At 71.6% G+C, this 115025-nt stretch carries 98 protein-coding genes, 3 pseudogenes and 1 riboswitch (2 of these 102 only partly in view); of the genes and pseudogenes, 62 read left to right on the plus strand and 39 right to left on the minus strand.

Annotated elements, in window-relative coordinates; genetic code table 11:
* Nucleotides 1-173, plus strand: the 3' end of a protein-coding gene (truA, locus tag ACFYPM_RS07890) for a tRNA pseudouridine(38-40) synthase TruA (RefSeq protein ID WP_387192326.1). It extends 658 nt beyond the left edge of the window; 173 of the gene's 831 nt are visible here — the last part of the coding sequence; its start codon lies off the left edge, out of view; the stop codon is at nucleotides 171-173.
* Between the two features lie 18 nt (nucleotides 174-191).
* Here the strand turns inward: truA and ACFYPM_RS07895 are convergent, their stop codons facing one another.
* Nucleotides 192-1235, minus strand: a complete 1044-nt coding sequence (locus tag ACFYPM_RS07895) for a hypothetical protein (RefSeq protein ID WP_387192330.1) — start codon at nucleotides 1233-1235, stop codon at nucleotides 192-194.
* Nucleotides 1236-1338: 103 nt separating this feature from the next.
* Between ACFYPM_RS07895 and ACFYPM_RS07900 the strand changes: the two genes are divergently transcribed.
* The 3 genes from ACFYPM_RS07900 to ACFYPM_RS07910 are packed head-to-tail and all read left to right on the plus strand — an operon-like array spanning nucleotide 1339 to nucleotide 4663.
* Nucleotides 1339-1944: a class I SAM-dependent methyltransferase gene (locus tag ACFYPM_RS07900; RefSeq protein WP_387192333.1), complete on the plus strand. Its 606-nt coding sequence runs from the start codon at nucleotides 1339-1341 to the stop codon at nucleotides 1942-1944.
* Nucleotides 1945-1984: 40 nt separating this feature from the next.
* Nucleotides 1985-3664 carry an ABC-F family ATP-binding cassette domain-containing protein gene (locus tag ACFYPM_RS07905; protein ID WP_387192336.1) on the plus strand — a complete coding sequence of 560 codons (1680 nt, stop codon included), beginning with the start codon at nucleotides 1985-1987 and terminating at the stop codon, nucleotides 3662-3664.
* Between the two features lie 36 nt (nucleotides 3665-3700).
* Complete coding sequence (locus tag ACFYPM_RS07910) at nucleotides 3701-4663, plus strand: aldo/keto reductase (RefSeq protein ID WP_387192340.1); 963 nt, start codon at nucleotides 3701-3703, stop codon at nucleotides 4661-4663.
* A gap of 290 nt (nucleotides 4664-4953) precedes the next feature.
* On the opposite strand, the gene ACFYPM_RS07915 is transcribed toward ACFYPM_RS07910, so the two are convergent.
* Complete coding sequence (locus tag ACFYPM_RS07915) at nucleotides 4954-5490, minus strand: hypothetical protein (protein WP_387192343.1); 537 nt, start codon at nucleotides 5488-5490, stop codon at nucleotides 4954-4956.
* Between the two features lie 72 nt (nucleotides 5491-5562).
* Nucleotides 5563-11406, minus strand: coding sequence for a ThuA domain-containing protein (locus tag ACFYPM_RS07920; RefSeq protein ID WP_387192346.1), 5844 nt, complete (start codon nucleotides 11404-11406; stop codon nucleotides 5563-5565).
* A gap of 309 nt (nucleotides 11407-11715) precedes the next feature.
* Nucleotides 11716-11825: riboswitch (TPP riboswitch) on the plus strand.
* On the opposite strand from ACFYPM_RS07920, the gene thiE reads away from it, so the two are divergent.
* The 7 genes from thiE (at nucleotide 11820) to thiC (ending at nucleotide 17840) form a co-directional block, all read left to right on the plus strand.
* Nucleotides 11820-12446 carry a thiamine phosphate synthase gene (thiE, locus tag ACFYPM_RS07925; protein ID WP_387192349.1) on the plus strand — a complete coding sequence of 209 codons (627 nt, stop codon included), beginning with the start codon at nucleotides 11820-11822 and terminating at the stop codon, nucleotides 12444-12446. It overlaps the preceding riboswitch by 6 nt.
* Entirely contained in the window at nucleotides 12440-13600 is a 1161-nt protein-coding gene (gene thiO / locus ACFYPM_RS07930) for a glycine oxidase ThiO (protein WP_387192352.1), read from the plus strand. Before thiE ends, thiO begins: the two co-directional genes overlap by 7 nt.
* Nucleotides 13591-13791 (plus strand): sulfur carrier protein ThiS, encoded by a 201-nt coding sequence (gene thiS / locus ACFYPM_RS07935; RefSeq protein WP_357253544.1) that lies wholly within the window; start codon nucleotides 13591-13593, stop codon nucleotides 13789-13791. Before thiO ends, thiS begins: the two co-directional genes overlap by 10 nt.
* Nucleotides 13788-14567 (plus strand): thiazole synthase, encoded by a 780-nt coding sequence (locus ACFYPM_RS07940; protein ID WP_387192355.1) that lies wholly within the window; start codon nucleotides 13788-13790, stop codon nucleotides 14565-14567. Before thiS ends, ACFYPM_RS07940 begins: the two co-directional genes overlap by 4 nt.
* 140 nt (nucleotides 14568-14707) lie before the next feature.
* Nucleotides 14708-15448, plus strand: coding sequence for a thiamine phosphate synthase (locus ACFYPM_RS07945; RefSeq protein WP_387192357.1), 741 nt, complete (start codon nucleotides 14708-14710; stop codon nucleotides 15446-15448).
* Nucleotides 15445-16230, plus strand: coding sequence for a bifunctional hydroxymethylpyrimidine kinase/phosphomethylpyrimidine kinase (thiD, locus tag ACFYPM_RS07950; protein WP_387192360.1), 786 nt, complete (start codon nucleotides 15445-15447; stop codon nucleotides 16228-16230). The genes ACFYPM_RS07945 and thiD overlap by 4 nt, the downstream gene beginning before the upstream one ends.
* A 17-nt stretch (nucleotides 16231-16247) precedes the next feature.
* Entirely contained in the window at nucleotides 16248-17840 is a 1593-nt protein-coding gene (gene thiC, locus ACFYPM_RS07955; RefSeq protein WP_387192363.1) for a phosphomethylpyrimidine synthase ThiC, read from the plus strand.
* 207 nt (nucleotides 17841-18047) lie between these two features.
* On the opposite strand, the gene ACFYPM_RS07960 is transcribed toward thiC, so the two are convergent.
* The 4 genes from ACFYPM_RS07960 to ACFYPM_RS07975 form a co-directional block, all read right to left on the minus strand.
* Nucleotides 18048-21083 carry a hypothetical protein gene (locus ACFYPM_RS07960; protein ID WP_387192366.1) on the minus strand — a complete coding sequence of 1012 codons (3036 nt, stop codon included), beginning with the start codon at nucleotides 21081-21083 and terminating at the stop codon, nucleotides 18048-18050.
* A 78-nt stretch (nucleotides 21084-21161) separates the two neighbouring features.
* Complete coding sequence (locus tag ACFYPM_RS07965) at nucleotides 21162-21470, minus strand: cupin (protein ID WP_007465195.1); 309 nt, start codon at nucleotides 21468-21470, stop codon at nucleotides 21162-21164.
* A complete protein-coding gene (locus ACFYPM_RS07970) occupies nucleotides 21467-22417 on the minus strand; it encodes an LLM class F420-dependent oxidoreductase (RefSeq protein ID WP_387193395.1) in 951 nt (316 codons plus the stop codon). The genes ACFYPM_RS07965 and ACFYPM_RS07970 overlap by 4 nt, the downstream gene beginning before the upstream one ends.
* 2 nt (nucleotides 22418-22419) lie before the next feature.
* Nucleotides 22420-23205 carry an ABC transporter ATP-binding protein gene (locus ACFYPM_RS07975; protein ID WP_387192369.1) on the minus strand — a complete coding sequence of 262 codons (786 nt, stop codon included), beginning with the start codon at nucleotides 23203-23205 and terminating at the stop codon, nucleotides 22420-22422.
* A 271-nt stretch (nucleotides 23206-23476) separates the two neighbouring features.
* On the opposite strand from ACFYPM_RS07975, the gene ACFYPM_RS07980 reads away from it, so the two are divergent.
* Complete coding sequence (locus ACFYPM_RS07980) at nucleotides 23477-24505, plus strand: ABC transporter substrate-binding protein (RefSeq protein WP_387192373.1); 1029 nt, start codon at nucleotides 23477-23479, stop codon at nucleotides 24503-24505.
* Between the two features lie 104 nt (nucleotides 24506-24609).
* Nucleotides 24610-25470, plus strand: a complete 861-nt coding sequence (locus ACFYPM_RS07985) for an ABC transporter permease (protein ID WP_387192375.1) — start codon at nucleotides 24610-24612, stop codon at nucleotides 25468-25470.
* A gap of 139 nt (nucleotides 25471-25609) precedes the next feature.
* Here the strand turns inward: ACFYPM_RS07985 and ACFYPM_RS07990 are convergent, their stop codons facing one another.
* Complete coding sequence (locus tag ACFYPM_RS07990; RefSeq protein ID WP_387192377.1) at nucleotides 25610-26788, minus strand: ABC transporter substrate-binding protein; 1179 nt, start codon at nucleotides 26786-26788, stop codon at nucleotides 25610-25612.
* Nucleotides 26789-27232: 444 nt separating this feature from the next.
* On the opposite strand from ACFYPM_RS07990, the gene ACFYPM_RS07995 reads away from it, so the two are divergent.
* From ACFYPM_RS07995 to ACFYPM_RS08010, 4 genes are all read left to right on the plus strand, one after another.
* Nucleotides 27233-30331 (plus strand): nitrate- and nitrite sensing domain-containing protein, encoded by a 3099-nt coding sequence (locus ACFYPM_RS07995; RefSeq protein ID WP_387192380.1) that lies wholly within the window; start codon nucleotides 27233-27235, stop codon nucleotides 30329-30331.
* Complete coding sequence (locus ACFYPM_RS08000) at nucleotides 30328-30735, plus strand: roadblock/LC7 domain-containing protein (RefSeq protein WP_007465177.1); 408 nt, start codon at nucleotides 30328-30330, stop codon at nucleotides 30733-30735. The genes ACFYPM_RS07995 and ACFYPM_RS08000 overlap by 4 nt, the downstream gene beginning before the upstream one ends.
* Before the next feature lie 89 nt (nucleotides 30736-30824).
* The gene (locus ACFYPM_RS08005) at nucleotides 30825-31190 is read left to right on the plus strand and encodes a DUF742 domain-containing protein (RefSeq protein ID WP_124778091.1); all 366 of its coding nucleotides are present in this window, start codon (nucleotides 30825-30827) and stop codon (nucleotides 31188-31190) included.
* Nucleotides 31171-31794 (plus strand): ATP/GTP-binding protein, encoded by a 624-nt coding sequence (locus tag ACFYPM_RS08010; RefSeq protein ID WP_357112465.1) that lies wholly within the window; start codon nucleotides 31171-31173, stop codon nucleotides 31792-31794. Before ACFYPM_RS08005 ends, ACFYPM_RS08010 begins: the two co-directional genes overlap by 20 nt.
* Nucleotides 31795-31841: 47 nt before the next feature.
* On the opposite strand, the gene ACFYPM_RS08015 is transcribed toward ACFYPM_RS08010, so the two are convergent.
* The 5 genes from ACFYPM_RS08015 to ACFYPM_RS08035 are packed head-to-tail and all read right to left on the minus strand — an operon-like array spanning nucleotide 31842 to nucleotide 39469.
* The gene (locus tag ACFYPM_RS08015) at nucleotides 31842-32930 is read right to left on the minus strand and encodes a uroporphyrinogen-III synthase (RefSeq protein ID WP_387192385.1); all 1089 of its coding nucleotides are present in this window, start codon (nucleotides 32928-32930) and stop codon (nucleotides 31842-31844) included.
* Nucleotides 32930-33277: a nitrite reductase small subunit NirD gene (nirD, locus tag ACFYPM_RS08020; RefSeq protein ID WP_387192388.1), complete on the minus strand. Its 348-nt coding sequence runs from the start codon at nucleotides 33275-33277 to the stop codon at nucleotides 32930-32932. Before nirD ends, ACFYPM_RS08015 begins: the two co-directional genes overlap by 1 nt.
* The gene (gene nirB / locus ACFYPM_RS08025) at nucleotides 33274-35811 is read right to left on the minus strand and encodes a nitrite reductase large subunit NirB (protein ID WP_387192391.1); all 2538 of its coding nucleotides are present in this window, start codon (nucleotides 35809-35811) and stop codon (nucleotides 33274-33276) included. Before nirB ends, nirD begins: the two co-directional genes overlap by 4 nt.
* Nucleotides 35808-37247 (minus strand): FAD-dependent oxidoreductase, encoded by a 1440-nt coding sequence (locus ACFYPM_RS08030; RefSeq protein ID WP_387192394.1) that lies wholly within the window; start codon nucleotides 37245-37247, stop codon nucleotides 35808-35810. The genes nirB and ACFYPM_RS08030 overlap by 4 nt, the downstream gene beginning before the upstream one ends.
* Nucleotides 37244-39469, minus strand: coding sequence for a molybdopterin oxidoreductase family protein (locus tag ACFYPM_RS08035; protein ID WP_387192397.1), 2226 nt, complete (start codon nucleotides 39467-39469; stop codon nucleotides 37244-37246). Before ACFYPM_RS08035 ends, ACFYPM_RS08030 begins: the two co-directional genes overlap by 4 nt.
* A gap of 704 nt (nucleotides 39470-40173) precedes the next feature.
* On the opposite strand from ACFYPM_RS08035, the gene ACFYPM_RS08040 reads away from it, so the two are divergent.
* The 6 genes from ACFYPM_RS08040 (at nucleotide 40174) to glmM (ending at nucleotide 44860) form a co-directional block, all read left to right on the plus strand.
* Nucleotides 40174-40431, plus strand: a complete 258-nt coding sequence (locus tag ACFYPM_RS08040) for a DUF6364 family protein (RefSeq protein ID WP_088950199.1) — start codon at nucleotides 40174-40176, stop codon at nucleotides 40429-40431.
* Nucleotides 40421-40714 carry a hypothetical protein gene (locus ACFYPM_RS08045; protein ID WP_387192401.1) on the plus strand — a complete coding sequence of 98 codons (294 nt, stop codon included), beginning with the start codon at nucleotides 40421-40423 and terminating at the stop codon, nucleotides 40712-40714. Before ACFYPM_RS08040 ends, ACFYPM_RS08045 begins: the two co-directional genes overlap by 11 nt.
* 128 nt (nucleotides 40715-40842) lie before the next feature.
* Entirely contained in the window at nucleotides 40843-42228 is a 1386-nt protein-coding gene (locus tag ACFYPM_RS08050) for a nitrate/nitrite transporter (protein ID WP_387192404.1), read from the plus strand.
* A gap of 209 nt (nucleotides 42229-42437) precedes the next feature.
* On the plus strand, nucleotides 42438-42881 hold the full coding sequence (gene rplM, locus ACFYPM_RS08055; protein WP_387192407.1) for a 50S ribosomal protein L13: 444 nt from the start codon (nucleotides 42438-42440) through the stop codon (nucleotides 42879-42881).
* A 20-nt stretch (nucleotides 42882-42901) separates the two neighbouring features.
* Nucleotides 42902-43384, plus strand: a complete 483-nt coding sequence (rpsI, locus tag ACFYPM_RS08060; RefSeq protein ID WP_387192410.1) for a 30S ribosomal protein S9 — start codon at nucleotides 42902-42904, stop codon at nucleotides 43382-43384.
* Between the two features lie 117 nt (nucleotides 43385-43501).
* On the plus strand, nucleotides 43502-44860 hold the full coding sequence (gene glmM / locus ACFYPM_RS08065; protein WP_387192413.1) for a phosphoglucosamine mutase: 1359 nt from the start codon (nucleotides 43502-43504) through the stop codon (nucleotides 44858-44860).
* 75 nt (nucleotides 44861-44935) lie between these two features.
* Here glmM and ACFYPM_RS08070 read toward each other — a convergent pair whose 3' ends face one another.
* Both ACFYPM_RS08070 and ACFYPM_RS08075 read right to left on the minus strand, forming a co-directional pair.
* Nucleotides 44936-46123 carry a pyridoxal phosphate-dependent aminotransferase gene (locus ACFYPM_RS08070; RefSeq protein ID WP_387192416.1) on the minus strand — a complete coding sequence of 396 codons (1188 nt, stop codon included), beginning with the start codon at nucleotides 46121-46123 and terminating at the stop codon, nucleotides 44936-44938.
* A 79-nt stretch (nucleotides 46124-46202) separates the two neighbouring features.
* Complete coding sequence (locus ACFYPM_RS08075) at nucleotides 46203-46352, minus strand: hypothetical protein (RefSeq protein WP_387192419.1); 150 nt, start codon at nucleotides 46350-46352, stop codon at nucleotides 46203-46205.
* 754 nt (nucleotides 46353-47106) lie between these two features.
* On the opposite strand from ACFYPM_RS08075, the gene glmS reads away from it, so the two are divergent.
* Complete coding sequence (gene glmS / locus ACFYPM_RS08080; RefSeq protein ID WP_387192422.1) at nucleotides 47107-49020, plus strand: glutamine--fructose-6-phosphate transaminase (isomerizing); 1914 nt, start codon at nucleotides 47107-47109, stop codon at nucleotides 49018-49020.
* A gap of 5 nt (nucleotides 49021-49025) precedes the next feature.
* On the opposite strand, the gene ACFYPM_RS08085 is transcribed toward glmS, so the two are convergent.
* On the minus strand, nucleotides 49026-50618 hold the full coding sequence (locus ACFYPM_RS08085; RefSeq protein ID WP_387192425.1) for an alpha/beta hydrolase: 1593 nt from the start codon (nucleotides 50616-50618) through the stop codon (nucleotides 49026-49028).
* Nucleotides 50615-50911, minus strand: a complete 297-nt coding sequence (locus ACFYPM_RS08090) for a hypothetical protein (protein WP_387192428.1) — start codon at nucleotides 50909-50911, stop codon at nucleotides 50615-50617. The genes ACFYPM_RS08085 and ACFYPM_RS08090 overlap by 4 nt, the downstream gene beginning before the upstream one ends.
* A 174-nt stretch (nucleotides 50912-51085) precedes the next feature.
* Here ACFYPM_RS08090 and ACFYPM_RS08095 point away from each other — a divergent pair, with 174 nt between their 5' ends.
* The 6 genes from ACFYPM_RS08095 (at nucleotide 51086) to ACFYPM_RS08120 (ending at nucleotide 56534) form a co-directional block, all read left to right on the plus strand.
* Nucleotides 51086-51454, plus strand: coding sequence for a holo-ACP synthase (locus ACFYPM_RS08095; protein ID WP_357253490.1), 369 nt, complete (start codon nucleotides 51086-51088; stop codon nucleotides 51452-51454).
* A 55-nt stretch (nucleotides 51455-51509) separates the two neighbouring features.
* Nucleotides 51510-52979 (plus strand): NAD(P)H-hydrate dehydratase, encoded by a 1470-nt coding sequence (locus ACFYPM_RS08100; protein WP_387192431.1) that lies wholly within the window; start codon nucleotides 51510-51512, stop codon nucleotides 52977-52979.
* 90 nt (nucleotides 52980-53069) lie between these two features.
* Nucleotides 53070-54188 carry an alanine racemase gene (alr, locus tag ACFYPM_RS08105; RefSeq protein ID WP_387192435.1) on the plus strand — a complete coding sequence of 373 codons (1119 nt, stop codon included), beginning with the start codon at nucleotides 53070-53072 and terminating at the stop codon, nucleotides 54186-54188.
* Entirely contained in the window at nucleotides 54185-55288 is a 1104-nt protein-coding gene (locus ACFYPM_RS08110) for an alpha/beta fold hydrolase (protein ID WP_387192438.1), read from the plus strand. The genes alr and ACFYPM_RS08110 overlap by 4 nt, the downstream gene beginning before the upstream one ends.
* Nucleotides 55285-55767, plus strand: coding sequence for a tRNA (adenosine(37)-N6)-threonylcarbamoyltransferase complex ATPase subunit type 1 TsaE (tsaE, locus tag ACFYPM_RS08115; protein ID WP_387192441.1), 483 nt, complete (start codon nucleotides 55285-55287; stop codon nucleotides 55765-55767). The genes ACFYPM_RS08110 and tsaE overlap by 4 nt, the downstream gene beginning before the upstream one ends.
* Before the next feature lie 65 nt (nucleotides 55768-55832).
* Nucleotides 55833-56534 (plus strand): uracil-DNA glycosylase, encoded by a 702-nt coding sequence (locus ACFYPM_RS08120; protein ID WP_387192444.1) that lies wholly within the window; start codon nucleotides 55833-55835, stop codon nucleotides 56532-56534.
* A 46-nt stretch (nucleotides 56535-56580) separates the two neighbouring features.
* On the opposite strand, the gene ACFYPM_RS08125 is transcribed toward ACFYPM_RS08120, so the two are convergent.
* Nucleotides 56581-57285: a helix-turn-helix domain-containing protein gene (locus ACFYPM_RS08125; protein ID WP_387192447.1), complete on the minus strand. Its 705-nt coding sequence runs from the start codon at nucleotides 57283-57285 to the stop codon at nucleotides 56581-56583.
* Nucleotides 57286-57673: 388 nt separating this feature from the next.
* Here ACFYPM_RS08125 and tsaB point away from each other — a divergent pair, with 388 nt between their 5' ends.
* The 4 genes from tsaB to ACFYPM_RS08145 are packed head-to-tail and all read left to right on the plus strand — an operon-like array spanning nucleotide 57674 to nucleotide 60138.
* Nucleotides 57674-58351: a tRNA (adenosine(37)-N6)-threonylcarbamoyltransferase complex dimerization subunit type 1 TsaB gene (gene tsaB / locus ACFYPM_RS08130; RefSeq protein WP_387192451.1), complete on the plus strand. Its 678-nt coding sequence runs from the start codon at nucleotides 57674-57676 to the stop codon at nucleotides 58349-58351.
* Complete coding sequence (gene rimI / locus ACFYPM_RS08135) at nucleotides 58348-58830, plus strand: ribosomal protein S18-alanine N-acetyltransferase (protein WP_387192454.1); 483 nt, start codon at nucleotides 58348-58350, stop codon at nucleotides 58828-58830. Before tsaB ends, rimI begins: the two co-directional genes overlap by 4 nt.
* A complete protein-coding gene (gene tsaD, locus ACFYPM_RS08140; RefSeq protein ID WP_387192457.1) occupies nucleotides 58823-59869 on the plus strand; it encodes a tRNA (adenosine(37)-N6)-threonylcarbamoyltransferase complex transferase subunit TsaD in 1047 nt (348 codons plus the stop codon). Before rimI ends, tsaD begins: the two co-directional genes overlap by 8 nt.
* 14 nt (nucleotides 59870-59883) lie before the next feature.
* Nucleotides 59884-60138 carry a hypothetical protein gene (locus tag ACFYPM_RS08145; RefSeq protein ID WP_357253474.1) on the plus strand — a complete coding sequence of 85 codons (255 nt, stop codon included), beginning with the start codon at nucleotides 59884-59886 and terminating at the stop codon, nucleotides 60136-60138.
* A 23-nt stretch (nucleotides 60139-60161) separates the two neighbouring features.
* On the opposite strand, the gene ACFYPM_RS08150 is transcribed toward ACFYPM_RS08145, so the two are convergent.
* The 8 genes from ACFYPM_RS08150 to ACFYPM_RS08185 form a co-directional block, all read right to left on the minus strand.
* Complete coding sequence (locus tag ACFYPM_RS08150; protein ID WP_387192462.1) at nucleotides 60162-60902, minus strand: DUF4142 domain-containing protein; 741 nt, start codon at nucleotides 60900-60902, stop codon at nucleotides 60162-60164.
* A 140-nt stretch (nucleotides 60903-61042) separates the two neighbouring features.
* Complete coding sequence (locus tag ACFYPM_RS08155; protein ID WP_387192465.1) at nucleotides 61043-61348, minus strand: DUF1707 domain-containing protein; 306 nt, start codon at nucleotides 61346-61348, stop codon at nucleotides 61043-61045.
* A gap of 19 nt (nucleotides 61349-61367) precedes the next feature.
* A complete protein-coding gene (locus ACFYPM_RS08160) occupies nucleotides 61368-62549 on the minus strand; it encodes an ROK family protein (protein WP_357253469.1) in 1182 nt (393 codons plus the stop codon).
* 22 nt (nucleotides 62550-62571) lie between these two features.
* Entirely contained in the window at nucleotides 62572-63834 is a 1263-nt protein-coding gene (locus ACFYPM_RS08165) for a sugar ABC transporter permease (protein WP_387192469.1), read from the minus strand.
* The gene (locus ACFYPM_RS08170; RefSeq protein ID WP_387192472.1) at nucleotides 63831-64649 is read right to left on the minus strand and encodes an ATP-binding cassette domain-containing protein; all 819 of its coding nucleotides are present in this window, start codon (nucleotides 64647-64649) and stop codon (nucleotides 63831-63833) included. The genes ACFYPM_RS08165 and ACFYPM_RS08170 overlap by 4 nt, the downstream gene beginning before the upstream one ends.
* A gap of 113 nt (nucleotides 64650-64762) precedes the next feature.
* Complete coding sequence (locus ACFYPM_RS08175; RefSeq protein WP_387192475.1) at nucleotides 64763-65851, minus strand: sugar ABC transporter substrate-binding protein; 1089 nt, start codon at nucleotides 65849-65851, stop codon at nucleotides 64763-64765.
* Nucleotides 65852-66031: 180 nt separating this feature from the next.
* Nucleotides 66032-66511 (minus strand): Cys-tRNA(Pro) deacylase, encoded by a 480-nt coding sequence (gene ybaK / locus ACFYPM_RS08180; protein WP_387192478.1) that lies wholly within the window; start codon nucleotides 66509-66511, stop codon nucleotides 66032-66034.
* A gap of 29 nt (nucleotides 66512-66540) precedes the next feature.
* Nucleotides 66541-67737, minus strand: coding sequence for a methyltransferase domain-containing protein (locus ACFYPM_RS08185; RefSeq protein WP_387192481.1), 1197 nt, complete (start codon nucleotides 67735-67737; stop codon nucleotides 66541-66543).
* A 389-nt stretch (nucleotides 67738-68126) separates the two neighbouring features.
* Here ACFYPM_RS08185 and groES point away from each other — a divergent pair, with 389 nt between their 5' ends.
* The 5 genes and pseudogenes from groES to ACFYPM_RS08210 all read left to right on the plus strand — a co-directional run bounded on the left by groES (nucleotide 68127) and on the right by ACFYPM_RS08210 (nucleotide 72557).
* Nucleotides 68127-68441, plus strand: coding sequence for a co-chaperone GroES (groES, locus tag ACFYPM_RS08190; protein ID WP_030330046.1), 315 nt, complete (start codon nucleotides 68127-68129; stop codon nucleotides 68439-68441).
* A gap of 70 nt (nucleotides 68442-68511) precedes the next feature.
* On the plus strand, nucleotides 68512-70149 hold the full coding sequence (gene groL, locus ACFYPM_RS08195; protein ID WP_387192484.1) for a chaperonin GroEL: 1638 nt from the start codon (nucleotides 68512-68514) through the stop codon (nucleotides 70147-70149).
* Between the two features lie 125 nt (nucleotides 70150-70274).
* A pseudogene (locus ACFYPM_RS08200) lies at nucleotides 70275-70739 on the plus strand (molybdopterin-binding oxidoreductase); the annotation flags it as partial.
* A 153-nt stretch (nucleotides 70740-70892) separates the two neighbouring features.
* Nucleotides 70893-72032: pseudogene (locus ACFYPM_RS08205) on the plus strand (molybdopterin-dependent oxidoreductase); the annotation flags it as partial.
* A 132-nt stretch (nucleotides 72033-72164) separates the two neighbouring features.
* Nucleotides 72165-72557, plus strand: a complete 393-nt coding sequence (locus ACFYPM_RS08210) for a hypothetical protein (RefSeq protein WP_387192486.1) — start codon at nucleotides 72165-72167, stop codon at nucleotides 72555-72557.
* Nucleotides 72558-72968: 411 nt separating this feature from the next.
* Here ACFYPM_RS08210 and ACFYPM_RS08215 read toward each other — a convergent pair whose 3' ends face one another.
* Nucleotides 72969-73532, minus strand: coding sequence for a hypothetical protein (locus tag ACFYPM_RS08215; RefSeq protein ID WP_387192489.1), 564 nt, complete (start codon nucleotides 73530-73532; stop codon nucleotides 72969-72971).
* 924 nt (nucleotides 73533-74456) lie between these two features.
* Nucleotides 74457-74840 carry a WhiB family transcriptional regulator gene (locus tag ACFYPM_RS08220; RefSeq protein ID WP_387192492.1) on the minus strand — a complete coding sequence of 128 codons (384 nt, stop codon included), beginning with the start codon at nucleotides 74838-74840 and terminating at the stop codon, nucleotides 74457-74459.
* Nucleotides 74841-75093: 253 nt separating this feature from the next.
* On the opposite strand from ACFYPM_RS08220, the gene ACFYPM_RS08225 reads away from it, so the two are divergent.
* Nucleotides 75094-75912, plus strand: a complete 819-nt coding sequence (locus ACFYPM_RS08225) for a response regulator transcription factor (RefSeq protein ID WP_387192495.1) — start codon at nucleotides 75094-75096, stop codon at nucleotides 75910-75912.
* A gap of 12 nt (nucleotides 75913-75924) precedes the next feature.
* Here ACFYPM_RS08225 and ACFYPM_RS08230 read toward each other — a convergent pair whose 3' ends face one another.
* Nucleotides 75925-76344 (minus strand): DUF5319 domain-containing protein, encoded by a 420-nt coding sequence (locus ACFYPM_RS08230; protein WP_387192498.1) that lies wholly within the window; start codon nucleotides 76342-76344, stop codon nucleotides 75925-75927.
* 185 nt (nucleotides 76345-76529) lie between these two features.
* On the opposite strand from ACFYPM_RS08230, the gene guaB reads away from it, so the two are divergent.
* From guaB to ACFYPM_RS08250, 4 genes are all read left to right on the plus strand, one after another.
* A complete protein-coding gene (guaB, locus tag ACFYPM_RS08235) occupies nucleotides 76530-78092 on the plus strand; it encodes an IMP dehydrogenase (protein ID WP_387192501.1) in 1563 nt (520 codons plus the stop codon).
* Between the two features lie 30 nt (nucleotides 78093-78122).
* A complete protein-coding gene (locus ACFYPM_RS08240; RefSeq protein ID WP_387192504.1) occupies nucleotides 78123-79241 on the plus strand; it encodes a GuaB3 family IMP dehydrogenase-related protein in 1119 nt (372 codons plus the stop codon).
* A gap of 156 nt (nucleotides 79242-79397) precedes the next feature.
* Nucleotides 79398-80813 carry a M1 family metallopeptidase gene (locus ACFYPM_RS08245; protein ID WP_387192507.1) on the plus strand — a complete coding sequence of 472 codons (1416 nt, stop codon included), beginning with the start codon at nucleotides 79398-79400 and terminating at the stop codon, nucleotides 80811-80813.
* A gap of 97 nt (nucleotides 80814-80910) precedes the next feature.
* Nucleotides 80911-82365: a M1 family metallopeptidase gene (locus ACFYPM_RS08250; RefSeq protein ID WP_387192510.1), complete on the plus strand. Its 1455-nt coding sequence runs from the start codon at nucleotides 80911-80913 to the stop codon at nucleotides 82363-82365.
* Nucleotides 82366-82371: 6 nt separating this feature from the next.
* On the opposite strand, the gene ACFYPM_RS08255 is transcribed toward ACFYPM_RS08250, so the two are convergent.
* Nucleotides 82372-83490 carry an LCP family protein gene (locus ACFYPM_RS08255; protein ID WP_387192513.1) on the minus strand — a complete coding sequence of 373 codons (1119 nt, stop codon included), beginning with the start codon at nucleotides 83488-83490 and terminating at the stop codon, nucleotides 82372-82374.
* A 145-nt stretch (nucleotides 83491-83635) separates the two neighbouring features.
* Here ACFYPM_RS08255 and ACFYPM_RS08260 point away from each other — a divergent pair, with 145 nt between their 5' ends.
* Nucleotides 83636-85333, plus strand: coding sequence for an FAD-dependent oxidoreductase (locus ACFYPM_RS08260; protein WP_387192516.1), 1698 nt, complete (start codon nucleotides 83636-83638; stop codon nucleotides 85331-85333).
* Here ACFYPM_RS08260 and ACFYPM_RS08265 read toward each other — a convergent pair.
* Nucleotides 85330-85785: a GNAT family N-acetyltransferase gene (locus ACFYPM_RS08265; RefSeq protein ID WP_387192519.1), complete on the minus strand. Its 456-nt coding sequence runs from the start codon at nucleotides 85783-85785 to the stop codon at nucleotides 85330-85332. The two genes, ACFYPM_RS08260 and ACFYPM_RS08265, sit on opposite strands and share 4 nt — an antisense overlap.
* Nucleotides 85786-85931: 146 nt before the next feature.
* On the opposite strand from ACFYPM_RS08265, the gene guaA reads away from it, so the two are divergent.
* Nucleotides 85932-87488, plus strand: coding sequence for a glutamine-hydrolyzing GMP synthase (gene guaA / locus ACFYPM_RS08270; RefSeq protein ID WP_387192522.1), 1557 nt, complete (start codon nucleotides 85932-85934; stop codon nucleotides 87486-87488).
* 7 nt (nucleotides 87489-87495) lie between these two features.
* On the opposite strand, the gene ACFYPM_RS08275 is transcribed toward guaA, so the two are convergent.
* Nucleotides 87496-87903 (minus strand): PspC domain-containing protein, encoded by a 408-nt coding sequence (locus ACFYPM_RS08275; RefSeq protein WP_387192525.1) that lies wholly within the window; start codon nucleotides 87901-87903, stop codon nucleotides 87496-87498.
* A 143-nt stretch (nucleotides 87904-88046) separates the two neighbouring features.
* On the opposite strand from ACFYPM_RS08275, the gene ACFYPM_RS08280 reads away from it, so the two are divergent.
* The 3 genes from ACFYPM_RS08280 to ACFYPM_RS08290 all read left to right on the plus strand — a co-directional run bounded on the left by ACFYPM_RS08280 (nucleotide 88047) and on the right by ACFYPM_RS08290 (nucleotide 91986).
* Complete coding sequence (locus tag ACFYPM_RS08280; RefSeq protein ID WP_357378019.1) at nucleotides 88047-88997, plus strand: NUDIX domain-containing protein; 951 nt, start codon at nucleotides 88047-88049, stop codon at nucleotides 88995-88997.
* Between the two features lie 707 nt (nucleotides 88998-89704).
* Complete coding sequence (locus ACFYPM_RS08285) at nucleotides 89705-90700, plus strand: NUDIX domain-containing protein (RefSeq protein ID WP_387192529.1); 996 nt, start codon at nucleotides 89705-89707, stop codon at nucleotides 90698-90700.
* Nucleotides 90701-91047: 347 nt separating this feature from the next.
* The gene (locus tag ACFYPM_RS08290; RefSeq protein WP_387192532.1) at nucleotides 91048-91986 is read left to right on the plus strand and encodes a CDP-alcohol phosphatidyltransferase family protein; all 939 of its coding nucleotides are present in this window, start codon (nucleotides 91048-91050) and stop codon (nucleotides 91984-91986) included.
* A gap of 60 nt (nucleotides 91987-92046) precedes the next feature.
* On the opposite strand, the gene ACFYPM_RS08295 is transcribed toward ACFYPM_RS08290, so the two are convergent.
* The 3 genes and pseudogenes from ACFYPM_RS08295 to ACFYPM_RS08305 all read right to left on the minus strand — a co-directional run bounded on the left by ACFYPM_RS08295 (nucleotide 92047) and on the right by ACFYPM_RS08305 (nucleotide 95888).
* Nucleotides 92047-93300 (minus strand): phosphatidylserine decarboxylase, encoded by a 1254-nt coding sequence (locus ACFYPM_RS08295; RefSeq protein WP_387192535.1) that lies wholly within the window; start codon nucleotides 93298-93300, stop codon nucleotides 92047-92049.
* Between the two features lie 561 nt (nucleotides 93301-93861).
* Nucleotides 93862-94089: pseudogene (locus tag ACFYPM_RS08300) on the minus strand (hypothetical protein); the annotation flags it as partial.
* Complete coding sequence (locus ACFYPM_RS08305) at nucleotides 94086-95888, minus strand: PspC domain-containing protein (RefSeq protein ID WP_387192538.1); 1803 nt, start codon at nucleotides 95886-95888, stop codon at nucleotides 94086-94088. The pseudogene ACFYPM_RS08300 and the gene ACFYPM_RS08305, both read right to left, overlap by 4 nt.
* Before the next feature lie 182 nt (nucleotides 95889-96070).
* Here ACFYPM_RS08305 and ACFYPM_RS08310 point away from each other — a divergent pair, with 182 nt between their 5' ends.
* The 7 genes from ACFYPM_RS08310 to ACFYPM_RS08340 all read left to right on the plus strand — a co-directional run bounded on the left by ACFYPM_RS08310 (nucleotide 96071) and on the right by ACFYPM_RS08340 (nucleotide 104312).
* A complete protein-coding gene (locus ACFYPM_RS08310) occupies nucleotides 96071-97309 on the plus strand; it encodes a PspC domain-containing protein (protein ID WP_357247080.1) in 1239 nt (412 codons plus the stop codon).
* Between the two features lie 2 nt (nucleotides 97310-97311).
* Entirely contained in the window at nucleotides 97312-97998 is a 687-nt protein-coding gene (locus ACFYPM_RS08315) for a response regulator (RefSeq protein ID WP_387193398.1), read from the plus strand.
* Nucleotides 97999-98578: 580 nt separating this feature from the next.
* The gene (locus ACFYPM_RS08320; protein ID WP_387192542.1) at nucleotides 98579-100216 is read left to right on the plus strand and encodes an ABC transporter substrate-binding protein; all 1638 of its coding nucleotides are present in this window, start codon (nucleotides 98579-98581) and stop codon (nucleotides 100214-100216) included.
* A gap of 148 nt (nucleotides 100217-100364) precedes the next feature.
* Nucleotides 100365-101291 (plus strand): ABC transporter permease, encoded by a 927-nt coding sequence (locus ACFYPM_RS08325; RefSeq protein WP_357247074.1) that lies wholly within the window; start codon nucleotides 100365-100367, stop codon nucleotides 101289-101291.
* Nucleotides 101284-102252: an ABC transporter permease gene (locus ACFYPM_RS08330; protein WP_387192546.1), complete on the plus strand. Its 969-nt coding sequence runs from the start codon at nucleotides 101284-101286 to the stop codon at nucleotides 102250-102252. Before ACFYPM_RS08325 ends, ACFYPM_RS08330 begins: the two co-directional genes overlap by 8 nt.
* 25 nt (nucleotides 102253-102277) lie before the next feature.
* Nucleotides 102278-103306 carry an ABC transporter ATP-binding protein gene (locus ACFYPM_RS08335; protein ID WP_387193401.1) on the plus strand — a complete coding sequence of 343 codons (1029 nt, stop codon included), beginning with the start codon at nucleotides 102278-102280 and terminating at the stop codon, nucleotides 103304-103306.
* Nucleotides 103299-104312, plus strand: coding sequence for an ABC transporter ATP-binding protein (locus tag ACFYPM_RS08340; RefSeq protein WP_387192549.1), 1014 nt, complete (start codon nucleotides 103299-103301; stop codon nucleotides 104310-104312). The genes ACFYPM_RS08335 and ACFYPM_RS08340 overlap by 8 nt, the downstream gene beginning before the upstream one ends.
* 114 nt (nucleotides 104313-104426) lie before the next feature.
* On the opposite strand, the gene ACFYPM_RS08345 is transcribed toward ACFYPM_RS08340, so the two are convergent.
* Nucleotides 104427-104822, minus strand: coding sequence for a chorismate mutase (locus tag ACFYPM_RS08345; protein ID WP_387192552.1), 396 nt, complete (start codon nucleotides 104820-104822; stop codon nucleotides 104427-104429).
* Nucleotides 104823-105099: 277 nt separating this feature from the next.
* Here ACFYPM_RS08345 and pcrA point away from each other — a divergent pair, with 277 nt between their 5' ends.
* Together pcrA and ACFYPM_RS08355 are read left to right on the plus strand one after the other, a co-directional pair.
* Nucleotides 105100-107505, plus strand: coding sequence for a DNA helicase PcrA (gene pcrA, locus ACFYPM_RS08350; protein ID WP_357378002.1), 2406 nt, complete (start codon nucleotides 105100-105102; stop codon nucleotides 107503-107505).
* 177 nt (nucleotides 107506-107682) lie between these two features.
* A complete protein-coding gene (locus tag ACFYPM_RS08355) occupies nucleotides 107683-108612 on the plus strand; it encodes a hypothetical protein (protein WP_387192555.1) in 930 nt (309 codons plus the stop codon).
* Between the two features lie 16 nt (nucleotides 108613-108628).
* Here the strand turns inward: ACFYPM_RS08355 and ACFYPM_RS08360 are convergent, their stop codons facing one another.
* Complete coding sequence (locus ACFYPM_RS08360) at nucleotides 108629-109399, minus strand: M23 family metallopeptidase (RefSeq protein ID WP_387192558.1); 771 nt, start codon at nucleotides 109397-109399, stop codon at nucleotides 108629-108631.
* A 263-nt stretch (nucleotides 109400-109662) separates the two neighbouring features.
* A complete protein-coding gene (locus tag ACFYPM_RS08365; RefSeq protein ID WP_357247047.1) occupies nucleotides 109663-110370 on the minus strand; it encodes a M23 family metallopeptidase in 708 nt (235 codons plus the stop codon).
* A gap of 455 nt (nucleotides 110371-110825) precedes the next feature.
* On the opposite strand from ACFYPM_RS08365, the gene ACFYPM_RS08370 reads away from it, so the two are divergent.
* The 3 genes from ACFYPM_RS08370 (at nucleotide 110826) to sucD (ending at nucleotide 113736) form a co-directional block, all read left to right on the plus strand.
* Entirely contained in the window at nucleotides 110826-111230 is a 405-nt protein-coding gene (locus tag ACFYPM_RS08370) for a cobalamin B12-binding domain-containing protein (protein WP_387192562.1), read from the plus strand.
* Between the two features lie 437 nt (nucleotides 111231-111667).
* Entirely contained in the window at nucleotides 111668-112846 is a 1179-nt protein-coding gene (gene sucC / locus ACFYPM_RS08375; RefSeq protein WP_387192565.1) for an ADP-forming succinate--CoA ligase subunit beta, read from the plus strand.
* 2 nt (nucleotides 112847-112848) lie between these two features.
* Nucleotides 112849-113736: a succinate--CoA ligase subunit alpha gene (gene sucD, locus ACFYPM_RS08380; RefSeq protein ID WP_357247041.1), complete on the plus strand. Its 888-nt coding sequence runs from the start codon at nucleotides 112849-112851 to the stop codon at nucleotides 113734-113736.
* 73 nt (nucleotides 113737-113809) lie between these two features.
* Here the strand turns inward: sucD and ACFYPM_RS08385 are convergent, their stop codons facing one another.
* Nucleotides 113810-114076 carry a DUF4190 domain-containing protein gene (locus tag ACFYPM_RS08385; protein ID WP_179780945.1) on the minus strand — a complete coding sequence of 89 codons (267 nt, stop codon included), beginning with the start codon at nucleotides 114074-114076 and terminating at the stop codon, nucleotides 113810-113812.
* Between the two features lie 198 nt (nucleotides 114077-114274).
* Between ACFYPM_RS08385 and ACFYPM_RS08390 the strand changes: the two genes are divergently transcribed.
* Nucleotides 114275-115025, plus strand: partial view of a DUF6350 family protein gene (locus ACFYPM_RS08390; RefSeq protein WP_387192569.1) — the 5' portion only. Its footprint extends 539 nt past the window's final position; 751 of the gene's 1290 nt are visible here — the first part of the coding sequence; its start codon is at nucleotides 114275-114277; its stop codon lies off the right edge, out of view.

Raw genomic sequence — 115025 nt, forward strand, 5'->3', positions numbered from 1 at the left:
GCCCGGTCGAGTGGCCGGGCAGTCTGCTCACCCGTCAGGACCGCTCCAGCGAGGTGACTGTGGCTCCCGCGCGTGGGCTGACCCTGGTCGCCGTCGGCTACCCCGCCGATCCGTCCGAGTACGCCCGGCGGGCCGACCTTACCCGTCGACTGCGGGTCCCGATCGAGGGCTGACCGCCGAGGGTGCGGGCCTCACTCCCCGGGCAGCTCGCCGTCGGCGCTGCCGGCGGTGGATTCCGGTGTCGGCTGGGCGGCGGTGCCACCGTCGGCCCGCTGTTGCAGGACGCCCCGGCTGAGGTGCAGCTCGATCATGTCGAACAGGATCTCGCGCACCGTGGTGTCGCCCGCCTTGATCGCTGCCCCGTCCGCGCGGACGACGAGCGCGTACGCCAGGTAGTGGCCGCGTACCTGCCAGCCGACCCGGGCGGGGGCGCTGGTCAGCACGTCGGTGCCGTCGCCGTCGCCGGCGGTGAGGCCACGGAACCGGCCCTTCCGCTCGTCGAGGAGTGGGCGGATCCGGTCCCGAGCCCGTTCCGCGCTGACCTTGTCGGTGAGGTTGAACAGCCCGGCGGTGACCAGGTGGTCGCCGTCGGGTGTCCGCAGTGTGGCCCGGACGACCTGGTTGCAGCCGAGGAGGGCCAGCAGGTCGGCGACCTCGCCGGTGGCGGCGACGGCGCAGCTTCCGCTGGACTGCGTCTTGAGCACCTGGTAACTCGGCTGGCCGTCGGTGAGTGTCAGCTCCTTGCCGGGGAAGAGTTCCTTGGCGGTGAGCGGGGCCTGATCGGATTCCCGGGAGTCGAGTGCCGGTCGTTGCGGTCCCGCGGTTGCCGGGACGTAGTTCGGCTGGTTCGTCGGGTTGGCCGCCGGTTCCCCGTCGCGCTCGTCGAGCAGCGCGGCGGCGCCGAGGCCGCAGAGTGCGAGCAGCACCAGGACGGCCGCACCGCCGATCAGCACCTGCCACAGCCGGCCATTCCCGCGCCCGGCTCGGGGCTGCGTGGCGGTGGCGGAGGTGTAGACCTGGCTGCGGGGCGGCTCGGGCGCGAGGTGGGCACGGGTCGGCGCCGGCTGCGTCGACGGCAGTGCGAGCTGGTTCGCCCGGGGCAGCGACGGCGTGGGGAAGCGGGACGGAGAGGGCCCGGCCGGTGGGGGCGGACCGGCGCCGAACACCGACAGGTCGGACCCGGTCTCCGGGTACTCCTCGAAAGCGTCCTCATCGGACTCGTACCGATACACCATGTCGCCCAGAGTAGGAGTGATTGTCCCTTTAGGGGGTAATATCGGGTAAATGTGTGCGTGGGTCGCGTCATGGCCGGCCCGGACCGGTGCGAGAATTGCCGGCGTGACCGGCGACCACTACTTCAGCGCTCAGCCCGCCAGCGACGCTCCGCCGCGCGAGGTCGAGTTCTCCGTCGCCGACCGCGACTACCGGCTCGCCTCGGCCGGCGGCGTCTTCTCCGCCAGCCGCCTCGACCCGGGCACCGCCGTACTCCTGCGCAAGGCCGAGCTGCCCGCCGCCGACACCGCCGGCGACCTGCTCGACCTCGGCTGCGGTTTCGGCCCGATCACGTGCGTGCTGGCCGACCTGGCACCGGCGAGCACGGTCTGGGCTGTCGACGTCAACGCCCGCGCCCGCGAGCTGACCGCCGCCAACGCGGCCCGGATCGGAGCCGCCGACCGGGTCCGGGTCCACGCCCCGGACGACGTGCCGGCGGATCCCCGGTTCGCCCAGATCTGGTCCAACCCACCCATTCGGATCGGCAAGGACGGGCTGCACGAGCTGCTGCTGCGCTGGCTGCCCCGACTCGCGCCGGACGGCGTCGGCTGGCTGGTCGTCGCCCGTCACCTCGGTGGCGACTCGCTGCAACGCTGGCTCACCGAGCAGAGCTGGCAGGTCGAGCGGTACGCCAGCCAGAAGGGCTTCCGGGTGCTGCGGCTCACCCGGTAATTGGATGTCCCTCCCGCCCTCGCTGGGGCAGGATCCCGGCGTGGGATACGTGGATGTGGCAGCGGTCGGGCACGTTCTGCCCGACGGTCGGGAACTCTTCGCCGACGTGTCGTTCCGGGTGGGTGAGGGCAGCAAGGTCGCCCTGGTCGGGCCGAACGGCGCGGGGAAGACGACCCTGTTGCGGATGGTCGCCGGTGATCTGCCGGTGCGCAGCGGCGCCGTCGCGCGGGCCGGTGGCCTGGGCGTGATGCGGCAGTTCATCGGCATGATCGGCGACGAGTCGACGCTCGCGGACCTGGCGTTGTCCCTGGCCCCGCCGTCGCTGCGCGACGCCGGCCGCCGACTCGGCGAGACCGAGGCGGCCATGCGGGCGGCCGAGGCTCACGGCAAGTTCAGCAACCGCGCGGGCAAGGCCCAGTTGGCGTACGCCGGCGCGCTCGGCGCCTGGGGCGAGGCCGGCGGGTACGACGCCGAGGTGCTCTTCGACACCGTCGCGACGATCGTGCTCGGCCAGCCCTGGGACGCCGTCCGGGACCGACCGGTGCGCACCCTCTCCGGGGGCCAGCAGAAGCGGTTCGCGTTGGAGCTGCTGCTGCGCGGCCCGGACGAGGTGCTACTGCTCGACGAGCCGGACAACTTCCTCGACGTACCCGGCAAACGCTGGCTGGAGGCGCGACTGCGCGAGTCGACGAAGTCGGTGCTCTACGTCTCGCACGACCGCGAGCTGCTGGCCCAGAGCGCCGATCGGGTGGTGGCCGTCGAGGGTGGCGGCGCCTGGGTGCACCCGAGCGGCTTCGCGAGCTGGTACGAGGCTCGGGTGGCTCGGCACGCCCGCCTCGACGAGCTGCGTCGACGCTGGGACGAGGAGCACCAGAAGCTGCGTGACCTCGTGCTGATGTACAAGCAGAAGGCCGCGTACAACGACGGGTTGGCTTCGCGCTACCAGGCCGCGCAGACCCGGCTGCGCAAGTTCGAGGAGGCCGGGCCGCCGCCCGTACCCCCGAAGGACCAGGACATTCGGATGCGGCTGAGCGGCGGGCGGACCGGCAAGCGCGCGGTCGTCTGCGAGCAGCTGGAGCTCGACGGCCTGACCTTCCCCTTCGACCTGGAGATCTGGTACGGCGACCGGCTGGCGGTGCTCGGTGCCAACGGCACCGGCAAGTCGCACTTCCTGCGGCTGCTGGCCCGGGGTGGCACCGACCCCGACCCGGCCAACGGGCCGGTCGACGGGGCGGGCGCGCTCGCGCCGGTGGCACACGACGGTACGGCCCGCCTGGGCGCCCGGGTCCGCCCCGGTCACTTCTCCCAGACCCACGACCGACCGGAGCTGATGTCGAAGACGCTCGTCGAGATCCTCTGGCGGGGCGACGAGCACCGCACCGGGATGGATCGGCAGGCGGCGATGGGGGTGCTCAGCCGCTACGAGCTGGCCGCCCAGGGGGACCAGCGCTTCGGCACGCTCTCCGGTGGTCAACAGGCCCGGTTCCTGGTGCTGCTGCTGGAACTGTCCGGAGCGACGTTGCTGCTGCTCGACGAGCCCACCGACAACCTCGACCTGGCCAGCGCGGAGGCCCTCGAAGCAGGCCTGAACGCGTTCGAGGGGACGGTGATCGCGGTCACTCACGACCGCTGGTTCACCCGCTCCTTCGACAGGTTCGTGCTGTTCCGAGGCGACAGCGAGGTGGTGGAGACCCCGGAGCCGGTCTGGGACGTGGGCTGAGCGGTCCGTGGGTCCGCCGCGGCCGACCGGCATAGGGTGGATCACGTGACTGACATGACCTATCGCCGGCTGGGCGACTCCGGGCTCGTGGTGTCCGTGGTCGGCATCGGCTGCAACAACTTCGGCCGCAAGCTCGACCTCGACGGCACCCGCGCGGTGGTGGACGCCGCCCTGGACGCCGGGATCACCCTGTTCGACACCGCCGACATCTACGGCGAGCCGCAGGGCAGTTCCGAGGAGTTGCTCGGGCAGGCGCTCAAGGGCCGCCGGGACGACGTGGTGGTGGCCACCAAGTTCGGCATGGACATGTTCGGCCTGAACGGGCCGGACTTCGGCGCCCGGGGTGCGCGGCGCTACATCGCCCGTGCCGTCGAGGCGTCGCTGCGCCGGCTCGGCACCGACCACATCGACCTCTACCAGATGCACGAGCCCGACCCGGGCACCCCGATCGACGAGACCCTCGCCGCCCTGGACGACCTGGTCCGCGACGGCAAGGTGCGCTACCTGGGCAACTCCAACTTCGCCGGCTGGCAGATCGCCGACGCGGACTGGGTGGCCTCGTCCAACGGCCGGTCCCGCTTCGTCAGCGCGCAGAACCACTACAGCCTGCTGGAGCGCTCGGTCGAGACCGAGATCATCTCGGCCTGTGAGCGGTTCGGCCTCGGCATGCTGCCGTTCTTCCCGCTCGCCAACGGGCTGCTCACCGGCAAGTACAAGCGCTCGGGTCAGCCGCCGGCCGGCAGCCGGCTCTCCGGCGGTGGCCGGTACGCGGAGCGGCTCGCCGCGGCCGACTGGGACACCATCGAGGCGATCGAGGCGTACGCGGCCGAGCGGGGTCTGACGATGCTGCAGGTGGCGATCGGCGGGCTGGCGGCCCAGCCGGCGGTGACCTCGGTGATCGCCGGTGCCACCACGCCGGAGCAGGTACGCGCCAACGCCGCCGCCGGCACCTGGGAGCCCAGCGACGAGGACCTGGCGGCACTGCGCGCCATCCTCTGAACGAGATGCGGCGCACGCGGTGGCCTGATCCGGCCGGCCGTGCGCGCCGCCCGGTGATCCACTCGCGTTCTTTGGAATCGGGCTGACCAGCGGCCCGGGAAGCCCCGATTTCAGGGACACCGAGTCGATCACGGGCCGTTGGGACGGTCATGGGCCGCTCGGGGCGGTTACGGGCCGCTTGGACGGCAACCGGGCCGCTTGGACGGCAACCGGGCCGCTTGGACGGCAACGGGCCGGGCCGCTCGTGGCGGCCCGGCCCGGTTGTCGCGGTGGTGCTGGGTGGCTGTCGGTCAGGCGGTCGGCGTGTCGGTGCGTCGGCGGCCGAACAGCGTGGCCACCCCCATCGCCCCGGCGACGAGGACCAGGCCGGCCGCCGCGAACGGCCACCAGCCGGCACCCGCCCCACCGCCGTCAGTCGGCTCGTTGACCGCCACCGGCTTGGGTGCCGGCGGAGACTGCGCGGCACGGGCCTGCACCGTGGCGGTGGCCTTCGCCGGCAGGGGAGCCGGGGAGTCCACCTGCACTTTCCACGTGCCGGCGGTGAGCACCTTTCCGCTGCTGTAGAAGCCCTGCCCCTCGGGCTGCGGCTCCAACTGCACCGGGCCGACCTTCTGCCCGTCCGGGCCGGTGGCGGTGAGCACCAACCGCACCACCCGGTCCAGCCGCCGGCCATCGGCGTAGGTGGCCTGGATGGTGACTCCCTCGGCCCCGTCGCCGGCCACCGTCAGCTTGAGTGTGTCGGCCCGGGCGGCCGCCGGGGCAGCGGACAACAGGGTCAGGGCCAGCCCGGCGAACACGGCGGCCAACACCTTGCGGATAACCGTCACGGACATCTCCTCGACTACGAATGAGGGAGGCCCCTCCCCGACGCCGAAGCGTCGGGGAGGGGCCTCGTCGGATCAGAGCTGGCGACCGGGTGCCAGCCGGGTGGCATCGCCACCGAGCCGCCCGGTGCCCTTGACCGGTTCGCCGTCGTTCGCCTTGACGCCGGCCTTGCTGGCCGCGCCACCGAGACGAACGATCATCGCGTCGGTGTCCCGCACCAGGACATTCCTGACCTCCGCCTCAGCCACCAGGGTGGCGTCGGCGGCGAGCGTGCGGAACGCGGTCAACTGCTTGATCGCCTTGGTGTCGTTGCCGGCAGCCTCGGCCTGACGGGCCGCGTCGAGCTTCGCCGTCAACTGCTTGTGCGCCTTGGCCGAGAGCCGACCCGTCGCCTTGAACCGGTCCAGCAGGTTCTGCATGTCCCGGAACGAGGTGGTGACGAAGAAACGGACCGCCGAGGTGGTCTCGTTGCCCGCCTTGTCGGTCGCGGTCACGGTCAGCTCGTGCAGGCCGAGCGGCAGCTCGTACATGGCCTGCAGGGTGCCGCTGGTGTACGCCTGACCGTCCAACGTGCCGACCACCGCGGCGATGCCCGAGGTCGGGTCGACAGCCTGCCAGGACACCCGAACGTCCTGGCTGTCTCCGTAGAGCTGGCCGTCGGCGATCCCGGACACCAGCAGCGTCGGCTTGGTGCCGTCGATGCGCACCACCGCCGACTTGAGCGTCTCGACGTTGCCGGCCTTGTCGGTCGAACGGAACAGCAGCTCGTGCTGCCCGTCACCGGTCACCTCGACCGGCGTCGTGTACGGCGTCCACGCGCCACCGTCCAGCGACCACTCCACCGTCTTGACGCCGGAACCGGCGTCGGTCGAGGTCAGCACGACGGGGATCGTCCCGTCGTGCCAGCCGGCGTCGTTCGCCGGAGCGAACGTCGCCGAGGTCACCGGCGCGGTGGCGTCGATCTTGGCGGAGACGGTCTTCGTCTCCTCCACGTTGCCGGCCTTGTCGGTCGAGCGGAACCGCAGTTCGTGCTCGCCGTCGCCGGTGATGGCCACCGGAGCGGTGTACGCCGTCCAGGTGGTGGCCCCGTCCAGCTGGTACTCCGTGGTGGCGAGACCGCTACCGCCGGCCTCGTCGGCACCGGTGAGCGTGACCGTCACCGGCCCGGTGTACCACCCGTCGGTCGGGGTGCCGGAAACCGCCGCCGTCGTGACCGGAGCGGTCTCGTCGGCCACCTTCGTGCTGAGCCGGAAGTAGTCGAACGAGGCGGTCTTCGACGCCGTCTGGTTGGCGCCGAGGGTGAACAGACCGACCTTCGGGGTGGCCCCCACCGCGCTGTTGGTCAGTGCCTCCAACGCGGTCCAGGTCGTCCCGTCCGCCGAGTACGACGCGGTGAACGTGTTGCCCGTGCGGGCCAGCCGCAGGTGCCACACGGCCGAGGTGAGGCTGGTCGCCTCCGGCTGCGGGGTCTGCACCACCCCGGCGATCTCGCTGCGGAACTCGATCCGCCGCGTCACCGCCTGGCCGGCCTGGTTGTCCGCGATGAAGTCGAACTTGACGTAGTTGTCGTCGTCCGCCTGCACGAGCAGACCGGCCTGCTGGTACTGCTCGTTCAGCAGGCTGCCGTCGACCTTCGTCTCCAGGGTCCAGTCGCCGGTTGGCGCGGTCTGGAGGATGAAGTTCTTCGGCCCGGTGTTGTCGGTGCCGTAGATGTCACCGTTGGGCACGTCGATCCGCAGCGCGCCCCCGGAGACCCGGTAACCGGCGGGGTCCTCCCGCGTGACCGCGTCCCACCGGCACTTGTCCAGCGAGCTGCCGGTGAACTCGTCCGACGGCTCGACCGGGCCGGCCGGAGCGTCCGGCGTGACCACGAACGAGTCGAAGGCCGCGTCCACAACGGGCGCCTCGGTGCCACCGTTGAGGGCGAAGACCCCGATCCGCGGGTTGGTGATGCCGGCGAGCGCGGCCGAACGGCCAACCGGGGTGAAGGTCTGCCCGTCGCCCGAGGCGGACGCGGTCAGGTTCGTCCCGTCGCTGGTGATCCGCAGGTACACGGTGTCACCCGCCGGTGCGTTGGTGGCGTCGGCGGCCTCGTTGCGCGGCGTGGCGGCCGTCTCCCGGATGAACTCCACCCGGCGGCTGCCGTTGTACAGCAGGTCCACCTTGGCGTAGTTGTCGTCGTCGCCGTACACCAGCAGGCCGGCCTGCTGGTAGTTGGCCGTGACCGGCAGGGTGACCTTGGTGGTCATCTCCCAGGCGCCGGTCGGAGCCGCCTGGAGCACCAGGTTGGTGGCGTCGTTGCGAGCCCCGTAGAGGTCACCCACCCCGGTGGGCAGCCGCAGCGCGCCCCCACTGAGCGAGTAGAGCTGGTTCTCCCGAACCACGCTGGTCCAGCGGGCCTTGTCGAGGCTGTTGCCGTTGAAGTCGTCCGAACGCGCCCCGAAGCAGGACGTGTCCGGAGCGTCCACCCGCACCGGCACCGTGGCGTACGCCTTGGCGCCCTTGCTGTCGGTCACCGTGAGGGTGGCCGTGAAGGTGCCCGGGTTGGTGTAGGTGTGGCTGGCGTCCAGGGTGGTCGCCGAGCCGCCGTCACCGAAGTCCCAGGCGTACGTCAACGGGGTGTTGCCCTCGGTGTCGGTGGCCGTGCCGTCGAAGGCGACGGTGACCGGCGCGGTGCCGGTGGCCGGGGTGGCCGTGGCACTGACCGCAGGCGGCGCGTTCTCGGTGACACCGCGGCCGACGAAGTCCATCCAGTTGACGTTGAACAGCGAACCCGTTCCGCCGTTCGGATCGCGGGCCACGAAGTACAGCGAACCGCTCGCGGCACCGGTGACCGGCGCGCTCACGTCCGTGTACGTCTGCCACGCCCCGGTCGACGGCACGACGGCCGTGGCGACCACCGGTCCGTCAACCGCACCGGCGCGGACCTCGATCCGACCGCCGGCGGCGGCCGAGGCGGCCCGGAACCGGATCTCGGTGATGTTGGTCAGGTCCGCCGGAGCGACCGACCACCAGTCACCGTCCTCGATGAACGCGATGCTCTGGCCGCCACCCGCGGTGTCGGCCGCGGCCTCCCGCTGCACGCCGGCGTCTCCGCCGCCGGTGCTCACCGGCGTCCGCCCGGTGGCGGTGAAGTACTCGGCCTGCTTCTGCTTGGGCTGCAGGATCTCGATCTGCCGACCGGTGAGCGCACCGGCGCCGCCGGCACCACCCTCGTCGGTGTAGGTGGCCTCGAAGACCGCGAAGACGTTCGCCTCGGCGCCGTGCCCGGAGGCGAGCGACGTCTGGACGGTGCCGGTGCAGCCGGTGTGCTGCTCCAGCGGGTGGGCGTGCTCGTCGTGACCGAGCAGCACCTGGAGGTTCACCTTGGCGCAGTCGATCTGCCCGTCCTCCGGGTCGGTCACCTTGATCGTGTACTTGACCTGGTCACCCCAGTTGAAGAAACCACCGTCCGGCGGGAACTCGATGGTGACCGTCGGTGCGGTGTTGCCCACGGTGACCGGCACGTTGGCCACCGCGGTACGGCCCTTCGGGTTGGTCACGGTGAGCTGGGCGGTGTAGTTGCCCGCCGTCGCGTAGGTGTGCGTCGGGTTCGCCTCCGTGGAGGTCTGCCCGTCGCCGAAGGCCCAGGCGTAGGTGAGCGCGCCACCGTCCGGGTCCCGGGAGCCGGCGCTGGAGAACGTGACGGTCAACGGCGCCGGACCCGAGGTGGGGTTGGCGGACGCTGCCGCGATCGGCGCGCGGTCACCGGCGGTGTAGTCGATCCGGTAGATGCCGGAGTTGTCGTTGTTGCCGCCGAAGCCGCTGCCCCACTCGATCAGGTACAACGCGCCGTCCGGGCCGAACTCGAAGTCCATCGGCCGGATCATGCTCATGCCGGTCAGCAACTGGTTGATGTCCACCAACGACTTGCCGTCGGCGGTCACCTGCATCGTGTACATCTTGTTCTGGTTCCACTCGCCGAGCAGCGCCTTGCCGTCGTAGTAGGCCGGCCACTTGCGGGTGGAGTTGAGGTTGGGGTCGTACCGGTAGGCCGGGCCGCCCATCGGCGCGCCGCCGCCACCGATCTCCGGGTACCGCGCGTCACCGGCGTAGCCGTAGTCGACGGTGGCCGGGACGACCGGGGGGAGGTTGGTCAGGCCGGTGTTGTTCGGCGAGTTGTTCACCGGCGCCGCGCAGTCGAACTTCGCGCCGCTCGGACCGGACGGGAACGTGTAGTCGTTGTAGGCCTCGTTCGTCCCGGTGCAGTACGGCCAGCCGTAGTTGCCGGGGGTCACGATGTTCCACTCGACCAGACCGCGGGGGCCTCGGTCCGGGTTGTTCGCGTTGGCGTCCGGCCCGTAGTCGCCGACGTAGAGCGTGTCGGTCTTCGGGTCGGTGCCGATCCGGAACGGGTTGCGGAAGCCCATCGCGTAGATCTCGGGACGGGTCTTCTCAGTGCCCGGTGCGAAGAGGTTGCCCGTCGGAACGGTGTACGTCCCGCCGTCCTCGGGGTGGATCCGGATCACCTTGCCGCGCAGGTCGTTGGTGTTCGCCGACGTGCGCTGCGAGTCGTAGTCCTGGCGGCCCGGTCGCTCGTCGAGCGGCGAGTACGCGTTCGACTCGAACGGGTTGGTGTTGTCACCGGTGGCCAGGTAGAGGTTGCCGGCGCTGTCGAAGGTCATGCTGCCGCCCGCGTGGCAGCAGGTGTTGCGCTGCGTGTCGACCCGCAGCACCTGCTTCTCGCTCGCCAGGTCGATGGTGTCGCCGGTCACTGTGAACCGGGACAGCAGGTTGCGGGTGACGTTGTCGTTCGGGGCGTAGTAGAGATACACCCACTTGTTGGTGGCGAAGTCCGGGTCGAGCCGGATGCCGATCAGGCCGTCCTCGTTGCCGGTGAAGACGTCCAGGTCGACGGCGGTGACGGTGTTGCCGGTGTCCGGCTTGATGATCTGCACCCGGCCGTCGCGCTCGATGTAGAAGACCCGCCCGTCGGGCGCGATGTCCAGCTCCATCGGGTTGCTGGTGTTGCTGTCCAGGGCGATCTTCTCGAAGTTCGAGGTCTTCGTGGCACCGCAGTCGGCGTCCGCGACACCTGCCGCGGTCCGGATGCCGCCGAGCAGGTGGGACAGGAACTCGGGCTCGGCGTACGACTCCCGGGTGTGCCCGGCACCGGTGTACCAGGAGCGACCGCCGTCGAAGTCCTGACACCAGGAGGTCGGGTGGTCGGCGCCCATCGCGCCCGCGCCCGGGGTGTAGCTCTTCTCGTCCAGGCTGGCCAGCACGTGCACGTCCGGCCGCGGGTTGGTCTGGAAGTTGTACCACTCGTCGAACCGGGACCAGCGGTCCGGCAGTTCGGCCGTGGACGGGTGGGCGTGGTCCTCCACCTTCACCGTGGCCTGCTGGTTCTGCGGGTGGTTGGCGAAGTACGCGCCGACCAGGTCGCCGTACCAGGCCCAGCTGTACTCGGTGTCCGAGGCGGCGTGGATGCCGACGTAGCCGCCGCCGGCCTTCACGTAGCGCTCGAACGCCGCCTGCTGCTCGGCGTTGAGGACGTCACCGGTGGTGGAGAGCCAGATCACGGCCTTGTACTTCGCGAGGTTGGCGTCGCTGAACGCGGCGCCGTCCTCGGAGGCGTCCACGGTGAAGCCGTTGGTGGCGCCGAGCTGTTGGATGGCGGCGACACCGGTGGGGATGGAGTCGTGCCGGAAGCCGGCGGTCTTGGAGAAGACCAGGACCGAGAAGGGATCGTCGGCGGCCTTCTGGGGCGCCTTCGGCGCCACCTGGGTGACCGGGTTTCCGGCTGCTGCCTCCCGTGGGGGGACCTGCGCGGCGGCCGGCGCGGCCTGCGCGGGCGTGCCGAACAGGCTCGTCGAGGCGAGGGCAAGAGAGATGAGGGTTGCGGTGATTGGTACGCGGGCACGACGAGAACGGGACACGCCGCCTCCTGTGTCGTAGTGACGGAGATCGCGGGAGTCGGCACGCCGAAGGCCGTCCCTGATGGAGTGGTGGTCACACCGTGCCAAGGTGCTCCCACCGACATTTTGTCGAATCGCTAAACAAATTAATTCGACTGGCTCGATGTCCGGCAAGATGCCGGCGGGTAACGGTTCTGCAACGGCAGGCGACATTCCGAACAGGACCGCACGAACCGCCACACAGATCTAGCTCGATTTGGTGCGTTCCGCCCGCCGGCCGCCGCCGAACCTCGCCTTGGCAGACCGACGGATCTGTCGTACGGTGACACGCAAGTAACCCACGGGAGCCCGGTGTACCGGGCTGAGAGGGGGGCTGACAGCCCCCGACCGTCGAACCTGATCCGGATAATGCCGGCGCAGGGAGGAGAGTTGCCGTGCCGTCCCTGGGGCGACTGCATCTGATCACCGACACCCGACCCGGCCGGGACCCGCTCACCGTGGTCCGGGCCGCCCTCACGGTGGCCCGCGCCGACCTGGTCGTGCAGGTCCGGGTCGAGGACTCCGCCACCGACCGCGAGGCGTACGAGTTGGCCCGGCGGGTCTTGGCGCTCTGCCTGTCGTACGAGGCGATCTGCCTGGTCAACGACCGGCTGCACGTGGCGCTGGCGGTGGGCGCGGCCGGCGGACACATCGGAGCGGACGACCTCCCGGTGGCCGCCGCCCGGCGGGTGCTCGGCCCCACCGCTGTGCTGGGAGCCACCGCCCGCGCGCCGGAGACGGCAACCGGGGCCGTCGCGGCGGGTGCCACCTACCTGGGTGTCGGCCCGTGCCACCCCACCAGCACCAAGTCCGGCCTGCCGGACCCGATCGGGCCGGCCGGGATCCGCGCTGTGGCCGACGCCGTCGATGTGCCGGTCATCGCGATCGGTGGCGTGACCGCCGCCCGGGTGCCGGAGCTGCGGGCCGCCGGAGCGTACGGGGTGGCCGTGGTCGGTGCGGTGTCCGCCGCCGCCGACCCGGCGCGGGCGACCGCCACGCTGATCGAGGCCCTGACGTGCTGACCGGCCGGTTCCCGTCGGCGCCGTCGATCGATCGGACCCGGCCGGACGTGGCGGTGGTCGGGGCCGGGCCGATCGGGCTGGCGATCGCCTGGCGCTGCGCCGCCCGGGGGCTGCGGGTGGCGGTGCACGATCCGGCACCCGGCTCGGGGGCGTCGGCGGTGGCCGCCGGCATGCTCGCCCCGGTCGCCGAGGCGTACTTCGGTGAGCGGCAACTGACCGAGCTGCTGCTGGCGTCCGCCGCCCGCTGGCCCACCTTCACCGAGGAGTTGGCCGAAGCGACAGGCGCCGACATCGGCTACCGCACCGAGGGCACCCTGCTGGTCGGGTTGACCGGCGACGACCTGGCCGAGGCGCGCCGGCTCTGGGCGTACCAGCAGGGGTTGGGCCTGCCGGTGACCCCACTGCGCCCCAGCGAGCTGCGCGACCGCGAGCCGGCGCTCGCCCCGCGGGTGCGCGGCGGCGCGCTCGCGCCCACCGACCACCAGGTCGACCCCCGGCTGCTGGTGCCGGCGCTGCGCACGGCCGCGCAGCGGGCCGGCGCGGTGCTGGTGCCGCACGGCGTTCGACACCTGTCCGACGTGGAGGCACGCGTCGCGGTTGTCGCCGCCGGCTGCGGGTCCGCGGCACTCACCGGCCTGCCCGTGCGGCAGGTGAAGGGTCAGATCCTCCGGCTCCGCGCGCCCGGCGGCGTCGCGCCGGGCTTCCGGCACGTGATCCGGGGGTACGCCGACGGCGAGCACGTCTATCTGGTGCCCCGCGCCGACGGTGAGGTCGTGCTCGGTGCGACGGTCGAGGAACGGTCGGACACCACGGTCACCGCCGGCGCCGTGCAGCGGCTGCTCCGCGCCGGGGTGGACCTGCTGCCCGAACTGGCCGAGTACGACCTGGTCGAGGCGGTCGCCGGGCTGCGCCCAGGAACCCCGGACAACGCGCCGATCCTCGGGCCCCTGCCCGGCCGGCCGGACGTGCTGGCCGCCACCGGTCACCACCGGCACGGCATCGTGCTCACCCCGATCACCGCCGACCTGATCGCGGACCTGGCGCTCACCGGCGTACCCGATCCGCTGCTCGCGCCCTTCCGGCCGGACCGGTTCGCCGGCGCGGCGGCCGACGGCGGACCCGAACCGACGATGAAGGGGGACCTGTGGAGTTGACGGTGAACGGGGCCGGACGAAGCGTCCCGGCTGAGATGTCCGTGGCCGACCTGGTCGGTGTCGTCGCCCCACAACCCCGGGGGGTGGCCGTCGCGGTGAACGGCGAGGTGGTGCCCCGGGCGGGCTGGGCGACCACGGCGCTGCGCGACGGCGACCGCGTCGAGGTGCTCACCGCGGCGCAGGGCGGGTGACGGGCGTGTCGTTCGAGCTGGGTGGGGAGACGTTCACCTCACGGCTGATCCTCGGCACCGGTGGAGCCGCCAACCTGCACGTGCTGGAGCAGGCCATCCGGGCGTCCGGCACCGAGCTGGTCACCCTGGCCCTGCGCCGGGTGGACACCGCCCCGGGCACCGCTGGCGGGCTGCTGGACCTGCTGGACCGCTGCGGGGTACGGCTGCTGCCCAACACCGCCGGCTGTTACACGGCGACCGAGGCGGTGAAGGTGGCCCGGCTGGCCCGGGACGCGTTCGACACCGACTGGGTGAAGCTGGAGGTGATCGGCGACGAGCGGACGCTGCTGCCCGACGGGGTGGAACTGCTCCGCGCCGCCGAGGAACTGGTCGCCGACGGCTTCACCGTGCTGCCGTACACGAGCGACGACCCGGTGCTCGCCCGCCGTCTCGCCGACGTGGGCTGCGCCGCGGTGATGCCGGCCGGCTCCCCGATCGGTTCGGGGCTCGGCATCGGCAACCCGCACCACATCCGGCTCATCCGGCAGGGTGTCGACGTGCCGGTGATCCTCGACGCCGGCATCGGCACCGCGTCCGACGCGGCCCTGGCCATGGAGTTGGGCTGCGACGGGGTGCTGCTGGCCAGCGCGGTGACCCGGGCCGCGGACCCGGTGGCGATGGCCACCGCGATGCGGTACGCGGTCGAGGCGGGCCGGCTCGCGGCCGGCGCCGGCCGGATCGAGCGCCGCTTCCACGCGCTCGCGTCCACCCCCGACGAGGGAAGACCCGACCTGTGACCGCCCCGCCGCCGCCGGCAGGGCTGCCGCCCGCCTCCCCCCTGCCCGCCTCCCACTCGCCGGCCCCCCACCTGCCCGCGAATCTTGGAAGCAAACTGCCCCTGGAGGGGCCCGATGCTTCCAGGATCTCGTTCGGGCCGGTGCCGTCGGGGGTTGTCGTGCTTACCGATCGCCGGCTGGTCGCCTTCGGTGGGCTTGAGAGGGCTGTCGCGGGTGCGCTGGCCGGGGGAGTGCGTTGGGTGGTGCTGCGGGAGAAGGACCTGCCCCGCGTCGAGCGCGCCGCCCTCGCCGCCGGCCTGCGCGCGATCCTGGCCGACGTCGGCGGGAGCCTCGTCGTGGCCGGCCCCGACCCGCTCGGCGGCGACGCCGTCCACCTGCCCGCCGCCGGCCCGTACCCGCCGCCAACCCACCGCCTGGTCGGCCGCTCCTGCCACGACGAGATCGAGCTGGACCGCCTGACCACCGAGCACTACGCCACCGTCTCCCCGGTCTGGCCCACCCCGACGAAACCGGGTTACGGCCCACCCCTGGGTGCGGACGGCCTACGGAGGCTGGTCGAGTCAAGCTCCGTGCCGCTGCTGGCCCTGGGCGGGGTGGAAACCCCAGAACAGGTAACCGCCTGCGTCGAGGCCGGAGCCGCCGGGGTGGCGGTGCTAGGCGCGATCATGCGAGCACAAGACCCCGCCGAGACAGCCGCCGCCCTGACCAGCGCCTATGTCGAGGCGGTCACCCCCAAGCTCGCAAAACCCGGCGCGGAGTCGGCCAGGTCCCCATGCGCGGGGCTGCGGCCGACCGTGCCCACGCAGGGATCAAGCCTGACCGCCCGGAGTGGGCACGGTCGGCCGCAGCCCCAAACCGCAACCAAAGAAGAGGAAGAATGACGCCGAGCACACTCCTCACCATTGCCGGCTCAGACTCCGGCGGCGGCGCGGGCATTCAGGCCGACCTCAAGGTCTTCGCGGCGCTGGGCGCGTACGGCACGAGCGTCCTCACCGCGGTCACCGCGCAGAACACCAGGGGTGTCGACGCCGTGCTGCCGCTGCCGCCGCGCACGGTCGTCGAGCAACTGGAGAGCGTACTCACGGATTTCACCGTGCGCGCGGTCAAGACGGGGATGCTCGGCACCCCGGCGGTCGCCGACGCGGTGGCCGAGGCTGCCCGGGACGGTCGGCTGCCTCAGCTCGTCGTCGATCCGGTGCTGGTCGCCACCAGTGGACACCGGCTCGGTGTGGTGGGTGCGGTGGAGCGGCTGCTGCCGTACGCCAGGGTGGCGACGCCGAACTGCGCGGAGGCCGCGGCCATCACCGGACGCCCGGTGGACGACGTGGCCGGGATGGTCGTGGCCGCCGAGGCTCTGGTGGCCGGCGGCCCGGAGTACGTCGTGGTCACCGGCGGTGACCTGGACGACGGCGAGGCGGTCGACGTGCTGCACGGCGGCGGCGTGACGACGCTGCTGCGCGCCCCCCGGGTGGACACCCGGCACACCCACGGCACCGGGTGTTCGTTCTCGGCGGCGATCGCGGTGCGGCTCGCGCTGGGCGATCCGGTGCCGGCGGCGGTGGAGGCCGCGAAAAAGTACGTGCTCCGTGCGCTGACCGGCGCACGGGCTTGGGAGCTGGGCGCGGGGCGTGGACCGCTGGACCACTTCGGCTGGTCCGCTTGATCACCAGGGAGGCTGTCATGCAGGCACGAGGCAAGGTGTACGTCGAGGGTTCACGGCCGGATGTCCGGGTGCCGTTCGCGGAGGTGGGGCTGACCGGGGATCTTCCGCCGGTGCGGCTCTACGACACGTCCGGTCCCGGGTCGGACCCGGAGGTGGGGTTGCCCGCGTTGCGCGGCCCGTGGATCGCCGAGCGGGGTGACGTGGCGCCGGTGCGGGGCGCGGGTACGCCGCTCGCCGGAGCGGAGGGTCGCCGTCCCACCCAGCTCGCGTACGCGCGGGCCGGTGTGGTGACGCCGGAGATGGAGTTCGTGGCGATCCGGGAGAACGTCGATCCGGAACTGGTCCGGGCCGAGATCGCCGCCGGCCGGGCGGTGCTGCCCCTCAACGTGAACCACCCGGAGTGCGAGCCGGCGATCATCGGCAAGGCATTCCTGGTCAAGGTCAACGCCAACATCGGCACCTCGGCGGTCAGCTCGTCGGTCGCCGAGGAGGTGGAGAAGCTCACCTGGGCCACGCGGTGGGGCGCGGACACCGTGATGGACCTGTCCACCGGGAAGCGGATCCACGAGACCCGCGAGGCGATCGTGCGCAACTCGCCGGTGCCGATCGGGACGGTGCCGATCTACCAGGCGTTGGAGAAGGTCGGCGGCGACCCGGTGAAGTTGAGCTGGGAGGTGTTCCGGGAAACCGTGATCGAGCAGGCCGAGCAGGGCGTGGACTACATGACTGTGCACGCCGGGGTGCTGCTGCCGTACGTGCCGCTGGCCGTGGAGCGGGTCACCGGGATCGTCTCCCGGGGCGGCTCGATCATGGCGGCGTGGTGCCTGGCGCACCACGAGGAGAACTTCCTCTACACCAACTTCGCGGAGCTGTCCGCGCTGCTCGCCCGCTACGACGTGACGTTCTCCCTCGGCGACGGGCTGCGTCCCGGTTCGATCGCCGACGCCAACGACGCGGCGCAGTTCGCCGAGCTGCGCACCCTCGGCGAGCTGACGAAGATCGCCTGGGAGCACGACGTGCAGGTGATGATCGAGGGTCCCGGTCACGTGCCCATGCACAAGATCAAGGAGAACGTGGACCTTCAGCAGGAGTGGTGCCACGAGGCGCCCTTCTACACGCTCGGCCCGCTGACCACCGACATCGCACCGGCGTACGACCACATCACCTCGGCGATCGGCGCCGCGATGATCGGCATGTTCGGCACCGCGATGCTCTGCTACGTCACGCCGAAGGAGCACCTCGGCCTGCCGGACCGGGACGACGTGAAGGCGGGCGTGATCGCGTACAAGATCGCGGCCCACGCGGCGGACCTGGCCAAGGGGCACCCCGGCGCGCAGGACTGGGACGACGCGTTGTCGAAGGCGCGGTTCGAGTTCCGCTGGGAGGACCAGTTCAACCTCTCGTTGGACCCGGAGACGGCGCGCTCGTACCACGACGCGACGCTGCCGGCCGAGCCGGCGAAGACGGCGCACTTCTGCTCGATGTGCGGCCCGAAGTTCTGCTCCATGAAGATCACGCAAGAGCTCAAGGAGTACGCGGCACGCGGCATGCAGGACAAGTCGGAGGAGTTCCTCTCCGGCGGAGGCAAGGTCTACCTGCCGCTGGCCTGACCTGCGCCGTGCCGAGCGCGGCGAACCCGCCGTCCCCGAGGTGATCCACTCGGGTTCACTGGTATTGCGGTATCCGGGCGGCTAGGACAGCCCGAGACCAATGAACCCGAGTGGATCAGGTGCAACCGATCGGGGTTCCGGCCCTCCGGCCGGCGGCCGGGCGCGGTGCCGGCCGGTGGGTCAGTCGCGGTGGTGCCGGCCGGAGGGTCAGTCGCGGTGGTGCCGGCCGGTGGAGCGCAGCGAGCGTCGGCCGCTCTCCTGCTCGGGCTCGTTGTCCGACACCGGCTTGCCCAGACCGGCGACCCAGTCGACGAACTCCTCGTCCTGGGTCGGCAGGGCCTCCGTCGCGTCTGACGCCTCCGCGCCCTTCTCGTCGCTGCGGGACCTGTTGCGGCGGAACAGACCGCCGAGCCGTCCGCGCCGGGAGGTTTGCTCGGCCACCCTCGCGTCGGTGCTCGCCGGCTCGTCGGTGCTCACCGGATCGCTGGGGTCGGTGGGGTCGGCGATGCTCGCCCGGTCGCCGGTGGTGACCAGGCCGCTGGTGCTCGCCCGGTCGCCGGTGGTGGTCGCGCCGGTGGTGCGTGCCCGGTCGGTGTTGGTCGGGTCGTTGGTGTTGGTCGGGCTGCCGGTGGGGGCGCCAGCCCAGCCCGGTACGACCGGAGCTTCCGCCGGGACCGGATGTCTGGTCGGAGCGGCCAACTCGCTGGCCACGGTCGGCACGGTCGTCGCCGGCCGGGCTGGTGAGCTGTCCGGTGACCCCGTCGGGGCGGGGCGGCGGGTGGTGTCGAACGCGTTCCAGGTGCCGGCCCGGCTCAGATCCGGCAGCGGTACCCGGTGCCGGGGCTTCGGCGCCGGCCCGGTCGGCTCGTCCGGCCCGGTCGGCGGCTCCGCTGCGGTGGCTCCTGACTCGGACGTCTGTGGTGGCACGGTCCAGGCCGGGGTGACCGACCAGGACGACGACGCCGGCGTCCAGAGGACCGTGTCCGGGCCGCTGGCGACGGGACCGTCTTCGGCGGGCCGCGCGCTGGTGGTCTCGCCCGCCCCGGCGGCGGTCGACTCTCCGGCCGGTTCGGCCGCTCGCGCCGTGGGACCGGTGCCGACGACGTCCGGGGTACGCGGCGGATCGATCGCCTCTGCCCTGGTGCCGGCCGGGGTAGCCGGTGCCCCGGCCGGGCCGCTGGTGCTCGGGATGGGGGCGAACGCCGGACCGGTGGTGGTCGGGACGGGTGTCTTCGCCGGACCGGTGGTGGTCGGGACGGGTGTCTTCGCCGGACCAGTGGTGGTCGGGACGGGTGTGGCGGTCGGACCGGTGGCGGTCCGGGTCACTGGGGTTCTCGTCCGACCGGTTCTGGTCGTCGGGGCCGGTCCTTGCGTGGAGGCCGCGGCGGTCGGGGTGGCCTCGGTGATCGGGCCGGAGGTGGTGTCCCGGCCCTCGCTGTCCGGCACGGCAGTGCCGGCACCGGGCTCGCCGGAGGTCGTCGATCCCGGCGTGCTGTCGGCGGGGTTGGTGGTGGCGTCGAGCGGGCCGGCCTTCGGCTTGCGGGCACGACGCGGCTTGACCGTCAACGGTGCGTCGGCCGTGCCAGGCTCGACCCCGCCCGTGTCGGTGGTTGCGGTGGTGGCCGCGCCCGTGTCGGTGGTTGCGGTGCTGGTCCTGGCCGTGTCGGTGGTTGCGGTGCTGGCCTTGTTCGCGTCGGCAGCGGTCGCGCCGGCTTCTGTCGTGCTGGCCGCGCTCGTGCTGGGCGTACCCGTGCTGGCGGTGCCGTCCGTGCTGGTTCGGGCCGTGCTGATCGGGGCGGAGGTGGCGGTGTCCCTGCGGGTGCTGCGTCCGCCGGTCCGTCCACCGCTCGTGCCCGTCCCGGTGGGAGCGGTCGGCGCATCGGCTGCGGGACCACCTGTCGGGGTGGCGCGTCCGGCCGTGGTGCTGGTCGGGGTGGCGTCGGTCGGGCTGCTGGCGGCGGGGGAGGTCGGTGCGGACATCGCGGCGGTCTCCGCCGGAGAGGTGATGTCGTCCCGGCTCGCCGTGGGCGTCGGCCTCCCGGAGCTGAACTCACCTGTCGGATCGGTCCGCCAGGTCGCCGAGGTCGCCGGAGCGGCAGGCGTCGCACCGTGCTGGCCGCTCGCGGTGGTCGTCGGCCAGTCCCAGTGGGCCGGCACGGTGCGGACGCCCTCGGAGCCGTCCGCGGCACGCGGACCTGAGGTGGTGTCGGCCACCTTTCCCCCGACCAGGACCCCGCCGGCTGGCGACCCGACGGCCGAGGGCGCGTCGGTCCGCTCGGCGGCGTCCGGGTCGTGCTCCGGACTCGGCGACGCGGCGTTGGGCAGGGCCGGGCCGGTGGGCAGCGGGCGCAGGATGGCGCTGGGTTCGATCGCCTGCGAATCCGGGGTGCGAGCGCTTGTCGGCCAGCGCAGCAGCGCCGCGGCGGCTGCGCCGAGTGCCCCGGCGAGGATCGCGATCAGCGAGCCGTAGTAGGGATTCACCTGGTAGCGGTCCACCGAGTCGCCGGGACCGGCGGTCAGGTAGGCGAACGCCACCAGCACCGGACCGGCCACCCCGGTCGCCCCGCTGATCAGGGGCTCCTGCCCCCGCCAGCGAGCCAACCCGGCGGTCGCGGTCCCGGCCAGCAGCGCCACGATGGGCAGCAGGAGCAGCGCCAGCCGCTGGGCGGCAGAGTCGCTCAGCCAGCTTGGCTCGAGCACACCGAGCCGGACGGTCGGCAGCGGGCCGGCCGTGCCGAGCGACGGCAGGACGGAGATCAGTGCCAGCAGCCAGACCACGCCGGCCACCGCCGTCATGTTCCAGCCCAGCTCGGGCCGGAGCAGCACCGCGATCGCGGCGCCCGCCCCGATCACCGCGCCCAGTACGGCGCAGATGCCCACCGCCCAGACCGGGTCGACGGAGATCAACTCCGCGGCGCGGGCGGGCTGCATGCAGAGCGGGGCGATGACGGTGGCGCCGAGCGCCGCCGCACCGCCGATCGCCAACTGTCGGCCGGTGCTGGCCGCCGGAGCATCGCTGCGCGCGAGGCGTCCGGTCAAGACAGCACCGACGACGGCGGCGTTCGCGGCGAACCAGCCCACCCAGACGAGCTGAGCGGGCCACTGGTTGACGGTCGTACCGGTGAAGGCGCCGGTCAGCCGGACGATGCCGAAACCGTACGCGACGCCGAGCTGGCCGGCCCCGGCCAGCACGCTCACCCCGAGCGCCGTGAGCAGCAGTCTGCCCCAGGTCCGAAAGGCCATGTCCGGCACGTTACGCACCCCGTACACTCGACCGCCACCGGCGCGCCGCGCGGCGCGCCGGCTCGCCGCTCGGCGGGTCTACTTGAGTTCGACCAGTCGGGCCAGGTAAGTCGTGTCTCCGACATTGGTGAGCATGTGCACGGCCCCGGGGTCGCGGTAGACGACTCCACCGGTGGGCTCGTCAGCGTCGATGCGCGTGCCGTCGATGGTCTGCACGACGTTCTTCGCGCCCTCGATCGCCACCACCAGGTATGGGTGGTCATGCCTGTGCAGCGGTTGGCGCTCACCCGGCTCGAGCCGGATGTGCCAGACCCGGACCCGGTCGTTCTCGTACACGATCTCCTGGCCCACCGGCCCGAGTTCGGTTCCGTCGATCACGTCGGTCATCGTTCTCCGTCCAGTTGGGGGAGCACCTCGGCGGCGATCAGCTCAAGGTGGTCGAGGTCTGCGAAGTCGATCAGGCGCAGGTGGACGCGGGTGGCGCCGATCGCGGCGAACTCGCCGATCCGCTGCGCGAGTTGCGCCGGGGAGCCGACCACCGGGTCCTCCGGCGGCAGCGCGCTCTTCTCGTGCAGAGGCGCGGCCCGACGCTGGGCCTCGGCGTCGGTGCGGCCGATGGCCACGACGAGCCCGGCGGAGAGCACCAGCGGCGGACGACCGGACTCCGCCCGACCGGTGCGCTCGCACGCCTCACGCACCCGGTCGAACGCTGCGGCGGTGTCCGCCACGGACTTGAACGGCATGTTGAACTCGTCGGCGTAGCGGGCGGCCAGCTCGGGGGTGCGCTTGGGTCCGCGTCCGCCCACGATGATCGGCGGTCCGGGCACCTGCACCGGCTTGGGCAGCGCCGGCGCCTCCACGAGGCGGTAGTGGTCGCCGCTGAAGCTGTAGGTCTCCCCGGCCGGGGTCCGCCACAGCCCGGTGATCACCTCAAGCTGCTCGGCCAACCGGTCGAAGCGCTCGCCGACCGGCGGGAACGGGATGCCGTACGAGGTGTGCTCGCGTTCGTACCAGCCGGCGCCGATGCCGAGGTCGACCCGGCCGCCGCTCATCTGGTCGACCTGCGCGACCATCACCGCGAGCGGGCCGGGCAGGCGGAAGGTGGCCGACGTCACCAGGGTGCCGAGCCGGATCCGCTCGGTCTCCCGGGCCAGCGCGGCGAGGGTCAGCCAGGCGTCCGTCGGGCCGGGCAGTCCCGGGTCGGCGCCCATCGACTGGTAGTGGTCGGCGCGGAGGAAGCCCTCGTACCCGCAGGCCTCGACCAGTCGGGCGAACCGGAGCTGCGTGTCGTAGCTGGCGCCACGGTTCGGCTCGGTGAAGACCGACACCCGCATGGTCATCGTCCTTCCGCGCCGGCCGTGGCCGGCTGGTCGCGTTCCATCAGCAGCTCGTGGAGGTCGGCGCTGACGCGTGCGACATCGGCCAGGTGGGCGTTGCGGCCCAGGGTGCGCGGCCGGGGGATGGTGACGTCCACCACCTTGCGGATCCGGCCGGGGCGAGGGCTCAGCACGACCACCCGGTCGGCGAGCAGCACCGCCTCGTCGATCGAGTGGGTGACGAAGACGATCGTCGGCTTGTTCTCCATGTGCACCCGCTGGAGTTCGCCGGAGAGTTCCTCGCGGGTGAGCGCGTCCAGCGCGGAGAACGGCTCGTCCATCAGCATCACCCGGGGCTCGCCGATCAAGGACCGGCACAGCGACACCCGCTGCTGCATGCCGCCGGAAAGTTCGTGCGGCAGCCGCTTCTCGAACCCGGCCAGCCCGGCCACGTCGAGCAGTTGCCGGGCGCGCTCGCGGTGCTTGGTGCGGCTCCAACCGAAGATCTCCACCGGCAGCATGACGTTGTCCAGCACGGTGCGCCAGGGCAGCAGCGCCGGCTTCTGGAACAGCATGGCGATGTCCTGGCGGGGACGGGAGATCGGCGTGCCGGCCACGGTGATCTCACCGGCGGACAGCGGGAGCAGCCCGGCGATCAGGCGCAGCAGGGTGGACTTGCCGCAGCCGGAGCGGCCGAGCACGGCGACGAACTCGCCCTCGGCGACGTCGAGGTCGATGCCGCGCAACGCTTCGACCCGGCCTGATCGGCCTTCGAAGGTACGGGACACCCCCGCCAGTTGGATCATCTCCGGCGTACCTCCGCTGAGTGGACGGTCAGGAATCCGGCAAAGGCTAGCTGGCCTGCCCTCGTATCGCACTGTGCGGGGTGGTCATGAGGTTGTTTCCGTTCCGCAACCCGATACGCCTGGCGTCGCAACTGTGGCTTTCTCGTACGCTGTGCCCGCGAAGAGTCCCCCCACGACGGCGGCGCCCGGCTTCCACCCCTTCCGCCGGCCCGTCATGACAACCCCCTCCGGCGGCCTGTCGGCCCCGGCTGGAAAGGACATGGTGCTACTGATGAGAAGGCTGACCCGTACGGTCGCGACGGCCGCGCTGGCCACTGCCCTCGCTCTCGTTTCCGCCTGCAGCAGCGGGTCGGACTCGTCTGACGCCAAGAGCGGCAAGGGCGGGGGACTGGAGAAGGTGACCTACCTCACCTCATTCGGCAACTTCGGCCGTGACTCCTACGCCTGGGTGGCGAAGGAGAAGGGCTTCTTCAAGGACGCCGGCTTCGACGTCGAGATCAAGCCTGGTCAGGGCACCGGCGGCGTGATCCAGACCATCGTCGGTGGCCAGGCCGACTTCGGCCCGGTCGACCTCACCGGCAGCCTGCTGCAGGTCGGCAACGGCCAGGCGAAGGACTTCACCGTGGTGGCCGCGATCCAGCAGCGCACCATGGCCGGCATCGCCTCGGTCGAGGGCAAGAACATCGCCACGCCGAAGGACCTGGAGGGCAAGAAGCTCGCCGACACGCCCGGGTCCGTGGTCCGCAACCTCTTCCCGACGTACGCCCGGCTCGCCGGTGTGGATGCGAGCAAGGTGACCTGGGTCAATGGTGAGGCGCAGGCCCTGATCGGCACGCTCGCCTCCGGAGCGGTGGACGGCATCGGCCAGTTCGTCGTCGGCCAGCCGACCATCGAGGTGGTGGCCAAGAAGAAGGCAGTCATGCTGCCGTACAGCAACGTGATGCAGGACCTCTACGGCAACGTGCTGATCACTTCCTCCAAGATCGCCAAGGAGAAGCCCGAGATGGTGAAGAAGTTCACCGCGGCGCTGCTCAAGGGTCTGGATTACAGCCTGGCCAACTCCAAGGAGGCTGGCGAGATCCTGAAGAAGAACGTCGACGCCGCCAACCCGGCCGCCGCCGCCGCCGAGTTGGAGCTGATGGCCGCGTACGTCCGCTCCGGCAACACCGGTACCGCGCTCGGCACCCTGGACAGCGGTCGGGTCGCCAAGAGCATCGCCATCCTGCAGGGCGCGGGCGCGCTCAAGCAGAACGTCACCCCCGAGCAGATCATCGACTTCAGCCTCGCGCCGAAGGCCTGATCGTCCGGTCGTCACCAGGGGGTACGTCCCGCCGGTCTCCGGCTGGGGCGTACCCCCGTCGCTCGTCGGCCCCCGGGGGGCCGTGGGACTTCGAGGAGGACAAGATGACCGACGTCCGGTCGGTGGACCCGGCGGTGGCGACATCCCCACCCATGGGTGTCGGACCCGAGGCGGGGCGGGCGGATCGAGGTGCCGGTCTCCGCGCCGGGGCCGGGGCGGCGCTGCTGCCCGCGGCCGGCCTCCTGGTCGCCCTGGCGGCGTGGTGGCTGATCGCCCGGCTGGAGCTGGTCCATCCCGCGGCGCTGCCACCGCCTGGCGACGTGCTCACCGCGTTCGTCGACAAGCCCGCCCAGATGCTGGAACACACCTGGGACACCCTGCTGGAGATCCTGTTCGGCTTCGCGCTCTCGGCGGTGGCCGGCATCCTGATCGGACTCTCGCTGGCCAGCTCCGGCACGGTGGAGCGGATGTTCACCCCGCTGCTGGTCGCGGTGAACGCGGTGCCGAAGATCACGCTGGGCCCGTTGCTGGTGGTGGCGCTCGGTTGGGGTCAGAAGCCGATCCTGACCATGGTGTTCCTGCTCTGCTTCTTTCCGATCGTGCTCTCGACCGCGACCGGGCTCACCACCACGCCCGCTGATCTGGCGGAACTGGTGCGTTCCTGGAACGCCTCCCGCTGGCAGGCGTTCCGCAAGGTGCGCTTCCCGGCCGCGCTGCCGCAGATCTTCGTGGGGCTCAAGGTGGCCATGCCGCTGGCCGCGATCGGCGCGGTGATCGGTGAGTTCCAGGCCGGCGAGAGTGGCCTCGGCTACGTCATCACGCAGTACGCCGGCGTCGGCGACACCGCCACCGCGTGGGCGGCGATCATGTTGGTGGCGTTGGTGAGCATTCTGCTCTACTCGGCGCTTCTGTTGATCGAACGGTTCGCGCTGCCCTGGGTGCGCGAAACCACGAGCAGCCGCTGACCCACGCGACAAGATCAAGATATGCAATGCGCAGGGCCGGCCTCCCGTTGGGGAGGCCGGCCCTTTCTCGGGTCGACTCGGTTAAAGCGATATTGATGACGCCAAGTTGATCATGCCTTAGGCGGTGGACCGGCGGTCGTCACCCGGCCAGGCGCCAACGGCCGTTACGGGCGACGAGCGTGGTGAGCGCCTGCGGCATCAGCCCGCTGTGGTTGTCCGGCGTCATTCGGATCGGGCCCGACAGGCCGTCCATCTGGGACGTTTCGAGCACGTTCCGAATGCCGTCACGGTTTACCTTCCCGATGTCACCACCGGCCCGGAGTTTCGCGTCAGCGATCAACTGGACGGCGTCCGCCGCGAAGGACGAGGACCCGTTGTAGCCACCGAAGCGCGCGGTGTAGTCCTGGAACCACTGCCGCCGCGCCGCCTTGGCCGGTGTGGTCGCGATGACGTCGTCGATCACCATCGTCTGGGTGTAGATCAGCGTGGCCCGTTCGGTCGCTTTGGCCGCCGCCCCGAGGAAGAGGTCGCCAGCCGCACCCGCGTCGAAGTAGAGCGATCCGCGGAAGGTGGTCTGGGAAGCGCTCGTGGCAGCCAGTGTCGCCTGCTCCGGCGGGGTCCAGAAGATCAGCGCGTCGGGCTTGCCCGAGGCGAGCTCTCGAATCTGCTGGCTGACGTCCGTGTCGGTGGTCTTGACCCGCTGCTCGCGGAACGTGATGTTGGCCTTGTCCAACTCGCTCTTGAGCGCGGTTGCGCCCTCCTGGCCGTAGGCGTTGTCGCTGACGAGCACGCCCACCTCGCGGATGTTGTTGCGACGCAGTTCGGTGGTCAGTGCCGCCGCGCTGTCCGGGGCGTTGGGGCCGAGCTTGAACACATAACGCCGTTCCGCGACCGGACTGGTTATGGCGCCGGAAGCGGCGAGCGCAATGGTGGGAATCTTCTTCTCGTTGATGGTTCCGACCGCACCGACGGCGCATTCGTTGCAGCCACCCATGATGATGGCGCTGACCTTGGAATCGCTGCTGGCGTCGACGATGTTGCGAAGTGACTCGGCCGAGTCGGAACGGTTGTCCATCACTCTCAGTACGATCTTCCGGTTGTTCAGTGCTCCGGAGGAGTTCAACTGGTCCCTCTTGAGTTCCAGTGCGCGCTTGTACGCCTGTCCGACGGGGGCGGCGGCGCCGGAGAGTTCGAGGTCGGCGGCGATCACGATCGGACTCGTGTCCTGCTCCGCCCCGCCGAACTGGCAGCCGGTGAGCGTGGTGGCCACTACGGCCGATGCGAGCGCCGCGATGGTCGCGGAGCGGATGGGGCTCAACTCAGTCCTCCAGGTGCGGGCGCGGGCGCTGCCCGGTCACCGCCGCTAATCCGTCCTCAGTGGAAGACGGGATCTCCTCTGCCGTACGGTGTGCGCGAAGCCTGCAAAACCTTGCCAATGGCCGGCGCTGTGGTCAAGCGCGGACCCCGGTAGCATTTTCGGGACGGTCATCCCACATGCTGGGGTAACGCAATGTTTGCAAAAGCTCACTTTGCATACACGCGTGACCACTCAGGAGTTACATGCCCTGTTCAGGGGCTTGCGGAAATGAAGGTATCAGTTGCCCGGATCACGGGATGCGCTCCATCCGACCGTTTCCTACCTCACTGCGGCTTCCCAAACCCGATCTTCTCTGATGAAATCGCGGCCGTGCCGCGCGTGGTCCCCTCCGCTTACGGCATGGCTCGGTGGGTCAGGCGGGGAAGAAACGACGGAGGCGATGTCGTGAGCACCGGACCGACGACCCTGCCCGCGCTCGGTGACAGCGCTGGGCGTACGCCCCGGCGAGTGCCGAGGCTGCGGGACACCCGGATCCGGTCCAAACTGGCGATGATCCTGGTCGTCCCGGTGGCGGCCGTGATCGCGCTGGCCACGGTCCGGTTGGTCTCCGTCGGCGAGGGTGCCTTCGACGCCACCCGCGCCCGGGCACTGACGGCCCTCGCCGTCGACGTCAGCGCGCTGACCCAGGACCTCCAGGCCGAGCGAATGGCCGCGGCGGCCTACCTGGCCAATCCGCAGCAGCCGGCCGATGCGTACAACCTGCGGGTCCGCCAGACGCAGCAGCAGGTGGACGAGTACCGCGCCGAGCGGGGCGAGGTCGGCGGAGTGCCGGCGGCCCTGCGGGACCGGCTGACCGCCATCGACGACCACCTGACCACCCTGGACATCACCCGCCAGAAGGTGCTGGACCGCCGGCAGATGGCGGTGGCCGAGGCCGTCCTCCGCTACGGCGTCATCCTCACCGACCTGGTCGGCTATGGCGACGGGCTGGCCCAGCTGCCCGGTGGCGAGAGTCTGGCGGACAGCCGCCGCGCGGTCGCCGCCTTCGCCCGCGCCAAGGCTTCCGTCGCCGAGGAGGAGGCGGTCGCGTTCACCGCGCTGACGGCGGGCCAACTCGACTCGGAGCAGTTCTCCTCCTTCGTGGCCACACTGACCAGCCAGCAGGAGGCCCTGGTCTCCTTCTCGCTGGCCGCCGACCCGGTGCAGCGTGCCCTGGTCGACAGCACCGTCTCCGGTGACGCGGTCGGCCTGGCCGACCGGGTCGCCAACGACATCACCCGATCCGTCGGACAGCGCCCGCTGGTCACCGCACAGGACGCCACCGCCGCCATCGGCGCCGTGAACGACCTGATGCGCTGGGCCGAGATCCAACTGCAGGACCGACTCCTCCAGCAGGCCGACGAGGCGCAGTCGGATGTCATCCGGCAGGCCGTGATCGAGTCGATCCTGGTGCTGCTGACCCTGATCATCGCCGTGTCGCTGGCCGTGGTGCTGGCCCGCTCGCTCAACCATTCGCTGCGCCGGCTACGTGAGGGCGCCCTCTCGGTGGCCAACCACGACCTGCCCGACGCGGTGCGGCGGCTGCAGAACATGGGCAGCGTGGGCGACGGCGGGGTGGACGAGATCGTCCGCCAGGTTCGGGACCCGATCCAGCTCAACAGCCGCGACGAGGTCGGCCAGGTGGCGTTGGCCTTCAACGTCGTCCACCGGGAGGCGGTGCGCGTCGCCGCCGAGCAGGCCGCGCTGCGTACCAGCGTCTCGGCGATGTTCCTCAACCTGGCCCGCCGCAGTCAGACCCTGGTCGACCGGATGATCGGCGAGCTGGACGCGATCGAGCGCGGCGAGGAGGACCCGAAGCGGCTCGCGCGGCTCTTCGAGCTCGACCACCTGGCCACCCGAATGCGCCGCAACGACGAGAACCTGCTGGTCCTGGCCGGCGCCGACTCCGCCGTGCCGCGTCGCGAGGACGCGCTGGTCGTGGACGTGCTGCGCGCCGCCCAGTCCGAGGTGGAGCTGTACAACCGCATCGAATTCGGGACCGTGGACACCGACATCTCGGTCGCCGCCCACGCCGTCAACGACGTGGTCCGTCTCGTCGCCGAACTGCTCGACAACGCCACCCGCTTCTCACCGCCGAACACCACCGTGGTCGCCGACGGCCGCCGGATCCGCGACTACGTCCTGATCCAGATCGAGGACCGCGGACTCGGCCTCACCGACGAGCAGCTCGACTCGCTGAACCGCCGGCTGGCCGCCCCGCCGAGCGTCGACGTCGCCGCGTTCCGGCTGATGGGTCTGGCCGTGGTCAGTCGGCTCGCCTCCCGCTACGGCATCCGGGTGGAGCTGCGCCGCAACGTCGAGGGTGGCACCGTCGCCCAGGTGACGTTGCCCGCCGCCACCGTGGTGCTGCCCAGCAACCGAGGCCGCGAGCAGGTGCTCACCCGGCCGCGTCAGCCCATGGCCGTGGAGCAGACGCCGCTCACCCCGGCCGGTCACACCGAACAGTTCGCCGGTGCCGCGACCTCGGCGGCGACGCTGCCCGACCAGTGGCGCACCAGCACGCCGGCCCCCGCCCAGTGGCAGTCGCCGCTGGAGTCGCGGGACACCACCCCGGCCGTCCAGGCGGGCGGCTACGGCGCTGCCCGCCCGACGGCGCCGCCCGCCCCGGCACCCGTCACCCCGATCCCACCGGCGCGACCCGCGTACAGCACGAGCGCGGCTGCCTCGTCGGGCGGCCCGACGGTGGCCTACCCGACGATCGACCCGCTGCCCCGGCGCGGCTCGACCGCGGACGCCGCGGACGGCCGCAACGCACCAGGTCTGCCGGTCGGGCCGGTTGCCGGCGCCGGCGCGGTGGCACCGCCTCCCGCGCCGTCGGTGCCCGCCGCACCGGTCAGCACCCGGCCCGAGTTCCCCGCCGAGGCGCCGATCTTCCGGGAGATGGAGGCGGTCTGGTTCCGGTCGCACGGCGACGACGCCACCGCGATCTTCACCCGGCCCACGTTCGACGAGCCGCCACCGCCCGCCACCGCGCCTCCGGCCGACGCGGGACCGCGCGCTCAGCCGAGCGCCGCCGCCGCGCCGACCAGGGCACCGGCCCGACCGCCCCTGCCGACCCGCACGCCGGGCAGCTCCAACACCGACAGCGCCACCGCGCCGGGCACCTCCGGACGGGGCGGCGCGACCCTCGGTGGGCCGGCCACGCCGCCGTCGTACACCTCGCCGCCGGCCGCCCCTCCCGCCCCTCCCGCCGCTCCGCCCGAGGACCCGAACGCCTGGCGGACGGCCGCGGACGAGGGCTGGTCCCGGGCCAGCCGGGCCGCCGAGCCGGCTCCGGCCGGGACCACCCGCTCCGGCCTGCCCAAGCGGGTGCCGCAGGCGCAGCTCGTGCCGGGCGGCATCGAACAGAAGAGCGGACGGGACCGCAGCCGGCGGACCCCCGATGAAGTACGCGGTCTGTTGTCGGCCTACCACCGCGGTGTACAACGTGGTCGGACGGCCGGAACGGACCTGAACAGCACCTCGACCAAGGAGAGCCGATGAACAGGCCAGCTGCCATGCAGGACATGGGTTGGCTGCTCACCAACTTCGCCGACAGCGTGGCGGGCATCGCCCACGTGGTGGCGGTGTCCGCCGACGGGCTCCTGCTCGCGTCCTCCCGGGATCTGCCGGGGGACCGGGCCGACCAGCTCGCCGCGATCACCTCCGGTGTGGTGAGCCTGACCGAGGGTGCTGCCCGGATGTTCAGCGCGGGTGGGGTGTTGCAGACAGTCATCGAGATGGACAGCGGGTATCTCTTCCTGATGTCGATCAGCGACGGTTCGTCGATGGCCGTGCTGGCCGCGCGCAGCTGCGACGTGGGCCAGGTCGGTTACGAGATGGCGCTGCTGGTCGAGCGGGTGGGTGCCGCGCTGGTGCCGCTGCCGCGGGACGCAGTCCGCTCGTAGCACCACGGGGCGGCGCTCGGACCGCGCGCCGAGTCAGGGACGGGAGGCGGCACACACCGGCTCCACCGGTAACGAGGAGGTGATCAGGGATGGACCAACGACGCGCTGACCCGCGTGGCGCACTGGTGCGTCCGTACGCGGTCACCCGTGGTCGGACCGAGCCTCGTCAGGACATCGCCCTCGAGGCAGTCCTCACCGCGTCTCTCACCCAGGTCGCCGAGTCCCGCTTCGCCGGGCACGACAAGCACCGAATCGCCACGGTCTGTGAGGGCCGAGCACAGTCGCTGGCGGAGATCGCCGCGTACACCCGGATGCCGCTTGGCGTCGCCCGGGTGTTGGTCGCCGACATGGTGGCCGAGAGCCTGCTGACGTTACACACTGCTGCTCCCGCCGAGGGGTTCGAGGAGCGGATGGAACTGCTTGGAAGGGTGCTAAGTGGACTTCGCAGGCTATGACCCCGCTGGGGGGCGGCCAGGCCGGGGAATCGTCTCCGCGAAGATCGTCGTCGCGGGCGGCTTCGGCGTCGGCAAGACGACACTGGTCGGGGCGATCTCCGAGATCACACCGCTGACCACCGAGGCGTTGATGACCGCGGCAGGTGTCGGTATCGACGATCCGTCCAAGGTCCCGGGCAAGGAGACCACCACGGTCGCCATGGACTTCGGCCGGATCACGATGGCCCAGGACCTGATCCTGTACCTCTTCGGTACACCCGGTCAGACCCGGTTCTGGTTCATGTGGGACGAGATCATCCGAGGTGCGGTCGGTGCCGCCGTGCTCGTGGACACGCGCCGGATCACCGACGCGTTCGCCCCGCTCGACTACTTCGAGAACCGCAACCTGCCGTACGTGGTGGCGCTGAACCGGTTCGACGGCGCTCCCCAGTACGAGCTGGAGGAGGTCCGCGAGGCGCTGGCCATCTCACCGCAGGTGCCGTTGGTGATGACCGACGCCCGGCACCGGGACTCGGTCAAGCAGGTGCTGGTGACGGTCGTCGAGCACGCGATGCTGCGGCTCCAGTCCGAGCACGGGCGGGGATTCCCCACGCCGGTCGGCTGATGCGTCGCGTCACGGCCGGCGCACACCGGCCGGCCGTGACACCCGCCCTAGTCGACCCGGAGCCGGTAGCCGCGCTTCACGATGGTCTGCACCACGCGCGGCGCGCGTAGGCCGGCCCGGAGGCGGGCCACCGCCATCTCCACCGCGTGCTCGTCCGCCCCCCGGGGCAGCGTCCGCAGCAGTGCCGTGCGGGACAGCACCCGGCCGGGAGACTGGGCGAGTGCCCGCAACACCGCCATCGGGGCGGGGGCGAGCGGCCGCAACTCGCCGTCGATCACGGCGGCGTGCCCGCGCAGCGTGATCAGGTGCCCGCCGGCCTTGAACGTCATGGTCCTGCGGGGCAGCTCGTCGACGATGGTCCGCACCAGCGCGCCCAGCCGGGCCCGGGCCGGCGCGCTCACCGGCACTCCGTGGCGCAGCAGCGGCTCGGCGGTCACCGCGCCGACGCAACTGGCCAGGACGTCACCACGCAACGCGGACAACACCGCGTCGCTACGGTCCCCGGCCGCACGGAGGAGGGCCTCCACCGCGGGCGCCGAGGTGAAGGTCACCGCGTCCACCAACCGGCCGGTGATCAGGTCGATCAACCGGTGCAGCGGCGCCGGGTCGGTCGGCGGCGCCCACCGGTAGACCGGCACCTCGATCACCGTGGCGCCGGCCGCCTCCAGCGCGAGCGTGCAGTCGGGCTGCCGCTCACCGTGCAGCTGCATGGCGATCACCTGCCCGGCCACGCCGCGCCGGCGCAGGTGGTCGACGACCTCGTCGCAGCTCTCCGAGGCCGGCGACCACTGGTCGTGCAGCCCGGCCGCACGAATCGCACCGCGTGCCTTCGGGCCGCGGGCCACTACATACGAGCTGGCCAGCACCGAGCGCAGCGGCTCGGCCAGCCCCCAGCCCTCGGCCGCCTCCAGCCACCCGCGCATGCCGATGCCGGTGTTGGCCATCAGGATGTCCGGCGGCTGGTTGAGGCAGGCGCGGGTCGCCTCGCGCAGTTCGGTGTCGTCGGACAGCGGCACGATCCGCAGCGCGGGGGCGATCACCACCCGGGCGCCCCGCCGCTCGAGCAGCGCCGCCAACTCGTCGCGCCGCCGGTCGGCGGTCACCCCGACGGTGAAGCCCGCCAATTCTCCCCGCATCAACCCTCCTGTCGCAGCCGCACCTCGACCAGCCCGTCGCGGCAGCGCACGTCGTGCCGTCGCACGGTCACCTCCGGCAGGTCGAGACAGTCGCCGCTGCGCAGGTCGTACACCTGCTTGTGCAGGGGCGAGGCGACCGTCGGCACCCCGCCGCGGCTGCCCACGATGCCCCGCGACAGCACGTACGCCTCGGAGACCGGATCGCGGTTGTCGATCGCGAACAGCCCGTCCGTGGTCCGGAAGAGGGCGACCTGCACCCCGTCGACCAGGGCGGCGACGCCCCGGTCCGGTTCCAGCCGGTCGAGGAGACAGACGGGGGTCCAGGTCAGCGTGCTGGTCTGGGTCATCGCCGTACCTCCGGTCGGCCGAGGGTGACCGGTTGCCGACGGTGCCCGTCGGTCGGCTCGGATCCGGTCGGGGTTTGGTCGCGTACGGGCACCGGCTGGCCGCGTTCGCGACCGAAGGTGATCGACGGGTCGGGCACGTCGGGGGCGTTGACGAAGGAGGTGTAGCGGCGCAGCCGATCCGGGTCGTCGAGCACGTCGCGCCACTCGTCGGAGTACGTCGCCACGTGTCGGGCCATCGTCGCGTCCAGCTCGGCGCAGAGCCCCAGCGAGTCGTCCACGATCACCGCGCGCAGGTGGTCCAGGCCGCCGTCCATCGCCTCGATCCAGCCGGCGGTGCGTTGCAGCCGGTCGGCGGTGCGGATGTAGTAGATGAGGAACCTGTCGATCAGCGTGATCAGGGTTTCTGTCGACAGATCGGTGGCGAACAGGTCGGCGTGCCGGGGCCGGAAGCCGCCGTTGCCGCCGACGTAGAGGTTCCAGCCGGTCTCGGTGGCGATAATGCCGAAGTCCTTGCTGCGGGCCTCGGCGCACTCGCGGGCACAACCGGAGACCGCTGACTTGATCTTGTGGGGCGCGCGCAGCCCGCGATAGCGCAACTCCAGCGCCACGGCCAACCCCACCGAGTCCTGCACCCCGTACCGGCACCAGGTCTCGCCCACGCAGGACTTCACCGTTCGCAGCGCCTTGCCGTACGCGTGGCCGGACTCGAAGCCCGCGTCCACCAGCCGCTGCCAGATCTGCGGCAACTGCTCCACCCGCGCCCCGAACAGGTCGATCCGCTGCCCACCGGTGATCTTCGTGTAGAGCCGGAAATCCCGGGCCACCTCACCGATCACGATCAGCTTCTCCGGGGTGATCTCACCGCCCGGAATCCGGGGCACCACCGAGTAGCTGCCGTCACGTTGCAGGTTGGCCAGGAAGTGGTCGTTGGTGTCCTGCAACGACGCCTGCTCACCGTCGAGCACGTGCCCGCTGCCCAGCGACGCGAGGATCGACGCCACCACCGGCTTGCAGATGTCGCAGCCGCGCCCCCGGCCGTGCTCGGCGATGAGCTGGGAGAAGGTGCGGATGCCGCGGACGCGGACGATCTCGAACAGCTCCCGCCGGCTGACGTCGAAGTGCTCGCAGAGCGCAGTGGACTGCACCACCCCGGCCGCGTCCAGGAGCTGCTTGAGCATCGGCACGCAGGAGCCGCAACTGGTGCCGGCCCTGGTGCACGCCTTCAACGCCGACACGTCCGCGCAGCCGTCGACGATGGCGGCGTCCACGTCGCCACGCGTCACCGCGTTGCAGGAGCAGACCTGGGCGGTGGCGGGCAACGCGCCGGCGTCCGCGCCGCCGCCCTCCGGCGCGAGCAACGCCAGGGGCGCGGCCGGCAGTGGACCACCCACGCTGGCCCGCAGCGTCGGGTAGGCGCTGGCATCGCCGACCAGCACCCCACCGAGCAGGGTGTGCGCGTCATCGGAGAGGACCAGCTTCGCGTAGACGCGGGTGGCCGGGTCGGTGAACGTGACGTCCAGGCAGCCCGGGGTCGTGCCGTGCGCGTCACCGAACGAGGCCACGTCGACGCCGAGCAGCTTGAGTTTCGTGGCGGTGTCCGCGCCGGGGAACGTCGCCGCGCCACCGACCAGCCGGTCGGCCACCACCTCGGCCGTCGCGTACCCGGGTGCGACCAGGCCGTGGCAGGTGCCGTCGACAGCCGCGCACTCACCGACCGCCCAGATCCGCTCGTCGGCGCTGCGGCACGTCTGGTCGACAAGCACCCCACCGCGCGGACCCACCGGCAGACCGGCCGTCCGGGCCAGCTCGTCGCGTGGCCGGATGCCGGCGGCCACCACCACCAGCTCGGCGTCGACCGCGTTGCCGTCGGACAGTTCCAGCGCGGCGACCGCGCCGTCCGGGCCGGACCGGATCGCCGTGGTGGCCACCCCGAGATGGGTACGGACGCCGAGGTCGTCGACGTAGCGGCGGAGCATCGCACCGCCGGCCTGGTCCACCTGCACCGGCATCAGCCGGGGCGCGAACTCGACCACGTCGGTGCTCAGGCCGAGCAGTCGCAGGGCGTTCGCCGCCTCCAGACCGAGCAGCCCGCCGCCGATCACCGCGCCGACCCGCCGGCCCCGCGCGTACTCCCGGATCGCCGTCAGATCGTCCAGGGTCCGGTAGACGAAGACCCCGGGCAGGTCGGCGCCGGGCACCGGCGGCACGAAAGGGTACGACCCGGTGGCCAGCACCAGCGCGTCGTAGTGGTACTCGCCCACGGCGGTGGTCACGAGCTGCCGCTCCCGGTCGAGGGCGGTGGCCGGCTCACCGAGGCGCAGCCGCACCCCCTCGTGCGGGGTGTGCACGTTGAGCTCGTCCTCGCTCACCCCGTCGAAGTACGCCGAGAGCCGCACCCGGTCGTACGCCGGACGCCCCTCCTCGGCCAGCACGGTCACCCGCCAGCGCCCCTGCGGGTCGCGGGCGCGCAGCGCGTCGACGAAACGCTGCCCGACCATGCCGTTGCCGATGACGACCAGTTCGCCGCCGTTCATCGCGTCACCTCCACCGATTCCGCATGGCCCAGCCAGTCGACGATGCCGCCCACCGCGTCGCGGCAACCGCCACAACCGGTGCCGGCCCGGGTCGCGGCCACCACCGCGTCGACCGTTCGGGCACCGGAGCGCCAACTGCGCACCAGAGCGCCCTTGCTCACCGAGTTGCACTGACAGACCGTGACCCCGTCCGGCATCAGTGCCGGTGACGCGGCAGGTGCCGCGGCAACAGTGCCGAGTGCCCGGCCCAGCAGGAGCGCCCGCCGGTCGGTGGGCACCGGGTGGCCGCGGTCGAAAAGCTGGATCACCGTGCCGACGGCCGGGTTGTCGCCGAGCAGGATCGCGCCGACCAGTCGCTCATCCTTGATCCGCAGCCGGGCGTACGTGCCCCGGCTCGGGTCGGTGAAGGTCAGCTCCTCACCCGGCCCACCGCCCACCGGGTCGCCCATCGAGGCCAGGTCGATCCCGGCGGCCTTGAGCCGGGTCACCACCGGCCGGGGCCGGTACCGGGCCAGCGGGTCCCTCCCGGTCAGCACGTCGGCGAGCACCCGGGCCTGGGCCCAGGCGGGGGCGACCAGCCCGGTGAGCACGCCGTCGTGTTCGGCGCAGTCGCCGATCGCCGAGATGGCCCGATCGCTGGTGCGGAGCCGGTCGTCCACGAGCACGCCACGGCCGACGCTCAGCCCGGCCGCCTGCGCGAGGGCGGTGTCCGGGCGCACGCCGCAGGAGAGCACCAGCAGGTCGGCGTGCAGCGTCTGGCCGTCGGCCAGGTCGAGGCGTACGCCGGTGGCGTCGGTGGCCACGCCGATCGCCGGCACCGCCAGGTGGCTGGTGACGCCGAGAGCGGCGAGCGTGCCGGCCAGCACCGCGCCGGCCGCCGGGTCGAGCTGCCGTTCCATCAGGTGCCCGCGTGGGTGCACCACGGTGGTCCTGAGCCCTCGGGTGGCCAGGCCGCGGGCGGCCTCCAACCCGAGCAGGCCGCCGCCGAGCACCAGCGCGCTGCGCGCGCCGTCCGCCGCGGCGAGGATCCGTCGACAGTCGTCCAGGGTCCGGAAGGGGACCACCCGCTCCGGCAGGTCGGCCGGGTCGAGGCCGGGCAGTGGCGGCACCACCGCCCGCGCCCCGGTGGCCAGCACCAGGTGGTCGTAGCCGATGCGTTCGCCGTCGGCGGTGTGGACCTCCCGGGCGGACCGGTCGATCCCGGTCACCGGTACGCCGGTGCGCAGGTCGATGCCGTGCCCGGCGGCCTCGGTCAGCTCCACGTCCGGCTCGTCCACCCGGCCGGCCAGCAGGCTGGCGAGCATGATCCGGTTGTACGCCCGGTGCGGCTCCGCCCCGAGCACGGTGACCTTCCGGTCGCCCTCCCGGGCGTGCAGCTCGCCGGCGAGGCGAGCACCCGCCATCCCGTTGCCGACGATGACCACCCGGGCGGTCATGCCTTCTCCAGCCGGACCGCGCAGATCTTGAACTCGGGCATCCCGGAGATCGGGTCCACCGCGTCGTTCGTCACCGAGTTGGCCCGCCCGGCCCCGGCGTAGTGGAACGGGGCGAACACGGTGTCCGGTCGGATCCCGGCGCTGAGCCGGGCCGGGGCGCACAACTCACCCCGGCGCGAGGTGACCCGCACCGGGTCTCCGTCATCCACGCCGAGCCGGGCGGCCAGGTCGGGGTGCAGCTCGACGAATGCCTCGCCGGCAGCCCGGCGTAGCGCGGCCACCCGGCGGGTCTGGGTGCCGGACTGGTACTGAGCCAGCACCCGGCCGGTGGTGAAGTGCAGCGGGTACGCGGCGCTGACCTCCTCGGCGGCCGGCCGGTGGTCGACGGGGTGGAACCGGGCTCGGCCGTCCGGGGTCGCGAACTCCTCGGCGAAGAGCCGTGGGGTGTCCGGCCCGTCCTCGGTCGGGCAGGGCCAGTAGACGCCCTCGGCGGCGTCGATCCGGGCCCAGCTGATGCCGGCGTAGTCGGCGGCCCCGCCGGCCGAGGCGCGGCGCAACTCGGCGAACACGGCGGCCGGGTCGGCCGGGAATCGCGCCGCCGCACGGGCACTCGGTAGCGAGGTGTCCGGCTCGACTCCCGCTGGTTCGGTGCCGGCCGCGCCGGTGGTGACGGTGCCGGTGGTGACGGTGCCGGCGGCGGTGCCGGGCGCCTCGGCGGCGGCCAGCCTCGCCGCGAGGGCGGAGATGATGGCCAAATCGGTCCGGACCTCCGCCGGGGGCGGGCGGAGCGCGCGTCGGCGCAGCACCCGACCCTCCAGGTTGGTCATGGTGCCGTCCTCCTCGGCCCACTGCGCCGTGGGCAGCACCACGTCCGCCAGCGCGGCCGTCTCGGAGAGCAGCAGGTCGGCGACGACCAGCAGGTCGAGGTCGCGCAGCCGGCTCTCGATCCGCGCCGCCCGGGGAGCGGAGATCACCGGGTTCGAGCCGAACACCAGCAGGGCGCGGGGGCCGTCCGGTGTGCCGAGCGAGTCGAGCAGTTGGTAGGCCGGCACACCCGGGCCGGGCAACTCGTCGGCCAACACCCCCCAGACACCGGCCACGTGCGCGCGGGCCACCGGGTCGTCGATCCGCCGGTAGCCGGGGAGTTGGTCGGCCTTCTGCCCGTGCTCCCGCCCGCCCTGGCCGTTGCCCTGGCCGGTGAGGCAGCCGTACCCCGAACCGTCGCGGCCGGGCAGGCCCAGGGCGAGAGCGAGATTGACGTACGCGGTGACCGTGTCCACTCCCTTGGCGTGCTGCTCGGCGCCACGAGCGGTAAGGATGATCACCCGACCGCCGGTGCCGAGCGCGCGGGCGGTCGCCTCCAGGTCGGCCACCGGCACTCCGGAGAGCTGCTCCGCGCGGGCTGGCCACCAGGCGGCGACGCTGCGGCGGACCGCCTCGAACCCGGAGGTGCGGTCGGCCACGTACGCCCGGTCGACCCAACCCTCGGTGAGCGCGATGTGCAGCAGTGCGTTGGCCACCGCGAGGTCGGTGCCGGGCAGTGGTTGCAGGTGCAGGTCGGCCTGACGGGCGGTGGCGGTGACCCGGGGGTCGACGACGATCAGTTGACCTCCGTTGCCGCGTTGCTCGGTGAGCCAGCGCACCAGCGGCGGCATTGTCTCCGCCGGGTTCGCGCCGACCAGCAGCAGCGTGTCGGCCCGGCCCAGGTCGGAGAGGGGGAACGGCAACCCGCGGTCGATGCCGAAGGCACGCATCCCGGCGGCGGCCGCCGAGGACATGCAGAACCGTCCGTTGTAGTCGATGTGTCGGGTGCGGAGCGCGATCCGGGCGAACTTCCCCAGCGCGTACGCCTTCTCGTTGGTCAGGCCGCCGCCACCGAAGACGGCTACCGCGTCCCGGCCTGCGTCGTCCTGGACGGCGCGGATGCCGTCGACGATCCGATCGAGGGCGACGTCCCAGCTCGCCGGGCGCAGCGCACCGGTGGCGGGGTCACGCACCAGGGGTGTGGTCAGCCGCTCCGGGTGGTCGAGCAGTTCGGCTGCGGTCCAACCCTTCTGGCAGAGCCCGCCTCGGTTGGTGGGGAACTGGCGGGGGTGGACCGTCACCCCGGAGTCGTCCTCGCGTAGCACCATGCCGCACTGAAGCGCGCAGTACGGACAGTGCGTCGCCACCTGCTGGGGTGTGCGCCCCGGTCGAGTCGCGGACCATGCACCGTCTGTCATGTCGGCTAAGCGTGCCGCCGGGCAGTTTCCAGTCCGGGTCCCTTCTGTTTCGGTCCTGTCAAGTGGGGCTCACACCGCACCGGGGCAGCGGACATGGCGGATGGGTGGTGTCGGCGCGGCGGTGGCGGCCTTCACCTCGCGGACCAGTGCAAGTGGTCCACCGCGTCAGGACGGGTAGTCGGGGCGGGCAGGTCCGGCCCGATCATGCCCGCGAGCATCACGAACGGGGATCGGCGTGCGACCGCGTCGCCGTTCGCGGCCAGCTCGTAACGGTCAATCCACCATCACCAGCCGTCGTACGTCGCCTAGTCGAGGACCCGAACCACGCGGACGAGGATCGGGCGCAGGACGTCACGCGTGTGCGGTCGCCCCGTGCGTACGCGCCGTACCGCGCACCGCCCTCTTCCTGCGGCGATCTTGCAGTTTCTGTCGCGGCATAAAGGATGAGTGCGACAAAACGGCGACCGAAACTGCAAGATCGGCGAGGTTGTGATGGCGAGCGGGGACTCCGTGGTGGCCGTGGCCGACCAGTTTTGCTGGCTCGCCTAGGCCGGCCTGGTCGACCTCGACTGTTACTTCGAGGAGTGGCGCTTCGTGGTGGTCGGACCCGGTGACAGTCGCCGGAATGGGCGTTTCGACGCCGGTACGCGAGTCGGTCGCCGCCGGGATGACTGGTGGTCATACCGCTGGGTAGTCTCGGCGGCATGACTGCCAAGGTGACTCTGTCGTTTACCGACGAGACGATCGAGGAGGCGCGGCGGTTCGCCAAGCGCGAGGGGTTGTCGCTCTCCGCGTGGATGGACCAGGCCGCCCGCGAGAAGGCGCTGCGCGAGGTCTTCACCGCGCACGCCGCCGCCGTGGGTCGCGCCGGCCTGGACCTGGAGTCCGCCGCTCTCGCCGACGCCCGCGAGGTGGGCATGGTCAACGACCTGCTCTCCGGCGGACGACCGCGTGCTGCGTAGGGGAGAGGTCTGGCGCATCGAGGGTGCCCGGGAACGCCTCGGTCTGGTGGTCAGCTCGGACGTCTACAACTCCACCGACGTGCCCATCGTGATCGTGGTCGAGGTGGTCGAGGAGTCACTGCTGCGCGACTCGCCGCTCGCCGTGTCGATGGGCCGGTACGTGGTGATGCCCGACCGCATCTCCTCGCCGATGAAGAAGTGGTTCACCGACTGCGTGGACGTCGCCGACATCGACACCATGCTCCGGGTCGGCCGCGCGCTGCGCATCCTGCAACAGCTCTGAGCACGACCTCACCACCGCCGCCGGCCCGTGGTGCGATCCCCGTTTCCCGGCCGACCCAGGACGGGCACTGCCAGGTAACCAGGCGTTCCTAGCGTTTCTCCTCGTCACACCGACGAGAGGGAGCCGCCGTGAGCACGCTCACCAGCACCGCAGCCACCGCCGCGCCGCCGGCCGCCAGCGCAAGTGGGCGCCGGCTCGACGACTGGCGTCCCGAGGACCCCGACTTCTGGCAGGCGACGGGCGCGCCGATCGCCCGGCGCAACCTCTGGGTCTCGATCTTCGCCGAGCACGTCGGCTTCTCGGTGTGGAGCCTCTGGTCGGTGACCGTGCTCTTCCTCGGCCCCGCGTACGGCATCGACCCGGCCGGGAAGTTCCTGCTCACCGCCGTGCCGGCCGCGCTGGGGGCGGTGCTGCGGCTGCCGTACACGCTGGCGGTGGCCCGGTTCGGCGGGCGGCGTTGGACGATCATCAGCGCTCTGCTGCTGCTGGTGCCCACGGTGCCGATGACGGTGCTGCTGGAGCCCGGGGTGTCCTACTCCACTCTGATGGTGCTCGCCTGCCTCACCGGCGTCGGTGGCGGCAACTTCGCCTCCTCGATGGCGAACATCAACCTGTTCTACCCCCAGCGGCTCAAGGGGCGGGCGCTCGGATTCAACGCCGGGGGTGGCAACCTCGGCGTACCCGCGGTGCAGTTGGTCGGGCTGGCGGTCCTCGCCACGGCCGGTGCCGCGTACCCCCGGTTGGTCCCGGCGGTCTACCTGCCGCTGATCGTGCTGGCCGCGCTGGCCGCGGCCCGCTGGTTGGACACCGTGCCCGGGGCGCGTAACGAGCCGGGAGCGCTGCGCGAGGCGGCCCGCGACCCGCACACCTGGGTCATGTCGCTGCTCTACATCGGCACCTTCGGGTCGTTCATCGGGTTCGGGTTCGCATTCGGTCAGGTGCTCCAACTCCAGTTCGCCGAGCGGTTCCCCACCCCGGTCGACGCCGCCTGGCTGACCTTCCTCGGCCCGCTTGTCGGCTCGCTGATCCGGCCGCTGGGCGGGCACCTCGCCGACCGGCTGGGCGGATCCCGGGTGACCTTCTGGAACTTCGTCGCGATGGCGGCCGGCGCGGGCATCGTGCTGTACGCGGCCCGGGAGCGCTCGTTCGGGCTCTACCTGGCCGGGTTCATCGCCCTCTTCGTGTTCTCCGGCATCGGCAACGGCTCCACGTACAAGATGATCCCGGCGATCTTCCGGGCCCGGGCGGCGGACGCGGTGGCCGACGGCCACCGCGATCCGGAGGCCGCCGCCCGCTGGGCGCGGCGGATGACCGGCGCGTTGATCGGCATCGCGGGCGCGATCGGCGCCTCCGGTGGGGTGCTCGTCAACGTCGCGTTCCGCCAGTCGTTCCTCGGCTCCGGCAACGCCGACGCCGCCTACCTGGCCTTCATCGGCTGGTACGCCCTGTGCTTCGCGGTCACCTGGGTGGTCTACCGACGTCCGGGCGCCGCCGATCGGCTCGCCGGCGTGTGAGCTGGGCCACCCCCGGCGCGTCGCCGTGCGGAACGGCACCCCCGTTTTGACCTGCGGACACCGCGCCGGGTATCGTTGCCTGCTGTTGTACGACATCCAGAGGCGTGCCCTATCAGGTACGCTTGGTCGTTCGTGCGCGCTGGTCCGGCCTGCTAGATCCGGTCACCTCGGCGCGCGACCCCAGACCGACGACGAGACAAGGTAGACCTGTGCGTACGTACAGCCCGAAGCCGGGTGAGATCGAGCGTCAGTGGCACGTCATCGACGCCTCTGATGTCGTGCTGGGCCGCCTGGCCACCCACGCCGCCACGTTGCTGCGTGGTAAGCACAAGCCGACTTTCGCGCCGCACGTCGACACGGGCGACTTTGTCGTCATCGTGAACGCGGGCAAGGTTGCGTTGACCGGCAACAAGCGTCAGACCAAGGTTGCTTACCGCCACTCCGGTTACCCGGGTGGTCTGAAGCAGATCGGCTATGACGAGCTGCTGACCAAGCGCCCCGAGCGGGCCATCGAGCTGGCTGTGAGGGGGATGCTCCCGCACAACAAGCTCGGCCGTCAGCTGATCAAGAAGCTGAAGGTGTACGCCGGTGCCGAGCACCCGCACCTCGCGCAGCAGCCGGTGCCGTTCGAGATCAAGCAGATCGCGCAGTGAGCGCGGGCGAAGGAAGCAGCATGACCGACATCATCGAGACCGAGGTCGCCCCGGAAGCCCCGGAGGCCCCCGAGGCCACCGAGGCACCGGCGCCCGTCGCCCGCGCACCTCGTGGTGACCGGCCGATCCAGACTGTGGGCCGCCGCAAGGAGGCCATCGTCCGGGTCCGCCTCATCCCGGGCACCGGCAAGATCACCTGCAACGGGCAGGACCTCGAGGCGTACTTCCCGAGCAAGGTGCACCAGCAGCTCATCAAGGACCCGCTGGTCACCGCCGAGAAGGTTGAGGCGTTCGACGTCATCGCCAACCTGCGTGGCGGCGGCACCACCGGCCAGGCCGGTGCGCTCCGGCTGGGCATCGCCCGCGCGCTGATCATCAACGAGCCGGACGACCGGCCGGCCCTGAAGAAGGCCGGCTTCCTCACCCGGGACGCCCGGGTCAAGGAGAGCAAGAAGTACGGCCTCAAGAAGGCCCGTAAGGCTCCCCAGTACTCGAAGCGCTGATCTTTTCCAGCGCGTTGTACTTCTGACGGACGGCCGGTTCGCCTCCCCCGACTCGGGGGAGGCGGCCGGCCGTTTCGCTTTCTCCACTTCGGCAGCGCACCACGGAGGTTGGCGGGTATGGGTCGGTTGTTCGGCACGGACGGCGTACGCGGGCGGGCAAACGCGGATCTCACCCCGGAACTGGCGCTGGCGCTCGCGGTGGCCGCCGCGCACACGCTCGCCGAGACGGACCGCAGCCACCCGCCGCTGGCCGTCGTCGGCCGGGACACCCGGGCCAGTGGCGAGATGCTGGAGGCTGCCGTGGTCGCCGGCCTGACCAGCGCCGGTGCCAACGTGGTGCGGGTCGGCGTGCTGCCCACCCCCGCGGTGGCGTTCCTCACCGCCGAGGTCAAGGCCGACCTCGGCGTGGTGCTCTCCGCCTCGCACAACCCGATGCCGGACAACGGCATCAAGCTCTTCGCCGCCGGCGGGCACAAGTTGCCCGACGAGATCGAGATGCGGATCGAGGCCGCCGTGGAGGCCAACGCCACCACCGCCTGGGACCGGCCGACCGGCGCCGGCATCGGCCGGGTGCACGACCTGCTCGACGGTGCCGACCACTACGTCCAACACCTGGTCGGAGGCGTGCCGCACCGGCTGGACGGGATCAAGGTCGTGGTCGACTGCGCCAACGGCGCCGCCGCCGAGGTCGCCCCGGTCGCCTACCGGGAAGCCGGCGCGGAGGTCGTCGCGATCCACGCCGAGCCGAACGGCCTGAACATCAACGACGAGTGCGGCTCCAACCACATCGAGGCACTGCGCGAGGCCGTGGTCCAGCACGGCGCCCACCTGGGCATCGCCCACGACGGCGACGCCGACCGGATCGTGGCGGTCAGCGCCGACGGCGACGAGGTCGACGGCGACCAGCTGATGGCGATCCTCGCACTGGCCATGCGGGATGCCGGCACGCTCACCCAGGACACCCTGGTCGCGACCGTGATGAGCAACCTCGGCCTACGGTTGGCCATGTCCGCACAGGGCATCCGGCTGATCGAGACCAAGGTCGGCGACCGGTACGTCCTGGAGGCCCTGCGCGCGTCCGGGCTGGCGCTCGGAGGTGAGCAGAGCGGTCACATCGTCATGCCCGCGCACGCCACCACCGGTGACGGAGTGCTCACCGGCCTGCACCTGATGGCCCGGATGGCCGCCACCGGCCGGTCCCTCGCCGAGCTGGCCTCGGTGGTCACCAAACTGCCCCAGGTGCTGATCAACGTGCCGGTCGGCGACCGGACCGTCGGCGCCGCCGCACCGGCCGTCCGCGCCGAGGTCGAGCGGGCCGAGGCGGAGCTGGGTGAGACCGGGCGGGTGCTGCTGCGTCCGTCGGGCACCGAGCTGCTGGTCCGGGTGATGGTCGAGGCCGCCACCGAGCAGACCGCCCGCGAGGCCGCCGAGCGGATCGCCGAACTGGTCCGCACCGCCAGCCCAGCCGCGTCGTAGGTCAGTCGGACGCTGTGGAGCTGAATCGTTCACGGCATCAGCTCCGCAGCCGCCGGCGTAGCCCGGGCCGCCGGATCAGCGGCCCAGTGCGCGCAGCCGGTTGACCGCCTCGGTCAACACCTCGGGGCGCTTGCAGAACGCGAACCGGACCAACCTTCGGCCCGCCTCGACGTCGTCGTAGAAGACCTGCGTCGGCACGGCCACCACGCCGCAACGCTCCGGCAGCGAGCGGCAGAACTCCACCCCGTCGGAGCCGCCGAGGGCGGTGATGTCGGCGGTGACGAAGTATGTCCCCTCCGAGTCGAGCACCTCGAACCCGGCGTCGCTGAGACCGCCGACGAGCTGGTCACGCCGCTGTTGAAGGCTGTCCCGGAAGCCGGTGTAGTAGTCGTCCGGCAGGGCCAGCGCCACGGCGACCGCCGGTTGCAGCGGGGCCGCGTTGACGTAGGTGAGGAACTGCTTCACCCGCAGCGCCGCCGAGACCAGCGCCGCCGGGCCGCTCGCCCAGCCGATCTTCCAACCCGTGCAGGAGAACGTCTTGCCCGCCGAGGAGATGCGCAGCGTCCGCTCCCACATCCCGGGCAGGGTGGCAAGTGACACGTGCGGGTTCGCCGCGTCGGTGAAGACCAGGTGCTCGTACACCTCGTCGGTGACCGCGTACGTGTCGTACTCCTGGCACAGCTCGGCGATCAGCGCCAGTTCGGCCGGGGTGAAGACCTTGCCGGTCGGGTTGTGCGGCGAGTTGAGCAGCACCAGCCGGGTCCGTGGGCCGAACGCCGCACGGAGCGCCGTCGGGTCGAAGGCGTACCGGCCCTCGGCCGCGGGGCGCAGGGTCACCGGCCGCCGGACCGCGCCGGCCAACGCGATCGAGGCGGCGTACGAGTCGTAGTACGGCTCGAAGCAGACCACCTCGTCACCCGGTTCGCAGAGGGCGAGGATGCTCGCCGCGACCGCCTCCGTTGCGCCAGCGGTGATCACGATCTCGCCGTCCGGGTCGTACGTCAGGTCGTGGAACCGCAGTTGGTGGGCCGCGACCGCCGCGCGCAGAGCGGGAATCCCCGGGCCGGGCGGGTACTGGTTCTGCCCGCCGCGAAGAGCCTCAGCGGCGGCGGCCAGCATCTCCGGAGGGCCGTCGGTGTCGGGGAAGCCCTGGCCGAGGTTGACCGCGCCGGTCCGCACGGCGAGGGCGGACATCTCGGCGAAGATCGTCGTGCCGAACGGCCGCATCCGGGCCACCAGCGGGTCGATATCGGTGCTCGTCACCTGCGCCAGCCTACGGGTGCCGGTGGCTGAACCCCAGCCTCACGTGAGTGCACCGATGCCCGTGATCAAACCATTCAGGTCACTCGGGAGTGGTTGGTCCGGCGGTGGGTGCGGTCCAGTCGTCGTCGGGATTGACGTACGGGCCCTCGACCGCTGGGTCGGAACCGTTCGTGTCGACCAGCAGGCCAGCCACGCAGAGGCAGCCACAGACGAGGAGGAACAGTGCCACGAAGGCAGCGACGGCGATCCCGATGATCCGGCCGTTGTTTCTCGGCGAGCCACCGCTGGCCTGTTGATAGCCGGGGTAGGCGGACGGCGGCGGATACCCCGGCGGAGGCCAGCCGACGTACGGCGGCTGTCCGGCCGGCTGGGGCCACCCCGCCGGGGGCGATCCGGCCGGCGTGGGCCAACCCGGCGGCGGTGATCCGGCCGGCGGCGCGCCGGAGGCGTCGGCCGGAGCCGGCGACCGGGGGGACGTCTGTGCATCGGGCGTCCACGGCGCCGCGGGCGGCTGGGGCGTCCAGTGCGTGCCGGGCGGGGCCGGCGCCCAGGGCTCGGCCGGCGGAGATGGCGACCACGGCGACGGTGTCCATGGGGCCTGGGGCGCCCACGGCTGAACCGGGGCCAGCGGGTCGGGGGCCGGGATCGGCGCCGAGGAGGGCGACGCCGTCGGGTCGGGCGGGGGCGCGGCGGGGGCCGGCTCCGGTGCGGGTGAGGGCGACGGGTCGGGCGAGGGCGCGTCGGTCATGGCTGCTCCGGGCGGAAGTGGGTAGGACGTACGGGCCGTGGACGGGAGCGCCAAACCCGCCGAGAGACTTTCGCACCCGATGGCGCGCCGCAACCCTGCGCTCCGGCCCGCGACGCGAACGGCCCGCGACGCTCGTCCCGTTGCGGTCGCCCAGGCACCGATCGCTCAGATTCCGTGATTGATAACCCGACTTTCGAGCACCCATCATGAGTGAAACTGGGTTAGGCTGCGGGCCATGTGTGGAATCGTGGGATACGCGGGCGCGCGCCCCGCTCTCGGCATCGTCCTCGACGGGCTGCGGCGGCTGGAATACCGCGGCTACGACTCGGCGGGCGTCGCAATCGTCTGCGACGACCAGCTGCTGACCGAGAAAAAGGCCGGCAAGCTGGCCAACCTGGAGAAGATGCTCTCCGAGCGGGCCGCCGAGGACCCGGCCTCCTGCGCGGCCAGCCCGATCGGGATCGGTGACGGCACCACCGGCATCGGGCACACCCGGTGGGCCACCCACGGTGGCCCGACCGACCGCAACGCCCACCCGCACGTCGCCGGCGACGGACGGGTCGCGGTGATCCACAACGGCATCATCGAAAACTTCGCCAAGCTCCGTAACGAGCTGGAGGCCGACGGCGTCCAGTTCACCAGCGACACCGACACCGAGTGCGCCGCGCACCTGCTCGCCGCCGCGCTGGCCGACCTGCGTGCCGCCGGCCAGCCGGACGGCCCGCAGTTGCTCGCCGCCGGCATGCGGGTGGTCTGCCAGCGACTGGAAGGCGCCTTCACGCTGCTCGCCGTCGACGCCTCGGTGCCCGGTGCGGTCGTCGGCGCCCGGCGCAACTCGCCGCTGGTCGTCGGCCGGGGCGACGGCGAGAACTACCTGGCCAGCGACGTGGCCGCGTTCATCGAGCACACCCGGGAAGCGGTCGAGCTGGGCCAGGACCAGATCGTGCTGATCACCGCCGACAGCATCGAGATCACCGACTTCGACGGTCAGCCCGCCACCGGCAAGGACTTCCACATCGACTGGGACTCCTCGTCGGCCGAGAAGGGCGGCTACGACTGGTTCATGCTCAAGGAGATCGAGGAGCAGCCGCAGGCCATCGCCGACACGCTGCTGGGCCGGCTCACCGAGACCGGTGAGATCGCCCTGGACGAGGTCCGCCTCAGCGACCAGGACCTGCGCGACGTCGACAAGATCTTCATCGTGGCCTGCGGCACGGCGTACCACGCCGGCATGGTCGCCAAGTACGCCATCGAGCACTGGACGCGGATCCCCTGCGAGGTGGAACTGGCCAGCGAGTTCCGCTACCGCGACCCGGTGCTCGACCGGTCCACGCTGATCGTGGTGATCTCCCAGTCCGGCGAAACGATGGACACCCTGATGGCGCTGCGCCACGCCAAGGAGCAGAAGGCCCGGGTGCTGGCGATCTGCAACACCAACGGCTCGACGATCCCCCGCGAGTCCGACGCGGTGCTCTACACCCACGGCGGGCCGGAGATCGCCGTCGCGTCCACCAAGGCGTTCCTCACCCAGGTCGTCGCCTGCTACCTGATCGGCCTGCACCTGGCCCAGGTGCGCGGGATCAAGTTCGCCGACGAGGTGAGCGCGGTGGTCGCGCAGTTGCAGGAGATCCCGGGCAAGTTGCGTGAGCTGCTCGACCGGATCGAGCCCGTCCGTGAGCTGGCCCGGGAGTTGAAGTCCGAGCCAACCGTGCTGTTCATCGGCCGGCACGTCGGCTACCCGGTGGCCCTGGAGGGCGCGCTGAAGCTCAAGGAGTTGGCGTACATGCACGCCGAGGGCTTCGCGGCCGGCGAGCTGAAGCACGGCCCGATCGCCCTGATCGACAAGGGCACACCGGTGATCTGCGTGGTGCCCTCGCCGGTCGGCCGGGGCATGCTGCACGACAAGGTCGTCTCCAACATCCAGGAGGTCCGGGCCCGTGGCGCGCGGACCATCGTGATCGCCGAAGAGGGTGACGAGGCCGTCGTCCGGTACGCCGACCACCTGATCTACGTGCCGCGTACGCCGACGCTGCTGGCCCCGCTCGTCACCACGGTGCCGTTGCAGGTGCTCGCCGCCGAGATCGCCGCCGCCCGTGGGCACGACGTGGACCAGCCCCGCAACCTGGCCAAGTCGGTCACCGTCGAGTAGGCCGCTCAACGCCCCAGCACGACCCGGGCCATCCCGTCCAGCGCGGGATTGCCCGGGTCCCAGTAACCGGTGTGGCCGCCTCGCCCGCTGCCGAAGACCCGACCGCCGAACCCCGGATCCGACGGGTCGTGACCGAACCACAGCTCGTGCCCGGTCCGGTCGGGCCAGCCCAGCACCGCGGCCAGTGGAGCCGCGCCGAGCAGGACGCGTCGGCCGAACTCGTCCACTGGGCGGGCCGCGCGGATTATGTCGTCCGGGGCACGGCTGGCCCAGACCTCGCCGGGTGGCACGCCCAGCTCGGCGGCGTGCGACGCGCCGACCCCGGGCGAGCCGACGAAGACCAGCGCGTCGGCGGCCAGCCCGTGCTCCCGCGCGGCAGTCCCCACCACCAATGACCCGTAGCTGTGCCCGAGCACGGTCTGGCGGGCCGGTGGCCCCTCGTGGCTGGCCCGCAGCCCCTCCTGGAAACGGTGCAGCGCCGGGCCGGCGTCGTTGGCCTGGCCCGCCGACGCCGCGCCGGTCACGAAGTCCGGAGCGTCGTAGTCCAACCAGAGCACCGCCGCGCTGCGCTCACCCGGGGCGAGCGTGGCGCACCGGTCCAGCACCCGCGCCGCCCTGCCCAACTCACCGGGAGCGTCGCCCAGCCCGGAACCCATCCCCGGCACGTAGGTGAGCACCCGGTCGGCCTGGTCCGGGTCGCCGAGCGTCAGCACCACCCGGCCCTCACCGGCCGTGTCCAGCCGCAGCAGGTACGCCCGCGGCTCCCCGTCCGCCGCCAGCCGCCCGGCCAACGCGTCCAGGCCGGCCAACCGCCCGGCCACCCCGTGCAGGCGGAGCGTCGTGAGCGGCCCCGGCGGCACCCGGGTCAGCAACCGTTGCCGCTCGGCCAGCAACTCCGCGCGCCAGACCCCGAGCCGCAGCCGGTTGGCCTGGTCCCGGGCGGCGACCGGCACCCCGTCCAAACGGCCGACCAGCGCACTCTCGTGCCCGATCAGCCACCGTCGCTGCGCCGGGGTCAACCCTGCCCACCAGGCGCGCACGAGCGTCGGCGCGGCGCCGGCCGCCGGCCGACCCGGCGGTGGCGGGGACGCCCACCCCGAGCCGGCGGCCCGGGTCAGCTCGTCCAGCCGGTCCGCGGCGACCCGATCCGCCGCCCCGGCCCCGTCGAGCGCGTCGCGTAGGGCCGCCGCCACCGAAGCGGCCACCACGCCGGTCCGTTCGGTGGGCCGAACCCGGGTGGGATCGACGTGCACCCCGCCCGCGCGGTCCACCACCAGCCCGGCCGCGTCCGCCCGGGTGACCGCCTCCGCGAGCCGGGCCTTCGCGACCGTCAGCCGGCCCGCCAGCTCGGCCAGCACCTGGTCGACCTCGATCAGTGCGGGTGTGACCGAGGCCAACTCAGCCCCGAGACCGGCGAGCCGGGCGTCCGCCGCGGTGGCCGCCGCACCGGACCAACCGCTGCGCAGGCGCGTGCCGGCCGCCCCCAACTCGCCGACCTGTTTCTCGACCGGCCCGGTCAGCCCGGCCCAGGCCACCCCGGCGCTCCGCCAGCCGCCCGGATCGGCCGCCCACAGCTGCCGGTAACCGACGCCGCTCACCGGGGCAGCGCGGCGAACCGGTCGGCGGCCCGGTCGTCGACCGTCTCGTACGCCCCGGCCGCCGCCCGGACTCCACCCGAGGTCGCCGCGACCCGAGCACCCAGCCGGCAGAACCAGGCGTGCCCGGCCGCCTCCAGCCCGGCCAGAGCCGCGCCGGCCCTCCACTCGGGCGCGACCACCAGCAGCTCCGGCACCCTCGCGAGGCCCAACGCCAGCCGGTACGCCTCGTCGTCGAGCGTGCCGGCGACCGCCCGCAGCTCCTCCGGCCGGACGGCGAACAGCTCATCGCTCATGACCACACCCCCGTGGACGATTGGGATCGACGCGCTGACGCTAGGCGGGCGGGGCGGGTACCGGAGTGCCCTGTGGACAGCGGGCGGTGGGTCGTACCCTGGCCTGTCCACAGGCGTTGCCCACCGCGGGCCCGACGGCTAATCTCCGGCCCCGGCCGCCGGTAGGGTGTGATCGTGATCGTCGCTGTCGGCATCGACGTGGTCCTGGTCGACCGGTTCGCCCGGGCCCTGGCACGGACGCCGCTGCTCGCCGACCGACTCTTCACCAGCGCCGAGCGGCACACCCGCTCCGGTGGCCCGCGCCCGCCGGAGTCGCTCGCCGCCCGGTTCGCCGCCAAGGAGGCCGTGGCCAAGGCGCTCGGCGCCCCGGCCGGGCTGAGCTGGCACGACTGCGAGATCAGGGCCGATCCGGACGGCCGTCCCTGGCTGGCTGTCGCCGGCACCGTCGCGGCGGCGGCCGAGGCGCGCGGGGTCAACCACTGGCATCTCTCGTTGTCGCACGACGGGGGGATCGCGTCGGCGATGGTGGTCGCGGAACGGTGACGTCGACCGGGCGGGCCGGTCGGGTCCACCCGCGAACGGATGGGGAGACGGTGGCATGAGAGCGGTGTGGCGGGTGGCCGACGTGCGGGCGGCCGAGGCGGGGCTGATGGGCACGCTGCCGGAGGGGACGCTCATGCAGCGGGCCGCCGCCGGGCTGGCCCGCCGGGCCGCACTGCTGCTCGCCGAGCGCGGCGGCGTCTACGGCGGCCGGGTGCTGCTGCTCGTCGGTTCCGGCGACAACGGCGGCGACGCGTTGTACGCCGGGGAGCGACTGGCCCGCCGGGGTGTCCAGGTGTCCGCCCTGCTCCTCACTCCCGGGCGTGCGCACGCGGCGGGACTGGCCGCGCTGCGAGCGGCCGGCGGCCGGCTGGTCGACCAGCCCACCGGCCCGGTCGACCTGGTGCTCGACGGCATCGTCGGCATCGGTGGCACCGGGGGGCTGCGGGCCGGCGCGGACGCGGTGGCGCAACGGCTCGGTGAGCTGCGCGGACGTGACGGTGACCGGGCCACCGTGCTGGCGGTGGACGTGCCGAGCGGCGTCGCGGTGGACACCGGGGACGTGCCGCTGGCCCCGTCCGGCCGACCGAACGCGGTGCACGCCGACGTGACGGTGGCGTTCGGCGCGTTGAAGCCCGCCCTGGTGGTCGGGCCGGCCGCTGCCCTGGCCGGTCAGGTGGAGCTCGTCGACATCGGGCTGCGGCCCTGGTTGCGGGGCACCCCGGCGCTGCGGGTCACCGAGTGGTCCGACGTCATCGACTGGTGGCCAGCGCTGGGTCCGGCGTCGGAGAAGTACACGCGGGGTGTGGTGGGGGTGGCGACCGGCTCGGCGACCTACCCGGGTGCGGCGGTGCTCTCCGTGGGCGGTGCGCTGGCCGGGCCGACCGGCCTGGTCCGCTACGCCGGCAGCGCCCGCGCCGAGGTGCTGCACCAGCACCCCTCGGTGATCGCCAGCGGGCGGGTCGCCGACGCGGGTCGGGTGCAGGCCTGGGTCTGTGGCTCCGGGCTGGGCACCGGTGCCGACGCGGCGGCCGAGCTGCGCGCCGTGCTGGCCGCCCCGGTGCCCGTGGTGCTCGACGCCGACGCGTTGACCCTGCTGGTGGACGGGTCGCTCGCCGACCAGCTCCGCGGTCGGGACGCGCCGATCGTGGTCACCCCGCACGACCGCGAGTTCACCCGACTCTGCGGTGCGGACCCCGGCGCCGACCGGGTCGGCGCCGCGCTGCGGCTGGCCGCCTGGATGAAGGCGGTGGTGCTGCTCAAGGGTGACCGCACGGTGATCGGCACGCCTGACGGTCGGGCGTACGTCAACCCGACCGGCTCCCCGGCACTGGCCACCGGCGGCACTGGCGATGTGCTGGCCGGACTGCTGGGCTCACTGCTGGCGTCCGGTGTGCCCGCCGATCGGGCCGCGGCCGCGGCCGCGTACCTGCACGGGCTCGCCGGCCGGGAGGCGGCCCGGAGCAGGCCGGTGACCGCGCCCGACGTGGTGACCGCGCTGCGCCCGGTGGTCGCCCGCCTGGGCTGATCGGGTCGGTTCCGGGCGGAACGACCCGATCGGCCGTGCGGCACGTGCGTCGCCGCCCGCGCCGATCTCCGCGGAAAGTAGGCTGGGCGCATGTGGCAGGCCGAGGTACGCGTCGATCTTGACGCGATCCGCGAGAACGTGAGCAGGCTCCGCTCCGGCACCACCGCCGAGTTGATGGCGGTGGTCAAGGGCGACGGGTACGGCCACGGGATGCTTCCCGCCGCTCGCGCGGCGCTCGACGCCGGCGCGGACTGGCTCGGTGTCTGCACCCTCGACGAGGCGCTCACCCTGCGCCGGGCCGGAGTGACCGAGCCGGTGCTGGCCTGGCTGCTCGCGCCCGGCCTGCCGCTGCACGAGGGGGTCAGCGCCGGGGTGGACCTGAGCGCGGCCAGCCTGTCCCAACTGGACGAGATGATCGAGGCGAGCCGGCTCGCCGGGCGCCCCGTCCGCCTGCACCTGAAGATTGACACCGGGTTGTCCCGGGGCGGGGCGACCGTCGCCGACTGGCCGGCGCTGCTGGACGCCGCCGCCAAGGCGCAGGCCGACGGCCTGGTCGAGGTGGTCGGCGTGTGGAGTCACTTCGTGTACGCGGACCTGCCCGGCCACCCCACCATCGACCGTCAACTGGCCGTCTTTCACGAGGGCCTGGCCATGGTCGAGCGGGCCGGGCTGCGACCGCGCTGGCGGCACCTCGCCAACTCGGCGGCCACCCTGACCCGCCCGGACACCCACTTCGACCTGGTCCGCCCCGGTCTGGCCATCTACGGGCTCTCCCCGGTGGCCGGCGAGACGTACGGTCTGCGACCGGCGATGACCGCGCGCGCCCGGGTGATGCTCACCAAGCGGGTTCCCGCCGGCACCGGGGTCTCCTACGGGCACACCTACACCACGAAAGCCGACGCGAATCTCGCCGTGGTCCCGCTCGGGTACGCCGACGGGGTTCCCCGGCACGCCTCCAACACCGGTCCGGTGCAGCTCGGTGGCGTCCGGCGGACGATCTCGGGGCGGGTCTGCATGGACCAGTTCGTGCTCGACTGCGGTGACGACCCGGTGGCGGACGGCGACGTCGCGACGCTCTTCGGCAGCGGCGCGGACGGCGAGCCGACAGCCGACGACTGGGCCGAGGCCGCCGGCACAATCAACTACGAGATCGTGACCCGGTTCGGGAGCACCCGGGTGCCGCGGGTCTACGACGGCGTGACGCCGTGAGCTACCGCATTCCGCGTCCGCGAACCGCGGTGGGCCGGGTCGCGGGGATCGTCGGCGCCGCGGTGGGCGTTGCCGCCGCGGGCCTGGCGGCCGGGGTCGCGACCGAGCGCACCCTGGTCCGCCGGCTCAAGGCCGACCCGGCCGACCGCTACGCGCACGAGATGTTCGGCGAGCAACGGTACGACGAGGCGTTCCGCCTGGAGTTGCCGGACGGCACGGACATCCACGTCGAGGTGGTCGAGCCGACCAGGCCGGTGCCGGGGCATCCCACGGTGGTGCTGGTGCACGGCTTCTGCCTGGACATGGGGACGTTCCACTTCCAGCGCAAGATGCTCGCCGCCCGCGGTGACTACCGCGTCGTCGCGTACGACCAGCCCGGTCACGGTCGGTCCGGCCGGCTGGAGACCGGCGAGTACGACCTCGCGGTGCTCGGCCGGACGCTGCGCCAGGTGATCGACCGCACCGCCCCGGACGGGCCACTGGTGCTGGTCGGCCACTCGATGGGCGGCATGACCATCATGGCGTTCGCCGAGCTGTTTCCGGAGCTGTTCGGTGACCGGGTGGTGGGCACCGTCCTGATGGCCACCTCGGGCGGGCTCGTCGCGGAGACCAAGCTGGTCGCGCCCGCGCTGCTCGGCCGGGTCGGCGGCCCGGTGCTCTACATGGTCAGCAACGCCACCCGCTACGGCGGGCCGGTGATCGACAAGGCCCGCAAGTCGACGTCGAACGTGGCCTGGCTGCTGACCCGCAAGTACGGCTTCGGCACCCGCAAGCCCAGCCCCACGCTGGTCTCCTACGTGGAGATGATGAACTCCCGGACGTCGGCCGACACGGTGACCCGCTATCTGCGGACCCTGGCCACCCACTCGCGCTTCCCGGCCCTCGCGGCGTTGGCCGCGACGCCGGTGCTGGTGGTGGTCGGCGACAAGGACATGATCACCCCGGTGGTCCACTCCGAGGAGATCGTCCGGCGGCTGCCACACGCCGAGTTCGTCAAGATCAAGGACAGCGGTCACGTGGTGATGTTGGAGCATGCTGACGAGGTCAACGCCGCGCTCGCGCGGTTCCTCGAATCACCTGGAAAGTCGGAGGAACGGTGAGTCACGTCGTCAAGCTGCCGACCGTCGAGGACACCCGGGAGTTCGGCCGGCGCCTGGCCGGGCTGCTGCGGGCCGGTGACCTGGTGCTGTTGACCGGTCCGCTGGGTGCCGGTAAGACCGCGCTGACGCAGGGTGTCGGCGCCGGGCTCGGTGTGGTCGGCGACATCACCTCGCCGACCTTCGTGATCGCCCGGGTGCACCGGCCCGATCCGGCCCGAGGTGGCCGGGTCGCTCTGGTGCACGCCGACGCCTACCGGTTGGGTGACGCCACCGATCCGCGCGCCGAGATCGACGACCTGGACCTCGACGCCTCGGTGGACGACTCGGTGACGGTGGTGGAGTGGGGCGAGGGACTGGTGGAGCAGTTGGTCGACACGCACCTACGGGTCCGCATCGACCGCCGCGACGACGACACCCGGATCGTCGAGCTGGACCCGATCGGTGGCGACTGGGCCCGGCGCCTCGCCGACCTGGGTTAGGCCGGCTGCTGTCGTACCGGATGCCTAGAGTGCGGGGGACCGACCCGAGCTGTGAGAGGTTCCTGATGCCCGACGATGCCCCCGCCCTTGACCTGCTGGCCCTGTTGCCGGAGCAGTGGCGTGCCGTGCTCACCCCGCACCTGGACGCGGCCCGCACCGCCGCGTTGGCCGAGTTCGTCGCCCGGGAATACGCGACGCAGACCGTCTTTCCCCCTATCGAGGACCTTTTCTCGGCATACCGGCTCTGCCCGCCGCAGGGCACCCGGGTGCTGATCCTCGGGCAGGACCCTTACCACCGGGCCGGGCAGGCACACGGGTTGAGCTTCAGCGTCCGGGACGGGGTGACGGTGCCCCCGTCGTTGCGCAACGTCTTCAAGGAGTTGGGCGAGGACGTCGGCGTCCCCAAGCCGCGCAGCGGCAACCTCGACGGGTGGGCCGCCCAGGGTGTGCTGCTGCTCAACGCGGTGCTGACCGTCCGCCAGGCCACCCCGGGCTCGCACGCCAACGCCGGCTGGGAGGAGTTCACCGACGCGACCATCCGGGCGCTGGACGCCTCGCCGGACCGGGTGGTCTTCCTGCTCTGGGGTGGTTACGCCCGCAAGAAGGCGGCGCTGGTCACCAATCCGCAGCACGTGGTGCTGGAGGCCGGCCACCCCAGCCCGATGAACCCGCGTGGCTTCCTCGGCAGCCGTCCGTTCAGCGCGGCCAACAAGGCGCTCGCCGACGCCGGCCTGCCCACCATCGACTGGGAGCGCACCGCCGGCTGAGCTGGCACCGGGTCGCGCACAGCCCGCAGGTCGGCCGGCGGTTGGTTCAGCCGCCGCCGGCCGATTGCCGGTCCCGGTAACGGCGTAGCAGATCGGCGGCGCGCGGCTCGGTCAGCTCCAGCTCGACAAGCGGCACCACCTGGTAACTCCGGCCGCCGTGGCGCACCTCGATCGTCTCGGGGAGCTCGTCGCACATCGTGGCCCTGATCTCCCCGTACCGGGTCGACCAGCGGTGTTCGCCGGGCTCCTCGGGCTCCAACCACACCCCGCCGAACTCGCCCCAGCGAGCGTTCCAGCGCTGGCCGTAGTTCCTCTCCAGCCAGCGGGTCAACACCTTCGAGTCCTGCCATCGCACGGCGATCTCCAGCGCCTCCACCGGCACCGGCGCGCCCTGCAACAGCGCGGCCGTACTCCCGGTGAGCACCTGGGGTAGATCGCTGAGCCGGTCCAGCAACCGATCCAGGTCCAGCTCGTCGATCCGCTCAGCGATCGGCCGAGCAGCCAGGGCGTCCATCCGGGCGTCAAGGTGCGCGTCCAGCGGCTCCACCCCGACGGTCAGCTGCACATCCATCGCAGCGAGCATCCGTTCCAGCACCGGGATGGTCGGCGCACGCTCGCCACGTTCGATCCTGGCCACCGCAGCCTGGCTGACCCCGGCCAGCGCGGCCAACTGACGCTGGCTCAGCTCGCGCAGGTGTCGTTGCTGCCGCACGGTAGCGCCGAGAAGGGTGACGAGGCGAGTGGATGGCATCCCGGCATGGTGGACCAAGGCCGAATGCCGGCGATACCTCTGCGGCATATTGACGACTCGCCGCTGATCCGGCCGAGGACCGCCCCGGTCGATGGCCTGGCGGCGGGCCTCATCCCAGTGAGCGTGATGCCTGTGAGTCATCCTGATGACTCACAGGCATCACGCTCAAAAGGAGATGTGGCGTCGTCCCTCCCGGCCGATTCGTTCCCCGGCCGATTCGTTCCCCGGCGGCTTCGCCGCCCGGCGGGGCTTCGGCGGGGCTTCGGGGTGGCTGCGGGGTGCGGGTGGGCCGGGCGTCCCGAGGACCGGGCCGGTCCGGGCGGGTCTGGGGCGGTGGTGGGGCGGGGCGTGACCGGGGGCGGTGGCGGGGCGGCTAGGCTGGCTTACCGTGCTCGTACTCGTGGTGGACAGCTCGACCCCCGCGGTGACCGCGGCGCTGGTGGAGGTCTCGGCGGATGGCGTGGCGTCGCGGGCGTACCGGTGCACGGTCGACGCCCGCGCGCACGGCGAACTGCTCGCGCCCCAGGTGGACGCGGTCCTCGCCGATGTCGACGCGCGCCCGCGTGACCTGGCCGCCATCGTTGCCGGGCTCGGCCCGGGGCCGTTCACCGGGTTGCGGGTCGGCCTCGTCACGGCCGCGACGATGGGCCAGGTGCTCGGTATCCCCACGTACGGCGTGTGCTCGCTCGACGGCATCGGCTACCCGGCGGCGTCCGGTGAGCCGGTGTTGGCCGCCAGCGACGCCCGGCGCAAGGAGCTGTACTGGGCCGTCTACGACGGTGCCGGGGAGCGGATCGTCGGCCCCGAGGTGTCCACGCCGGCGGTCGCTGCCGCGCGCGCCCGGGAGTTGGGCGCGACGATCGCGGTGGGCGATGGGGCGCACCGGTACGCCGAGGCCCTGGAGCTGCCCGTACGGGTCGAGCCGCGGTACCCGGACGCCACCGTGTTGGCGCTGCTCGCCGCCGAACGGATCCGGGCGGGTGCCGCCAGTGAGCGGCTCACCCCGCTCTACCTGCGCCGGCCCGACGCGGTGGCGGCGACCGGCCGCAAACCGGTCCTGCCATGACGGCGGTACGACTCGAACCGTTCCGCTGGTGGCACATCGACGACGTGCTGCCGATTGAGGCTGACCTCTTCGGCGCCGAGCAGTGGTCGCCGGCCATGTTCTGGAACGAGTTGGCAAACGGGCACCACTACCGGGTCGCCGTCGACGGGGACGGCGCGGTGCTCGGTTACGCCGGGCTCGCCGGTGTTCCGCCGGGCGAGGTGTGGGTCCAGAACATCGCCGTCCGCCGGGACGCCCAGCGGCGCGGTGTGGGCCGTGCCCTGCTGGAGGAACTGCTCGCCGAGGCGGCCCGACGCGACGCCCGCAGCACCCTGTTGGAGGTCGCCGTGGACAACGCCGCGGCCCAGCGGCTCTACGCGACGTACGGGTTCGAGCCGGTCGGGGTGCGGCGCGGCTACTACCAACCGAGCAACACCGACGCGCTGGTGATGCGGCGCGACGCCGAGCCGACCGGGGACGGACCACACCACAATGGCTGACGAACCGCTGATCCTGGGGATCGAGACCTCCTGCGACGAGACCGGCGTCGGCATCGTGCGGGGGCACACCCTGCTGGCCGACGCGCTCGCCTCCAGCGTCGAGGAGCACGCCCGGTTCGGGGGTGTGGTGCCCGAGGTGGCCAGTCGGGCACACCTGGAGGCCATCGTGCCGACCATGGACCGGGCCCTGACCGAGGCCGGCGTCACCCTTGCCGACATCGACGCGATCGCGGTCACCTCCGGGCCGGGGCTGGCCGGCGCGCTGCTTGTCGGTGTCGCCGCCGCGAAGGGGTACGCGCTCGCCGCCGAGAAGCCCGTGTACGGCGTGAACCATCTTGCCGCCCACGTCGCGGTGGACACCCTCGAGCACGGTCCGCTGCCCGAACCCGCCATCGCGCTACTGGTGTCTGGGGGACACTCGTCCCTGCTGCTCGTCGACGACCTGGCCCGGGGTGTCACCCCGCTGGGCGCCACCATCGACGACGCGGCCGGCGAGGCGTTCGACAAGGTCGCCCGACTGCTCGGGCTGCCGTTTCCGGGCGGCCCGCCGATCGACCGGGAGGCGCGGGCCGGTGACGCCGCCGCGATCGCGTTCCCGCGCGGCCTGACCGCCGCGAAGGACCTCGCCGCCCACCGGTACGACTTCTCGTTCTCCGGCCTGAAGACCGCGGTGGCCCGGTGGGTCGAGGCGCGGGAGCGAGCCGGTGAGCCGGTGCCGGTGGCGGACGTGTCCGCGTCCTTCCAGGAGGCGGTCTGCGACGTCCTGACCATCAAGGCGCTCGCCGCCTGCCGCGCGCAGGGCATCGACACGCTGGTGATCGGCGGGGGAGTGGCGGCCAATTCGCGGCTGCGGGCGATGGCCGAGCAGCGAGCCGAGAAGTACGGCATCCAGGTCCGGGTGCCCCGGCCGAAGCTGTGCACCGACAACGGGGCGATGGTGGCGGCGCTCGGGTCGCACCTGGTCGCCGCCGGGGTCGCGCCCAGCCGACTTGATCTGCCGGCCGACTCGGCACTGCCGTTGACCACGGTCAGCGTGTGACGGGAGCGCCGGACATGATCGTACGAATGTGGGAGGCACGCGCCGAGGCGTACGGCGTCGCCGACCTGATCACCTGGGTGTGCGAGACCGCCCTGCCCGAGTTGGAGCACGACCCGCTCCACGTCTCCAGCGAGGTCTTCTCCTCCACCGACCACCGGGTGGTGGTCATCTCCAAGTGGCGCAGCACCCCGCGCCCGCTGCCCGATCCGCCCGCCCTGCTGGTGGCCCGCGCTCCGCACTCCTGGGACTTCACCCAGGTCGACCGCTGACGCGAGCCACCAACGAGCGGTGCTCAGCTGCGGCGCAGCATCCGGTACGTGGCGATTCCGCCGGTGCCCAGCGCGGCGAGGAAGACCAGCCAGACGACGGTGCTGCTGACCCCGACCTGCGGACCGGCGTTCGCGGCGGCGGCAGCCAACAGGCCGTCCTCACCGGGGGCGGGCAGCGCGGCCGGCGGCAGCTCCGGCCAGCGGACCAGCCCGGTGCTCTCCAGCATCTGCATGTGGTGCATGACGAAGCCGTTGGCGTCGTCGCAGAGCTTACGGACGGTGGCGTCCCGGGTGCTGGCGCGGACCGCGCCGATCACCGGAAAGATCTTGCCGTGGGCGACCCGGAGCCGGGTGACGAAGATCTGGTCGAAGCGGGCGCCGGAGGCCTTCTGCATCTCGGCCAGCCAGCCCTTCTGCTCGGCTGTCGGCTCGCTGGGGATGCTCGCGCCCAACTTGTTCGCCGCGTCCACCGTGAGCTGGTCGAGCCGCTGGTGTTCGCTGGCGATGCCGGCGCCGATCTCCCGGACCTTTGCCGACTGGCCCTTCTCGGCGGCCATCTGGCCGGCGGGCATCTCCCACAGCCCGGCCAACCGGACCCCGTTGAGCAGCGTCATGTCGGCGGCGTTGAGCTGCTGACCACCGGCGGGCGCGGCAATGGCCACGCCGGGCAGGACACCGACCGCCGCGACGATCGCGATGAGCAGCAGCGCCGCTCGGTGGGTCCGGTTGCCCAGTCGGCGATGGGCGGATCTCAGCGGTGCCATGTCTGTGGAGCCTCCTCGGTCCGGACCGAACGCGTCTGGACCGGGCAGCCAGATCCTGCCGGCTGCCCGTCCGACCACTGGTACGGACTGATCGCGCGATCAGTTCATCGGAGGGCGAGGCGGATCAGCGGGGGAGCGGGTCAGGCGGAGCCGCGGGTGACGGCGAGGAAGCCGCCGAGCAGCAGCAGGGTGAGAGCGGCGGCGGCGAAGAGCATCAGCAGCTCCCGGCGCCCCTGCCCGACGGGTTCGCTGTCGACTGTCGGGTCGGGCAGGACCGGCAGGTCGCGGGTCAGGGCGGCCAGGTCACCGAGGGTGCGCGCCGTCCACACCGCACCGGCCCGATCGGAGAACTCGTCGAGGGTCAGCCGGCCCGCGGCGGTGTGCCGGTGCAGCTCGGCGAGCACCCGGTTGCGGTCGTCGTCGGAAGCGCGCAGCTCGACATCCACGCTGGACAGCGTACGCGGATCAGCCCACGTCGAGGGGATCGGCGAGGAGTCGTTCGAAGGCCAACTCGGCGGCCCCGATCAGGGGGGCGTCCTCGCCCAACTTCGGCGTACGCAACCGGACGTGCTCCAGGCAGGCGGCGAGCGCATTGGAGTTGAGCCGGCTGCGAACCTGGGCCGCCGACGCGAGGTAGAGGTCGCGCATGGTGCCGCCGAAGATGACCATCTCCGGGTTGAAGACGTTCACCAGGTTGGCCAGCCCGAAGCCGAGCCAGTCACCGGCCTGGCGGACCGCGGTCTGGGCGCGGGCGTCACCGCGGTCGGCGGCGTCGAAGACGGCCAGCAGCGCGTCGTGACCTCGCGCGTCGGAGCGTCCGGCGGCGCGGAGCAGACCGTGCTCGCCGATCTCGGTTTCCCAGCAGCCCCGGGAGCCACACTCACAGGGCCTGCCGTCGAGGACCACCTTCATGTGGCCGACCTCGCCGCCGTACCCACCGTGCCCGGTCAGCCGCCGGCCACCGGCGATGATGCCGGCGCCCACGCCGACGTCGCCGTACAGATAGAGGACGTTGTCGCAGCCGGCCGCCACCCCGCGCGCGTGCTCGGCGAACGCCGCGACGTCGGCCACGTTGCCCACCGTGACCGGCACCTCGATGCCCAGCTCGGCGGCGAGGGCCGCGCCGATCGGCTCGTCCACCCAGCCGGTGGTCGGGCCGAGCCGCACCAGGCCGTCGTTGCGGCGGACCATGCCGCAGACCGCGACGCCGGCACCGACGCAGATCGCGTCGCGCGGCACCGTCTGCTGCATCTCCTTGAGCGCGCCGGCCAGCAGCGGCGCGGCCTCCGCGGCCAGCAGGCCGCGGGGCCGGTCCAGCTCCCGGCGATCCAGGACCGCGCCACCCAGCCCGATCCGGGCCGCGCGCAACCGGTCCACCTCCACGGAGTACGCGTACGCGTACACCCGGGCCGACGCGGGCCGGACGACAAGTGACGGTCGGCCGGCCCGGCCGGTTTCCTTTGGCGCTCCCTCGCTGACCAGTCCCACTGCGGACAGGTCGGCGGTGAGCGCGCCGATGGTGCTGCGGTTGAGGCCCAGCGTGGTGGTCAGTTCGGCGCGCGTCGTCGGCCCGTGGACGTGTACGTGTCGCAGCAGGGCCCCGAGGTTCTGCCGTCGCACGTCGTCCTGACTCGGTCCTGGGCGCATCGTGGTGCTACCTCCCGCGCGGTCAGCGGGTGCCGGTGGCTGCCGCGCGGCGGCGGGAGAGCGCATCGACGCTGGCGGCGAGGAGCAGCACGACGCCGGTGACCACGTACTTGACTCCCGCGCTGTAACCCATCAGGCCCATTCCGTTTTCGATCACCGCGACCACCGCGCCGCCGAGTACGGCGTCGAGGACGCGGCCCTTGCCACCGAAGAGGCTGGTGCCTCCGATCACCGCCGCGCCGACCGCGTAGAGCAGTACGTTACTGCCCCCGGTGTTCGGGTCGACGGAGTTGGCCCGGCTGGCCGCCACGATGCCACCGATGGCGGCCATGGAGGAGCAGATCACGAAGACGGAGATCCGGATCCGGTCGACGCCGATACCGGCCCGGCGAGCCGCTTCCCGGTTGCCGCCCACGGCGTAGATGTGCCGGCCGTAGCTGGTGCGTTGGAGCACGAAGGTCCAGATGACCAGCAGCACCGCGATGATCGGCACCACGATCGGCACACCCTTGAGCGAGACGATCAGCACGTTGCGGCTGCGCTCCAGGTTGAGCACGTACACGGCCGTGCCGAGGATGAGGGCGAGCCCGCCGATCCGCAACGCCACCACCGCGATCGGGTCGGTGATCAGACCACGGGCCGCCCGGTTGCGGTAACGCAGCAGTTGCACCGCCGCGTAGCCGACGACCGCGAGAGCGGTGAGCGCCCAGCCCAGCGCGGGAGCGAGGTTGCGGTTGGCGATGGCGACCAGCACCTCGTCGCGGACGGAGATGTTGGTGCCCTCCTGCACGAGCAGCAGCACGACACCCTGGAAGGCGAGGAAGCCGGCGAGAGTGACCACGAAGGACGGAATGCCGATCTTCGCGACCAGCATCCCGAGCGTGGTGCCGATGACCACGCCGGTGGCGACCGCGGCGAGCACGGCGACCCACCAGGGGTAGCCGAGCACGGTGACCACGTTGGCCAGTACCGCCGCGCAGACGCCGCTGGCGAAGCCGGCGGAGAGGTCGATCTCGCCGAGCAGCAGCACGAAGACCAGGCCCATCGCGATGAGCGTGACCGCCGCGCCCTGGGTGAAGAGGTTGGCGAAGTTGCCTGCCGACAGGAACGACGACGGCCGCATGACCGCGAAGACGGTGCAGAGCACGATCAGGCCGAGCACGGCTGGTAGCGCGCCGACGTCGCCACCGCGTACCCGGCTCACGTAGTTGCGGACGTGGCTCCCGACGGTCGGCGGCGGTGTGACGGCCGCCGGGCCGTCCTTGCGCACGGCGGTGGTGGTCATCGGACGCCTCCTGAGATCGAGTCGGCCGGCTGCGGGCCGTCGCCGTTGCCGCCCGGGTCGGTGGCGAGGCCGAGGCCGCCCGAGCGCCCGGCGGTGATCAGCTCAACCACCTGGGCGTGAGTGATGTCGGTGGTCTTCACCTGGGCGACCATCTGGCCGAGGTACAGCGCGGCGATCCGGTCGGAGACGGCGAAGACGTCGTTCATGTTGTGCGAGATGAGCACCACGGCCAGGCCGTTGTCGGCGAGGCGACGGACCAGTTCGAGCACCTGGGCGGTCTGTGCGACGCCGAGCGCGGCGGTCGGCTCGTCCAGGATGACGAGCCTGCTGTTCCACAGCACCGCCTTGGCGATGGCCACGGTCTGGCGCTGACCGCCGGAGAGGCTGGAGACGTGCTGGCGAAGCGAGGTGACGGTGCGGATGGAGAGCCCCGCCAGGGTCTCGGCGGCGAGCTGTTCCATCGTCGGCTCGTCCAGGACGATGCCGCTGCGCCGCTCGCGGCCGAGGAACATGTTCTGCACGATGTCCAGGTTGTCGCAGAGCGCGAGGTCCTGGTATACGACCTCGATGCCGAGCGTGGCGGCGTCGCGGGGACTGCCGATGTGCACCTGTGCGCCGTTGAACAGGACCTCACCGGCGTCGGTGGGGTAGATGCCGCTGATGCACTTCACCAGGGTCGACTTGCCGGCGCCGTTGTCGCCGACAAGTGCTGTCACTTCGCCCGGGTGGACGCTCAGGGCGACGTCGCGGAGCACCTGGACGGGACCGAAGCTCTTGTCGATCCCGCGGAGTTCCAGCAGGGGAATCGCGGACACGGGTTCTCCTTCTTAAGGGAGGGTCGGGGCCCGTCCGGCGGGCGCCGCCCGGCACGGGAGGGTGCTCCCGTGCCGGGCGGCGATGGTCGTCCCGGCGGGTACTGCGGCGTCGGTCAGCTGATGCCGGCTTCGGTGCAGAACTTGGCGTACGCCGCGGTGCAGACCTGCTCCTTGGTCGCGTAGCCGTCGGCGATGACGTCCTTGACGTTGTCCTTGTAGATGGCCTTCGGGGTGAGCAGCACCGAGGGGACGTCGCGGTCACCGTCCTTCACCGACTGGCCGGTGTCCTTCTTCTCGCCCTTGGCCAGCGCGATGGCCAGGTCCGCGGCGGCCTTGGCCTCTTCCCGGACCGCCTTGTAGACGGTCATGCACTGGTCACCGGCGAGGATGTTCTGCAGGCCCTCCACGCTGGCGTCCTGCCCGGTCACCGGCACCTTACCGTTGATCTTGTTCTTCTTCAGGATCGAGATGGCGGCGTTGCCGAGAGTGTCGTTGGCGGCCAGCACACCGTCGATCTTGCCCTTGGTCGCGGTGAGCTGCTGCTCGAAGATGGTCGCGGCGGTGGGGCCGTCCCAGCCGGGCACGGCGTCGTCCGGACCCTTGGTGTATTCCTTGGACTCGAACTTCGGCTTGAGCACCGAGTCGTAGCCGGCCTTGAACAGGGTGGCGTTGTTGTCGGTAGGCGAGCCGTTCAGGTACGACACGACAGGGTTCTTGACGCCCTTCTCGGTCAGGCACTTCGACAGGCCCTCACCCTGGAGCTTGCCGACGACCTCGTTGTCGAAGCTGACGTAGTACTGGGCGGAGCCGCCCAGGGTGAGCCGGTCGTAGTCGATGGTGGCGACGCCCTGCGACTTGGCCTTGTCGAGCACTGCCTTGCCGGTGCCGGAGTCCAGGTTGACGATCATCAGGGCGGTGACGCCGCCGGTGATCATCTGGTCGGCGATGGTCTGGAAGGCGGCCTTGTCGTTCTGGGCGTTCTGAATGTCGGACTGGACGCCGGCGGCCTTGAACGCCTCCTCCAGGAAGCGACGGTCCGCCGTCTCCCAGCGGGGGGAGGACTTGCTGTCCGGAAGGATCACGCCGATCTTGGGAGTCTTTTTGGAGTCGGCCGAGCCGGTGCCGGAGTCGTCGCTGCAGGCGGTCAAGCCGCCGGTCGTGAGCAGGCCCACGGCGGCGATGGTGAGGATCCCCTTACGCATGTGCAGGGTCCTTTCGGGGGTGGGGGAGGTGTTGTTTTTGTTGTGTCCGGCAACGTATTGCGCGTCACACCGCCTCCACAAGACCGCGCAGGTACCCAGTTTGTTGGCAGCGATAACAATTCAGCAACGCGACTGTTACTCCACGGGCATCCCGCGGTGGAGTCGACGTAACGAGAGTCGTCAGCGGGTCTGCAACGGCGCGGTGCGGGCGTCGGTGAGCGCCACCAGATCCGGCGCGGCCAGTTCGAGTTGCAGGCCGCGCCGACCAGCCGAGACGTAGATCGTCGGAAGGTCCAACGCGGATTCGTCGAGCACGGTGGGCAGTCGCTTGCGCTGCCCGAGCGGGCTGATCCCACCGCGTACGTAGCCGGTGGCCCGCTCGGCGACCGCCCGGTCGGCAAGCGCCGCCCGCTTGCCACCGACCGCCGCCGCGAGCGCCTTGAGATCCAACTCGCCGGTGACCGGAACGACCGCCACGGTGAGCGCGCCGTCGACCTCGGTCACCAACGACTTGAAGACCCGCTCCGGTGCCACGCCCAGCGCCGCCGCCACGAGCACGCCGTAGTTGGGGGCGTCCGGCGACACCCGGTAGGGGTGGGTGCGATGCGCGACCCCGCGCCTGACCAACAGTGCCGTCGCCGGCGTGCCCTGTCCCGCCACACCGACGACGCTAGGGCTTGACACAGGCCCTAGTCCACCGGCCGACCGATCAGCACGGTCGGTGCACCGGCGACCCGGGTGAGCACCAGGCTCGCCGCGACATCGCCGGTCAGCCGCAGATCCCGCCGGAGTTGCTCCGGGGTGAGCGCCGAACCCCGCTTGAGGATCTCCACCCGACCCACCCGGCGCTCGCGCAGCAGTGCCCGCAGCCGCTTGAGCGAGAACGGCAGCACGTCGGTGATCTCCAGGCAGCGCGCATACGGGGTGCGGGTCGGGCGGTCGGCGTAGAGGTAGGCGATGCTCGGGTCGCCGAGCGTGGCGTCCAGTTCGCCGGCCAGTTCGGCGACGAGGTGCGCGCGGACCACCGCCGGGTCCGGGTCGTACAGGAAGCGCCGGGGCGGCCCGACCGGCGCCTCGTCGGCACCCGAGCCGGTCAGCTGGTGGCGGCGAGCCTCGACGCCCTGCTGCCGGTAGAGCGTGGCGCGGCGGGGCACCTCCGCCAGCTCACCGCACCAGAGCGCGGCCTCGACCAGGTCGCCGTCCACGCCGACCCACTCCGCCTCCGCCCCGGCCGGGATGAGCGCGTGGTCCAGCCCCGGCGCCACCTTGACCACGGTGCGCGGCACCCGCTCGGCCAGCCCGGTCACGAAATCCCAGGGTGGCGAGTAGGCGCGCGGGTCGAAGATCCGTCGTCCGGTGCCGCTGGTGCGGCGGGCCGGGTCGCAGAAGACCGCGTCGACGCGGGAGACGTCGAACGCGGTGGCGTCACCGCACTCGACGGTGAACAGCTCGTCCAGCCCGGCCGCCGCGGCATTGGCGGCGGCCATTGCGGCGGTCACCGAGTCGGCCTCCACGCCGTACACCCGGATGCCGGCGCGGGCGGCGGCCAACGCGTCCGCGCCGAGGCCGCAGCCCAGGTCGGCCAGGGTACGGACGCCGGCCGCGTGTAGCCGGGCGGCCCGGCGGTCGGCGACCACCCGGCGGGTGGCCTGCTCCAGCCCGGGTCGGGTGAGGAACATCCCGGCGGCGGCCGGACCGAACTTGCCGACCGCCCGGTGACGCAGCTCGGCCTGGGTGAGCGCCGCCGCGGCCAGCGTCGGCGGCACCCCGGCCGCGCGCAGCGCCGACGCCGCGGCCAGCGAATCACCGCCGGCCAGTCCGGCCGCCGCCGTGAGCGCGGCCGACCCCTCGGGGGTACGCAGCGTCGCCAGCTGATCGAGATCCACCCAACCATTGTCCCGGCCCGGCCGGGCTGTTCGGACAGTGGTGTCAGCTGGCCGGCTCGGCGCGGCGGCTCCACCGACGGGTGCCGGCCGGCGGGGCTCGGCTGGTGGGGTCAGTCGGTGGGCGTGGCGCCGGCGAGTGCCCGCTCGCCGGGGTGAAACTGTGGCGACACGGAGAGCGGCTCGTTGGCACTCTCCTTGACGGAGTGCTAGCTACGGAATAACCTGCGATTAGCACTCTCGCCCTGAGGGTGCCAGCTTCCGGGTCTCCGACCCGGGTGCGCACGCCAGGCGGACCGGCACCCGCGACGACGGCCCCGCCCGGTGGCATGAGGCAGATTGACGCTGGTCAGCCACGTTGACCAGCAACGAAACCAGTACCCCAGGAGGGTATGCCCGTGACTACTGCGACCAAGGTTGCGATCAAGCCGCTCGAGGACCGCATCGTGGTCCAGGCGAACGAGGCTGAGACCACCACGGCGTCGGGCATCGTGATCCCCGACACCGCCAAGGAGAAGCCGCAGGAGGGCACTGTCCTCGCTGTCGGCCCGGGCCGCGTCGACGACAACGGCAACCGGGTTCCGGTTGACGTGCAGGTCGGCGACACCGTCCTTTACTCGAAGTACGGCGGCACCGAGGTCAAGTACGCCGGCGAGGAGTACCTGGTGCTCTCTGCCCGCGACGTCCTCGCGGTCATCGAGAAGTAAGCAACCGATCAGTGCCACTGCCCCGGTCCGGCTCGCCGGGCCGGGGCAGTGGCGCTTCGAAGGGACATATATGGCGAAGATCCTGAGCTTTTCGGACGACGCCCGACACCTGCTGGAGCACGGTGTCAACGCCCTCGCGGACGTGGTCAAGGTCACCCTCGGCCCGCGCGGGCGCAACGTCGTCCTGGACAAGAAATTCGGTGCGCCGACGATCACCAACGATGGTGTGACCATCGCCAAGGAGATCGAGCTCACCAACCCGTACGAGAACCTTGGCGCGCAGCTGGTCAAGGAGGTGGCGACCAAGACCAACGACGTCGCCGGTGACGGCACCACCACCGCGACCGTGCTCGCCCAGGCGATGGTTCGCGAGGGTCTGCGCAACGTGACCGCCGGTACCAACCCGGCCGGCCTCAAGCGGGGCATCGACGTGGCGGCCGCCAAGGTCTCCGAGGCGCTGCTCGGCCGTGCCGCGGAGGTCACCAGCAAGGAGTCGATCGCGAACGTGGCGACGATCTCCGCGCAGGACGCCACGATCGGCGACCTGATCGCCGAGGCGATGGAGCGGGTCGGCCGTGACGGTGTCATCACCGTCGAGGAAGGCTCCACGCTCACCACCGAGCTGGACGTGACCGAGGGTCTCCAGTTCGACAAGGGCTTCATCTCGCCGAACTTCGTCACCGACCTGGAGAGCCAGGAGTCCGTCCTCGAGGACGCGTACATCCTGGTCACCACCCAGAAGATCTCGGCGATCGAGGAGCTGCTGCCGCTGCTGGAGAAGGTCCTGCAGAACAGCAAGCCCCTGCTGATCATCGCCGAGGACGTGGACGGCCAGGCGCTCTCCACCCTGGTGGTCAACTCGCTGCGCAAGACCCTCAAGGTCTGCGCGGTCAAGGCCCCGGGCTTCGGTGACCGGCGCAAGGCAATGCTCCAGGACATCGCGATCTCCACGGGCGCCGAGCTGGTCGCCCCGGAGCTGGGCTACAAGATCGACCAGGTCGGCCTGGAGGTGCTCGGCACCGCTCGGCGCGTCGTGGTCGACAAGGAGAACACCACGATCGTCGACGGCGGTGGCCAGAAGGCCGACGTCGCCGACCGGGTTTCCCAGATCCGCAAGGAGATCGAGGCCTCCGACTCCGACTGGGACCGGGAGAAGCTGGCCGAGCGGCTGGCCAAGCTCTCCGGTGGCATCGCCGTCATCAAGGCTGGCGCGGCGACCGAGGTCGAGATGAAGGAGCGCAAGCACCGCATCGAGGACGCCATCGCGGCGACCAAGGCTGCGGTCGAGGAGGGCACCGTCCCCGGCGGCGGCGCCGCCCTGGTGCAGATCCGCTCGGTGCTCGACGACGACCTGGGCTTCACCGGTGACGAGAAGATCGGTGTCTCGGTCGTGCGCAAGGCGCTCGTCGAGCCGCTGCGCTGGATCGCCCAGAACGCCGGTCACGACGGTTACGTCGTGACGCAGAAGGTCGCCGACCTGGACTGGGGCAACGGCCTCGACGCCGCCAAGGGCGAGTACGTCGACCTGGTCAAGGCCGGCATTATCGACCCGGTGAAGGTGACCCGCAACGCGGTCACCAACGCCGCCTCGATCGCCGGTCTGCTGCTCACCACGGAGAGCCTCGTGGTGGAGAAGCCAGAGCGGGCCGAGCCGGCCGCCGCCGGCGGCGGCCACGGCCACGGCCACCAGCACGGCCCGGGCTTCTGAGCCGGTAGCGACACCTGTCGCGGGGCGCACCGTCGTACGACGGTGCGCCCCGTTCGTCTGCTCAGGTCATTACCGAACGCTGACGTTGTTGGCTACCGGGCCGGATGATCACGCACACTGGGCCGATGAGCACCACGTCGCGGCGGTACGCCGCGCTGGCCGGAGTAACCGCCGCCGCCGTCGCGATCGGAATCGCCGAACCGGTGGCAGTGCTGACCGGCCCCCGGTCGGCACCCCTGGTCGCGGTCGGCGGGGTGGTCGTCGACGCCGTTCCCGAGTCGCTGAAGCAACTCGCCATCGACCTCTTCGGCACCGCCGACAAGATCGCACTCCTGGTCGGCACCGGCCTGCTGCTCGCAGCGTTCGCCGCACTGTTCGGCATGCTGGCGATCCGGCGGCTGGCACTCGGACTTGCCGGCATCGCCGCGTTCGGTGCCATCGGCGTGGCCGCCGCCGTGACCCGCTCCGGTGCCGACGCGGCCGATGCGCTGCCGTCGCTTGTCGGTGCCGGGCTCGGCGCCCTGGTGCTCTGGGTGTTCATCGCCGGCCCGTTCGAGCTGGACCCCTGGCCCTGGTCACCACCCACACCGACCGTGCCGTCGGTGCCGTCTGGGGGTCCGGCGCGGGGGTCGGGGACCGAGCCGTCCTCGGCGACGCCCGAGGGCCTGCCGGTGTCGCCTGCCGCGCCGGTGTCGCCTGCCGCGCCGGTGTCGCCTGGTGGTTCGCCGGTTGGTCCGGTGACGCCCGCCGCCCCGGTGCCTCCGGGCGGGCAATCCGCAGCGGCGAACGAGCCGGTCGGGCCTGCCGACGTCGACCCGGACTCGCGGCGACGGTTTCTCACCGGTAGCGGGGTGCTGCTCGGCACGGCCGTGGTGGCCGGTCTCGGTGGGCGCTGGCTTGCCGGCCGGCGCGGAGTGTCCGCCGCCCGGGAGGCGATCCGACTGCCCGCGCCCGTGGCCCCCGCACCGGCCGTGCCCGCCGGCGCGGACCTCGCACTGACACAACTCGCGCCGTACGTCACCTCGAACTTCGAGTTCTACCGGATCGACACCGCACTGGTGGTGCCCCAGGTGGACCCGGATACCTGGCGGCTGCGTATCCACGGGCGGGTTGGCACCGAGCGCACCTACAGCTACGCGGATCTGCTGGCCCGTCCACTGGTCGAGCGGTACGTCACGCTGGCCTGCGTCTCCAACGAGGTGGGCGGGGACCTGATCGGCAACGCCCGCTGGCTCGGCGTACCCCTTCGGGAGTTGCTGGACGAGGTCGACCCGGACGACGATGCCGACCAGGTCGTCGGCCGGTCGGTCGACGGCTGGACCTGCGGCACCCCCACCGCCGCGTTGCGCGACGGGCGGGACGCGCTGTTGGCGCTCGGCATGAACGGTGAGCCGCTGCCGGTCGAGCACGGCTTCCCGGTCCGGATGGTGGTGCCCGGCCTCTACGGTTACGTGTCAGCCTGCAAGTGGGTGACCGAGCTGGAACTGACCCGGTTCACCGACTTCGACGCGTACTGGGTGCCGCGCGGCTGGTCCGCCCAGGGGCCGATCAAGACCCAGTCGCGGATCGACGCGCCCCGGAGTCGTAACCGGCTGACCACCGGCCCGATCACCGTCGCCGGTGTGGCCTGGGCGCAGCACCGGGGCATCAGCCGAGTCGAGGTACGCGTCGACGGTGGCGACTGGCAGCAGGCGGAGTTGGCCCCGACCGTGTCGGTGGACACCTGGGTGCAGTGGTCCTGGCGTTGGGACGCCACGCCGGGCGAGCACCGGCTCCAGGTCCGTGCAACAGACGCGACAGGCGAAACCCAGACCGAGCGTACGCAGGGTGTCGTCCCGGACGGCGCCACCGGCTGGCACACCGTCACCGTCACCGTTCGCTGACCGGCAGCACCTGACTGTTGTGCCGTGGACGGCGACCGTCCACGGTCCACGACCGGCGTACGCATCCTGCCGTATCCCCGATGACGCCACCGGGCGGACGCGGACCGGACCGTGTCGGGACAGGGTGAGGCCATGACTGTTACCGCGCGAACGTTCGCCATCGCCGGCCTCGTCGTGGGTGCCACGGGCATCGGCGTGCTGTGGGCGGCCGGGGTCGAGTTCCCCATCGCCGTACCGCCCGGGATGATCATCCTGTTGGCCGGTGCCCTGTTCGTCGCGCTCGCTCCCTGGCGCTGGTCGCCTGTGGTGGGGGCGCTGTTGGGCCTGTTCGTGGCCGTCGGCTTCCTGATCAGCCCGACCGGGGTGGACAACCTGCTCGGGCGACACGGGGCCGACGTGGCGACCGGACAGGCAATCCAACTGGTCGGGGTGCTGACCGCGCTCGTCGCCGGGGCGCTCGCCACCCGCGCCGCCCGTCGGGTGCCGCAGCGTCACCGGTCCGAGCGGCTCGGGGTCCCTCGCTGAGGTCATCGGCGAGGAGATCCTTGAGCGGGGCATCGTGGGCGGGGCATCGTGGGCGGGTCGACGACCTTCGGCGTCACCGCTGCCCCCCGCTTGCCGGCGCCCTTGCCTGCGGCGAGATCTTGAACAGCTTCCGTTCTCGCGTAACTGTGCTGTCCAAGATCTCCGAGTATCCGCCCTCTGTCGGGGGTAGTCGCGCAGCGGGCAGCGCGTCGCGTCGTAACCCGCGATGCCGGCCAGAGCGCGTCGTAACCCGCGATGCCGGCCAGACCGGAACCCGCGATGCCGGCCAGAGCGCGTCGTAACCCGCGATGCCGGCCAGACCCGGAAACGCCGCTGGCCGGCACCCCGAGTTGCGGGGCGCCGGTCGGCGGTCGGTGTCGTGCGGGTGGTGCTGGTGCGGTGGTGCTGGTGTCAGCTGTTCCAGTGCTGGCTCACGAGGTCGGTGGCCTGCTGCTCCCACTGGGCGTAGGCGTCCGGGTAGGCCGACACCTGCACGGTCTGCGCGGCCTCGGTCAGCGGCATGTCCTGCCAGCCGTCGACCTGCTTGAGGCCCTTGAGGAACGCGGTGGTGGAGTAGGCGGGGTCGGTGATCTGCTCCGGCGTGCCCCAACCACTGGACGGGCGCTGCTGGAACAGGCCCAACGAGTCGTGGTCGTTCATGTCGCCGAGGTGGCCCAGGTTGTCCAGCTTCGACTCCTGCAGGCTCGTCGCGATCGAGATGACCGCGGCGCGCTCGGGCAGGCCGGCCTTCTTCGTGGCGGCGATGATCGCCTTGACGTTGGCGGTCTTCTCGTCGTTGAGGTCGATGTGCGACTGGTCGCCCTGCGGCTTCGGCGCAGCGGTCTGCACCGCTACCGCGACGGGCTTGCCCTCGACCGGGGTGGCGGCGTGGGCGGCGATCGGACCGGCGAACACACCACCGGCGAAGGCGAGACCAGCAACGGACAGCACGCTATTACGCATGATCGTGTTCATGGGGGTAGCTCCTTCGGGGGTAGAACACCCAACCACCAAGGGGGGACACGGCGGCAGGGTGTGAGCACCTCGTCCGGCGCTGCAGGTTCACAAGGGAGGAGGAAGTATTGGGGGAGTTCGGTGCCGGCGGGCCGGGGTGGCGCCGGATCGGCGGCCTGCGAGCGGTGGCTCGTGGCGCCGGGTCGGCAGCCTGTGAGCGGTGGCGCCGGGTCGGCGGCCTGCGAGCGGTGGCTCGTGGCGCCGGGTCCAGGTGTAACGAGCGGCGGGCCTCGGTCATTCCCGGGGCTGAACCACCCGCCGGCACTCTCGTGGAGGCGGTGCCCGCGGTCGCTCGTGGGAACTGGAACGACCGGGCTCGGGTCGGCATTCCAACCTGCGGTACCAGCATCCCAACCCGTAGGCCGTGCGCGGGGCAGGTCGTGCTGCGATCGTCAGGATGTGTAACGACCCGGGCCGGGCCACGATTCCAGCCCACGGGTGCGACTGGTCACTGGACAAACCTCGCGTATCACCCAGAGGCTACCGATGCGTGAGCGCCGAGAACCCCAGAACGGACAATCGCCCCAGGGTTCCCATCGCCGCTTGCCCTCTCGGCTCGCGCACTCGGCTTGATTCACTCGACATCATTGATATCGGTGTGTCCGGCTGGGCGGGATGCCCCGATTTCATTGACTCCGAGTTGATCACGACGGCGTTGGCGTCGAGCGCGACGGTGGCGGCGGTGGACCACGACGGCGTTGGCGTCAGAGCGCGACGTGGCCGGCGGTGGACCACGACGGCGCTGGGGTCGAGCGCGTCGGTGCCGGCGGTCGAATCACGACGGCGTTGGCGGTGCGGGTGGGAGTTGACCAATCGACACGAAACCGCGCCTCCGAGGCGGAGGCGCGGTTCCGAGGCGGAGGCGCGGTTTGGGGACGTGTGAGGTCAGGCGACGTGGCGTTGGGCCGGGACCGTCGACTTGTGTGGGCGGCCCAGTCGGGCTTCCAGTCGGGCGACGTCGACCCGGGCGTGCCGGCGGTCGGCCAGGTCCTCCCAGCCGACGGCGAGCAGTCGGAGTCGTTCGGACTCGCTGAAACCGCCCCAGACGCCGTAGGGCTCACGGACTGACAGGGCGTGCGCGGCGCACTCGGCCCGGACCGGGCAGGCGCGGCAGACTGCCTTGGCGGAGGACTCGCGCCGCAGTCGGGAGGAGCCTCGCTCGCCGTCGGGGTGGAAGAACTGGGCACTGTCCCGGCCCCGGCAGGAACCGAGTCGCTGCCAGTCCCAGAGATCGACGATGGGTCCGGGCAGTCTACGTACGTTCGACATCAGCACCCCTCCTCCCGCGCGGCTCCGCGAGAATCCATGTGGCCGGCATCCGGGCGGCGGGCCGCGCAGGCGCACCGTTCCCGGCCTGGCCCTCCCGGTACCCGGACTCTCGTCGACTCACACGTCTGTGATCGAAAACGTCCTAGAAATTGCGGCTTTTGCCCTAACTGTCGGAAAAGTTCGAAGGATTGCCGGGAACCCCCTCCCCAGCCGACCCCGTCATGGTCTGCTCGTTGGCGGAGAGGAGACCACAGTGCGTACCGTTCTTGTGTGCGTTCGGACACCACTCGCGGCCCAGCACCTTACTTCTGCTGCCGCGCGGCTGGGGTTGTCCGCGATCGTTCGTACCGCCGTCTCTGATCCTGAGGTGATGCTGCGGCTCGCCGAGCGACCGGCGGACGTGGTGCTGGCTGATACGGCCCTGACCCGGCCGGACAGCGCCGGCTTCGTCCGCCGGGTGCTGGCCCGTGCGCCGCAGGCCGCGGTGCTGTTGCTCGGCACCGAGGAGTCCGAGGCCGCGGCGGCCACCATCAGCGCCGGTGCCCGGGGTCTCATCCAGAATGTCGACCACGACCTGACCAGCGCGGTGGCGAAGGCGCTGCTGCTGCTCACCGCCCCCGGACGGGCGTCGCGGCAGCGGATCACCGATCCCGCCCGGGACGCCGCGGCAGTGGGTGGTTCGGGTCGCTCGGGGCCGTCACCACGTGGCTCCGGCGATCCCGGCTGGGCGGCCACGCCCGGCGAGGGGCAGCCGGGTGTGCCGTCGGTGCCGGTGCAGCGGGGTGACGACGAGGCCGAGTCGGCGACCGGCGAGTCGTCGGCGGATCAGGCCGATCCGGCCCGGTCCGCCCCGAACGCCCGGCCCAGCCGGGCGTCGATCGGGCTGACCGAGCGCGAGCTTCAGGTGCTGCTCGGCATGGCCGAGGGTAAGAGCAACGCGGAGATCGGTCGGGAGTTGTTCGTGTCGGAGGACACCGTCAAGACGCACGCCCGCCGGTTGTTCCGCAAGCTTGGCGCTCGGGATCGGGCCCACGCGGTGGCAGCAGGCTTCCGGGCCGGCCTGGTCGCCTGAGGCGGGCCGCCGTCACTCGGTGACGGTCGGGGTGCCCGGCTCGTCCTCGGTGCCCTCGGTCAGGGTGTCGTGCACCCCGTCGGCGTACCCCCGGGCGTAGTCCCAGGTCACGTAGTGGTCCGGGTCGGGGTCGTAGGCGGGCTCGTGCACCCGGGGCCGACCGGAGTTGAGCAGGTGCCGGAGGTTGCCGCGGAGCAGGTCCCAGTCGAAGTAGTGCGGCTCCTGGCAGTCCTCGCACTCGATCACCAGCCCGCGGACCCCGATCGGGGCCAGCAGAGCCTGGTAGATCTCCAGGTCGGCGAGGTCTTCCAGCACATCCTGCCGCTCGACGTCGGTCAGCGGATCCGGCGTCGCGTCATCGCCCGGGTCATCCAGACCCGCGGTCGGATCGGCCGGGTCGCCGTTGAACGGGTCGATGGGCTCGTCGTGCACCCCCTCACCGTAGACCCAACGCGGCGCGAACGTCCGCCCCCCGGCCTTGCACCGGGCCGGCCTGCCACGGACGGGTCGCCCAGCTCACTGGGTACGATGAGGCGATGTGCCGGCACCGTGGCGTGCTCCGGTGCCCGCACGCGCCACCTCGCTGAAGCCCATTCGAGCAGCTCAGGGGAGCAATCGTGGAAAATTCGCCCAGCACCGACTTTGCGGCCGGCGCCGAGTACGCCGACCTGGGCGGCCACCTGCCCGAGCTGCCGGCCGGCTCTGCCCGGGTGGTGCCGCTCGGTCTCACCTTCGATGATGTGCTGTTGCAGCCGGGCGAGTCGGACGTCGCCCCCAGCGAGGTGGACACCCGCACCCGGCTGACCCGGGAGATCGAGATCGCCATCCCGCTGGTCTCCAGCGCGATGGACACGGTCACCGAGGCGCGGATGGCGATCGCGATGGCCCGTAACGGCGGCATCGGCGTCCTGCACCGCAACCTCTCGATGGAGGACCAGGCCCAGCAGGTCGACCTGGTGAAGCGTTCGGAGTCGGGCATGATCACCAATCCGGTGACCTGCTCGCCGGAGGACACGGTGCGCGACGTGGACCGGCTCTGTGCGAAGTTCCGGATCTCCGGCCTGCCGGTCACCGACGCCAGCGGCGCACTGGTGGGGATCATCACCAACCGGGACATGCGGTTCGTCTCCGATCCGTCCACCCCGGTCCACGAGGTCATGACCAAGACCCCGCTGATCACCGCGCCGGTCGGGGTCACCAAGGCCGACGCGCTCGACCTGCTGCGCAAGCACAAGGTCGAGAAGCTGCCGCTGATCGACGAGGGCGGCCGGTTGCGCGGTCTGATCACCGTCAAGGACTTCACCAAGAGCGAGCAGTTCCCGCTGGCGACGAAGGACTCCTCGGGCCGGCTGCGGGTCGCCGCCGCGATCGGCTTCGGTGAGGAGTCGTACAAGCGGGCTCGGACCCTCGTCGACGCCGGGGTGGACGTGGTCGTGGTGGACGTGGCGCACGGCCACAGTCGGGCCATCGTCGAGATGATCCAGCGCCTCAAGCGGGAGACCGACGTCCAGGTGATCGGTGGCAACTCGGCCACCTACGCCGGTGCCCGTGCGTTGGCCGAGGCCGGCGCGGACGCCGTCAAGGTCGGGGTCGGCCCGGGGTCGATCTGTACCACCCGGGTCGTCGCCGGGGTCGGTGTACCGCAGATCACCGCGATCATGGAGGCGGCCCGTGCCTGCCGGCCGCTGGGTGTGCCGGTGATCGGCGACGGTGGCATGCAGTATTCCGGTGACATCGCCAAGGCCCTCGTGGCCGGCGCCGACTCGGTGATGCTCGGCAGCCTGCTCGCGGGCTGCGAGGAGAGCCCCGGTGAGCTGATCTTCATCAACGGCAAGCAGTACAAGTCCTACCGGGGGATGGGCTCGCTCGGTGCCATGCAGAGCCGGGGTGTGCAGAAGTCCTACTCCAAGGACCGCTACTTCCAGGACGACGTGATCTCCGACGAGAAGCTGATCCCGGAGGGGATCGAGGGGCAGGTCCCCTACCGTGGCCCGCTCGCCACCGTCGCCCACCAGCTTGTCGGCGGCCTGCGGCAGGGCATGTTCTACAGCGGCGCCCCGACCATCCCCGAGCTGCACCGGCGTGGCCAGCTGATCCGGATCACCGCGGCCGGGCTGAAGGAAAGCCACCCGCACGACGTGCAGATGACCGTCGAGGCGCCCAACTACCACTCCCGCTGACCCATCACCCCCAACCACCTGGAGTCCCCCATGCGTGACGTGGTCGAGATCGGGCTGGGCAAGACCGCGCAGCGCGGCTACCACCTGGACGACATCGCCATCGTGCCGAGCCGGCGTACCCGGGACGTCGACGACGTGTCGACCTCCTGGCAGCTCGACGCGTACCCGTTCGGCATCCCGTGCGTCGGCCACCCCTCCGACGCCACCATGAGCCCGGCCTCGGCGGTCCGGCTCGGCCAGCTCGGCGGTCTCGGCGTGCTCAACGTCGAGGGCCTATGGACCCGCTACGAGAACCCGACGAAGGTGCTCGACGAGCTGGCCAGCCTCGACGAGGAGGCCCGCGCCACCAAGCGGCTCCAGGAGGTGTACGCCGAGCCGATCCGTCCGGACCTGATCGCCGAACGGGTGCGCGAGCTGCGTGCCGGTGGCGGCACGGTGGCGGTACGGGTCTCTCCGCAGCACACCCTGGCGCTGGCCCCGGTGATCCTGGACGCCGGGGTGGACATCCTGGTCATCCAGGGCACCATCGTCTCGGCCGAGCACGTGTCGACCACCGACGAGCCGTTGAACCTCAAGGAGTTCATCGCCGACCTCGACCTGCCGGTGATCGTCGGCGGCTGCACGGACTACAAGACGGCGCTGCACCTGATGCGTACCGGTGCGGCCGGTGTGATCGTGGGCATCGGTGGCGACGAGTGGTCGACGACCGAGTCGGTGCTGGGCATCCGGGTGCCGATGGCCTCCGCGATCGCCGACGCCGCGGCGGCCCGTCGCGACTATCTCGACGAGACCGGCGGCCGGTACGTGCACCTGATCGCCGACGGTGACATCCAGACGTCGGGTGACATCGCCAAGGCGATCGGCTGCGGCGCGGACGCGGTGATGCTCGGTGAGCCGCTGTCGCTCTGCGAGGAGGCCCCCGCCGGTGGTGCCTGGTGGCACTCGGCGGCGAGCCACCCGTCGCTGCCCCGGGGCGCCTTCGAGGTGGCCGGTGAGCCGCTCGGGTCGATGGAGGAGCTGCTCTTCGGGCCGGCGGACGAGGCGGACGGCCAGCTCAACCTGTTCGGTGGGCTGCGTCGGGCGATGGCCAAGTGCGGTTACCGCGACCTGAAGGAGTTCCAGAAGGTCGGCCTGGTCCTGGACCGCTGATTTTTCCCAGACGCTGGAAGGCCGGCCCCGCGCGAGGCGGGGTCGGCCTTCGTCGCGCTACGCCCCGGATCCCAACAAAAGGCCGATACCGGTCGCACGGTCGGTGCCGCTGGCTACGCTCGTCCTGACCCGGGACCCCGCGCGGGAGGAGTCAGCATGGTCCGGACCGGACGGACGCCCGTCGGCACCCGGCTGGTCGCGGCGCTGGCCTGCGTCGTCGGGCTGTTGTTGGCGGGGTGTACGGGCGAGCACCGGGACGGGTTCCGGCCCGGTGCGGCCGACGCCGGTGACCCGTACGTGCCGGGGCGTGGTAACGGCGGCTACGACGTCAGCCACTACGGCCTGGACGTCCGCTACGACCCGTCGACCGACCGGCTGACCGGTCGAGCCGTCATCACCGCCACGGCCACCCAGGACCTGTCCCGATTCAACCTGGACCTGGCCGGCCTCGCCGTCGACGCCGTCCGGGTGGGCGACGAGCGGGCCGACCACCGCCGCGACAACGGCGAGTTGGTGATCACCCCTCGCGGCGGTCTCCCGCGTGGCCAGCAGTTCACCGTGACCGTCGACTACGCGGGCGTGCCCACCGCCGTCGTGGACGGGTCGTTGGGCAGCGGCGGCTTCCTGCACACCGCCGACGGCGCGGTCGCGCTCGGCCAACCCGACTCGGCCGCCACCTGGTTCCCGGTCAACGACCACCCGTCGGACAAGGCCAGCTACGACCTGGCGGTGACCGTGCCGGACGGCCTGGCGGCGCTGAGCAACGGAGTGCCCGGGCCGAAGAGCAGCGCCGACGGCTGGACCACCTGGCACTGGTCGGAGCGCACCCCGATGGCCAGCTACCTGACCACGCTGGTGATCGGTGACTACCGGGTGGTGACCGGCACGCACGCCGGCCGGCCGATGGTCACCGCGGTGGCGGCGAGCCTGCCACCGGCCGGCGGCGCGGCCACCTCACTGGCCCGCACCGGCGCGATCGCCGACTTCCTGGCCAGCCGCTTCGGCCCGTATCCGTTCGACTCGTACGGCGGGATCGTCGTCGCCGACGACCGGGTCGGGTACGCGCTGGAAACCCAGTCCCGCCCGGTCTACGGTCCCGCGTTCTTCACCGACGACCGGCCCAACCCGAGCGTCGTGGCGCACGAGCTGGCGCACCAGTGGTTCGGCGACAGCGTGTCGGTGGGCAGGTGGAGCGACATCTGGCTGAACGAGGGCTTCGCCAGTTACGCCGAGTGGCTGTGGGAGGAACACGACGGCGGCCGGACCGCGCAACGCAACTTCGAGCTCCAGTACGCGTCCACCGACTGGTCGCAGCCGTCGGTCGAGCCCGGCCGGGAGCGGATGTTCGGTACGGCCGTCTACAAGCGCGGGGCGTTGGCCGTGCACGCGTTGCGACGGACTGTCGGTGACGAGGTGTTCTTCCGCATCCTGCGGACCTGGACCACCGAGCGGGCGGCGGCCAACGCGACCACCGCGGACCTCGTCGCGCTGGCCGAGCGGGTGGCCGGTCGGCAGCTCCGACCGCTCTTCGACGCCTGGTTGGTGGGTGGCTCAGCGCCCACACTGCCGTGACGACGCCGTGCTGGCCTGTCGATATGCTGCCGTCCGGGGCGGCGGGGACAAGCCCGTGCGCGGGGAGCGGCCCAGGCCGTCACGGGGAGAGTGTGGGATGCGGGTACGGCGACGTGGACTGCGGATAGGCTCGGCTCTGCTGGTGACCGGGGCACTCGTCCTGTCCGGATGCGACTCGACGGGCTCGAGGCCCGCGCCGTCGCCGAGCGTGTCGCCCACGCCGTCGCGGACGTTCACCGCGGGCGCGCCGGGGGCCGGCGACGCCTATTTCCCGAGCTACGGCAACGGCGGCTACGACGTCGGACGGTACGTGGTCAAGGTGCGCTACGACCCCGCGAAGGACCGACTGACCGGCACGACCACCGTGCAGGCCACCGCGACGGCCGACCTGTCGACGTTCAACCTCGATCTCGTCGGCCTCACCGTCAGCGCGATCACCGTGGACGGTGCGCCGGCGACACACCGCCGGGAGCGGAACGAGCTGGTGATCAAGCCAGCCTCCGGTCTGGTCAACGGCAACGGGTTCGTCGCCGAGATCGCCTACGAGGGCGTGCCGAAGCCGCTGAAGAACGAGACCCTCGGTGACGGTGGATTCCTGCACACCCCCGACGGTGCCATCGCGCTGGGGCAGCCCGAGTCGGCCAGCACCTGGTTCCCGGTCAACGACCACCCGTCCGACAAGGCCACGTACGACTTCGAGATCACGGTGCCGGACGGTCTCACCGCGGTCAGCAACGGCGTTCCCGGCGGCAAGGCCAGCACGGCCGGGTGGACCACCTGGAAGTGGTCGGAGAAGTCGCCGATGGTCAGCTACCTGAGCACGATGGTGATCGGCGAGTTCCGGGTCACCACCTCCACGCACCGGGGGAAGCCGGTCTACAGCGCGGTCGCGATCGCGGCAAACGGTTCCGCGGATTCGGCGATCGCCGAGACCACGAAGGTCGCCGACTACCTGGAAACCGTGTTCGGGCCGTACCCGTTCGACGCGTACGGCGGTGTGGTGGTCTCGGACAGCCGGATCTCCTACGCGCTGGAGACGCAGAGCCGTCCGGTCTACTCGGCAGGCTTCTTCCGGCAGGGCTCGAACACCGCGGTGGTCGCCCACGAGCTGGCCCACCAGTGGTTCGGCGACAGCGTCTCCCTGGGCACCTGGGAGGACATCTGGCTCAACGAGGGCTTCGCGACGTACGCGGAGTGGCTCTGGACGGAGCACACCAGGAATTCCACGGCCAAGGAGGCGTTCGACAACCGGTACGCCAGGGCACCGGAGAAGATGTGGAAGACGCCGCCGGGCAAGCCGGGGGCGAAGGAGCTGTTCAGCGAGTCGGTCTACCAGCGCGGTGCGATGACGCTGCACGCCCTGCGGGTGTCCGTCGGCGACAAGACGTTCTTCGAGATCGTCAAGACCTGGGCGGCGGAGAAGCGGAACGGCACCGCCACCACCGCCGAGTTCGTGGCGCTCGCCGAACGCATCTCCGGCAAGCAGCTCGACCAGCTCTTCGACGCCTGGCTCTACGGCACCAAGAAGCCGGCTCTGCCCAAGCGACTCTGACCGGGGTCAGTTCTTGACGACCAGGCTGGGGTTGGCGGCGAGGTAGGCGTCGGCGCGGCCGGCACGGAGTTCGCCGATGAACTTCCGGCCGACGCTGGTGAGCTGCTCGCCACGGTAGGCGCTGCCCTTGCCGACGCCGGAACCGGGCAGACCGACGAGCGTGAAGCGGTTCGCCGGCACCCCACCCAGGGCGTACGCGAAGTCGACGATCCGCGGCCCACCCGCGTACACGAGGGTGTCGCCGAGGGCGGCGACCACCTGGTCGACCCGCTCGGGTTGCCGGGCCAGGCCCTCGTCCAGGATCTTGCGGGTCAGCGCCCTGACGAGTTGCTGCTGGTGCCGCTGCCGGGCGTAGTCGCCACCGGTGATGTAGCGCTGCCGCGCGTAGTCCAGTGCCTGCCAGCCGTTGAGGTGCTGGTTGCCCTTCTCGTAGACCTGCTGCGGCCCGGTGTATCCGCCGGGCGCGGTCTGCCGGTACTTGCCGTTCGGCTGCCGGTGGCGCGACTCGACCCGCTGGTCGACGTAGATGTCCACTCCGCCCAGCGCGTCGACCAGCCGGTCGAACCCGTTGAACGTGAGCACCGCGCCGGCGTCGATGCGCAGCCCGGTGTATCCGCTGACCGTGCTGCGCAGCAGTTCGTACCCCTGGGCGGTGCTTGGTTGTTTGGGTTTGTCCGGCACCCGGCTGCCGAAGCTCATGGCGTGGGTGAGCTTGGTCTTGCCGCCCCGGTAGTCGGCCTTCGGGAACGCCGGGATGTCGACCAGCAGGTCGCGGGGGAGCGAGAAGAGGTACGCCTGGCCCAACCCCTGGGGTACGTGCAGCACCAGCACCGCGTCCGCGTGCGGCTCCCAGCCGGGCACGCTGACCCGGGTGTCCACACCGACCAGCAGCAGGTTGAGCGGGCCGGTGATGCCCGCGCCCGGTGGCGGGCCGCTGGGGCTCGGGGTGGGTGTCCCGGCCGGTGACAGCGTCGGCGAGCCGGTCGCCGGAGCGCCGCTCGGCTTGCTGTCGCCCGTCAGCCGGGTGATTACCACCGTGGCGGCCGCGATCAGCGCGACGGCGGCGAGGGCTGTCAACCCCAGCAGCAACCACCGTCGGCGCGGCGCCATCGACCCGAGGATCATCTTGGATTCCTTCCACCCGTTAGGTGTTCAACGCTCCGACGGGTGCTCCGGGTTGCGGCCGGAATGCGTCGGGTCGGTCGGCCGGAGCATGATCGCGCGAAAACTGGCGCTGGCGCGAGCGCTACTCGCGAGTAATGATGCGTTCATGCGGTACGACGTGGTCGTTATCGGATCCGGCTTCGGTGGCAGTGTCACCGCGCTCCGGCTGGCCGAGAAGGGCTATTCCGTCGCCGTGCTGGAAGCTGGCCGGCGCTTCACCGACGACGAGTTCCCGCAGACGTCCTGGCGGGCCCGCCGCTTCCTCTGGGCGCCGAAGCTGGGCTGCTACGGCATCCAGCGGCTCACCCTGCTCCGCCCGGCCGACCGGCGGTCCGGCGGAGGGGTGCTGGTGCTGTCCGGCGCCGGGGTGGGTGGCGGCTCACTCGTCTACGCGAACACCCTCTACGAGCCGCTGCCGGCCTTCTACGCCGACCCGCAGTGGCGGGACATCACCGACTGGCGTGCCGAGCTGGCCGGCCACTTCGACCAGGCGAAACGGATGCTCGGCGTCACCACGTACCCCCTGGAGACCGGCGCGGACCGCGCCATGCGGGCGGTGGCCGAGCGGATGGGGGTGGGGCACACCTTCCACGCCACGCCTGTCGGTGTGCACATCGGTCGTCCCGGCCGGCGGGTCGCCGACCCGTACTTCGGTGGTGCCGGTCCGGAGCGCACCGGCTGCCTGCACTGCGGCTCGTGCCTGACCGGCTGCCGGCACGGGGCGAAGAACACGCTTGTCAAGAACTACCTCTGGCTCGCCGAACGACAGGGCGTCACGGTGCATCCGCTGACCACGGTGACCGCCGTCCGACCGGCGGCGGGCGGCGGGTACGAGGTGTGTACCGAGCGCACCGGCGCCTGGCTGCGCAGGCGGCGGCAGGTGGTCCACGCCGACCAGGTGGTGTTCGCCGCCGGGGCGCTCGGCACCCAGCGGCTGCTGCACGCCATGAAGGCCGACGACGTGCTGCCCGGGCTCTCGCCCCGCCTCGGCGAGCTGACCCGGACCAACTCCGAGGCGATCCTGGCCGCCTCGGTGTCCCGCCGCCGGGCCCGGTCCGAGCGCCTGGACTACACCGAGGGGGTGGCCATCACCAGCTCGTTCCACCCCGACCCGCAGACCCACGTCGAGCCGGTCCGCTACGGGCGGGGCTCCAACGCGATGGGGCTGCTCCAGTCGCTGCTTGTCGACGGCGGTCCGCACCGGGTACGGCGCTGGCTGGGCAGCATGCTGCGGCAACCGGGGCTGGTCGCCCGGATGCTGTCCGTGCGCGGCTGGTCGGAACGGACGGTGATCGCCCTGGTGATGCAGTCGGTGGACAACTCGCTGACCACCCGGTGGCGGCACGGGGTGTTCGGCCGTCGGCTGGTCACCGGCCCGGGGCACGGCACGCCGAGCCCGACCTGGATCCCGGCCGGCAACACCGCCGCCCGACTGCTCGCCGACGAGATCGGCGGCACTCCCGGCGGCCCGCTCACCGAGCCGTTCGACATCCCGATGACCGCGCACATCCTGGGCGGCGCGGTGATCGGGGCGACGCCGGCCGACGGGGTGATCGACCCCTGGCACCGGGTGTACGGGCACCCGGGGCTGCACGTTGTCGACGGCGCGGCGGTCTCGGCCAACCTCGGCGTGAACCCCTCGTTGACGATCACCGCGCAGGCGGAACGAGCCATGTCCTGCTGGCCCAACAAGGGCGAGGAGGACCCCCGCCCGACGCTCGGCTCCCCGTACCGCCGACTCGCGCCCGTACCCCCGCACCACCCGGCGGTGCCGGCGGACGCCCCGGGCGCGCTGCGCGGCTAGCGCAGCGGCTTGCGGAGGATGTGGTTGAGCCCGAAGTCGGTCTCACTGACCCGGACGTCGTGGTAGCCCAGTCGGTGGTAGAAGCCGTGCCCCGTGATGCTGGCGCCGGTTTCCATGTGGTCGTGGCCGTCGGCGCCGGCCAGCCGCTCGATGTGGCGCATGAGCCGGCGGCCGACACCCTGGCCGGCGCGGTCCGGATCGACGAACATCGTGTAGACCTTGTTGCCGTCCCGGGACACGGTGCCGACCACCCGCCCGCCCTGCTCCGCGACGAACACCTCCCGGACGGCGGCGAGTTCGCGGAAGCGGGCGGCGTCGAAGTGCGCGCACATCCGCTCGATCAGGTCGGCCGGGTAGTCACGGCTGTTGACCTCCCGAAGGCACCTGGCGACGAGTGCGGCAAGCAGTTCGGCGTCGGTGTCCCGGAAGGGCCGTACGGTCACCTCGGTCACACCCGTCCCCTCCTCCGGCCGTCATCGCCACACGTCGATCTTAGGGTGCCCTTCGACCGGCCGCCGCCCCCGCAGCCGCCGCCGCGGCACGCCGGAGTGCCGGCCCGGGCCCGGCCCGGCCGTGACTGTCGGTAGGCTTTGCGCACATGAGCCTGCCTCGCCCCGTCCTCGTGGTGGATTTCGGAGCCCAGTACGCCCAGCTCATCGCGCGCCGGGTTCGCGAGGCGAAGGTCTACTCCGAGATCGTGCCGCACTCGATGCCGATCGCCGAGATGCTGGCGAAGAACCCCGCCGCGATCATCCTGTCCGGTGGCCCGGCCAGCGTCTACGCGCCGGACGCGCCGCAGATCGACGCGGGCGTGTTCAGCGCCGACGTGCCGGTCTTCGGCATCTGCTACGGCTTCCAGGCGATGGCCCAGGCGCTCGGCGGCACTGTCGCGCGGACCGGCAACCGGGAGTACGGCGGCACGCCGCTGCGCCCCCGCCTGCTCGACCCGGGTGTGCTGCTGCGCGACCTGCCCGCGGACCTGCCGGTCTGGATGAGCCACGGCGACGCCGTGACGGAGGCGCCCGAGGGCTTCACGGTGACCGCCGAGTCGGCGGGCGCTCCGGTGGCGGCGTTCGAGGACCTGGCCGGGCGGCGGGCCGGCGTGCAGTTCCACCCGGAGGTCGGGCACACCGCGCACGGCCAGGAGATGCTGACCCGCTTCCTGTACGACATCGCCGGCATCGAGCCGACCTGGACGCCCGAGAACATCATCGACGAGCAGGTTGCCCGGATCCGCGCCCAGGTCGGCGACAAGGAGGTCATCTGCGGCCTGTCCGGCGGGGTGGACTCCGCGGTCGCCGCCGCGCTCGTGCACAAGGCCGTCGGTGACCAGCTCACCTGCGTCTTCGTCGACCACGGTCTGTTGCGCGCGGGCGAGGCCGAGCAGGTGGAGAAGGACTACGTCGCCGCCACCGGCATCAAGCTGAAGGTGGTCGACGCCACCGACCGGTTCCTCGGCGCGCTGGCCGACGTGACCGACCCGGAGCAGAAGCGCAAGATCATTGGTCGGGAGTTCATCCGGGTCTTCGAGGCCGCCGCCCGCGAGATCGCCTCGCACGGTGACGTGGAGTTCCTGGTCCAGGGCACCCTCTACCCCGACGTGGTGGAGTCCGGCGGCGGCACCGGCACCGCCAACATCAAGAGCCACCACAACGTGGGCGGTCTGCCGGAGGACCTGAAGTTCGCGCTCGTCGAGCCGCTGCGCACCCTGTTCAAGGACGAGGTCCGCGCGCTCGGGCTTCAACTCGGCCTGCCCGAGGCGATGGTCTGGCGGCACCCGTTCCCGGGTCCCGGTCTGGCCATCCGGATCATCGGCGCGGTCAACCAGGAGCGCCTCGACCTGCTGCGCGAGGCCGATCTGATCGCCCGCGAGGAGCTGACCGCCGCCGGCCTGGACCGGGGCGTCTGGCAGTTCCCCGTGGTGCTGCTCGCCGACGTGCGCAGCGTCGGTGTGCAGGGAGACGGGCGCAGCTACGGGCACCCCGTGGTGCTGCGCCCCGTCTCCAGCGAGGACGCCATGACCGCCGACTGGTCACGGCTGCCCTACGAGGTCGTGGCCCGGATCTCCACCCGGATCACCAACGAGGTGGCCGAGGTCAACCGGGTGGTGCTGGACGTGACCAGCAAGCCACCGGGCACCATCGAGTGGGAGTGAGCGCCGTTCACGCGGCCGGCGGCGGGCTACTGTTGTGCGGGTTGTCCGCCGGGCTCGGCGGCGCGTCGAGCGGGGTCGTCGGCGGGTAGGGCGGCGTCGGGGCGTACCCCGGCACCGGCCCGCCCGGCGCAGGCCCGGCGGTCGGCGGCGGACCCGCCTGCGGCGCGACGCCCGCCGCGTGCGGCCAGGCCGGCGCGCCGGTGGGCTCCTCGGGCATCAGGAACCACATGATCGGGTACGCGAGCAGCGCGAGCCCGCCGGTGAGCAGGCCGGTGACCGCGAAGGCCACCCGGACCAGTGTGGGGTCGACGGCGAAGTAGCGGCCGACGCCGCTCGCGACCCCGGCCACCATACGGTCGGTGGTGGGTCGACGGAGCTGCTTGTACGGGGCGTGGGAAGCGGTGGTCGATGTCATGCCTCCACGGTCCGCGCCGGTGCCCGCCCCGCCCTCGGTGACCGCCCGGATCCTTACCCTGACCAATCCCTGATCGGGGCCAGACAGTCAGGAATCCGACTCTTTTCCGTTCCGGTAACCCGGTGCGGGGAGAATTTGCTTCCGTGACCACCTTGCTGGAGCCGCTCCGCAGGATCGCGGCATACGCAGTCTGTGCTGATTCGACAGGCCGAGTCCTGCTGGTGCGCGCCTCGGAGCGCTCCGGCACCCCCGGCACGTGGTCCCTACCCGGCGGGGCGGTCGACCACGGCGAGGATCCCAACCACACGGTGGTCCGCGAGACCGCCGCCGAGACCGGCCTGTCGGTCGCCGTCTCGGGCCTGGCCGACGTGCTCGCCGACATGCGGGCGCTGCCGGAGCGCGGCATCACCATCCACACCGACCGGCTGATCTACCAGGTGGCGGTCCGTGGCGGCACCCTCGCCGACCGGGTCGGCGAGCGTCCCACCGACCTGGCCCGCTGGTACACCCTCGACGAGGCGCGCGAGTTGCCGCTGCGCTCGTTCACCGCGCGTGCGCTCGGGTTGCCCACGTCCTCCGCCGACGTGGTGCCGGACGAGGCGCCCGAGTTCCCCTCCTTCTACGCGGTCCCCGGTCCGGACGGGCTGCACCGGGCGCAGCGCTTCGCCGCGTACGCGGTGTGCACCGACCCGGCCGGTCGCGTGCTGCTCACCAGGGTTTCCGACGGCTACCCGGGCGCTGGCTGCTGGCACCTGCCCGGCGGCGGCACCGACTACGGCGAGCAGCCCGGTGCCGCGCTCATCCGCGAGCTGGTCGAGGAGACCGGGCAGACCGGCCGTCTGGTCGAGTTGCTCGGCGTGGCCAGCCACCGGGACGCCGCGTCGCTCGGCCCGGAGGGCTACCCGATCGACTGGCACGGGGTGCGTGCCTTCTACCGGGTCGTGGTCGACCAGCCCAACCCGCTGACCGTGATCGACGTGGGTGGCTCCACCTGCGAGGCCCGCTGGTTCGCCCGCGAGGAGCTCGGCGCTCTCCCCACCCACCACCTTACCGAGGTGACCGCCGAAGCGGTCCAGGCCGCCCAGCTCACCTGACCCGCCGGCCCCGTTCCACCTGAAGCGGGCAGACAGCCGCGGCGGCTCGGCCGGTGGGGTGGTGCGTGCTGCGGCGGCGCTTGGCCGGTGGCGCGTTTTGCGGGCGCTTGGCCGGTGGCGCGTTGCGGGCGGGTTTGGACGGTGGTGGTGCGTGCTGCGGCGGGCGCTTGGCCGGTGGCGCGTCACCGGCGGTGGTGTGTCTGGTGGTGGTGTGTCTGGTGGTGGGCGTGCTGGCGGGTAGGTCTCCGCCGGTAATGCTCGCCGACAGCAGCGCATCTGGGCCGGGTGCCGAGTGCCGAGCGTCGGATGGTTCGGCGGCTGTCCGGACCTCCGGGAGGTGCGGCTCGCCAGAAAGTCCCAAGGAGCGATACGGGCCGGATGATCAGCTCCGTTTCGCTGATGTCGGGGTGTCCCAAGCTTCCGAATACCCCGATATCAATGAACCCGAGTCGATCATTGCTAAACCAGCCTCCCGGGTGTGCCGCGCTGCCGGCGAGCGCCACCCCGGGGTGCGCCGCGCTGCCGGGCGAGCGCACCTAACGCCCAGCACGGACAGCGCTCGCGCGAATCCTCGGACTCCGAGCGTCGATCATGAAGTTATTGTCAGGACACGCCGAGGCGGACGGCAATAACCTCATGATCGACGGGCTGGGCGGCTGGGCGGCTGGGCGGCTGGGCGGCTGGGCGGGGGAGCGGAGTTGGCGGGGATGGACTTTTTGCGGCGGGTTGGCGTTTTCGGAATTCTCTGGGATTCGGACCGGGTCCTGGTGGTCCGGGACGGGGTCGGGGGTGAGTTCCCGGGGATCTGGCGGCTGCCCGGTGATGCGGTAGCGCATGCCGAGCACCCGGAGCGCGCCATGGTCCGTGCGGTAGCCGAGCAGGCCGGGTTGACCGTGGTGGTCGGCCGGCTCCGCACGGTGGTCGCCGACGTGGTCACCTATCCGGAGGACGACGTCGCGCTGCACACCGACCGGCTGCTGTTCGAGCTTGCTGCGCCTCACGGCGCACTGCGTGACGGGGTCCGGCGTGACGGCGTGCCGGGCGACGGCGTACAGCGCGGCGGCGCATCGGGTGACGCTGCATCGGGCGACGGCGTGATGGGCGACCTCGGTGGTGGCGCGGTGGACCGGGTGTGCTGGCTCACCCTGGCCGAGGCGGCGCGGGTGCCGCTGACGCCGTTCACCGCCGGGGTGCTCGGTCTGCCGGTGACCCCACTGGCGCCCGGGGCGCGTCGGGCGCGTGTGCCGTTTTCGCCGCCGCATCCCGACCGCAGGCTGCGCTTCGGGGCGTACGGGCTGGTCACCGACCCCGCTGGGCGGATCCTGCTGACCGAGATCGCGGCCGGTTATCCGGGGGCTGGCCTGTGGCACCTCCCGGGCGGGGGGACCGACCATGGCGAGCATCCAGCCACCGGTCTGCTCCGGGAGTTGGTCGAGGAGAGTGGTCAGCGGGGCCGCGTGGAGGAGATCCTCGGTGTGAACAACCTGCACAACCCTGCTGCGCTCGGCCCGGAGGGTCGACCCCTGGACTGGCACGGCGTACGGGTGACCTATCGGGTGCTGGTGGACACACCCAGCGATGCGGTGGTCACCGAATCGGCCGGGGGTTCGACGGCGCGGGCTGGATGGTTCACTCGCGAGCACGCCCTCGACCTGCCGTTGAGCGACATCGCTGCCGTGGCAATCGGACAGAGTGGCCGATAGCACTCCGCTCGATGAGCCGACTTGGTGACCCTCCGGTACAGTCAATGGCGGGAATGATGGAGGAAACGGGCGATGAAGCCCAGGATGGGAATAAGCGAGCGGTTCGAGCGGTTTAGACCAGTTACAAGCACCGCCGGCAGCTATCGCCAAGCCATGTCCCCCTATGCGATGGTGTACTCCGCGCAGAACGGCTGCCGGGCCACGCACGGTCCGGCACGAGACAGCCGGACACCCGCCCCGCGGCGGCCAGCCGATCCGGTGATGGAGGAAACGTGCCGAGAGCCCCATGGCGCCGGCGTCGTACTACTGACAGTCCGCGCCCCGCAGGGCGTCGCTGGGCGGGCCCGTTGCGCCGCAGCAGCACATTCGCCCGCCAGGTGCTGTTGGTCCGGGTAGGTCGCCGTGATGGTGACCTGCACGTGACCGACCTGACCCCGACCGAGCACCGGTACGCCGACCGGCAGCGCCGCCGCTACGGCCTGGACCGGCTCAGCCGTCCGGCGCCCGGCGTCGGTCGAGCCGAGATCGAGGCGATCATGCCGGTCAGTCCGGCGATGCCGCCCCTGGCGCACGCCGACGAGGCTTTCTCGCACTCGATCCCGCTCCTCCCCGGCGACCGCACCATTGCCCGCCGGATGAAGTTCGGCCTGGTCAACGCCTGCACGCTGGCCAGCCTGATGCTCGGCATGCTGGCCATCTTCCTGGCCATGCAGGGTGAGGTGCGCATCGCCGCGCTCTGCCTGATCGCCTGCGTCGCCTTCGATGGCCTGGACGGCGCACTGGCCCGACGGCTGGGCGTCGCCAGCCCGTTCGGCGCGCAGATGGACTCCCTGGCCGACATGTGCTCGTTCGGCCTCGCCGCGCCCGTGGTGGTCTACGCCTCGCTCGCCGGCTCCGTCTCCACGGCGGCGGCGGCGGTGGCGTGTGCCCTGGTCGCGGCGTGCGCCGCGATACGACTGGCCCGCTTCAACGTCTCGCCGAAGGACGGCAGGTTCTTCTGCGGCGTGCCCAGCACGATGGCGGCCGCGGTGCTCGCCCTGACGGTGGCGATCGGCCTGCCCGTGCCCGGTGCTGTGCTGGTCGCGGGGGTCGCGCTGCTCGCCTTCGCGATGGTGTCGAGCTTCCCGTACGCCAAGCTCGCCCGCCTGGTGAAGCTGCCGCCGTGGCTGTGGCTGGCCCCGGTGATCGGCGCACTCATCGACATCCGGCTCACGTTCGCGCTGATCGTGGTGGGTTACCTGGTCAGCGGGCCGGTGCTCTGGCTGCGGCAACGTCGTACCGCCTGATTTTCCCGCAACGAGAACGGGGCGCCGCGGTCAGCGGCGCCCCGTTTCCACGTGCGTGGGTCAGCGCCAGCGAGCGATGACCGTGGACCCGCCCACCACCTTGTCGCCCGGCCCCACCAGCGGGTCGGCGGCGTCGGCCGGGAGGTAGACGTCGGTCCGTGAGCCGAAACGGATCAGCCCGAAGCGCTCGCCCTTGGCCAGCAGCGCGCCGATCGGCGCGCGCTGCACGATCCGACGGGCGATCAGCCCGGTGCGCTGCGCGACCACCACCGTGCCACGGGCGGTGTCCAGCACGGTGTACGCGGCCACGTTGTGCTCGGCGTCCGGCTTCATCGCGTTGACGAAGCCGCCGTCGGCGACGAAGTAGTCCACCACCTTGCCGGCGACGGGGGCACGGTTGACGTGCACGTCCAGCACCGACAGGAAAACCGCGACCCGCAGCCACTCGCCGTCGCCGAAACGCTCGTCGTGCAGTCGCTGCACCGACAGAACCTTGCCGTCCGCGCTGGCGACCACCGCGGTCGGGTCTTCCGGTACGTCGCGCTCCGGGTCCCGGAAGAACGCGGCCACCGGCCCGGCGGCCAGCGCCGGCAGCAGCCAGAGCTTCGACGACGGGCGCACCACCCGGGCCAGCGCTGCGAGGCCCAGTGTGATGCCGGCAGCGGCCACGCCGTTGGAGTCGATGTGCATGCCGCGGGTCAGCGGCACGCTCGACGGCCGGTGCGCGGGGGCGAGCCTCTCGGCCGTGGCAGGGCTGGCCGCGGTGAAGCGAAGTCGGTAGACCCGTACCGGCGGCGAGTTGCGCAGCACCAGGTCGGCGCCGACGCCGTAGAGGGCGTCCTGGCGGGCCAGCTCGGCGGCGGCCCCGGTGGTCCGGCCGGGCGTGGCGGTGGTGGCCACGCTCAGGACCGCACCGTCGGACAGGAACTTGGCCAGGCCCTCGATGCCGCTGCGGGTCTCCTCGGCGGTGCCCGTGAACACCTCGCCGGCGATGACGACCCGGGCGGCTTCGGCCTCCGCCAGGGAGTCGACGACCCCCACCCGGTCGGCGACCCAGCGGCCCTGGGTGTTGACGTGCTCGCGGAGCGCGGCAGCGCCGAACGGCTCGGCGGGCACCACGGTGAGCCGGTCACCGGGGAGCAGCGCCTCGATCGCCGCGGCCAGCACCGCGGACTCCGGGCCCACCCCGACCAGCAGGGCGGCCTTGGGGTCGTTGATCCGGGCCAGCTCGGCGACGAGCGTGCGGGCGGCTCGCTCGCCGATGCGGACCGGACCGGACCGGCCGGTCGTACGCACGGCGGGGGACTGGGTCATGTCGGGCGGGCTCCTGACGGGGTTAGAGACGGGAATCGCGGCGGGACCGCCATGGCGGGACGGGCCGGCCGGCGGAGGCGAGATCTCCACCGGCCAGCATATGCGTCCGTCCGGCCCAGCGGCACCGCCGTGGTGGTCGGGCAGGCCGAGACCGGTTTGCGCCCGAGGTCAGACCTCTCCCCGTCGAGCCTCCCGCCCGTCACCCGGCTGGTCGCCGGCCGGCTCGTCCGGATGCTCGGAGCGGGCCGGCTCGTCCGGATGCTCGGAGCGGGTCGGCTCGTCCCCGTCCGGCGCTCGGCCGACGAGCGGGAGCGTCGGGTCGTCGGACTGGCCGGCGATCGGGGCGGTCTCCGGCTCCGCTGGCGGGTGAGCCAACCAGGCCGGGTGGATCACCTCGGCGGACGGCGCCTCCGGTGCCCGTACCTCGGTGGTGGCCGTCTCCGGGGTCGCTCCCGGCGGGGGAGCGTCCCAGGTGGAACGTTCGGCCTCCCAGACCGGCAGTGCCGCACCGGAGGTCGGCATTCCGGAGACCGGAGCGGACGCGCCGGCGACGGGCGCGGCGGCCACGGTGGCACCGACCTCGGCGGTCTGCTCCGGTTGACCCGACCGGCCCGAGCGCAGTGCGCCGACCAGCCCGAAGACCCCGATCAGGATGAGAGCGCTGGCCAGGAACCACCCGACCGCCGGCAGCGCGAACCCGAGAAGTTGGGCGAGCAGCCACCAGGCCGACAGCGCCAGGAACACGAGCCCGAAGGCGAACGACACCAGATCCGTGCGGTGAGCCTTCACCGGGTCACCTCCAGGTTGCCAGCGTTGACGTGGATGTACAGGCGCAGCTTGCCGCCGCCGGCACCGTCGATTCCGAGGTCGGTGGTCTCCTGTAGGCGACCGTCCAGCCCGCCGGAACGGTTGCCGAAGATGGTGGCGTCACCAGCGTTGACGTCGGCCACCGTGGTGACGTCCACGTTCGGCGGGACGACCACTGTCGCCTTGCCGAAGTTGATCGCAACCGTCACCTGGCTGTCCCGCTTCGCGAAGTCGATCCCGCGCAGGTCGAGAACGGCGTCACCGAAGCTGTTCTCGTACCGGTCGGCCAGATCGCGGTAGTCCGTGGGTGCCCAGGTCACCGCGCCGTCGACCCCGCGGATCCGGTCGTAGGACTCGGCGACCGTCCCCGTGCCCAGCGCCGCCGCGGTCACCAGACCGAGCGCGATGAGCCAGCGGGCCCTCCCGAACCAGGTGCCGACCAGCAGACCGAGCCCGATCGTGGCCAGCGCGGCCGCGAAGTACGCCGACGCGCTGATGGCGAAGACGTCGAGCAGGTCGAGCAGGGCGACCACACCGAGGACCAGGAAGATCAGGGAGAAGGTCACCGCGCCGAGCGGCGAACGCTCCTTGGGGCGCTTCGGCGGCTTCGGTGGCTTCGGCGGACGGGCCGCGGCCGGGGCCGGCGAAGCGTACGGGCCGTGCGGCGCGAACGGGGGGCGGTATCCGGACGCCGGGGCGGCGGTCGGATAGCCGGTCGGGTCGAGGGGTGCGCCGGTCACCGGTGCCGACGGCCATCCGGCGGTGGTCGGGTCGGTGCCCGGCCAGTCCGTGGCGGGTGCCGGCCAGCCCGCTGCGACAGTCGTCGGGCCGGCCGGTTGCCCGGACACCGGGGTCGCTCCGAAGACCGGCTGCGCCGTGGCGGTGGACTGCGGAACGCCGGCCGGTGGCAGGCCGTACGCCGGGGTGGTGACGGTGGGAGCTCCCCCCGCGGTCGCGGTGGCGTACGTCGGAGCACCCCCGGCCGCCGGTGCGCCGCTTGGCGGTGCCACGCCGTACGACGGCGCGGGCCAGGTCACCGGTGGGACCGGGCCGGGCGGGTTACCGGAGGGTGCCGGCCCGGCCGGGGCGCCCGGCTGTGGGGTGCGGTTGTCCCGGTTGAGCAGCAGTGCGCCGGCGATCAGGATGGCCGCGCCGAGCAGCACCGCGCGGAAGGCGTCGGTGACGATGTAGCCGAAGCTGGCGGCGACCAGGATGCCCAGGATGATGACGGTCACCGGCGACATGCTGGAGCGGCCGCGGCCGAGCATGGACTCGATCGGGGAGGCGGTGTCGCCCTCGTTCGGGATGACCAACCAGGCGGCGACGTACACCAGGATGCCGATGCCACCGAAGAACCCGAGCACCGCGAGCAGCACCCGCCAGAGCACCGGATCGGTGTTGGTGGCTCGTCCGATCGCCGCGCAGACGCCGGCCAGATACCGGCCCTCGCGCGGTCGGACCAACCCGTACCGCGAGGTGAAACCGGTGCCGGCGAACGGCGGTGGCGGCGCGGACGGACCCGCACCGCCCGGTCCGGGTGGCGTGCCCGCAGCTCCGTAACCGGTGCCGGCCGCGAACCCCGGCCCGTGGCCGCCGGTGGGCGGCGGGTAGCCGCCGGCCGGATCGGCGGGTGTGCCGCCGCTGTCCGGGCCGTAGCCGGTGGGCGGACCAAAGGTGCGGGGTTCGGTCCATTCGGCGGGCGTCGTGGCTGGTGGGGGCGGTGCTGAACCACCCGGCTCCGCCGACCCCGGTCGGGGTGGCGGGGCAGCTTCCTCGGTCATGCTTCGATCCTGCTGCCAGGTGAACCCGAACGACCTCAGGAGGAGACCCTGACCCCACCCTGAGATCCGGGGGCCGGAATGTCCGGGGCGTCCCCGTGGTCGTCGACGCCGCAGCGTGTGACGATCAGGTCATCGACCTGCACCGACCTGCCACCGCGACCAGGGAGCCTCCGATCAGCACCGTGATTCCGCCCCCGCGCCTCTACCGTGCTCCCGAGCACCGGATGGCCGCCGGCGTCGCCGCCGGTATCGCCGACCATCTCGGCATCTCGGTGCTGCGGGTGCGCGTCGCGTTCATGGTGCTGCTCGGGCTGAGCGGGCTCGGCCTGCTGCTCTACGCGGCCTTCTGGGCGGTGGTGCCGTTGCGGCCCGGTGACACCGCGGTGCCGCCCCGACGCGACGTCGCCCAGCTCCTGCCGTTCGTAGGGATCGGGCTCGGTGTCCTGCTGATCCAGGTCATGGTCTTCGACTCGGTGGGCGCGGCCGGCACGGCCGGTTGGCTGGTGGCCATCATCGCGGTCGGTGCCGGGGTCATCTGGCACCAGTCCGCACCCGAACGGCGGCGGCAGTGGGGCAACGCGATGCCGGTGCCCTGGCTCGGCGCGGTCGTCGAGGAGAGTGACCGGCGGGCGTTCGTGCTCCGGTTCATCGGCGGTGGGGTGCTGGTCGCCGTCGGCATCATCGGCGTCGCGGCGGTCTACTCGCCGGCGCAGAACTTCGACGCGGTGATCAACGGTGTGATCTTCGCGCTGGTCGGGTTGGCGGGGGTCGGCGTGGTCGCCGCGCCCGTGCTCTGGCGGACGTACAGCCAGCTGCGCTCGGAGCGCGAGGGGCGCATCCGTGAGCAGGAGCGGGCCGAGTTGGCCGCCATGGTGCACGACCAGGTGCTGCACACGTTGGCTCTGATCCAGCGCAACGCCAGCGACGTCAAGATGGTGCAGCGGCTGGCCCGAGGGCAGGAGCGTTCGCTGCGCAACTGGCTGTACAAGCCGACCGCGTCGCCGAGCGAGCGCTTCGCCGCCGCGCTGGAGCAGGCCGCCGCCGAGGTCGAGGACACCTACGCGATCACCGTGGAGGCGGTCGTGGTGGGGGACCGGGAGACCGACGAGAAGGTCGGTGCGCTGGTCGCGGCTGCCCGGGAGGCGCTGGTGAACGCGGCCCGGCACGCCGGCGTGCAGACCGTGTCGCTCTACGCCGAGGTGGAGCCCGATCAGGTCAGCGTCTTCATCCGGGACCGGGGCAAGGGCTTCGATCCGGATACCGTGGAGGACCACCGGCACGGCGTACGCGGCTCGATCATCGGGCGGATGAAGCGGCACGGCGGACGGGCCGAGATCCGGTCCGGTCCGGGGGAGGGGACCGAGGTCCGGTTGATACTGCCGATCTCCCGGGACTCGTCCGCAGCGGAGAGGAACAGATGACCATGGCCGAGCAGCCGACCGAGCACCTCGACCCGGCGGAGCCCCGCCCCGAGCGGCTCCGGGTGTTTCTGGTGGACGACCACGCCATGTTCCGGGCCGGGGTGCGCGCGGAGTTGGGCGTCCACGTCGAGGTGGTGGGCGAGGCGAGCACCGTGGCCGAGGCGGTCACCCGGATCGCGGCTGTCGGCCCGGACGTGGTGCTGCTCGACGTGCACATGCCCGACGGCGGCGGGCGGGCGGTGCTGGAGGCGATGCGGCGTACGCACCCGCAGGTCAAGTTCCTGGCGCTGAGCGTCTCCGACGCGGCGGAGGACGTGATCGGGCTGATCCGGGCCGGTGCGCGGGGGTACGTGACCAAGACCATCTCCCCGGACGAGCTGGCCGCGGCGATCCGCCGGGTGGCGGACGGCGACGCGGTGTTCAGCCCTCGGCTGGCCGGGTTCGTGCTGGATGCCTTCGCGGCCCGGCCGGACGCCCCGGTGGCCGACCCCGAGCTGGACCAGCTCACCAACCGGGAGCGGGAGGTGCTGCGGTTGCTGGCCCGGGGGTACGCCTACAAGGAGATCGCCAAGGAGCTGTTCATCTCCATCAAGACGGTGGAGACGCACGTGTCGAACGTGCTCCGCAAGCTGCAGATGTCCAACCGCTACGAACTCTCCCGCTGGGCGGCGGACCGCCGGCTGGTGTGACGGCGTGTCACCGTGGCCGAGGATCAGACAAACGATCTCCGCGCACTCGTCCACCCAGCCGGTGATCGTGCCCGTGCAGCCGTAGTCGACCTGTCCGGACGGGTCGAAATGCGAGCGGCTTTGGGCGTCCTAACGGGCAGAGGTGGGCCCGGAGGCTGCGCGCGGGCCGGGACCACTTCTGCGGGTGGCGCAACGTATTTCCTGCTCAGTGCTACCTCCGCCGACCGTTTTATGATCATTTTTCAAGTATCGGCAACGTGGCGGGCAACTAACGGCTTGATAACGGCACCTTCACGGAAGAGGCCAGTTGGTGTCACAGTGGCAGCACCTCACCATCGGTGTGTGGCACTCCGTACGGCCCATGACCATGTCCCCGCCCTTCGCGGCGGCTCGTGGCCGTGCCCTCCGCGTCGTGTCGCGCCTCGTTGGTGGGGGAGCCCGGCGGATCGGAACATCAGGGGTGTCCCCAACTTCCCTGTGGTCCCGGCGACCCGCGCCCCGGGGTGGTCGGGCGGTGTCACCCCCAAAACGTGCGTGAAACCCACGACGGAACCTGGTTAGAAAGAGGAGGCCCCTCGGAATGAGAGTCTCGAAGCGGGCGACGAGCGCGATCGCGCTCAGCGCGGCTGCCGCGCTAGTCGCGAGCGGTTGCTCGAGCGGCGGTGACGGCGAGACCGCCGCCAGCGGCGACGGCGCGATTGTCATCCACGGTGTCCAGCCGGAGAACCCGCTGGTCCCGTCGAACACCACGGAGACCGGCGGTGGCAAGATCATCGACTGGCTCTTCACCGGCCTGGTCGAGTACCCGAACGACGGTGGCGCCCCGCGTAACGCGCTGGCGGAGTCCATCAACACCACGGACTCCAAGGTCTTCACGATCAAGATCAAGAAGGGTACGAAGTTCCACGACGGGACCGAGGTGAAGGCGAAGAACTTCGTCGACGCCTGGAACTGGGCCGCCTACTCGCCGAACGGCGCGCAGAACGGCAGCTTCTTCTCTGACATCCAGGGTTTCGAGCAGACCTACACCAGTGACCCGGATGGCGCGGACGGCCCGAAGAAGGCCCCGGCGCCGACGGCTGAGAAGCTGTCCGGCCTGAAGGTCGTCGACGAGCAGACCTTCGAGGTCACCCTGTCGGCGCCGACCGCGGTCTTCCCGACCAAGCTCGGCTACAGCGCCTTCATGCCGCTGCCGGACAAGTTCTTCACGCAGAAGCCCGACGAGTTCGGCAAGAACCCGATCGGCAACGGCCCGGTCAAGTTCGTGTCGTGGGCGGACAACTCCCTCATCAAGCTGACGCGCTTCGACGACTACGATCTTCGCGACAAGATGAAGATCAAGGACGTCGACGTCAAGCTGTACCAGGACGAGACGGCCGCCTACGCCGACGTGCTCTCCAACAACCTGGACTTCCTGGAGTCGCTGCCCACCTCGGCGCTCGCCGGCGACAAGTGGAAGACCGACCTCGGCCCCCGGGGCCGCAACACCGTCACGCCGACGACCGCGCTCATCGCGTTCCCGCTGTACGACAAGCGTTTCCAGAACCCGAAGCTGCGTCGGGCCGTGTCGCTGTCGATCAACCGGCAGGAGATCTCGGACAAGATCTTCTTCGGCACCCGTAAGCCGGCCGACAGCTGGGCGAACCCGCTGACCCCGGGCGCCAAGCCGGGTAACTGCACCGCCTGCAAGTTCGACGCGACCACGGCGAAGCAGCTGCTGACCGAGGCCGGCGGCTTCACCGGCGAGATGGTCTTCTACTACAACTCGGACTCCAGCCACAAGGACTGGATGGACGCGGTTGCGCAGCAGGTCAAGACCAACCTCGGCATCGAGGCTCGGGCTGAGGGCGTGCCGACCTTCGCGGTCTTCCGCCAGAACGTCAACGCCCACACGATGAAGGGCCCGTACCGCGCTGCCTGGCAGCAGGACTACCCGGACGTCGAGAACTGGATCAACCCGCTGTACGTCACGGGTGGCTCCTCGAACGACGGCCTGTACAGCAACCCCGAGGTCGACGCCCTGGCCAAGCAGGCCAGTGCAGCGCCGAGCCTGGAGGCCTCGCACGAGGCGTTCACCAAGGCCGTCGAGAAGATCGACCAGGACGTCCCGAGCATCCCGATCTACTTCTACGGCCAGCAGTCCGGCCACTCGGAGAAGATCAAGAAGCTCGAGCTGAACAACGTCGGCGAACTCGACATCACCTCGGTCGAGCTCTGATCCGTTCGGTCTGACCCCGGGTCGGGCTCGCCACATCCGGTGAGCCCGACCCGGGGCAGTTCCGCGATTGGGTGTTACAGCACTCCACTCGCACGTTGTCACCACCGTGTCGGCCGTCCGACGCGCCCCCTGTCTGGAGGACCACCCCATGGGCCGTTATCTGTTGAGACGGCTGCTCCAACTCGTGCCGGTCTTCATCGGCTCGACGTTCCTGATCTATGCCCTCGTCTGGGCCGTACCGGGCGACCCCTTCGCCGGTAAGTGCGGCGAGCGCCGTTGCCCGGACCAGTACGTGGCGTTCATGACCGAGAAGTACCACCTGGACCAGAACGTCTTCGTGCAGTACTTCAACTACATGAAGAACCTGCTCCAGGGTGACTTCGGTCAGACCTTCTCGCAGCGCGACATCGGCGGCATCATCGCCACGGCGTACCCCAACACGCTGAAGCTGGCCCTGGTCGCGCTCGCCATCGAGGCCGTGATCGGCCTCGGCGCCGGCGTCCTGACCGGTCTGCGCCGCAACGGTTTCCTGGACAACCTGGTGCTGGTCTCCACGCTCTTCCTGCTCGCGCTGCCGGTGTTCGTGGTCGGCTTCGTGCTGCAGTGGCTGCTGGGCGTGCAGTGGGGCATCATCAAGCCGACCGTCTCCTCCGAGATGCGGTGGTCCGAGCTGATCGTGCCGGGCTTCGTGCTCGGCAGCGCGTCGGTGGCGTACATCGCGCGGGTGGCACGAACGAGCATCGCGGAGAACCGCCGTGCCGACTACGTGCGCACCGCCATCGCCAAGGGCCTGCCGATGCGCCGGGTTGTCGGGGTGCACCTGCTGCGCAACTCGCTCATCCCGGTGGTCACCCTGCTCGGCACCGACCTCGGTGCCCTGATGGGCGGCGCGATCATCACCGAGGGGATCTTCGGCATCAACGGCATCGGCCGCGAGGTCTACCGCGCGATCATCACCAAAGAGAGCGCCACAGTGGTAGGGATCGTGGTCGTCCTGGTGCTGGTCTATCTCGTGATGAACCTGCTGGTTGACCTGCTCTACGCCGCCCTGGACCCAAGGATCCGCTATGAGTGACCCGAGTACCGCATCGATCGTCAGCACCCCTGGCGCGTACCCGACCGACTCTCCCGCTCCCGCCACCGCGGGCGCGCCGCAGAGCAACGAGAAGCCGCGTGGCCTGCTGGGTGACGCCTGGCGCGACCTCCGGCGTAAGCCGCTGTTCTGGGTCTCGGCCACGCTGATCGTGTTCTTCCTGCTGATGGCGGCCTTCCCGGCGCTGTTCGCCCCGGGTGACGCGGTCAACGGATCGCTGTCCCGCAGCCTCGACAAGCCGTCCGCCAATGGCTGGTTCGGCTACGACGTGCAGGGCCGGGACGTCTACGCCCGGGTCATCTACGGCGCGCGGGCGTCCATCATCGTGGCCATGCTCTCGGTGATCGGCACCCTGCTCGTCGGCGGAGCGATGGGCATCATCTCCGGTTACCGCGGTGGCTGGGTGGACGGGCTGCTGAGCCGGATCGGCGACGTGTTCTTCGGTGTGCCGTTCGTGCTCGGCGCGATCGTCATCCTGACCACGTTCAACGGCTCGGGTTCCGGCAACAGCAAGGCCCAGATCATGGCCCTCGTGATCATTTCGCTGATCGTGTTGAGCTGGCCGGTCGTGATGCGGTTGATGCGCTCGTCGGTGCTCGCCACCAGGGACGCCGACTACATCGTCGCGGCCCGCGCGCTGGGTGCCGGCAGCGGCCGGATCATCCTCAAGCACCTGCTCCCGAACTGCCTGGCTCCGCTGCTGGTCTACGGCACGATCATGGTCGGCTCGTTCATCGGCGCCGAGGCCACCCTGTCGTTCCTGGGTGTCGGTCTGAAGTCGCCGGTGGTGTCCTGGGGCATCATGATCAGCGAGGGCAAGGATTTCATCCGGGTCGCGCCGGGGCTGGTGTTCTTCCCCGCCGCGTTCCTCGTCGCCGCAGTGCTGAGCTTCGTGATGCTCGGTGAGGCGGTCCGCGAGGCCCTCGATCCGAAACTCCGCTAGGGGAGATCCAGTGTCCGACATTCTCGTGTCCGAGCAGTCCGCGCCGGGATCCGGCGGGTCCGGACGTCCCTCTGGCCGGCTGCTCGAGGTCGACGACCTGCGGGTGGAGTTTCGCACCCGGGACGGCGTCGCAAAGGTCATCAACGGAGTCACGTACCACGTCGACGCGGGGGAGACCCTCGCCGTGCTCGGCGAGTCCGGCTCCGGCAAGAGCGTCACCGCGCAGACCATCATGGGCATCCTCGACACGCCGCCCGGCTTCGTCACCGGCGGTCAGGTTCGCTTCCACGGCAAGGACATGCTCCGCATGTCCGACGAGGAGCGTCGCCGCATCCGCGGCGAGGGCATCGCGATGATCTTCCAGGACGCGCTCTCTGCGCTGAACCCCGTCTTCACCGTCGGGTTCCAGGTCGCCGAGCAGTTCCGGGTCCGGCGGGGCATGGGTCGCGCCGAGGCCAAGAAGCGCGCGATCGAGATGCTCGACCAGGTCAAGATCCCGAACGCCAAGGACCGGTTCAACAACTACCCACACCAGTTCTCCGGTGGTATGCGGCAGCGCGCGATGATCGCGATGTCGCTGGCGCTCGACCCGGAGGTGCTGATCGCGGACGAGCCGACCACCGCGCTCGACGTGACCGTGCAGGCCCAGATCATGGACCTGCTCGCCGAGCTCCAGCGTGAGCGGCAAATGGGCATGATCCTGATCACCCACGACCTCGGCGTGGTCGCCGACGTCGCGGACCGGATCGCGGTCATGTACGCGGGCCGGATCGTCGAGGAAGCCGACGTGTACGAGCTGTACGCCAAGCCGGCGCACCCGTACACGTTGGGTTTGATCGACTCGATCCCGCGCCTCGACGAGAAGGGGCAGCAGCTCCGGACGATCAAGGGCCTCCCGCCGAACCTGATGAACATCCCGCCGGGCTGCCCGTTCAACCCGCGGTGCCCGATGGCTCAGCCGGTGTGCCGGGAGAACATCCCGCCGCTGCTGCAGATCGGCCCCGCCCGGGCCAGCGCCTGCCACTTCGCCGAGGAGCTGGTGAACCGTGTCTGAGAACATCCTTGAGGTCAAGGACCTGGTCAAGCACTACCCCGTGACGCAGGGTGTGGTGTTCAAGAAGACCGTCGGTCAGGTCAAGGCGGTCGACGGGGTCTCGTTCGGTCTGCGCGCTGGCGAGACGCTCGGTGTGGTCGGCGAGTCCGGTTGCGGCAAGTCGACGCTGGCCCGGGTGCTGATGAACCTGGAGAAGCCGACCGCCGGCAACGTGGTCTACAAGGGCCAGGACATCTCCAAGCTCTCCGGTGGGGCGCTGCGACGCCTGCGCCGGCAGATCCAGCTGGTGATGCAGGACCCGTACACCTCGCTGAACCCGCGGATGACAGTCGGCGACCTGCTCGGCGAGCCGTTCGAGATCCACCCGGAGGTGGCGCCGAAGGGCAGCCGTCGGGCCAAGGTCAGGGAGCTGCTCGAACTGGTCGGGCTCAGCCCCGAGCACATCAACAGGTACCCGCACCAGTTCTCCGGCGGTCAGCGTCAGCGCATCGGCATCGCCCGTGCGCTCGCGCTGCGGCCCGAGATCATCGTCTGTGACGAGCCGGTGTCGGCGCTGGACGTCTCCATCCAGGCTCAGGTGATGAACCTGCTGGAGCGGTTGCAGGGCGAGTTGGGCCTCTCGTACGTCTTCATCGCGCACGACCTGTCCGTGGTCCGCCACCTCTCGGACCGGGTCGCGGTGATGTACCTCGGCAAGATCGTCGAGATCGGCACCGAGGACGAGATCTACGAGCGGCCGACCCACCCGTACACCCAGGCTCTGCTCTCCGCGGTGCCGGTGCCGGACCCGACGCAGCGGAACAACAAGACGATCATCCGGCTCACGGGGGACGTGCCGTCGCCGATCAGCCCGCCCTCGGGCTGCCGGTTCCGGACCCGCTGCTGGAAGGCGCAGGCCGTCTGCGCCGAGCAGGTCCCGCTGCTGGAGATCCGGCGGGACTCGGACCATCCGAGCGCCTGCCACTTCGCGGAGCGGCGCGAGATCGTCGCCACCCACGAGGCCTGAGTCACCCGAAACCGCCTGCCGACGTCCACCACGACGACGGCAGGCGGTTTCGTCTGCCGGTGACCCGGCCAGAGCGCTTCCCGGCCGGCTCGGGCGCACCCACCGCCATCGGGCTCAGAGGGGGCCGCGGCCGGCGCGGAGCAGCAGCAGGGCCAACTGGGTGCCGTCGGCACCGAGCGCGACGCGGAACCGTTCCAGGATCTTCCGCTCCCGGGAGAGCACCAGGCGCGTGCCGCCGGACGCCATCCGGGTCGCACCGACCTCCTGGGACAGGGCGGCCCGCTCCTGCCAGAGCGCGATCATGGCATTGTCGATCTCGTCGATCCGCTCCCTGATCTGCACGATCCGCGCCGAGGCGGTTGGTTCCTCGGTGCCAGTCCGTGCCTCGACCGGCGTGGCGTTGTCGACCGCCGCCGACGTGGGCACTGTCGCCTCGGTCCCGTTCGGCACCTGTTGCTCCGCCTCGGGCCGGGCCGGGCCGCCGCTCTGCTCCATCACGTCTGCCATCATCGGGTACCTCTCGCACTGTGGTGCCCGGTGCCCGGAACCCGGGACGGAAAAAGCCCCGGACTCCAGGAGCCCGGGGCTTTTTGCAGGTCAGAATTGATCAGGCGCGACCTACGGCAGCCGGACTCCCGGTGCCATAGTAAAAGTGGTAACGCGCAGCGATCACGCTGACGAGTATGCCGGCGCCGGCCGCGGCTGCGCAAGCGTCCAGGGCCCCTTGCCCGCGCCGCGGCCCAGCGGTCGGGGGAGTGTCCGACCGGCGGCATAGACTTGTCGGGCGATGCATCCTCTCTTCGACATTCCCGCGTCCCCGCCTGCGCCGGAGTCCGCGCCGGCCCGCCCGCACCGACCCGGGCCGGCCCCCGCGCGCCTCGATCCGCAGCAGTTGCTCGCCGGGCTCAACGGGCCTCAGCGCGACGCCGTCAGCCACGCCGGCTCGCCGCTGCTGATCGTGGCCGGCGCCGGATCCGGCAAGACCCGGGTGCTCACGCACCGGATCGCCTACCTGCTCGCCGCACGGGACGTGCACCCCGGTGAGATCATCGCGATCACCTTCACCAACAAGGCCGCCGGCGAGATGAAGGAGCGCGTCGCCGCGCTCGTCGGTCCGCGGGCGCGCCTGATGTGGGTGTCGACGTTCCACTCGGCCTGCGTGCGGATCCTGCGTGCCGAGCACGAGCACGCCGGCCTCAAGTCGACGTTCTCGATCTACGACGCGGACGACTCCCGCCGGCTGATGCAGTTGGTGACCCGCGAGTTGGACCTTGACCCGAAGCGCTACCCGGCGCGAGGGCTGGCGGCCCAGGTCTCCAACCTCAAGAACGAACTGGTCGATCCGGAGCAGTTCGCGGCACGGGCCACCGGCCCCAACGAGCGGGCGCTCGCCGAGGCGTACACGCTCTACCAGCGCCGGCTGCGTGAGGCGCACGCACTGGACTTCGACGACCTGATCATGACCACGGTGCACCTGCTCCAGTCCCACCCGCACGTCGCGGAGAGCTACCGTCGGCGCTTCCGGCACGTGCTGGTGGACGAATACCAGGACACCAACCACGCCCAGTACATCCTGATCAAGGAGCTGGTCTCCGGCACCGAGGGGGTGGAGCCGGCCGAGCTGTGCGTGGTCGGCGACGCCGACCAGTCGATCTACGCGTTCCGGGGCGCGACGATCCGCAACATCCTGGAGTTCGAGCGGGACTACACCGACGCGCGAACGATCCTGCTGGAGCAGAACTACCGCTCCACCCAGACCATCCTCAACGCGGCCAACGCGGTGATCGACCGCAACACATCCCGCAAGCCCAAGCGGCTGTGGAGCGAGGCCGGCGCCGGTGAGCAGATCGTCGGCTACGTGGCCGACACCGAGCACGCCGAGGCCGACTGGGTGGCCCGGGAGATCGACCGGCTGGTCGACGCCGACGAGACACGCCCCGGCGACGTCGCGGTCTTCTACCGCACCAACGCCCAGTCCCGCGTGTTCGAAGAGGTGTTCATCCGCATCGGCCTGCCCTACAAGGTGGTCGGCGGGGTGCGCTTCTACGAGCGCAAGGAGGTCCGCGACGCACTGGCGTACCTGCGTTCGGTGGTCAACGACGACGACACGGTGAGCCTGCGGCGGGTCCTCAACACCCCACGCCGGGGGATCGGCGACCGCGCCGAGGCGTGTGTCGAGGCGCTCTCCAGCCGGGACCGGATCTCGTTCGGCGCGGCGTTGCGCCGGGCCCGGGAGGCGCCGGGGATCTCCAGCCGGGCGGCCAACGGCATCGCCGACTTCGTGGCGCTGCTCGACGGCGCCCGCGAGCTGTCCGAGACCGGCACCCCGGAGGAGGTGCTGGAGGCGCTGCTGACCCGCTCGGGCTACCTCACCGAGCTGGAGGAGAGCCTGGATCCGCAGGACGCCGGTCGGGTGGACAACCTCCAGGAGTTGGTGAGCGTCGCCCGGGAGTACACCGAGCGGATCGAGTCGCAGGGCGAGGAGGGAGAGCGGGCCACCCTGGCCGGCTTCCTGGAGCAGGTGGCGCTGGTCGCCGACGCCGACCAGATCCCCTCCGACGACCCCGACCACCAGGGCGTGGTCACCCTGATGACGCTGCACACCGCTAAAGGGCTGGAGTTCCCGGTCGTCTTCCTGACCGGGCTGGAGGACGGCGTCTTCCCCCACCTGCGCTCGCTGGGCGACACCCGCGAGTTGGAGGAGGAGCGCCGGCTGGCGTACGTCGGCATCACCCGCGCCCGACAGCGGCTCTACCTGTCCCGCGCGGTGACCCGCTCGGCCTGGGGGCAGCCGTCCTACAACCCGCCGTCGCGGTTCCTGGAGGAGTTGCCGACCGAGCTGGTGCACTGGGAGCGCACCGAGGGGTCGTACACCTCGTGGGCCGGCGGGGGCGGCGGCGTCGGTGGCCGCGCGGACCGCGCGCCCGGCGCGCGTGGCAACTTCACCGGGGGTACGCCGAAGGCGGCCCAGTTGGCGCAGCGGCTCGGCGTGGACGCCAGCCGGCTGACCACGGCCAGTGAGTTGCCGCAGGGGCCGAAGGTATCGGCCGGCGACCGGGTCAATCACCAGCGGTACGGGTTGGGGCGGGTGCTCGCCGTCGAGGGGCACGGCCCGGGTGCCCGCGCGCAGATCGACTTCGGCGACCAGACGATGTGGCTGGTGCTCCGGCACGCCCCGGTCGACAAGCTCTGACCCACCCGGCTGGGTCGTCGCAGCGCCGAAGGTATACGGACGTGAACCAAGGTCTATTTCGCTCCCCGGACGTGGCCAGCGCCGCTTCCGGGCCGGATAGTGGACAGCGTGACCCTGGAGATCAGAGGTATCTCATACATCGCTGGCCATAGCTCCGGCGAGGCGGTGCGCCGGGACATGCATGCCATCCGCGAGACCCTGCACTGCACGACGGTGATGGTGATTGGCACCGATACCGGGGCGCAGATGGAAGCGGCGCGGAGCGCCCTGGACGTCGGGCTCGATGTCTACATCCGGCCGTATGTCGCCGACCGCCCGCGCCGCGAGGTTCTGGCCCATCTCACGGCGACGGCCACCGCGGCCGAGGAACTACGCGTCGAACACCCGGGTCGAGTCACGCTGCTGGTCGGCAGCGAGTTCTCCCTCACCTCCCCGGGGATGGTCCCGGGACCCCGTGTCTTCATCCGGCTGCAGGTGCTGGTGCGGTGGCGACGCTTCTTCGACCGCCGGATCACCCGCAAGCTCAACGCTCTGCTCGGCGCCGCCCTGCCCGTCGCCCGCGCCGCGTTCCACGGGCCGGTCACCTACGCCGCGGGCTTCTGGGAGAAGGTCGACTGGTCCGGCTTCGACCTCGTCGGCGTCAACCTCTACCGTTTCGGCCCCGACCCCGCCGCCTACCAGCAACGGCTGCGCGCCCTGCTGCACGAGGCGGATAAACCGGTGGTCATCACCGAGTTCGGATGCGGCGCCCACCTCGGTGCCGAGCGCCGCGGGCCCGGCTCGTTCCGGATCGTGAACTGGTTCGCCCAACCGCCCCAGGTCAGGGACGGACACGTACGCGACGAATCCACCCAGGCTGCGTACCTGGCCGAACTCATCGACCTCTACGCCGCACACGGTGTCCACGGCTGCTTCGTCTTCACCTTCGTCATGCCGGACTTCCCGCACCACCCGGACCCGCGTCGCGACCTGGACATGGCTGGCTTCGGCGTGGTGCGAATACCGTCCGATGACCCGTCCCGGTGGGAGCCGAAGGAAGCCTTCCACCAGGTGGCGCGGCGTTACGAGGCAGCCGAGCGCGGCGCCACCGCCAGCGGCACGGGCTGACCGATGGATCGCTGCCTCAGCAGCCCAGGTCCACGCCGTGCGAGCGCATGAACGGGGCCGGGTCGATCTGGTTCCACATGCCCTGGTGCACCTCGAAGTGCAGGTGCGGGCCGGTGGCGTCGCCGGTCGCGCCCTCGTAGCCGATGACCTGGCCGGCCTTGACCGCCTGCCCCACGGTGACCGCGATGCGGCTCTGGTGGGCGTAGTGGGTCAGGTATCCGTTGCCGTGATCGATGAAGACGGAGTTGCCGTACCCGTCGGAGGCGTCACCGGCCTGGGTCACGGTGCCGGCGGCCGCGGCGCGGATCGGCGTACCGGAGGGCAGCGCCAGGTCGATGCCGGCGTGCAGGGTGCCCCAGCGCTGCCCGTAGCAGGAGGTGACCTCGGCTCCCGGCATCGGGTTGACCCAGGCGGGCGTGGGCTTGGTGGTCTTCTTCGGCTTCGGCTTGGCCTTCGCGGCGGCCGTCTTCGCGGGGGCCGGGCTGGCGCTGGTCGCCGACGGGGTCGGTGTGGGGCTGACCGAGAGAGTGTCCGGGGTGCTCGACTCGCGAGTCGAGCGGTCGGCCCGGCTGGCGGCCTCGTTGCGGGACTGCGCGTCGAGGGAGACGGCGGCGGGTGCCGGCTGGTCGGTGCCGGTGGTGGCGACGACGACGCCACCGAGGCCGAGGGCGAGCAGAGCGGCGGCGCCGAGCACGATGAGGCGGTTGCGCCGACGGGGGAGTTCCGGCGGCCCGGTGGGAGCGGTGTCGCGGGTGTTCTCGTTCTGGACGGGGCTGTCTTCTTGCACGGCGGACCTTCACAGTCGAGGGGCACTTGACCTCGAAATACTGGTGTCGGGCCGGGTTGGAGGCGGGATGGGGACCGGAGGGCCGGGCGGTGGAGGGCGGCTCACCTGCCCGGATATGACCCGCTCTGCGGCGCTACGACCGGAAAAGTGATCATGCGATCCAGTGTCGCCGCTCACAATCTCCAGTGTGACCTGGGAGACATCGGCCAACGAAAAACCGCCCGGATCGACAGATCCGGGCGGTCAACGGTCGGTACGCAACGTCAGGAGCCGGCTACCTCGCTGTAAATTGCCTCGACTTGCAGCTTGATGTCCACTCCGCGGTCCTGCAGGAACGGCACCGGGTCCATCGGCTTGCCCTTGACATGGATCTCGAGGTGCAGGTGGGTGCCGTAGGCGTGACCCGTCTGGCCGACCAGGCCGAGCTGGTCGCCCGCCTTGATCTGCTGGCCTTCCTTGACGCTCACCGCGGAGGAGTGGCCGTAGATGGCCTCGCTGCCGTCGGCGTGCTGAACGATCACGGCGTTGCCGTACCCGCCGAACCAGCCGGCCTTGGTGACCAGGCCGTCATGGATCGCCACAAAGGGCGTGCCCTCGGCGGCGACCAGGTCGACGCCGGTGTGCATCTTGCCCCAGCGCATCCCGTAGGGGGAGTTGAAGTCGTAGCCCTGAAGCGGCAGCAGCCACACCTCGGGCTCGGCGCTGTCCTTGCTGCGGCTGTCCCGCGAGGCGCGGTCGGCGTTGTCGGCGCGGGCCTTCACGTCCTGGCTGGTGACCGACGCCTGCTTGAGCTCGTCGAGCACCTTCGGGCTGACGTCCTTGGCGTCCGGCAGGGCGCTGGCGCCGAGTGCGACGATGCCGGCCCCGACGAAAGCGGTGGTGACGACAGCGGCGTAACGGCTACGCGGTGGGGTGGGCACGCGGCGACGACCGCGATATCGATCGGGCTCAGACGACAGGCGCTGGCGCACGCACACCCTCCGTTGTCGGGGTTCCGAAGCGGCCGATGGACGTTCGTGAAGCTCCGATGAACGTCCGCTGACCGCGTCGTCACCCGTCCATGGACCTGATGACAACCGTGGACACGTTAGCCAACCACCAGAGGAGTCACAAGCTAGAGCGAGAAATTGGCGTGTCGATCTGTCCGTTTGCGTCCGTGATTGTCATGCATCGTGACGCCGAACGGTGCCCCAGATGCTGCCCGTTCGTCGCCGAGCGTGACCGGTCCGGCGGACTCGTCCGGCTTGACTGCGGGCGGCGCCGGGCCACGCCGGGGCGGCGCGGATAGCCTCGGTGCGACCACTCCCGGTCGGCAGCGGTCGCGGCGGGCACCTGCCGGGCGCGGAACCCGGATTTCCCGGGCCAGGCCCGCCGGGTTACCGTTCGTTCAGGTGAAGGCCGTGAAGCCGGTGAAAGGTGTGCGCTGATGAGCTCTCGAATTCGGGTCGTCGTCGCCAAGCCCGGTCTGGACGGCCACGACCGGGGAGCGAAGGTCGTCGCGCGCGCACTGCGCGACGCTGGGATGGAGGTCGTCTACACCGGCCTGCACCAGACCCCTGAGCAGATCGTGGAGACCGCCATCCAGGAGGACGCCGACGCGGTCGGCCTGTCCGTCCTCTCCGGCGCGCACATGACGTTGTTCCGGCGGGTGCTGGAACTGCTCGGCGAGCGGGACGCCCGCGACATCGTCGTGTTCGGCGGCGGCATCATTCCGAAGGGCGACCTTCCCGAGCTGGAAAAGCTGGGCGTCGCGAAGATCTTCACGCCGGGCGCCACCACTCAGGCGATCGTCGAGTGGGTCCGAGAGAACGTCGCGCAGCCGGTTTCCTGAGGCTCGCCGCGACGGTCGGCTTCCGGCGACCGGATTTGGGCACGGGGGAGGGGCCGGACGCACCCCTCACACGTCCGGCCCCTCTATGCACGATGCCCCGCCGCCACCCCTCGACCGACAGGGCATCGGCCGTATCCCGTCTTTGCGCTGCTCAGCGCTCCGACATCTGACTCAACGACGCCCTCGCGGCCGGGTTACGCCACCGGGGCAACATCGCCCGGACGGTGGATGCGGACCGGGTCGTGGTCGGAAACCGGCCGCTCCCGATGTCCGGTTGTGCATTACCGCACACCACGCACCCGCTCGGTTGCCGGCGGTGCCGACCTCGCTAGGCTGCGGCCAATGGCCTGTTTCAACTGATGACAGGCGTCAAACTGTTTTTGAACGCTGGTGGCGGCGCGACGGCGCGCCGCGGAGACGGGACGGGACGCGCAATCGTGGACCTGTACGAGTACCAGGGGCGGGACCTGTTCGAGCGGCACGGCTTGCCCGTGTTGGCCGGCGGCGTCGCCACTACCCCGGAAGAGGCCCGTGCGATCGCCGACCGCCTCGGCGGTCGCGTGGTCGTCAAGGCGCAGGTGAAGGTCGGTGGCCGCGGTAAGGCCGGCGGCGTCAAGCTGGCCGAGGGCGCCGAGGAGACGGTGGCCCGTGCCACCGACATCCTCGGCATGGATATCAAGGGCCACACCGTCCACAAGGTCATGATCACGGTGACCGCGGACGTGGCCGAGGAGTACTACTTCTCGTACCTGCTCGACCGGGCGAACCGCACCTTCCTCTGCATCGCCAGCGTGGCCGGCGGCATGGACATCGAGCAGGTCGCCGCCGACACCCCCGACAAGGTGGTGAAGGCCCCGATCGACGCCGTCAAGGGCGTGGACGAGGCCAAGGCTCGCGAGATCGTGACCGCCGCCGGCTTCCCGGCCGAGGTCGCCGACCAGGTGGTCGAGATCGCCGTCGGCCTGTGGCAGGCGTTCGTCGCCGAGGACGCCACCCTGGTCGAGGTCAACCCGCTCGCCAAGAACGGCGACGGCCGGATGCTGCTGCTCGATGCCAAGATCAGCCTGGACGAGAACGCCGGGTTCCGGCACCCGGACCACGAGGCGCTCGTGGACCAGGCCGCCGTGGACCCGCTGGAGCAGGCCGCCAAGGCCAAGGACCTCAACTACGTCAAGCTCGACGGCGAGGTCGGCATCATCGGCAACGGCGCGGGTCTGGTCATGTCGACCCTCGACGTCGTCGCGTACGCCGGTGAGCGGCACGGCAACGTCAAGCCGGCCAACTTCCTCGACATCGGCGGCGGCGCGAGCGCCGCGGTGATGGCGAACGGGCTGGAGATCGTGCTCTCCGACCCGGCCGTGAAGAGCGTCTTCGTCAACGTCTTCGGCGGCATCACCGCCTGCGACGAGGTCGCCAACGGCATCATCCAGGCGCTGGCCCTGCTGGAGCAGCGCGGGGAGCAGGTCACCAAGCCGCTCGTCGTCCGTCTCGACGGCAACAACGCCGAGGCTGGCCGGGCGATCCTGGACGGCGCGAACAACCCGCTCGTGCAGCGGGTGGACACCATGGACGGTGCGGCCGAGCGGGCCGCCGAGCTGGCAGCTGCGGGGGTCTGATCATGGCTATCTGGCTGACCAAGGACTCGAAGGTCATCGTTCAGGGGATGACCGGTTCCGAGGGTTCCAAGCACACCCGGCGGATGCTCGCCGCCGGCACGAACGTGGTGGGCGGCGTCAACCCGCGCAAGGCGGGCCAGACCGTCGACTTCGATGGCACCGAGCTGCCGGTCTTCGCGTCGGTCGCGGACGCGATGGCCGAGACCGGGGCCGACGTCACGGTCATCTTCGTGCCGCCGCAGTTCACCAAGGCCGCCGTGGTCGAGGCGATCGACGCCGCGATCGGCCTGGCCGTGGTGATCACCGAGGGCGTTCCGGTGCACGACACCGCGTCCTTCTGGGCGTACAACGTGTCCAAGGGTGAGCAGACCCGGATCATCGGGCCGAACTGCCCCGGCATCGCCTCGCCCGGCGCGTCCAACGCCGGCATCATCCCGGCCGACATCACCGGCTCCGGCCGGATCGGCCTGGTCAGCAAGAGCGGCACGCTGACCTACCAGATGATGTACGAGCTGCGCGACATCGGCTTCTCCACCTGCGTCGGCATCGGCGGCGACCCGATCATCGGGACCACCCACATCGACGCCCTGGCGGCGTTCGAGGCCGACCCGGAGACCGACGCCATCGTGATGATCGGTGAGATCGGTGGCGACGCCGAGGAGCGGGCCGCCGAGTTCATCAAGGCGAACGTCACCAAGCCGGTGGTCGGCTACATCGCCGGCTTCACCGCCCCGCCCGGCAAGACCATGGGTCACGCCGGGGCGATCATCTCCGGCTCGGCCGGCACCGCCGAGGCGAAGCAGGCGGCGCTTGAGGCGGTCGGCGTCAAGGTCGGCAAGACGCCGACCGAGACCGCCAAGCTGATGCGGGAGATCATGTCCGGCAACTGAGCCGGCCAGACACAGCGAAGGGGGTCGACCGGTCACGGTCGACCCCCTTCGGCGTACGCGTGTTCCTCGCTCGTCAGTCGTTGTTCCAGAACGGGTAGTTGCCGGTCGCCCGCAGGATCGCACCGCCGATAATGTTGATCACGCCGAACACGATGGCGAGGTAGCCCAGCAGCGGGGACTGCCCGTACCGGCGGGCGTCCCGGATCGACAGGTAGCCGAAGATGATGCCCAGGATGCCGCAGCAGATCAGCCCCAGCACGATGCCCAGCACACCCCAGAGCGTGGTCCGGTCCCGTCCCCGGGCCGGTGGGGGCGGGGGTGGCGGGTATGGCGTCGTCACAGCTTCCTCCGGGCGGTCGTGGACGGCGAGCCGGCCGGACCGCGACCGGCGGACCCGACCCGGGCGGTGGCGACTCGCGCCCCCTCTGGCCGAGGCTAGACCGGACCGGGTCGCCGGGGCCCTGGTTCGGTCAACTCGTCGCCCTCCGGACGGGTTAACGGACTGCCACCGCCTTCCCGACGTGCCAGAGTAGAGCGGATGTCCCCCGTCACCCCTGACCGTCCCAGCCGTCCCGGCGGTGTGCGCGCCGACGACCGGCCGGTCGACCGTGCCGCGCCGGCCCGACGGGTGCCCGCGCCCCACTCGGGCGGGACGCCACGCGGGCGTGCGCCGCTGCCCGTCGCCGCCGGGGTGGCCGCCTGCTGGGCCGCGCTCACCTCCTACCTGCCGGTCGCCATCGTGCTCGGCCTGGTTCAACTCGGCACGGATTCCAGCACTCTGACCAACACCCTGCGTACCGCGCTGGCCGGGTGGCTGCTCGGGCACGGCGTGCCGCTGCACACCGCGTCCGGTCCGCTGGGGCTCGCCCCGCTGGCGCTGACCGTGCTGGCGCTGTGGCGGCTGACCCGGGCCGGCGTGCACGTCAGCCGCGCGATCGGCGCCCGCGACACCCGCTCGCCGCGACGGGCGCTGCTCGCCGCGGGCTCGGTCGGCATCGCGTACGCGCTGCTCGGCGCGCTCGCGGCGGTGCTGATCGGCGCCAACGGACCGGATGTGTCAGTGGTCCGGGCCGGAGTGACCTTCGCGGCGGTCGGCACCCTCGCCGCGCTGGTCGGCGCGACCCGCGTCACCGCCGTGACCCGGCTGCTCGTCACCCGGGTGCCAGCCCCGGTGCGCGACGGCGTGCGCAGTGGTCTGGTGGCCGGGCTGCTGCTGCTCGGCGCGGGTGCCGGGGCGGCGGGCCTGGCGGTGGCCACCGGCGGCGGCGACGCGGCCGACATGATCGGCG

Source organism: Micromonospora sp. NPDC005203, assembly GCF_042872705.1.
In the GTDB taxonomy this organism is placed as follows: domain Bacteria; phylum Actinomycetota; class Actinomycetes; order Mycobacteriales; family Micromonosporaceae; genus Micromonospora.

Bases quoted from the DNA above. Each gene is read 5' to 3' on its own strand.
- nirB (WP_387192391.1), bottom strand. From the start codon at position 35,811: ATGAACGGCGGCGAACTGGTCGTCATCGGCAACGGCATGGTCGGGCAG.
- alr (WP_387192435.1), top strand. From the start codon at position 53,070: ATGTGGCAGGCCGAGGTACGCGTCGATCTTGACGCGATCCGCGAGAAC.
- ACFYPM_RS08325 (WP_357247074.1), top strand. From the start codon at position 100,365: ATGGGCCGTTATCTGTTGAGACGGCTGCTCCAACTCGTGCCGGTCTTC.
- ACFYPM_RS08175 (WP_387192475.1), bottom strand. From the start codon at position 65,851: ATGCGTAAGGGGATCCTCACCATCGCCGCCGTGGGCCTGCTCACGACC.
- thiC (WP_387192363.1), top strand. From the start codon at position 16,248: ATGCAGGCACGAGGCAAGGTGTACGTCGAGGGTTCACGGCCGGATGTC.
- ACFYPM_RS08210 (WP_387192486.1), top strand. From the start codon at position 72,165: ATGACTGTTACCGCGCGAACGTTCGCCATCGCCGGCCTCGTCGTGGGT.
- ACFYPM_RS08150 (WP_387192462.1), bottom strand. From the start codon at position 60,902: ATGGCACCGCTGAGATCCGCCCATCGCCGACTGGGCAACCGGACCCAC.
- tsaD (WP_387192457.1), top strand. From the start codon at position 58,823: ATGGCTGACGAACCGCTGATCCTGGGGATCGAGACCTCCTGCGACGAG.
- sucD (WP_357247041.1), top strand. From the start codon at position 112,849: ATGGCTATCTGGCTGACCAAGGACTCGAAGGTCATCGTTCAGGGGATG.
- nirD (WP_387192388.1), bottom strand. From the start codon at position 33,277: ATGACCCAGACCAGCACGCTGACCTGGACCCCCGTCTGTCTCCTCGAC.
- ACFYPM_RS08090 (WP_387192428.1), bottom strand. From the start codon at position 50,911: ATGAGCGATGAGCTGTTCGCCGTCCGGCCGGAGGAGCTGCGGGCGGTC.
- ACFYPM_RS07980 (WP_387192373.1), top strand. From the start codon at position 23,477: ATGAGAAGGCTGACCCGTACGGTCGCGACGGCCGCGCTGGCCACTGCC.
- ACFYPM_RS08255 (WP_387192513.1), bottom strand. From the start codon at position 83,490: ATGATCCTCGGGTCGATGGCGCCGCGCCGACGGTGGTTGCTGCTGGGG.
- groL (WP_387192484.1), top strand. From the start codon at position 68,512: ATGGCGAAGATCCTGAGCTTTTCGGACGACGCCCGACACCTGCTGGAG.
- ACFYPM_RS08315 (WP_387193398.1), top strand. From the start codon at position 97,312: ATGGCCGAGCAGCCGACCGAGCACCTCGACCCGGCGGAGCCCCGCCCC.
- rpsI (WP_387192410.1), top strand. From the start codon at position 42,902: ATGACCGACATCATCGAGACCGAGGTCGCCCCGGAAGCCCCGGAGGCC.
- ACFYPM_RS08165 (WP_387192469.1), bottom strand. From the start codon at position 63,834: ATGACCACCACCGCCGTGCGCAAGGACGGCCCGGCGGCCGTCACACCG.
- ACFYPM_RS08345 (WP_387192552.1), bottom strand. From the start codon at position 104,822: ATGATGGCAGACGTGATGGAGCAGAGCGGCGGCCCGGCCCGGCCCGAG.
- ACFYPM_RS07985 (WP_387192375.1), top strand. From the start codon at position 24,610: ATGACCGACGTCCGGTCGGTGGACCCGGCGGTGGCGACATCCCCACCC.
- glmM (WP_387192413.1), top strand. From the start codon at position 43,502: ATGGGTCGGTTGTTCGGCACGGACGGCGTACGCGGGCGGGCAAACGCG.
- ACFYPM_RS08330 (WP_387192546.1), top strand. From the start codon at position 101,284: ATGAGTGACCCGAGTACCGCATCGATCGTCAGCACCCCTGGCGCGTAC.
- ACFYPM_RS07895 (WP_387192330.1), bottom strand. From the start codon at position 1,235: ATGGTGTATCGGTACGAGTCCGATGAGGACGCTTTCGAGGAGTACCCG.
- ACFYPM_RS08035 (WP_387192397.1), bottom strand. From the start codon at position 39,469: ATGACAGACGGTGCATGGTCCGCGACTCGACCGGGGCGCACACCCCAG.
- ACFYPM_RS08275 (WP_387192525.1), bottom strand. From the start codon at position 87,903: ATGACATCGACCACCGCTTCCCACGCCCCGTACAAGCAGCTCCGTCGA.
- guaA (WP_387192522.1), top strand. From the start codon at position 85,932: ATGAGCCTGCCTCGCCCCGTCCTCGTGGTGGATTTCGGAGCCCAGTAC.
- groES (WP_030330046.1), top strand. From the start codon at position 68,127: ATGCCCGTGACTACTGCGACCAAGGTTGCGATCAAGCCGCTCGAGGAC.
- ACFYPM_RS08305 (WP_387192538.1), bottom strand. From the start codon at position 95,888: ATGACCGAGGAAGCTGCCCCGCCACCCCGACCGGGGTCGGCGGAGCCG.
- ACFYPM_RS08125 (WP_387192447.1), bottom strand. From the start codon at position 57,285: ATGCCATCCACTCGCCTCGTCACCCTTCTCGGCGCTACCGTGCGGCAG.
- ACFYPM_RS08285 (WP_387192529.1), top strand. From the start codon at position 89,705: ATGGACTTTTTGCGGCGGGTTGGCGTTTTCGGAATTCTCTGGGATTCG.
- ACFYPM_RS08295 (WP_387192535.1), bottom strand. From the start codon at position 93,300: ATGACCCAGTCCCCCGCCGTGCGTACGACCGGCCGGTCCGGTCCGGTC.
- ACFYPM_RS08250 (WP_387192510.1), top strand. From the start codon at position 80,911: ATGCGGGTACGGCGACGTGGACTGCGGATAGGCTCGGCTCTGCTGGTG.
- ACFYPM_RS08005 (WP_124778091.1), top strand. From the start codon at position 30,825: ATGGACCAACGACGCGCTGACCCGCGTGGCGCACTGGTGCGTCCGTAC.
- ACFYPM_RS08220 (WP_387192492.1), bottom strand. From the start codon at position 74,840: ATGTCGAACGTACGTAGACTGCCCGGACCCATCGTCGATCTCTGGGAC.
- glmS (WP_387192422.1), top strand. From the start codon at position 47,107: ATGTGTGGAATCGTGGGATACGCGGGCGCGCGCCCCGCTCTCGGCATC.
- ACFYPM_RS08160 (WP_357253469.1), bottom strand. From the start codon at position 62,549: ATGCGCCCAGGACCGAGTCAGGACGACGTGCGACGGCAGAACCTCGGG.
- ACFYPM_RS08000 (WP_007465177.1), top strand. From the start codon at position 30,328: ATGAACAGGCCAGCTGCCATGCAGGACATGGGTTGGCTGCTCACCAAC.
- ACFYPM_RS08100 (WP_387192431.1), top strand. From the start codon at position 51,510: ATGAGAGCGGTGTGGCGGGTGGCCGACGTGCGGGCGGCCGAGGCGGGG.
- ACFYPM_RS08040 (WP_088950199.1), top strand. From the start codon at position 40,174: ATGACTGCCAAGGTGACTCTGTCGTTTACCGACGAGACGATCGAGGAG.
- rimI (WP_387192454.1), top strand. From the start codon at position 58,348: ATGACGGCGGTACGACTCGAACCGTTCCGCTGGTGGCACATCGACGAC.
- ACFYPM_RS08260 (WP_387192516.1), top strand. From the start codon at position 83,636: ATGCGGTACGACGTGGTCGTTATCGGATCCGGCTTCGGTGGCAGTGTC.
- ACFYPM_RS08015 (WP_387192385.1), bottom strand. From the start codon at position 32,930: ATGCGGGGAGAATTGGCGGGCTTCACCGTCGGGGTGACCGCCGACCGG.
- ACFYPM_RS07965 (WP_007465195.1), bottom strand. From the start codon at position 21,470: ATGACCGACGTGATCGACGGAACCGAACTCGGGCCGGTGGGCCAGGAG.
- pcrA (WP_357378002.1), top strand. From the start codon at position 105,100: ATGCATCCTCTCTTCGACATTCCCGCGTCCCCGCCTGCGCCGGAGTCC.
- ACFYPM_RS08030 (WP_387192394.1), bottom strand. From the start codon at position 37,247: ATGACCGCCCGGGTGGTCATCGTCGGCAACGGGATGGCGGGTGCTCGC.
- ACFYPM_RS08320 (WP_387192542.1), top strand. From the start codon at position 98,579: ATGAGAGTCTCGAAGCGGGCGACGAGCGCGATCGCGCTCAGCGCGGCT.
- ACFYPM_RS07970 (WP_387193395.1), bottom strand. From the start codon at position 22,417: ATGCGGGTGTCGGTCTTCACCGAGCCGAACCGTGGCGCCAGCTACGAC.
- thiD (WP_387192360.1), top strand. From the start codon at position 15,445: ATGACGCCGAGCACACTCCTCACCATTGCCGGCTCAGACTCCGGCGGC.
- ACFYPM_RS08245 (WP_387192507.1), top strand. From the start codon at position 79,398: ATGGTCCGGACCGGACGGACGCCCGTCGGCACCCGGCTGGTCGCGGCG.
- ACFYPM_RS08370 (WP_387192562.1), top strand. From the start codon at position 110,826: ATGAGCTCTCGAATTCGGGTCGTCGTCGCCAAGCCCGGTCTGGACGGC.
- ACFYPM_RS08120 (WP_387192444.1), top strand. From the start codon at position 55,833: ATGCCCGACGATGCCCCCGCCCTTGACCTGCTGGCCCTGTTGCCGGAG.
- ACFYPM_RS08240 (WP_387192504.1), top strand. From the start codon at position 78,123: ATGCGTGACGTGGTCGAGATCGGGCTGGGCAAGACCGCGCAGCGCGGC.
- ACFYPM_RS07975 (WP_387192369.1), bottom strand. From the start codon at position 23,205: ATGATCCAACTGGCGGGGGTGTCCCGTACCTTCGAAGGCCGATCAGGC.
- ACFYPM_RS08215 (WP_387192489.1), bottom strand. From the start codon at position 73,532: ATGAACACGATCATGCGTAATAGCGTGCTGTCCGTTGCTGGTCTCGCC.
- ACFYPM_RS08145 (WP_357253474.1), top strand. From the start codon at position 59,884: ATGATCGTACGAATGTGGGAGGCACGCGCCGAGGCGTACGGCGTCGCC.
- ACFYPM_RS07960 (WP_387192366.1), bottom strand. From the start codon at position 21,083: ATGGCCTTTCGGACCTGGGGCAGACTGCTGCTCACGGCGCTCGGGGTG.
- ACFYPM_RS08355 (WP_387192555.1), top strand. From the start codon at position 107,683: ATGCATGCCATCCGCGAGACCCTGCACTGCACGACGGTGATGGTGATT.